At 30.2% G+C, this 89,400-nt stretch carries 78 protein-coding genes, 1 other RNA gene, 1 pseudogene and 1 riboswitch; of the genes and pseudogenes, 15 read left to right on the top strand and 65 right to left on the bottom strand.

What is annotated here, in order from left to right; genetic code table 11:
* Nucleotides 1-351 precede the first annotated feature (351 nt).
* The 6 genes from RDX53_RS01290 to RDX53_RS01265 form a co-directional block, all read right to left on the bottom strand.
* Nucleotides 352-684 carry a hypothetical protein gene (locus tag RDX53_RS01290; RefSeq protein WP_307993556.1) on the bottom strand — a complete coding sequence of 111 codons (333 nt, stop codon included), beginning with the start codon at nucleotides 682-684 and terminating at the stop codon, nucleotides 352-354.
* Between the two features lie 124 nt (nucleotides 685-808).
* Entirely contained in the window at nucleotides 809-3,289 is a 2,481-nt protein-coding gene (locus RDX53_RS01285) for a LuxR C-terminal-related transcriptional regulator (RefSeq protein WP_307993554.1), read from the bottom strand.
* A gap of 209 nt (nucleotides 3,290-3,498) precedes the next feature.
* The gene (locus RDX53_RS01280; RefSeq protein WP_307993553.1) at nucleotides 3,499-4,284 is read right to left on the bottom strand and encodes a hypothetical protein; all 786 of its coding nucleotides are present in this window, start codon (nucleotides 4,282-4,284) and stop codon (nucleotides 3,499-3,501) included.
* Between the two features lie 268 nt (nucleotides 4,285-4,552).
* Nucleotides 4,553-5,257 (bottom strand): Sir2 silent information regulator family NAD-dependent deacetylase, encoded by a 705-nt coding sequence (locus tag RDX53_RS01275; protein ID WP_307993552.1) that lies wholly within the window; start codon nucleotides 5,255-5,257, stop codon nucleotides 4,553-4,555.
* Complete coding sequence (locus RDX53_RS01270; protein WP_331606491.1) at nucleotides 5,208-5,816, bottom strand: protein-ADP-ribose hydrolase; 609 nt, start codon at nucleotides 5,814-5,816, stop codon at nucleotides 5,208-5,210. Before RDX53_RS01270 ends, RDX53_RS01275 begins: the two co-directional genes overlap by 50 nt.
* 102 nt (nucleotides 5,817-5,918) lie before the next feature.
* A complete protein-coding gene (locus RDX53_RS01265; protein ID WP_307993551.1) occupies nucleotides 5,919-6,869 on the bottom strand; it encodes a DMT family transporter in 951 nt (316 codons plus the stop codon).
* A 184-nt stretch (nucleotides 6,870-7,053) separates the two neighbouring features.
* Between RDX53_RS01265 and RDX53_RS01260 the strand changes: the two genes are divergently transcribed.
* Nucleotides 7,054-7,959, top strand: coding sequence for an AraC family transcriptional regulator (locus RDX53_RS01260; RefSeq protein ID WP_307993550.1), 906 nt, complete (start codon nucleotides 7,054-7,056; stop codon nucleotides 7,957-7,959).
* A gap of 248 nt (nucleotides 7,960-8,207) precedes the next feature.
* On the opposite strand, the gene bsh is transcribed toward RDX53_RS01260, so the two are convergent.
* Nucleotides 8,208-9,194 (bottom strand): choloylglycine hydrolase, encoded by a 987-nt coding sequence (gene bsh, locus RDX53_RS01255; protein ID WP_195928751.1) that lies wholly within the window; start codon nucleotides 9,192-9,194, stop codon nucleotides 8,208-8,210.
* A 164-nt stretch (nucleotides 9,195-9,358) separates the two neighbouring features.
* On the opposite strand from bsh, the gene RDX53_RS01250 reads away from it, so the two are divergent.
* Nucleotides 9,359-10,975: an ABC-F family ATP-binding cassette domain-containing protein gene (locus tag RDX53_RS01250; protein WP_307993549.1), complete on the top strand. Its 1,617-nt coding sequence runs from the start codon at nucleotides 9,359-9,361 to the stop codon at nucleotides 10,973-10,975.
* A gap of 154 nt (nucleotides 10,976-11,129) precedes the next feature.
* Here the strand turns inward: RDX53_RS01250 and RDX53_RS01245 are convergent, their stop codons facing one another.
* From RDX53_RS01245 to RDX53_RS01215, 7 genes are all read right to left on the bottom strand, one after another.
* Nucleotides 11,130-11,978 (bottom strand): YwqG family protein, encoded by an 849-nt coding sequence (locus tag RDX53_RS01245; protein WP_307993548.1) that lies wholly within the window; start codon nucleotides 11,976-11,978, stop codon nucleotides 11,130-11,132.
* Nucleotides 11,979-12,211: 233 nt separating this feature from the next.
* Nucleotides 12,212-13,558 (bottom strand): nucleobase:cation symporter-2 family protein, encoded by a 1,347-nt coding sequence (locus RDX53_RS01240; RefSeq protein ID WP_307993547.1) that lies wholly within the window; start codon nucleotides 13,556-13,558, stop codon nucleotides 12,212-12,214.
* A gap of 316 nt (nucleotides 13,559-13,874) precedes the next feature.
* On the bottom strand, nucleotides 13,875-15,335 hold the full coding sequence (locus RDX53_RS01235) for a HAMP domain-containing sensor histidine kinase (RefSeq protein ID WP_007285601.1): 1,461 nt from the start codon (nucleotides 15,333-15,335) through the stop codon (nucleotides 13,875-13,877).
* Entirely contained in the window at nucleotides 15,335-16,000 is a 666-nt protein-coding gene (locus RDX53_RS01230; protein ID WP_022071747.1) for a response regulator transcription factor, read from the bottom strand. Before RDX53_RS01230 ends, RDX53_RS01235 begins: the two co-directional genes overlap by 1 nt.
* Before the next feature lie 110 nt (nucleotides 16,001-16,110).
* Nucleotides 16,111-17,028 (bottom strand): 4Fe-4S binding protein, encoded by a 918-nt coding sequence (locus RDX53_RS01225; RefSeq protein ID WP_007285599.1) that lies wholly within the window; start codon nucleotides 17,026-17,028, stop codon nucleotides 16,111-16,113.
* A gap of 8 nt (nucleotides 17,029-17,036) precedes the next feature.
* The gene (locus tag RDX53_RS01220; protein ID WP_007285598.1) at nucleotides 17,037-17,186 is read right to left on the bottom strand and encodes a CD1871A family CXXC motif-containing protein; all 150 of its coding nucleotides are present in this window, start codon (nucleotides 17,184-17,186) and stop codon (nucleotides 17,037-17,039) included.
* Nucleotides 17,179-17,820: a TlpA disulfide reductase family protein gene (locus RDX53_RS01215; RefSeq protein WP_295761845.1), complete on the bottom strand. Its 642-nt coding sequence runs from the start codon at nucleotides 17,818-17,820 to the stop codon at nucleotides 17,179-17,181. The genes RDX53_RS01220 and RDX53_RS01215 overlap by 8 nt, the downstream gene beginning before the upstream one ends.
* A 169-nt stretch (nucleotides 17,821-17,989) precedes the next feature.
* Between RDX53_RS01215 and RDX53_RS01210 the strand changes: the two genes are divergently transcribed.
* Entirely contained in the window at nucleotides 17,990-19,504 is a 1,515-nt protein-coding gene (locus RDX53_RS01210; protein ID WP_307993545.1) for a bifunctional UDP-sugar hydrolase/5'-nucleotidase, read from the top strand.
* A gap of 119 nt (nucleotides 19,505-19,623) precedes the next feature.
* Here RDX53_RS01210 and phnE (RDX53_RS01205) read toward each other — a convergent pair whose 3' ends face one another.
* From phnE (RDX53_RS01205) to RDX53_RS01180, 6 genes are all read right to left on the bottom strand, one after another.
* Nucleotides 19,624-20,433, bottom strand: a complete 810-nt coding sequence (gene phnE, locus RDX53_RS01205) for a phosphonate ABC transporter, permease protein PhnE (protein WP_307993544.1) — start codon at nucleotides 20,431-20,433, stop codon at nucleotides 19,624-19,626.
* A 1-nt stretch (nucleotide 20,434) separates the two neighbouring features.
* Nucleotides 20,435-21,259 carry a phosphonate ABC transporter, permease protein PhnE gene (gene phnE, locus RDX53_RS01200; RefSeq protein ID WP_195928743.1) on the bottom strand — a complete coding sequence of 275 codons (825 nt, stop codon included), beginning with the start codon at nucleotides 21,257-21,259 and terminating at the stop codon, nucleotides 20,435-20,437.
* Nucleotide 21,260: 1 nt separating this feature from the next.
* The gene (gene phnC / locus RDX53_RS01195; protein ID WP_347708150.1) at nucleotides 21,261-22,031 is read right to left on the bottom strand and encodes a phosphonate ABC transporter ATP-binding protein; all 771 of its coding nucleotides are present in this window, start codon (nucleotides 22,029-22,031) and stop codon (nucleotides 21,261-21,263) included.
* A gap of 131 nt (nucleotides 22,032-22,162) precedes the next feature.
* A complete protein-coding gene (locus RDX53_RS01190) occupies nucleotides 22,163-23,179 on the bottom strand; it encodes a PhnD/SsuA/transferrin family substrate-binding protein (RefSeq protein ID WP_307993543.1) in 1,017 nt (338 codons plus the stop codon).
* Nucleotides 23,180-23,562: 383 nt separating this feature from the next.
* Nucleotides 23,563-23,733, bottom strand: coding sequence for a hypothetical protein (locus RDX53_RS01185; RefSeq protein ID WP_307993542.1), 171 nt, complete (start codon nucleotides 23,731-23,733; stop codon nucleotides 23,563-23,565).
* Between the two features lie 174 nt (nucleotides 23,734-23,907).
* Nucleotides 23,908-24,783 (bottom strand): potassium channel family protein, encoded by an 876-nt coding sequence (locus RDX53_RS01180; RefSeq protein ID WP_307993541.1) that lies wholly within the window; start codon nucleotides 24,781-24,783, stop codon nucleotides 23,908-23,910.
* A gap of 187 nt (nucleotides 24,784-24,970) precedes the next feature.
* Here RDX53_RS01180 and ytaF point away from each other — a divergent pair, with 187 nt between their 5' ends.
* The 3 genes from ytaF to RDX53_RS01165 all read left to right on the top strand — a co-directional run bounded on the left by ytaF (nucleotide 24,971) and on the right by RDX53_RS01165 (nucleotide 26,713).
* The gene (gene ytaF / locus RDX53_RS01175; RefSeq protein ID WP_295761833.1) at nucleotides 24,971-25,609 is read left to right on the top strand and encodes a sporulation membrane protein YtaF; all 639 of its coding nucleotides are present in this window, start codon (nucleotides 24,971-24,973) and stop codon (nucleotides 25,607-25,609) included.
* Nucleotides 25,610-25,928: 319 nt separating this feature from the next.
* Nucleotides 25,929-26,495, top strand: a complete 567-nt coding sequence (locus RDX53_RS01170) for a flavodoxin domain-containing protein (protein WP_307993540.1) — start codon at nucleotides 25,929-25,931, stop codon at nucleotides 26,493-26,495.
* Nucleotides 26,465-26,713 (top strand): 4Fe-4S binding protein, encoded by a 249-nt coding sequence (locus tag RDX53_RS01165; protein WP_307993539.1) that lies wholly within the window; start codon nucleotides 26,465-26,467, stop codon nucleotides 26,711-26,713. The genes RDX53_RS01170 and RDX53_RS01165 overlap by 31 nt, the downstream gene beginning before the upstream one ends.
* A gap of 144 nt (nucleotides 26,714-26,857) precedes the next feature.
* On the opposite strand, the pseudogene RDX53_RS01160 reads toward RDX53_RS01165, so the two are convergent.
* The 3 genes and pseudogenes from RDX53_RS01160 to RDX53_RS01150 all read right to left on the bottom strand — a co-directional run bounded on the left by RDX53_RS01160 (nucleotide 26,858) and on the right by RDX53_RS01150 (nucleotide 28,726).
* Nucleotides 26,858-27,265: pseudogene (locus RDX53_RS01160) on the bottom strand (winged helix-turn-helix transcriptional regulator).
* Between the two features lie 22 nt (nucleotides 27,266-27,287).
* Entirely contained in the window at nucleotides 27,288-28,112 is an 825-nt protein-coding gene (locus tag RDX53_RS01155; RefSeq protein WP_307993537.1) for a nitroreductase family protein, read from the bottom strand.
* A 65-nt stretch (nucleotides 28,113-28,177) separates the two neighbouring features.
* Nucleotides 28,178-28,726, bottom strand: coding sequence for a nitroreductase family protein (locus RDX53_RS01150; protein ID WP_007285589.1), 549 nt, complete (start codon nucleotides 28,724-28,726; stop codon nucleotides 28,178-28,180).
* 329 nt (nucleotides 28,727-29,055) lie between these two features.
* On the opposite strand from RDX53_RS01150, the gene RDX53_RS01145 reads away from it, so the two are divergent.
* Nucleotides 29,056-29,790 (top strand): TraX family protein, encoded by a 735-nt coding sequence (locus tag RDX53_RS01145; protein ID WP_307993535.1) that lies wholly within the window; start codon nucleotides 29,056-29,058, stop codon nucleotides 29,788-29,790.
* A 103-nt stretch (nucleotides 29,791-29,893) separates the two neighbouring features.
* Here RDX53_RS01145 and RDX53_RS01140 read toward each other — a convergent pair whose 3' ends face one another.
* From RDX53_RS01140 to RDX53_RS01050, 19 genes are all read right to left on the bottom strand, one after another.
* Entirely contained in the window at nucleotides 29,894-30,520 is a 627-nt protein-coding gene (locus RDX53_RS01140; protein WP_007285587.1) for an ABC transporter ATP-binding protein, read from the bottom strand.
* A gap of 11 nt (nucleotides 30,521-30,531) precedes the next feature.
* A complete protein-coding gene (locus tag RDX53_RS01135) occupies nucleotides 30,532-31,887 on the bottom strand; it encodes an ABC transporter permease (RefSeq protein WP_195928728.1) in 1,356 nt (451 codons plus the stop codon).
* Nucleotides 31,888-32,207: 320 nt separating this feature from the next.
* Nucleotides 32,208-32,342 carry a hypothetical protein gene (locus tag RDX53_RS01130; protein WP_279325539.1) on the bottom strand — a complete coding sequence of 45 codons (135 nt, stop codon included), beginning with the start codon at nucleotides 32,340-32,342 and terminating at the stop codon, nucleotides 32,208-32,210.
* Nucleotides 32,343-32,528: 186 nt separating this feature from the next.
* Entirely contained in the window at nucleotides 32,529-33,107 is a 579-nt protein-coding gene (locus tag RDX53_RS01125) for a TetR/AcrR family transcriptional regulator (protein ID WP_195928726.1), read from the bottom strand.
* Nucleotides 33,108-33,306: 199 nt separating this feature from the next.
* Nucleotides 33,307-33,618 carry a PTS lactose/cellobiose transporter subunit IIA gene (locus RDX53_RS01120; protein WP_195928724.1) on the bottom strand — a complete coding sequence of 104 codons (312 nt, stop codon included), beginning with the start codon at nucleotides 33,616-33,618 and terminating at the stop codon, nucleotides 33,307-33,309.
* 25 nt (nucleotides 33,619-33,643) lie between these two features.
* Nucleotides 33,644-34,999: a PTS sugar transporter subunit IIC gene (locus tag RDX53_RS01115; RefSeq protein WP_195928722.1), complete on the bottom strand. Its 1,356-nt coding sequence runs from the start codon at nucleotides 34,997-34,999 to the stop codon at nucleotides 33,644-33,646.
* A gap of 25 nt (nucleotides 35,000-35,024) precedes the next feature.
* Nucleotides 35,025-35,327, bottom strand: a complete 303-nt coding sequence (locus RDX53_RS01110) for a PTS sugar transporter subunit IIB (protein WP_195928720.1) — start codon at nucleotides 35,325-35,327, stop codon at nucleotides 35,025-35,027.
* A 72-nt stretch (nucleotides 35,328-35,399) separates the two neighbouring features.
* Nucleotides 35,400-36,839 (bottom strand): glycoside hydrolase family 1 protein, encoded by a 1,440-nt coding sequence (locus RDX53_RS01105; protein WP_307993534.1) that lies wholly within the window; start codon nucleotides 36,837-36,839, stop codon nucleotides 35,400-35,402.
* Between the two features lie 154 nt (nucleotides 36,840-36,993).
* On the bottom strand, nucleotides 36,994-37,725 hold the full coding sequence (locus tag RDX53_RS01100; protein ID WP_195928716.1) for a MurR/RpiR family transcriptional regulator: 732 nt from the start codon (nucleotides 37,723-37,725) through the stop codon (nucleotides 36,994-36,996).
* A gap of 21 nt (nucleotides 37,726-37,746) precedes the next feature.
* Nucleotides 37,747-38,673, bottom strand: coding sequence for an ROK family protein (locus tag RDX53_RS01095; protein WP_195928714.1), 927 nt, complete (start codon nucleotides 38,671-38,673; stop codon nucleotides 37,747-37,749).
* A gap of 42 nt (nucleotides 38,674-38,715) precedes the next feature.
* Nucleotides 38,716-39,759 (bottom strand): LacI family DNA-binding transcriptional regulator, encoded by a 1,044-nt coding sequence (locus tag RDX53_RS01090; protein ID WP_195928712.1) that lies wholly within the window; start codon nucleotides 39,757-39,759, stop codon nucleotides 38,716-38,718.
* A gap of 142 nt (nucleotides 39,760-39,901) precedes the next feature.
* Nucleotides 39,902-40,102 (bottom strand): hypothetical protein, encoded by a 201-nt coding sequence (locus tag RDX53_RS01085; RefSeq protein ID WP_195928710.1) that lies wholly within the window; start codon nucleotides 40,100-40,102, stop codon nucleotides 39,902-39,904.
* A 186-nt stretch (nucleotides 40,103-40,288) separates the two neighbouring features.
* Complete coding sequence (locus RDX53_RS01080) at nucleotides 40,289-40,756, bottom strand: globin domain-containing protein (protein WP_195928708.1); 468 nt, start codon at nucleotides 40,754-40,756, stop codon at nucleotides 40,289-40,291.
* A gap of 162 nt (nucleotides 40,757-40,918) precedes the next feature.
* Nucleotides 40,919-42,859 carry a [FeFe] hydrogenase, group A gene (locus tag RDX53_RS01075; RefSeq protein ID WP_195928706.1) on the bottom strand — a complete coding sequence of 647 codons (1,941 nt, stop codon included), beginning with the start codon at nucleotides 42,857-42,859 and terminating at the stop codon, nucleotides 40,919-40,921.
* Between the two features lie 388 nt (nucleotides 42,860-43,247).
* Complete coding sequence (locus RDX53_RS01070) at nucleotides 43,248-44,888, bottom strand: diadenylate cyclase (protein WP_307993533.1); 1,641 nt, start codon at nucleotides 44,886-44,888, stop codon at nucleotides 43,248-43,250.
* A gap of 99 nt (nucleotides 44,889-44,987) precedes the next feature.
* Nucleotides 44,988-45,342, bottom strand: a transfer-messenger RNA (tmRNA) gene (gene ssrA, locus RDX53_RS01065).
* 213 nt (nucleotides 45,343-45,555) lie between these two features.
* Nucleotides 45,556-46,014 carry an SsrA-binding protein SmpB gene (smpB, locus tag RDX53_RS01060; protein WP_007285558.1) on the bottom strand — a complete coding sequence of 153 codons (459 nt, stop codon included), beginning with the start codon at nucleotides 46,012-46,014 and terminating at the stop codon, nucleotides 45,556-45,558.
* A 149-nt stretch (nucleotides 46,015-46,163) separates the two neighbouring features.
* Nucleotides 46,164-48,347, bottom strand: a complete 2,184-nt coding sequence (rnr, locus tag RDX53_RS01055; protein WP_307993532.1) for a ribonuclease R — start codon at nucleotides 48,345-48,347, stop codon at nucleotides 46,164-46,166.
* A gap of 772 nt (nucleotides 48,348-49,119) precedes the next feature.
* Nucleotides 49,120-49,809 (bottom strand): FadR/GntR family transcriptional regulator, encoded by a 690-nt coding sequence (locus RDX53_RS01050; RefSeq protein WP_307993531.1) that lies wholly within the window; start codon nucleotides 49,807-49,809, stop codon nucleotides 49,120-49,122.
* Between the two features lie 434 nt (nucleotides 49,810-50,243).
* Here RDX53_RS01050 and ilvD point away from each other — a divergent pair, with 434 nt between their 5' ends.
* Both ilvD and RDX53_RS01040 read left to right on the top strand, forming a co-directional pair.
* Entirely contained in the window at nucleotides 50,244-51,911 is a 1,668-nt protein-coding gene (gene ilvD / locus RDX53_RS01045) for a dihydroxy-acid dehydratase (RefSeq protein ID WP_307993530.1), read from the top strand.
* A 72-nt stretch (nucleotides 51,912-51,983) separates the two neighbouring features.
* Nucleotides 51,984-52,922, top strand: a complete 939-nt coding sequence (locus RDX53_RS01040; RefSeq protein WP_307993529.1) for an AEC family transporter — start codon at nucleotides 51,984-51,986, stop codon at nucleotides 52,920-52,922.
* A gap of 172 nt (nucleotides 52,923-53,094) precedes the next feature.
* Here RDX53_RS01040 and secG read toward each other — a convergent pair whose 3' ends face one another.
* The 15 genes from secG to RDX53_RS00965 form a co-directional block, all read right to left on the bottom strand.
* A complete protein-coding gene (gene secG / locus RDX53_RS01035; protein ID WP_243269529.1) occupies nucleotides 53,095-53,334 on the bottom strand; it encodes a preprotein translocase subunit SecG in 240 nt (79 codons plus the stop codon).
* Between the two features lie 148 nt (nucleotides 53,335-53,482).
* Entirely contained in the window at nucleotides 53,483-54,226 is a 744-nt protein-coding gene (locus RDX53_RS01030) for a metallophosphoesterase (protein WP_195929233.1), read from the bottom strand.
* A 237-nt stretch (nucleotides 54,227-54,463) separates the two neighbouring features.
* Complete coding sequence (locus RDX53_RS01025; protein WP_307993528.1) at nucleotides 54,464-55,576, bottom strand: ABC transporter permease; 1,113 nt, start codon at nucleotides 55,574-55,576, stop codon at nucleotides 54,464-54,466.
* Nucleotides 55,566-56,714 (bottom strand): ABC transporter permease, encoded by a 1,149-nt coding sequence (locus RDX53_RS01020; RefSeq protein ID WP_307993527.1) that lies wholly within the window; start codon nucleotides 56,712-56,714, stop codon nucleotides 55,566-55,568. The genes RDX53_RS01025 and RDX53_RS01020 overlap by 11 nt, the downstream gene beginning before the upstream one ends.
* Before the next feature lie 12 nt (nucleotides 56,715-56,726).
* On the bottom strand, nucleotides 56,727-57,656 hold the full coding sequence (locus tag RDX53_RS01015) for an ABC transporter ATP-binding protein (RefSeq protein WP_195929229.1): 930 nt from the start codon (nucleotides 57,654-57,656) through the stop codon (nucleotides 56,727-56,729).
* Between the two features lie 13 nt (nucleotides 57,657-57,669).
* Nucleotides 57,670-59,529, bottom strand: a complete 1,860-nt coding sequence (locus RDX53_RS01010) for an FAD-dependent oxidoreductase (RefSeq protein WP_307993526.1) — start codon at nucleotides 59,527-59,529, stop codon at nucleotides 57,670-57,672.
* A gap of 196 nt (nucleotides 59,530-59,725) precedes the next feature.
* Nucleotides 59,726-60,352 carry a class I SAM-dependent methyltransferase gene (locus tag RDX53_RS01005; protein WP_195929226.1) on the bottom strand — a complete coding sequence of 209 codons (627 nt, stop codon included), beginning with the start codon at nucleotides 60,350-60,352 and terminating at the stop codon, nucleotides 59,726-59,728.
* Nucleotides 60,353-60,659: 307 nt separating this feature from the next.
* On the bottom strand, nucleotides 60,660-61,952 hold the full coding sequence (gene eno / locus RDX53_RS01000) for a phosphopyruvate hydratase (protein ID WP_195929224.1): 1,293 nt from the start codon (nucleotides 61,950-61,952) through the stop codon (nucleotides 60,660-60,662).
* A gap of 274 nt (nucleotides 61,953-62,226) precedes the next feature.
* Entirely contained in the window at nucleotides 62,227-63,753 is a 1,527-nt protein-coding gene (gene gpmI / locus RDX53_RS00995; RefSeq protein ID WP_195929222.1) for a 2,3-bisphosphoglycerate-independent phosphoglycerate mutase, read from the bottom strand.
* Nucleotides 63,754-63,769: 16 nt separating this feature from the next.
* The gene (gene tpiA / locus RDX53_RS00990) at nucleotides 63,770-64,516 is read right to left on the bottom strand and encodes a triose-phosphate isomerase (protein WP_195929220.1); all 747 of its coding nucleotides are present in this window, start codon (nucleotides 64,514-64,516) and stop codon (nucleotides 63,770-63,772) included.
* Between the two features lie 240 nt (nucleotides 64,517-64,756).
* Nucleotides 64,757-65,959, bottom strand: a complete 1,203-nt coding sequence (gene pgk / locus RDX53_RS00985) for a phosphoglycerate kinase (RefSeq protein ID WP_195929218.1) — start codon at nucleotides 65,957-65,959, stop codon at nucleotides 64,757-64,759.
* A 241-nt stretch (nucleotides 65,960-66,200) separates the two neighbouring features.
* The gene (gap, locus tag RDX53_RS00980; RefSeq protein ID WP_195929216.1) at nucleotides 66,201-67,208 is read right to left on the bottom strand and encodes a type I glyceraldehyde-3-phosphate dehydrogenase; all 1,008 of its coding nucleotides are present in this window, start codon (nucleotides 67,206-67,208) and stop codon (nucleotides 66,201-66,203) included.
* Nucleotides 67,209-67,316: 108 nt separating this feature from the next.
* Complete coding sequence (locus RDX53_RS00975) at nucleotides 67,317-68,348, bottom strand: sugar-binding transcriptional regulator (RefSeq protein ID WP_195929214.1); 1,032 nt, start codon at nucleotides 68,346-68,348, stop codon at nucleotides 67,317-67,319.
* A gap of 711 nt (nucleotides 68,349-69,059) precedes the next feature.
* Entirely contained in the window at nucleotides 69,060-70,517 is a 1,458-nt protein-coding gene (locus tag RDX53_RS00970) for an MFS transporter (protein ID WP_195929212.1), read from the bottom strand.
* 131 nt (nucleotides 70,518-70,648) lie between these two features.
* Nucleotides 70,649-71,824, bottom strand: a complete 1,176-nt coding sequence (locus RDX53_RS00965) for a M20 family metallopeptidase (RefSeq protein ID WP_195929210.1) — start codon at nucleotides 71,822-71,824, stop codon at nucleotides 70,649-70,651.
* Between the two features lie 537 nt (nucleotides 71,825-72,361).
* Between RDX53_RS00965 and RDX53_RS00960 the strand changes: the two genes are divergently transcribed.
* Complete coding sequence (locus RDX53_RS00960; protein ID WP_243269526.1) at nucleotides 72,362-73,375, top strand: hypothetical protein; 1,014 nt, start codon at nucleotides 72,362-72,364, stop codon at nucleotides 73,373-73,375.
* Nucleotides 73,376-73,559: 184 nt separating this feature from the next.
* On the opposite strand, the gene hslO is transcribed toward RDX53_RS00960, so the two are convergent.
* The 5 genes from hslO to RDX53_RS00935 form a co-directional block, all read right to left on the bottom strand.
* Nucleotides 73,560-74,501: an Hsp33 family molecular chaperone HslO gene (hslO, locus tag RDX53_RS00955; protein ID WP_195929206.1), complete on the bottom strand. Its 942-nt coding sequence runs from the start codon at nucleotides 74,499-74,501 to the stop codon at nucleotides 73,560-73,562.
* 58 nt (nucleotides 74,502-74,559) lie between these two features.
* Nucleotides 74,560-75,306 carry a class I SAM-dependent methyltransferase gene (locus RDX53_RS00950; protein ID WP_195929204.1) on the bottom strand — a complete coding sequence of 249 codons (747 nt, stop codon included), beginning with the start codon at nucleotides 75,304-75,306 and terminating at the stop codon, nucleotides 74,560-74,562.
* A complete protein-coding gene (locus RDX53_RS14100; protein WP_243269531.1) occupies nucleotides 75,293-75,472 on the bottom strand; it encodes a small, acid-soluble spore protein, alpha/beta type in 180 nt (59 codons plus the stop codon). The genes RDX53_RS00950 and RDX53_RS14100 overlap by 14 nt, the downstream gene beginning before the upstream one ends.
* Nucleotides 75,473-75,730: 258 nt before the next feature.
* Nucleotides 75,731-76,702: a bile acid:sodium symporter family protein gene (locus tag RDX53_RS00940; RefSeq protein WP_195929202.1), complete on the bottom strand. Its 972-nt coding sequence runs from the start codon at nucleotides 76,700-76,702 to the stop codon at nucleotides 75,731-75,733.
* Between the two features lie 272 nt (nucleotides 76,703-76,974).
* Nucleotides 76,975-77,847: an N-acetylmuramoyl-L-alanine amidase gene (locus RDX53_RS00935; protein ID WP_195929200.1), complete on the bottom strand. Its 873-nt coding sequence runs from the start codon at nucleotides 77,845-77,847 to the stop codon at nucleotides 76,975-76,977.
* A 328-nt stretch (nucleotides 77,848-78,175) separates the two neighbouring features.
* Between RDX53_RS00935 and RDX53_RS00930 the strand changes: the two genes are divergently transcribed.
* Entirely contained in the window at nucleotides 78,176-78,364 is a 189-nt protein-coding gene (locus RDX53_RS00930) for a hypothetical protein (protein ID WP_307993525.1), read from the top strand.
* A gap of 249 nt (nucleotides 78,365-78,613) precedes the next feature.
* On the opposite strand, the gene RDX53_RS00925 is transcribed toward RDX53_RS00930, so the two are convergent.
* The 3 genes from RDX53_RS00925 to RDX53_RS00915 all read right to left on the bottom strand — a co-directional run bounded on the left by RDX53_RS00925 (nucleotide 78,614) and on the right by RDX53_RS00915 (nucleotide 84,788).
* The gene (locus RDX53_RS00925) at nucleotides 78,614-79,732 is read right to left on the bottom strand and encodes an amidohydrolase (protein WP_195929196.1); all 1,119 of its coding nucleotides are present in this window, start codon (nucleotides 79,730-79,732) and stop codon (nucleotides 78,614-78,616) included.
* A gap of 351 nt (nucleotides 79,733-80,083) precedes the next feature.
* Entirely contained in the window at nucleotides 80,084-83,146 is a 3,063-nt protein-coding gene (locus tag RDX53_RS00920; protein WP_295575873.1) for a two-component regulator propeller domain-containing protein, read from the bottom strand.
* 424 nt (nucleotides 83,147-83,570) lie between these two features.
* Nucleotides 83,571-84,788, bottom strand: coding sequence for an L-serine ammonia-lyase, iron-sulfur-dependent, subunit alpha (locus RDX53_RS00915; protein WP_195929192.1), 1,218 nt, complete (start codon nucleotides 84,786-84,788; stop codon nucleotides 83,571-83,573).
* 496 nt (nucleotides 84,789-85,284) lie between these two features.
* A riboswitch (Lysine riboswitch) is annotated at nucleotides 85,285-85,453 on the top strand.
* A gap of 172 nt (nucleotides 85,454-85,625) precedes the next feature.
* Here RDX53_RS00915 and RDX53_RS00910 point away from each other — a divergent pair.
* The 4 genes from RDX53_RS00910 (at nucleotide 85,626) to dapD (ending at nucleotide 89,306) form a co-directional block, all read left to right on the top strand.
* Nucleotides 85,626-86,630: an aspartate-semialdehyde dehydrogenase gene (locus tag RDX53_RS00910; protein WP_195929190.1), complete on the top strand. Its 1,005-nt coding sequence runs from the start codon at nucleotides 85,626-85,628 to the stop codon at nucleotides 86,628-86,630.
* A 133-nt stretch (nucleotides 86,631-86,763) separates the two neighbouring features.
* The gene (dapA, locus tag RDX53_RS00905) at nucleotides 86,764-87,675 is read left to right on the top strand and encodes a 4-hydroxy-tetrahydrodipicolinate synthase (RefSeq protein WP_307993524.1); all 912 of its coding nucleotides are present in this window, start codon (nucleotides 86,764-86,766) and stop codon (nucleotides 87,673-87,675) included.
* Nucleotides 87,676-87,761: 86 nt separating this feature from the next.
* Nucleotides 87,762-88,508, top strand: coding sequence for a 4-hydroxy-tetrahydrodipicolinate reductase (gene dapB / locus RDX53_RS00900; RefSeq protein WP_295575863.1), 747 nt, complete (start codon nucleotides 87,762-87,764; stop codon nucleotides 88,506-88,508).
* Nucleotides 88,509-88,598: 90 nt separating this feature from the next.
* The gene (gene dapD, locus RDX53_RS00895) at nucleotides 88,599-89,306 is read left to right on the top strand and encodes a 2,3,4,5-tetrahydropyridine-2,6-dicarboxylate N-acetyltransferase (protein ID WP_295575860.1); all 708 of its coding nucleotides are present in this window, start codon (nucleotides 88,599-88,601) and stop codon (nucleotides 89,304-89,306) included.
* The last annotated feature ends 94 nt before the right edge of the window (nucleotides 89,307-89,400 follow it).

Here is an 89,400-nt window from a genome sequence, read left to right as displayed (position 1 = left end):
ATCTATATGCCCCTTTAAAATTTCCTTATTTAATTCCACAAATTCACCTCCAAAACATAATCATCGTAATGCGAGGTTTTAATTTAAAACAAAACCTCGTAATACAAGTATTGTATATCATAAATACTCGTTATGCAAGGATTATTTGTTATATTTATATCAATAAATACATAAAAATAGGAATTATACTAAATTATACAATTCCTATTCCTATTTATTTTCTCACTCGTTTGTATTTTTTATTCTGCACTTAACCTCAAAATATGGGCTTGAAAAATCATAATTTAATTTCAATCCATGTTTAACTTATTAGCCAAGTTTTAACAGAATTAAATCCTATCGGTTATAATCTTATTCATTCTCCATTTGTTTTTTCAACATCTCAGCGAATTCATGTTGTTGTTTTCTCTCTTCTTCTTGTAATTCTTTCATCCCTTTATTTATTGCTTTTGCGTATTTTTCAGCTTCTTTTTCGTCTTTTTTAAATTCTTTATAATCTGCTTTTGCCTCTCTTTTTATTTCGTGGCCTAATTCTTTATCTTGTTTTGTTATGTCTTTTATTTCTTTTTTAACGTCGTGTTTTAATTCATGTTCTAATTTTCTTTCATCTCTAAGTTCATGGCGATATTCTTTTCTACCTTCGTGATGTTCTTTCATTTCTTCAAATTTATCTCTAATAGTCATTTTACTTCTCCTCTCTATAAAAAAATACTTAGTAATAGATTATCCCAAATCGCAGTTTGATATTATCTAAATTTGCTGTATTTTTTGTCAAAAAAAGTTTTTTAAATATATCTATAACTTAAACTTAATTGTTATTTTGGCTTTTTATAATATCTTTTATTTCTTGTCTTGATTTTATACATAATTTTTTAAAGACTGCTTTTAATATTGTTTTGACTGTGTTTACTGATACAAATAATGTTTTTGCTATTTCATTATTTGTAAATCCTTGTGCCGCTAAATTAGCAACTTCTAGCTCTCTTTCCGACAATTCAGCCAATCTCGATTTTTCTTTTTTAACAAATTTTAAAAATTTATCATAAGGCTTTTGCAATCTTCTAATCTCGTCTATCTCTGCTTTAAAATTACCTTTTTCATATATTTCATCTAATAAATCTTCTATATCAGTATAATTTTCCGCAAAAATCATATATAGTCTGTCACTTAGAGCTATTTCCAACGCTTTTTCAAGTTTTTCAACTGCATATTTTCTTTTAGACAAATTATCGTATGCTATTGCTATATGTATATTTTCAAAAACTTCACAAATTAAATTGGGAAATATCTTTGCCATAGCTATAGATTTTTCATAAAGTGCAACGACCTTAACATATTCCTTTTTCGTTATAAGCACTTTTGAGTAAATAAAATTCACAAGAGGAATCGTCGGAAATAATAATCTAGTATTTTCAAAATTACCATTTTCTATCCACTTAGGAATCTTGCTCTCTTCTTTTAAATTGGAATATATATATGCCCTTATAATGTCCAATGTATCCGAAAACATATGAAGATCATTTATATAAATCCTCTCTTCAATCTCATCCATCAAAGTTCTAAACTCTTCGTACCTACCCCTATGTATAAGTATCCTCAACTTTAAAAATAAAGCACAGCAAAGAACCCCCGAATACTTATCACACAAAAGCATAGCCTTATCTAGTGCTATTTCTGCATTTAATATATCTCCTTGATTAAAACAGACCTCGGCCTCCATAATATACTCAGCACCTATCCCATGATTTTGGGTGATTTTATAATAATAAAGCATGGCATTTTTCATAATGCTAAGCTGTTCCTGTAGCTTGCCCTTCTCTCTATAATACATGTATAAAATCGACGGCGAACCGAAAGTCCATGTAGATTTATTTGTCATAATTGTGGAAGGCTTATACATCAACTCATACGATTGTTTATGAAGATTTGACATCTCTTCTATATTGTTGTATTTTGTGAAACTAAATATAAGTTTCATCTCCCCAAGCAGTTGATTTTTCTCTTTAACATCTATATTTTTATCTCTTGCTATATTTTCATAAAATTGCCCACAAACTCTCCCAAACAAGTCCATCTCATTGTAAGTAAACAATCTTCTTGCGTATACCAATAACGCCAAATGATTTTTCTGTTTAAATTCATTTGGACAATTTTCCATACATCTTATAAATTTGTCCTTGATTTCTCCTGTGATGCTGTTTCCCTTGTCCTCTACCAATGCATCTAAAAAGTTTTCATAATCTCCAGCTTTATAAAAATAACCCATACTGACAACGTATTTTTTGTTTTTATAAAACCAAAATCCACCCTGTTTATATACTTCTTTTTTATAATTATCGTCTTTTTCTTTTAATTTTTCCAACAAACAAGTTCTAAAAATCGCATGGAATAAGTATACTTTGTTTTTCTTGTCGTACTTCACAAATGCATTAACCTGAGTCAATTCCTTTATCAATAAATCGACATTTTCGTCCCCAGTTATAAATTTGACTTGCTCCAATGTAAACTGATCAAATATGCATAATCTAAGCAAAAAGTCCTTAAACTTATCTTCAAACGGTTCATATACCAGCTTTTCAACAAGTTCATATATATCTTCACTTATCTCAATCGTATTGTATTCGATATAATTTAGCATAAGCAAATATATCGCACTTATCCACCCCTCACTCTTTTTATAAACATCATCTATATTTAAAGTATTTAAATTTATACCACAAAGTTTATAATATTTTTTTATATCATCCTTTTCAAATTCCAAGCAGTTTTTCGTAATATAATTCACCAATTTTTTTAATTGAAGTTCTTCAATCTCAATATCTGGCTTATTTCTCGTAATTATAATAAGATGGATTTTGTTATCCATACTTTTTACCAAATTGTATATCAGCTCATCTAAATTCTTATTATTTATTAAATGATAATCATCTAAAATTATCGCTATTTCATCTTTTATATAAATAGAATTTATAAGCTCAATACACTCCTCCAGCTTTATGCTATCCTTTGGTAAACCTATGTTTTTTAGGCGGCTACCAGCATTTGAATCTATCTTGCTTATTATCCTGCAAAAACCTTGCCAAAACGCTATATCCGAATTTGTGTAGATATTTTGCCAATAGTAATTCGTGTGAAATTTGTTTATATATATTTTTATCGCCGTTGTCTTTCCATATCCCATCGGTGCCTCGACCACAGTAAGCGGATATGAATTTATTTTCCCTATTTTTTCTGTAAGTTTCTCATTCACATAGACTTCATTCGTATTATATTGCTTTATATATTCCATATCCCCTTTTTGAAACCCCTTTCTAAAAAATATATAATCTCAGTTTTGTTTATTTTAAGTCTTATATTTTAATTATATATTATTCACTCTTTGTATTAGCCTTCTTTATTAAAATTTTCCACAAAAAATAGGAGCATATATGCTCCTTATTTATATACCCTGCTTGCTTTTCACACTATTTAATGTAGTACATCTTCATCAAATACCCTCTAATTTTTATATCCGCAATATGGACAAGTTCCATCTGCATTTATAGTTGCACTTCCGCAGTTTGCACATTTAGAACTATGGTTAGCTCCATCTTCATTACCTGCTTTTCTATAACCACAGTTTTCGCAATATCCATCAGGATGGAATGTCATTTTCTTGCATTGTGGACATTTTGTATAATCACCGTAGTCACCACTTTGATATTCGTCGTCGTTATTTTTATTAGTGTTATTATTTTTGTTTGTAGTATTTTTATTTGTAGTATTGCTTGTATTTTGATTTGTATTACTTGACTTATTACTTGTGTTTTTATCACTATTTGATTTATCTGTGTTATTTGACTTGTTGTTTGTATTTTGATCGCTATTTGATTTATCTGTATTATATGTTGATTTTATCTCTATGCTGTACTTGTCACTTCCTTCTATATTATTTAAAATGTCACACACATACTTAGCTATTTTTTCTAAATCATAATTTTCTGTAGCATCTTTTAATTTTTGCATATCTTGACCATAGTCCTTATTCGCCAACATATCATTATTTATATCTTTTCCGTAATTAACTAGCTTATCTTTACAATCTTTCGTTCCCCCGTCTGAATCCTTAAGTACTATATACATATCTTTTAATAATGTCGATATTTCCGAAGTTGTAGATGTATCTTTTTGTTGAGTTTGCTCGTCTTTTTGGTTTTGAGTACTATCATCATTGCTACTTGATGAACACCCAACCACACCAAATGATAATACTAATGATAATATAATAACAGTTAATCTCTTCACCTAAAATCCCCCCTGTTTGATAGGTCTAAATAAGATATCTTTTTTATTTAGTCTAAATAAAGTATCCTTCTTGATTAGCCTAAATAAAATATTTTTACTAGATATAAACTTTCTATTTAATTATAGTATAGTTTAAATTATGGGTTATAACTTGATGTTTGGAGGTTTTCACCCGGGTGATTTTTCAAAACAAAAACCACTGACAAATTCTACTTTATCAATGGCTTTTATTATAATATTTTATTATAAACAACTTTCATTTTTAATATTATATTATCGATAATATAACATCCCCTATATCACCATCAATACAGATTGACTGGCTTTTTATCTCGTCCGGTGCCATCGCCTCATACCATCCCTCATCTTGGACAAATGTATTGTCACATCTTAAATTCATAGTCATTGGCTTTTTACAAACTGGACAATAAGGGATTAAATCACTTGGGATTTTTAAGTCTTTTTGTCTTTTTACCATCTCTTTTACTTGTATTTCGTTGTCATAAGTCTTTTGATGACATGGCTCGCTACATTGCCATAAGCCATAATCCCCCTGCATATAAAACAATCTATTTTTATCAAACCCACTTCTTTGGAAACAATGATCCACATTAGTCGTAATCACAAAGTAGTCCTTGTCTTTTACTAAATCCAACAAATTTTTATAAACAGGTTTTGGTATGTCGACATAACGGTTGTAGTAGATGTGTCTGCTCCACCACGCCCAATATTCCTCAAGTGTTTCATATGGATAAAATCCCCCACTATACATATCTGGGATATTGTATTTTTCGATAAAATCAGAGAAATATTTTTCAAATCTCTCACCACTATAAGTCAGTCCTGCTGATGTTGATAGACCAGAACCTGCCCCAATCACAATAGCGTCGGCATCTGCTAATACTTCTTTCAATTTTTCTATATTATTTGAGTAATTCTCTGTATATTTCTTTGTCCATATCTTTGAAAACATTGAAAATCACCTTCTTTACACTAGTATCTTTTTTCATAAATTCCTCAACAGTTTTTATAGCTATTTGGGCTGCTTTATCATTTGGGAAGTGAAACTCGCCTGTCGAAATACAACAAAACGCAATACTCTCCAAGTTGTTTTTGGCTGCTAAGTTTAAACAAGATCTATAACAATTTGCAAGCAATTCACAATCCTCACTTGTCAATTTATAACTTATTATCGGGCCGACTGTGTGGATTATATATTTGCAAGGCAAGTTGTATGCATTTGTGATTTTTGCCTGTCCCGTCGGCTCGCCATGCCCTTGTCTATTCATAATTTCATCACACTCAAGTCTAAGCTCTACCCCTGCAAATGAGTGAATAGCATTGTCGATACATCTGTGGTTTGGAACATAACACCCAGTCATTGCACTGTTTGCCGCATTTACAATAGCATCACAATGAAGAGTTGTTATGTCACCCTGCCAAAGATAAATCCCCTTTTGTATAGGATTTAAATTATTTATATCTACAATTCCTTTTTTGTTTATTTCTTCTTTTAAATATTCATCTTGCACCTTTAGAAACCTTTTTGGTTGTAATGTCAAGCGTTACAACCAAACTTTTTTCAAAAAAAAATTTGGAACTCTGGATAATTCCTTCCAAAGTCCCAAATTTTCTTAGATGTACTCTTCAAATTTATTTTTATCTATACTTTCACAAGTCTCTTCTTTAGGCTCATCTTTTTTAGCATAAGCTAAAATTATAGTTGTAAGAATAATACAAACTGTTCCAACAATATCGCCCATTCCAAAAGGATTTTTCAGCCATATAACTGATAGGAATGCTGCTGATAATGGTTCAAAAGAACCTAATATACTTGTTTCAGTTGGTTGAATATAATTTAAACTCTCTAAATAGCAATAATAAGCAAACAATGTTCCAAATATCACTACGAATGCCACAGCAGAAACAGTCGCTACTGACCAAGTTCCACTAAATTTCCAAGGTGGATTTATAAAACTAAACGCTATACCACCAAGTAACATCCCCCACCCAACAACTGTGATTGAAGAATATTTTGTCAGCAATTTAACTGGTTGTAATGTATAAATTGCAGCGGCAAATGCTGAACATAGTCCCCAAAATAGTGCCTGTTTAGATATAGATAAGCTGTGTATATCTCCCTTTGTAATTATAAAGAAAGTACCTACTATAGCTAATAAAATTGCAACTATTTGGTTTTTGTTTGGCAACTTTTTGCTTACAATAGCAACATAACAAGTTATAATCACTGGTGATAAATATTGTAAGATTGTTGCTGTTGCTGCATTTCCATATTTAATCGCAGCGAAGTAAGTATATTGAGAACCCAACATTCCCAAAACACTAAAAGATACAAGTGTTATCGCATCTTTTTTATTTTTCCAAATTTCTTTAATTCCTGGATCTTTCTTAATTGAACCATAGCTTAAAAGTAAAATACCTGATAATAATAACCTAACGACTACTAGCCACTCCGTAGTAAAGCTGTTTTTTTGGAACAAAAATTCTGCAACTGTTCCAGAAACACCCCATAAAGTAGCTCCAAAAATAACTAAAGCGATTCCTTTAAAACGTGATTTATTCATCTTTTTTTCCTTTCCTTTCATAAAATTTTGTTTTTCATATATAATAATATTATTAATATGATTTTAAATATATTGACTTATTAATTCGGCTACATCCTTATTCTATTACTATTTGCAATGTATAACAATTAATATATTGATTAACATTGCAACTATATTAGCGAAATTGAAAGGAAGTTTTAATATGCAATTATCAAAAATAGAAGTTGATAAACAACAAAGAGAAATTATCAAATATGAAAATGGTGATTTCCCATTCCTCATATTTACAGATGACTTTTGTAATTTTGATGAAGGATACATTAGATGGCATTGGCACAAAGACCTTCAAATTTCATACGTAGTTGAAGATAAAATTTGCTTTCAAGTAAATGGTGAGACTATTGTGTTGAATCCTGGGGAAGGAATACTTTTTAATTCCAATGTACTTCACCAAATTAAACCATATTATCAAAACTGCAAGATGATTTCAATTATGTTTAACCAAAGCATAATTTCGGGAAGTGATCACTCACTAATAAGCAAAAAATACGTCGATACTGTGATTAATAGCCACAACTTGGACTTTGTAATCTTTAAAAATGATGTAAATTGGCAAAGTGAAATTTTACAATACGTAAAAGATATCTATTCATCATATAAAAACAAAGATTATGCTTATGAATTAGAAATCGCCAACAACTTAAATATAATTTGGCTCAAACTTGTTAAAAATTTAAAAGATAAAATCCAAAGTCCTTCCAAAAAAGTTTCTGCTGATGATGAAAGGGTCAAAACAGCGATAAACTACATAAAAACAAACTATGCACGCGATATATCTCTAGATGATATCGCAAAATCATGCAATATCAGCAAAAGCGAATGTTGCAGAAGTTTTAGACGAATCCTAAAAATGACTCCGTTTGAATATTTGATGGAATATAGAGTTTTGAAGGCAACCGAATACCTTTATAACACTGATGAACCAATATCTAATATCTGCATCAATGTTGGATTTAATGGGATAAGCTACTTCGGTAAGACATTTAAGAAGTTTATGCACTGTACCCCGTCCCAATACAGGTCTAATATGAAAAAAAAGTGGCTGTAGATATTCTACAGCCACTTTTAAATAATCACTATTTAAGGAAATCAATCACTACTTTCGTTAAATGTCAATAATCTTCTAATTCACATCAACTATATATGATATATTTTTTCTATTATTCTAAATTTTATTCAATTATATTTTAATTTATCAATCGCAAATTTATTTTTCTAGTTTATATCTTTTACTAGGATTAAATTTTATCTCATTAAGTTATATTTTTTATTAATCTCAAACTTACATTTATTTTATTAGTTTAAAGTATTTACAACTTGTATATCGTTATAAGGGAATATCTTCATTTCGCTACCATCTAAGTCTTCTTTATGCATATCAAGCATGTTTATTTGGTTGTTGTTATAACTCTTGTAGTAGTAAAGTCCTTTTTCAAGGTTCATACAAGAACTGTATTGAGTTATTTCATCTTTTCCGTCTTTAGTTATTACTGAACCTTTTACCATTGCTACGTTATTTAATATATGGAAAAATTCAATTATTCCGTCGTTTTCTATATCTTCCATAAGAATTTGTGCTCTTAAAAATGCTACTCTTACAAATCTAGATGGTGATGAAAAATCGCCAGGAAGTCCTATCCCACCAGTTGCAGATCCCAGCGGAGTTAATTCTAAATCACTCCAATTTGCAGATGTCGGTTGAACTGGAGTTGCATTCATATATTGACGTAAGTTAGTTATATGCCAATCAAATGATGGTGCATTTGTCATTACGCCAACTTTGTTTTCATATACTTTGAAACCTTCTTTAGTCTTTTCGATTACGATTGCTTTGCCTGTTTTATCAGTAACCATCCAGTGAAGTGTTGGAAGTCCAACATTTTCAGCAAAAGGTCTTGCAACTAAATTGATTTTATCTAGATATGGTCTTAATTCTTCTAAAGTTGCAAAATTACCAGTAATCCAAAGAATTAAGTCATATGGTGGCATATTTTCCATACCTTCTTTAGTGTCCTCTTCCCAATATGCATCAGGGAAGTTAAGCCCAGCACAACCTAGCCCCTCTTCGTTTATAGCCTCAGCAAATAGTGGGTGATTGTCCATAACTGATGCCATACCAGTAATAGCATATTTTATCTTTTTATTTTCACCAGAAACTTTGTCTACGTATTCATAATTTCTAGGAACTACTACTGGTCTTTGTCCAAATGTATATTCCAAATCCATATTTCTTCCAAATAAATGTTCTTTTTTAAATGTTAATAAACTCAAAGCTGTACACATGTTAAAATCCTCCTTTTTATGTAAAATAATATTCTTATTTATGTTTTGTAAATTGCTTATTATTTATGCATAAAGAATTATCTAAAATCCCAATTTTAAATAATTGAAATTAGCTCTAAAAAATGTTATGCTATCAAAAGCGAATCAAAAAGAGATGTAATTACATGATAAAATTTGACAAAGTGTCGTACTCTTTTCCACAAAAAGACCTTTATACTGATGTTTCATTTACAATAGAGGAAGGTCAACATTGTGCATTTATCGGTGCAAGTGGTAGTGGAAAAAGTACGCTTATAGATATAATAATGGATCCTGAAAAATACGTATTTGACGGAAACGTTGAAATGGAGCCAAGCTTAAAAATTGGGTACGTAAGCCAATTTTCACAAAGAGATAAAGATAAGGAAACAACTGTTTTCGAATATATTGCAGAAGAATTTATAAAACTTGAAAATGAAATAGCAACTCTTTGTGCTGAAATGGGAACTTCTGATGACATCGAAACATTATTAGAAAAATACCAAGAGGCACTTGATGCTTTCGATGCGATTGATGGTGATAATTATGAAAACAACATCAATAAAAAATTAAATGCTGCTAACTTAACTCCTCACAGAGACAGAATGATTTCTGAACTTAGTGGTGGGGAGTTCAAACTTATACAAGTTATAAAAGAAATGCTTAATAATCCTGATTTAATGATTATGGATGAACCAGATGTTTTCTTAGACTTTGAGAATCTTAACTCACTTAAAAACTTAATTAATTCTCACAAGAAAACTATCTTAGTTATAACTCACAACAGATATTTATTAAATCATTGTTTCAATAAAATCATCCACCTTGAAAACACTGAACTTCAAGAATTTGATGGAAGATATATTGACTATAACTTCTCTCTTCTTCAAACAAAAATTGAATTACAAGAGATGGCAATAGCTGATGAAGAGGAAATAGCAAGAAATGAAGAATTAATAAAAATATTAAGAGAAAAAGCAACTTACAATGCAGATGCATCTAGAGGTAGAGCGTTAAAAGCGAGAGTTAAAATACAAGAAAGATTAGAAGCAAATAGAATTAAACATCCATTTGTAGATATCAAACAACCATATATCAACTTAGAAACAAATAATGAAATCGAAGAAGAAATAATAGCATTAAAAACAGATAATTTAGGTATATCATTTGATGAAGTGCTTTTACAAAATGTAAACTTCGAGATAAAATCTAATGATAAAGTTGCAATAATCGGAACAAACGGTGTTGGTAAAACTACTTTATTAAAACAAATTTTCAAAAATAACAATGATGCTATAAAAATCGACGAAAACATCAAATTAGCATATTTATCGCAAATGCAAAGCGAAGTTGTAAATGAATCAAACACAATTTTACAAGAATTCTATGATGTTGGATTTGAAACATATGGTGAAATAAGAAGATATCTTGGAAGATACGGATTTAGTTCAGATATACTTACACAAAAGATCGAATCATTATCAGGTGGTGAGAAAAACATCCTTCAACTTGCAAAAGTTTCAGCAAGTAAAGCAAACATGCTATTAATGGATGAACCTACAAGCCACTTAGATATATATTCACAAATGGCATTAGAAAAAGCTATTTCAAACTACAAAGGCGCAATCTTAATGATTTCACATGACTATCATTTCATAGTTAACTGTGCCGACTATGTCTTATTAATTGGATTGACGATGATGATATCTTTTTTAGAAAATAATTCCCATCGAATCGACGATGATGATTATTATCGAAACTAATTGCTCACATTTTTATGTGGGCTTTTTTGTTTCTATTAGTATTTTAGGACAGATTTACAAAAAATAAACACATAGAAAGTATATTTTAAATAAATATAAATTCCATGTGTTTATTTTTTTATTATTAAATCTTTAATTTTTCAAATTTATCTTCTTAATAACAATCCCAATTATATAAAACATCACTAAAGTCTAAATTCTTTAACTTATCCTTATTAATAAAGAAATTGCAAACTCCGCAATCTCCCCACATTATATATCCATTTTCATAATCGTCTATACTATCTATCTGTAATAATAAAGTATCATATACATCAAGACCGTCATATTCTCTAGGGTCTGATTGTGCAAAGTAAGGGTATCCTCCTATTTTATTTCCGCAACCTGAAATCTCATCGTTGATTTCTTCTAGAATATCATCAAATGATTCTTCACCTTCATTATCATCATCCAAGTCCCAAAATGCTTGAATTTGATTATTAGGAAATAGTTCGTTGTATTTTTTTACAAAAATTTCATCAAAATTAAAATCTTCTGATGTTATTCCTTCTTCATAAGTTGTAAACACCATCTTGAATTCATCTTCAAATGGCATATAATCCTCATCTTCAATATAAGGATTGTATATTTTTAATATATCCTCTTCTTTTACATTATCATCAATACTGTCATGGTAAACTACTCTAAATGTATTTTGTTTATTTTGATTATCAAAATCCAGCCCATAACAATCATCCATAAGTATGAAAAATTGTAATAATCCTTTTTGAGGATAATCTTCCATTCCTACAAGCTCTTCGCAGTTTATTTGTGCTAATAATGTAAGTTGTCTTCCATCATCATCAACAGGAATTTCTGCACCAACAGGTAAATATGGAGTCCCTCCTACTTTTGAATCTATAAGTTGTGTTTTTTGTTTTTTTAACTCTATACTTATAGCTTTCTTAGCTGTTTCTTTTTTTATGCAATTGTATACTTTTAGTATTGCTTCTTTTTTATTCATTCTCTTTCTCCACCTATTTATAATTATATAACCTATTTTTTCATATAAAGGTAAAATATATTTTATTTTAGTATAAACTAAAAATTTAAACAATAAAATATAAATTAATTTATATTCCACAATTTAAAGCTAATTATAATTTCCTATACATTATAAAAAAATGCTACAAAATAGATAACCTACTTTGTAGCATTTTTGCTTTTAATTTATTATTATTTTACTTCAATTATTTCCTAAGCTGCTTCAGCCAACTTCTCAATTTCCATATTCTTAGGCAGTACTAAATTTAAAACAATTGAAACAACGAATACAACTGCAACACAGTTTCCGCTGAATATATCTTGTATCATTTTAGGGAATATCGACCAGATTTCTACTTCTGTTGCAGAAGTGAATCCTATCCCTACTGCTAAAGATAATGCTGTAATTATGATATTTCTTTGTGAGAAACCTGCTCTTGCAAGCATCTCGATACCACTAACTACGATTGTACCGAACATCATAAGTGTACATCCACCTAATACTGATTCTGGAATAGAGCTGAAAAATGCACCGATTGGTGGAACAAATCCCGCAAGAATCATAAATATAGCACCTGTCATTATTGTAAATCTATTTACTACTTTTGTCATAGCAACTAGTCCAACATTCTGGCTGAATGATGTTACTGGTGGACATCCAAACAGACCTGTTATAGCACTTGAGAAACCGTCACAAGAAAGTGAACCTGAGATTTCTTCTTCTGTTATATCTCTATCTAGCCCTTTTGCAACTACTGCTGCTGTGTCTCCTATTGTTTCAGCAGCTGAAACCATAAATATAATACATACTGATATAATTGCGTTTATGTTGAATTCTGGTGCAACTGGTAAAAGTTTAGGGAACGCTATAATTCCATTAGATAAAATTCCTGATAAATCTACCATACCTAAACAAAGTGATACTATATATCCTACAAATAATCCGAATAATACTGATAATTGCTTCCAAAATGATTTTGCGAAAATATTAAATAAAAGACAAGCAACTAATGTGATTGTACCAACCATAATATTTTGTAAAGAACCAAAGTTTTCAGTGTAGCCACCTCCGAATGAACGTACACCTACAGTTAATAACGAATAACCAATCGTTGTAACGACAACCCCCGAAACAACTGGTGTTATTATTCTTCTCCAATATTTAGCTAACAATCCTAATAGTCCTTCAAAGATACCACCTACGATAACTGCACCTACAACAGCACCATAGCCGTATTGAGCTCCAACATAAGATAAGATTGTAACGAATGTAAAACTTACTCCCATAACGATAGGCAACTTTGCCCCTACTTTTCCAATAGGATACAACTGAATTAATGTTGCTATACCTGCCATAAACATAGCATTTTGTAATAACGTAGTCATCTGTTCTTGCCCTACACCTGATGCACTCCCTATCATCATAATTGGTGTTAAATTGCCCACGAACATCGCAAGAATGTGCTGTAGACCAAACGGAATTGCCTTAGATAATGGCACTCGTCCATCTAATTTATAAATATTTGCAATACTCGAAACTACTTTTTCTCTTTTTTCCATCATGTGTCCCTTTCATGTGTGTAAACTTAATATGAAATTAGTATACTATAAAACTTTTAAATTTACAATTGTAAAAATTAAAATTTGTTGTTTAATTAATAAAAAAATCATTTTTTAAGAAAAAAATATGCTACTTTCACTTATATATTAAAACATATATATTAAAAAGTTCGTATTTTTCCATATATTTAAATACATTTTTCATTATTTCCTTTACTATTTTAGATTTTTATTTTTATCAATAACTTTATCAATATTTTTATATTTTATCTATATACAAACACAAAAAAGTAGGAGCTTAGCCCCTACTTTTTTGTTAACATATTAAGTTATTTTCTTCAAAATTAATCGTAAATTTCATACCATTTTGAACACTTTCAAATGAGTGTGAGATATTTAAAGTTTTTAGAATTTGTTGAACAATATAAAGTCCCAACCCATTTCCGCCGGTGTTTTTATTTCTGTCAAATTCCGCCCTATAAAACGCCTCGAATATATGATCTAGATGATTTTGTTCTATTGGTTTACACTCATTTTCTATTATTAATGAATTTTTTTCAAAATATATATTTATATTTTTTCCATTATCGGTATAATTCACTGCATTAGATATAATATTCGATAATGCCTTTTTTAACATTGATTTATCAGTATTTATATTTAATGAGTTTGAATAATCTATGTTCATATTGATTTTTTTTGATTTTGCGATAATTTTATATGGCTCAATAATACTTTCTATCAATATTTTTAAATCTACTTCTTTCAATTCTTTTTCGCCGTTCAAAGAGTTAAGTCTAGATGTATCTAGTATCTCTTGAACCATACTACTTAAATTAACAACAGCTTCTTGACATTTTGGGAGATAAACATCATGATTTTTATACTTCCCGATATTCAAAATCATATTTTCAAGCATTATATGTATGCTCATAAGAGGTGTTTTTAATTCGTGAGAGGCACTTCTTAAGAAGTCTACCTTGCTTTTTTCCGATTTACTCACATTTTCAATTTCCTCTTTCAAAGAGTCAATCGTATCTAATAAATTTTTATATAAACTATTTATATTTGTCGCTAAAAGCTCTATCTCATCTCCAGTGTTAATATCACAATACGCATCTTCTTTTAATACTTGCATCTCTTTTGTAACGTCACAAATTTGTTTTATTGGTTTTGTTATTTTTTTTGTATATATATATGATGCAAATAATGAAATAATAAGACTTATACCGATAGAATATGGTAATATCATAAATACTACACTTCTCGCTTCTTGGAGATATTGTAAATCCATAGCAACTTTTATTGATGCATCTACGTTATCTTTTGTCTTTAACTTTTTAGTGTAAAGTAATGATGAATCACTAATTTTTAGAAAATCATTTTTAACTTCTGTTGAATTTGATTTCTTATTATCTTCTATAAAATCCGTTTTATTGTCTATAACTAGCGACTGTTCATCTAAAGCATCTGGGTTTATATATATATCACAACTTTTAATTCCTTCATATACTTTATTTTTTCCATTTACACTCAACAGTATATTTATGTTATGCATATCAGCAAATTTCTTAGCTATTTCATCGCTCTTATTTGAATTATTATTTTGTAATTGCTCTGTTAATTGATAGCTTATGTTGTCTAAATCTTGCTGCTTTTTATTAGTATAAAAACTCGGCAAAAGCATATACAACAAAGTGTGAGAAATTATGATGATAATTGCCATCAGCCCAACTGTAAATAGGTATGTTTTTTGGAATAGTTTCATCTTTTTCATTACTTATCCTCAAACTTATACCCAATACCTTTTACAGTTGTAATACAATCTAAATCTAGTTTTTTTCTAAGATTTTTAATATATACATCAATAACACGATCAGCTGGGGCCTCGTCTATTTCCCAAAGACTATCTAACATTTGATTTCTTGTTAGCACCTGGTTTTTGTGCTTAATTAATAATTCCAATAACTTTATTTCCTTTGGTTTTAAATCTACTGGATTATTATCTTTCTTTGCACAAAATCCTAAAAAATCAACCTCAACATCTTTATAAATCCATTTGTTATTTTGTTGTCTTCCTTGGATACGTCTTTGCAAAGCTTCAATTCTTTTGTGAAGTACTACAACCGAAAATGGTTTTGTTATATAATCATCGGCTTTTTCATTAAAACTCATGATTTGACTGTAATCATCAGTCATTGCAGTAAGCATCATAACAGGAACATCGCTTATTTCTCTTATTTGGCTCAATACACCAAACCCATTTATTTTTGGTAGCATTATATCCAATAAAACTAAATCAAATTCATTTGATTTGAATAAGTCGATACCTTCTTGCCCATCTTCGGCAACCATAACATCATATCCAACTTCGGATAAATATTCACTTATCCCTTCTCTTATATCTATCTCATCTTCTACTATTAATATTTTTGTGCTCACTTTTTTCAACCTCATCATCTTTTAATTATATTTTATAGTATAGTATACTATAATTTAAATATTATATTAAATATCTTTTTTATGTTTTAATTTAAACTTAAAGGCTTTTATTAATTTTTGCTTGCACAATTTGACTTACATCCAGAACATTTTGAATTACAAGCTGCTTCTTTTGTTTTTGTAAATGTAGTTTTTATAGCTCCTCTTGGGCAAACCTTTATACATTTTCCACATCTTATACATTCTGCACTGTTTGGAGTTTTGTATACTGCGACATTCATGTCACATTTTCTCTCACATAATCCACATTTTGTACATTTGTCTTCATCAATTTCATATTTATAAAGAGAATACTTGTTGAATAGCCCATATATAGCACCTAATGGACATAAGTATTTACAAAACGGTCTATAAATTTTTATTGATAATATAACAACACTCACTAATATAAACATCTTCCAAGTAAACAATGGTCCAATTATTTTTCTAAGTGAACTGTTCATTGATACTAGAGGTACCCCTCCAAGCAATGTTCCTGATGGACAAATTAATTTGCAAAACCAAGGATTACCCTCTCCTGCAAAGTTTGTCAGTGTAAGTGGCATTATAATTACAAATACTACTAATATAACATATTTAAGATATCTTAATGGCTTATCCAAAGGCACCTTTTTAATTTTTTTAATAAATGGAATTTTGTAAAGCAAGTCTTGTACTAATCCAAATGGACATAGCCATCCACACACAAATCTTCCTACAAACGCTCCAACCATCATTAAAAATCCTATTATATAAAATGAAAATTTAAAATTTCTACTTCCCAATACGGCCTGTAAAGAACCTATTGGACAAGACCCTATCGCCCCTGGGCATGAATAACAATTCAGCCCAGGTACACATAGTTGTTTACTATCACCTTGATATATCTTCCCTTTTGCAAAGCCCAAAAAGTATCCATTAGTCAATGCAGTAAACACTATTTGAACGGTTAGCCTCAGGTTTGACTTTATCTTTCTTATTAAATCCATACTATCACCTATCCAATTCCTATACATTCAAGACATATAATATTTGATTTCTTTGACACAACTTTATGTTCTTGTCTGTGAATTCCAAGAGATACAAAAAGCATCCCTGCAATAAATATTGCTAAACCTACTTTATTTTTTTTAATAATATTATTCATTTGCTTCTACCTTCTTTAATACTTCATCTATTTTTGATTTCCAGCCATCATAATCGTTAGAACCTTCTATACTATCAACGATATTTCCATCTTTATCTATAAAGAATGTTGTTGGGAATGCTTGTAAAAGCAATGTATCATCTTTTTCTACCATATCTTTTGTAACTGTTAATTGTTGATAAGTTGCATTTGCTTTTGATAATATTTCTTTTGCTGTAGCTTTTTCTTCATCAGTTAATCCAATTCCCGATTCTAGCAACATACCTTTTATCGAAACGCCTTTTTCTCTATATTCTTTGTTTAATCTATCTAATGTTGGTATTTCTGATATACATGGGCTGCAGCCTGTGTTCCACACATTGACCATAGTCAGTTTATATTTTGAGAATATAGATTTATCTACCTTATTTCCATCTATATCTGTAGTTTTCATATCTTTAAATATTGTGCTAGATGATAAACTTGAGTTTGTATTTTTGTCTGTTTTTTGTTCTGTTTTTTGTTCAGTCTTTTGATTTGAGCCTTGTTGGTTTTTATTTGAGTTATTTGATTGTGAACATCCTACTACTGATGTTACTGTCATCATCGCTACTAATGCTAATGTTGCTTTTTTTGTTATTCTTTTTCTGTTCATATTCATTCTCCTAATACTTCAATATTTTAATTATTATTTGTTTTGCTTTTCTATGGTTTAATATTAAAATTTCAATATGTAACGTATATGAAATTAAATAACTATCTTTATAAAATGAAGATTTTGAGGTAATATAAATATACGGATTAACAATTAAAGAGGTGTCACAATGAAAAATTTAAAAATATATTTTACATCGGATTTACATGGTTATGTATACCCTACTGATTATGTTGATAGATCTCAAAAAAACATAGGTCTATTAAACATAATAAATCAATTTGAAAAAGACGGTAATACATTAATAATAGATGCTGGAGATACTATCCAAGGTTCTCCTTTCACAAACTACCTTAGTACTGCTGAGTTTGATGTTCATCCAATAGCTACTATATTCAATAAAGCTGGATACGACTATATAACTCTTGGTAACCACGACTTTAACTACGGATTTGATTATCTTAAAAAATACCTTTGCAACTTAGACGCTAAGTGTTTATGTGCAAATGTAGATGATAAAACAAACGAACTTGGTATATTCCCTTACGATATAAAAACTTTAGAGAACGGATTAAAAGTTGGTATCATAGGATTTACTACTGATTTTATAAATATTTGGGAGAGAGCTGAAAACTTAGCTAACTTCACTATAAACGATACTATATCATCTATAAAACCTTATTATGATGAATTAAAAGGTAATGTTGATGTATTAATAGGTGTTTATCATGGTGGGTTTGAGTACGACTTAGATTCTCACAAAAAATTAAGCGAAACTAAAGAAAACGTAGCTTATAAGATATGTCATGAACTTGGGTTTGATTTATTATTAACTGGTCACCAACACATGGAGATATCTGATATAGACTTACATGGTACTCATATAGTTCAAACTCCACACAACGGAAGTAAATTCATAGAGTTAAACTTAGAATTTGACAACGATCAAATCCAAAAAGTAACTTCAAAATTAATAGATGTTGAGCTTAGCCCTAACAAGGAAATGTACGATAAATTCTTACCTCTAGAAGAAAAAGTTCAACAGTGGCTTGATACTCCAGTTGGGTTCTTAGATACAGAGTTACAACCTTCAGCTCACTTAGACATGGCTTTAAACGGTTCATCTCTTGCTAACTTTATAAACCAAATCCAATTAAGTGAAAGTGGTGCTGACATTGCTTGTACTTCTTTTGCAAATGTTATAAAAGGGTTCGAGAAAAACGTAACTGTAAGAGATATAATGTCGACTTACCCGTACCCAAATACATTAGTAGTATACGAAGTTAACAGAAAATACTTAGAGCTTGCTTTAGAAAGATGTGCTAGCTACTTCGACTTCAAAGACGGTGAAGTAACTATATCTGATAGATTCTTAAAACCTAAAGTTGAGCATTATAACTACGATTATTTCGCTAACTTAAACTACATATTTGACATAACAAAAGAAGTAGGAAACAGAGTAACTTCTATAGTTTATAATGGGAAAGAATTAGATCACGACACTACTCTTAAATTAGTTATGAATAACTACAGAGCTAGTGGTGCTGGTGGATACGAATTCTACACAGAATGTAAAGTTGTAAAAGAAATCTTAATGGAAATGCCTGATATAATAATAGATTACTTTAAAAATAATACAAACGTAACTGTTGATAAATCAAAATATTTAACTGTTTTAGCATAATTTTAAAGCCCCTTATAGAGAACGCATATTGTTCCTCTCTAGGGGCTTTTTTAATAGATATTTTCCTTGCAATTAAATAAAGCTGATTCCACTTGGAATCAGCATTTAAATTCTAAAACTTAGCCTCTTGCTAATTTATTTCTTACTTTAGTTGATATATACTCTACTATTAGAACTAATACAATTAATCCACATAGTATAGCACCAACTTCGTCCCAACTTAATGAGTTCATAGCAAATATTAAAGGAGCTCCTATACCACCTGCTCCAACTAATCCTAGAGTAGATGCGTCCTTTATATTTATTTCAAATCTATATATTACTGTTGATACAAAGTTTGTAAATAATTGTGGTAATATACCATATCTTATTTTTTGGAATGCATTACATCCAGCAGCATCTAAAGATTCTAATATTTTTTTATCTAAATCTTCTATAGTTTCTATGAATAATTTAGATACCATACCTATTGATGTTACTGATAAAGTTAAAACTCCTGCAAAAGCTCCAGGACCTGTAACTCTTATAAACATTAACCCATAAACGAAAGCTGGGAATGTTCTTATAGCTGCTATAAAGAATGATGTAATAACACTAACCCACTTTGGAACTATGTTACTTGATGCTAAGAATGATAGAGGAACAGCTATTATTGAACCTATTAATGTACCTAATAATGCTATACATATAGTTTCTAATAATAAAGCTGGAACTCCACCTTTATCTAGTGTGAATAACATACTAGTTTTTGGATGGAATATACCATCAACTACATTTTTAGCTATTTCTACACCATTTTCTTTTAAACCATTAAACTCAATTGAATGTCCTGCCCATACCATTATACCTATTATAAATAGTACTGTTAGGGCTTTATTTATCCATAAATTTGGTTCTTGTTTTAATTGTTTATTAACTGTTAACTGCATATTACCCTAACCTTTCTCTTATATATTTACTTACATTTTCTATTATTACTACTGTTATAAATAGCATAACAAGTATCATACCTAACTTGTCATACTCTCTCCAACCTATTTTCTCATTTAATATAAGACCGATACCTCCAGCACCTACGTATCCAAGTATTGCTGCGTATCTTACGTTGATTTCGAATGTATATAAACATATTGAAAGATATGATGGTAATATTTGAGGCATTATAGTTCCTATGAATGCTTTAAGTTTTGTAGAACCTAATGCTTCCATAGCTTCAAATGGTCCCATATCTACAGTTTCTATTTTTTCGTATAACATTTTTACAACTAATCCGAATGAGAATATAGTTATTGCTACTGTACCAGCAAATGTTCCTAATCCAAATATATAAGTTGCAACTAATGCTATTATTAAAGTTGGTAATGTTCTAGTTATACTTAAAAGAAATCTAACTAAATTTAAAACTATTTTTGACTTGTTTATATTAACTGATGATATTATAGCAAATGGTATAGCTATAAAACATCCTATCATAGATCCAAGTACCGACATTTTTATTGTGTCTAATAAAGGAGGTAATACAGATTTTGCATAACTAAAATCTGGTGGTATCATACCTTTTAATATAATAAAGAATTCGCTTCCTCTTTTCATTATTGTTGAAAGACTGAAACCAGTCACATTACTTGCAAGTAATACTGATATAACTAAACCTATTATTACATAAGGAACGATAGATTTAGGTGGTTGAATTTCTTGGCCATCACTTAATACTATTTTTTCCGGTTTAAATATATTTTTTATAGCTTTTAACATCTTAAGCCCCCATCATTTCATCCTGAGCTAATTCACGCCCGTATATTTGAGTTAATACATCATTTGTTACTTCGCTTGATGGTCCGTCATATACTATTTCACCAGCTTTTATTCCTATAACTCTATCAGCGTATTTTAATGCTAAGTCTACGTGATGTATGTTTATAAGAACTGACATGTTTAATTCTTGATTTATTTTTTTGAAGTCATCCATAACTTGTACTGCTGTTATTGGGTCTAATGCTGCAACAGGCTCATCAGCAAGTATTATTTCTGGATTTTGAGCTAATGTTCTAGCTAGAGCAACCCTTTGTTGTTGTCCACCTGAAAGTTGGTCAGCTCTTACATAAGCTTTATCTAATATACCAACTTTGTCTAAAGCTTCTAATGCTACAACTTTATCTTCTTTTGAATATAATCCTATTATAGATTTCCATAATGGCATATCTGGAACTCTTGAAGTTAATACGTTTTTTATAACTGAAGTTCTAGTTACTAAGTTGAAAGATTGGAATACCATACCTATTCCACGTCTGAATTTACGTAACTCTTTTCCTTTTAAGTTGTTAACTTCTTGTCCGTTTACAGTTAACACACCATCAGTTATATCATGCATTCTGTTTACTGTTCTTAGTAAAGTTGATTTACCTGCACCAGATAAACCTATTATCGCAACAAATTCACCTTGTTGTATTTCTAAATTTATATTTTTTAATGCATGTAATCCATTTGGATATACTTTATTTACGTTATCAAATTTTATCAATTGTATCCCTCCACGTTCTATTTATGCTCTGTTTTTCTTGTTTTCAATACATTTAATTGATAGTATCTTTCGTGATATTATTTTTTTAATTCGTATAAAATAAGTCCATGATACTAATCATGAACTTATTTATTTTACTATTGCATAGATTTTATTAGCTCTTGAGCTTTCTTTTCTTCTTCGTAATTTTTGCTATCTCCTATTTCATATCCTTTATGAGTATAGATAGATATTACATCTTGTCCTTCTGGAGTTTCAGCTATATTCATAAATGCATTTTGTAATGCTTTAACTAATTCTGGAGTCATTACAGAAGAGTTTTTAGTTACTGATATAGTATCATTGTATATAGGAGCTGTAACACCTATAACGTTAGTTTCTTCCCAAACAGACTTGCTTCTTCCGAATTCGCTTGTCCATTTATCAGCATAGTCAAGACGTGCATCAGCATAAGTTACCATAACATCTATTTGACCACTTGCTAATTGAGTTAATGCAGTAGCATAGTTATCTAAAGCCACTTTATTTGGTAAATCAGTTAATGATAAACCGAAGTTTTCTTGTAACCATAAACTTGGGTATATATATCCTGCTGGAGAAGTTGTATTACTTGATACACCCCAAGTAACGCCTTTAACATCTTCAGCTGTTAATTTTTTACCGCTATTTATTTTATCTGCAAGAGCTTGACCTTTTTCAGATGGTCCAGCTATTACTAAAGAACGATAATAAGTAACTTTTTTGTCTGTATTTTCTGTTGGAGCTGTATTCCAATCTGCTGGATTATCTGAATCATGGTTTAATCCAAAACGAGTAGCAGTTAAAGCAACATCTGCTCCATTTTCATATAATACATATGTTCCACCTGGTATAAATCCAACGTGTGCAGTACCTGATTCTAAAGCTTCACCAACAGCTTCGAAACTTGTACCTACTTCAATTCTTATATTTTTAAATTCAAATCCTTCTTTAGCTAATTCTTCTTTTAACATATCAGCTAAAGGTTCTGTTGCAGATTGTATTTCTTTAGGGTCTCTTGAAGGAACAAAGTATACTACTAATTCATCATCATCTGATTTATTAGATCCACATCCAACCATAAGAGCCATAGTTAATACAACTACAGAAAGTAATGCGAAAATTTTCTTTTTCATCATTGCGTCTCCTTTATTAATTATTAAGTCTTATTAATTATATCATATTTTTTATATTTTTGTGCAATTTTTTCCTTTTTTCGATTTATTTTTATTATTTTCAACTTATTTCGCATTAAATATGCTACACTATTTAAGTTATTTTTTACTTTTATAATATTTTCAATTATAAAAAACATTTCCCTTTACCATTTTGGTAAATATAGTATGATATATAATTATTAGATTATTAGTTTAAATCCAAAAAATTCACTTCGTTCATGGCGCCAACGACTTTGTTTGTTGCTTATATAAAAAAAAGTAGCTAGATTTAATATTCTAGCTACTTTTTACAACTCTATTTTTTAATTTTATATATTTCAATTCTTCTTCGCTTTAGCTTATTACTTTAATTTATTATATTCTTCATCACTTACTTCTTCGCACCACTCTGTTTTTGTGTCAACTCCTGGTACTTCTATTGCTAAGTGTTGGAACCAGCTATCTTTTGCTGCTCCATGCCAATGTTTTTCTAAAGACGTAAGCATATGACAAAATATATACGATCTATTCATTTGAAAATCCTCTTGTAAATTCTTTCTCTCAACTTAATTATAATTGTAGTACTTAAAGTTAACTCTAAGTCAAGGCATTTTTTAATCATTTAAAACATTCTTATATGTTTTTAAAATACTATTTCATAATTTAATCTTAAAATATTATTTCATGATTTAAATCATTTTAAATTATTATTCATTTTTATAAGATAATACGGAAGATATAAAAACTGTAAGACATAGTATACTCGTCATAGAAATTATGATACTCATAAATTTTGCGACAGGCGAAACAGGACTTATATCTCCATATCCAACTGTGGCAAAGGTGATAATCGTATAGTAAAACAAATCAAAAAATGTAGGATTATTAGTATACACCCCTTCATTGCTACAGCTAATAAAACATACTGCTAGTGCCAAACTTATTACTACCATGCACAAAACTATTACAGCCATAACGCCTATACTGTCTATTTCAAATGCTTTTTTAGTTTGCGCCTTAAAATCAGCAATTTCGGGACTTCTTATAAGTCTCAAAAGTACTTTTAAATTTAGATAATAGCTGAGCGTCACTCCAACAAGTCCGATTTTGTAATTTTTCGCAAATTCCCCGGGAAATATTATTAAAATCGTCATATACATGCTTATTATGAAATAACTTATCAATAAATCAGCTTTTGTGATTTTATCTTCAATTTTATATAAGAATTTGTATATTCTTGAAACACATAATAATACGCATCCTATTGCAAAATACAAAAATATAATTAAAAATATTGTCGTCAATGTCTTTCCAAACAAAATATAATTTTCTTCTACATATTTAAAAATCTTCTTAACTATATATCTCATAAGAGCATAAACTACGAATATTTGTGATATAAAAAGTATAAACCATTGATAGAAATTTAAATATCTCGATCTACCTTTAAGCAAATATCTATATTGATTATTTATCTCATAAATTAGTTTCTTGACGTTTTTAAACTTACCCATATTTACTCTTTTATAAGTTACTACTTCAAGTGCAAATAAAGTTATTAATATAAAAAATAATCTAAACATACTTCCTCCAAATCTAGTTTTATGATTTTTCAATATTAGTATGCTCATTATCTTTATAAATAATAAAATCTCACCTTTTTAAAAGGTCACCAAAAATTGCACTTCTCATATATTGTTAATATATAGTTAAACTATGTGAAAATTAATAGGTTTCAATGCTTATTGTAAAAGGGGGTATACAGACGCCATGAATTTTTTATCTTCAGTAAATGCAGTTTTGCTTGTAGGCGCTTTATCAATAGATGCTTTTGTTGCCAGTTTCGCCTATGCCACAAGCAAAATAAAAATACCCTTTAAATCAGCTTTGATTATTAATGTTGTATCTACTACTATTTTGGGGATAGCCTTGTTTTTCGGAAGTATTGTAAGCAGATTCATTCCATCTATTTTTACAACAAGTATTTGCTTTACTATGCTATTAATGTTAGGCTTGGCTAAATTATTTGACAGTACGTTAAAAGCATTGTTGGGTACTCGCGGCTCACTAACTCGCAATTATGAATTTAAGGTTTCCGACTTTAGGTTTTTCTTAAAAGTATATATAGATAATACAGCAGCAGATGTCGACCATTCGCTTATATTATCACCAAAGGAATCATTTTCTCTAGCATTAGCACTATCTTTAGATGGATTGGCGGCTGGTTTTGGAGCAGGTTTAGTTTCGGCTAACTTTTTTCAAATAATTTTATTCTCACTTATTGTAAATATAGTTGCAATCCTCGGTGGTTGCTTTATAGGAAACAAAATAGCAGAAAAAACAGAGCTTAATCTGTCTTGGTTGAGTGGTGTGACATTAATTTTATTAGCTTTTTTAAAATTGAAATAAATATTTGAGATTGATATATAAATTTGTTTTCTCATTAATATAAACGGGAGTTGGTAGAATGTGAATTTCTATCGCTCCCAAAAAAATTCCCTTTTGATTAAAGTTCTATATTTCTTAAAATTCTTATCTGATATTTGTTAAAACTCTACATTACACCTTTATATGTTTACACTTTTATTTGTTAAAACTCTCTATTATACTTTCAAATTTCTCTTTATTGCTTACATCCAAGTAAGTAAATAACTACAAAGTGCGTTATTGCATACCATTATCCTGTTTTATATAATTTTTATATAAATTTTTAAAAGGAGATTGTATTATGAAAAACCTAAATTTACTTTACTTCAGCCCTACTGATGGGACTAAAAAAGTTGTAAAAGAAATCGCAAATGGTATCGGATGTGAGTACAAAGAATTTGATATTACTTTAGCTCAAAATAGGACTCAGAAATTATTTTTTGATGAAAATGATTTAGTTATAATCGGTGTGCCTACTTATGCTGGTAGATTTCCAAAATTACTAAAAAGCTATCTTGATAAAATTTCATGTAACAAGGCTATGGCTGTATTTGCTGTTACATATGGAAACAGAGATTATGAAGATTCACTTTTAGAGACAAAGGATTTATTTGAATCAAAAGGATTTGTTGGACTAGCTGGTGCAGTATTCGTAGCCGAACACTCATCTACATCAAAACTTGCGACTAATAGACCAAATTCAGATGATCTAAAAATAGCTTATGACTTCGGTGTTAAAATAAAAGACAGACTAGAAAATTTAAATGACGTAAGCGAATTAAAACTAGAAGTTCCGGGCAACTTCCCTTATGTCGAAAAAATCTCCCACAAGTTCCAATGGCTCCAGAAACAGACGACACTTGTGTAAACTGCAAAATATGTGCAAAACACTGCCCTACATCTGCTCTAGATCTTGAAGATTGTAAAAAAATAGATCCAACTAAATGTATAAGATGTTGTAGTTGTGTAAAAAGATGTCCGTTTAATTCTAAAAAATTCACTCACCCTGGATTTAATAATATGAAAAACATGCTTGAAACTAATTTTGCTGATGTTGTTCGTATGCCGGAGATATTTGTTGGATAAGATTTATTTAACTAAAACTATATAAACTTTATTTGTGTAAATAAGCATAAAAATAGGCATACATCAGTATTTTAAATATATTAATACTAGAGTATGCCCTTTTTAGGTTGATATCATTTATGTTTTTTAATACTGTATAAAACTTTAATCTCCATATGGAAATTCTAAATCTTTATCAATTTCCAAGTTTTCTATCCAGTCGAATTTGTCGCTATGCTCCATCCCCCAATCAAACATAGCGCTCATAATCGGAACTAGAGTTTTCCCAAACTCAGTCACAGAATACTCAACTCTTGGCGGAATTTAATCATATGTTTTTCTAGAAATAAATCCAAATGCCTCCAAATCCTTTAGCTGTTGTGTCAAAACTTTTGGGCTTATATTTCCAATTGATTTCTCAATTTCACCAAACCTCTTCGTACCTTTTAACAATTTGCAAAGAATTATAAATTTCCACTTGTCTCCAAGCAAAAACACCACTAATTCTATTGGATATTTGATTTTTTTATTTTTATATTGTTTTAATAAAGTTGCTTTTCTGCTTTCGTCCATGTGTATATCCTTATCACAATGCCTACATTCTTGTTACTCTTGCAGGTTTTCTTGGAACTGTTCTTTTATATTCTACTCTTGGATAGCCAACTACCATACAAGATATGATTTTTTCGCCTTCTTTTAATCCAATCATTTCTCCTATTTTAGGATTCATCGATGCCGCTCTTTCAAAGAAACCGCTGAAATAAGTTCCTAGCCCTAGCGCATCTATCATAAGCTCCATTTTTGCTGATGCTAAACCACCATCTATTTCATTTTGCGCTTTTACAATTATTAATAATGGTGCTTTGAAGAATAATTGATCATGTCCATCTGGATTTTCTACAAAACTCTCATACATACGCTTCCACATATGGGCGTATTTTAGAAGGTGTTTTGGAGTTTCTTCACTTCCCAACATCTTGTCGGCCATTGCATTTAATGTTCCTAAAGTCATTCTTCTTAACTCTGGTATGCTGTCTTTTACAATAGTATAAGAAACATCTTGTATATTAGTTGATGTTTGTGTAAATCTTCCTGCATCTATTATTTTTTCTATTTTCTCTTCTTCTATTTCATCTTTTTTAAATAATCTAACACTTCTTCTAAATTTCATAAAATTCATTAGTTTATCTGCATCTATTGTGAAGTCTTCTTTTTCATATGGGATGACTTCTTCCATCGAGTATTCTTCTTCATCATCACAAGATACTGCTTTTACTGGACAGATTGCTATACAGTGACCACATTTTATGCATGTTAAGTTTCTTATGTGCGCTTTTTTATCGATCATTTCTATGTCGCTTACGATACAGTCTTGCTTACATAAAGTACATCCTATACACTTATCTCTATCTACTATCATTTTGTTCTCCTTTATATGATTATACGATTCTTCTTTTGTTTAATTTTAATTGCTGTTTTAAAGTTTTATCTATCTACAAAACGCATTATTTCGTCTACGTCTTTTCTTTTATTTGGTGCTGCATGTTCTCCATCTTCATACCCGTAAACTATAAGTGCTGCAACAGTTTCGTCTTCCGGTAAGTTTACTATTTTTGCTATAGATTTATCGTCTATAACTCCCATTATACAAGTTCCGACACCTTTTGCATGTGCTGCTAAACAGAATGTTTGGCATGCTATACCAGCATCAAAAACTTCCCATGAGTTACCTTTTGAAGTTATGTATTCTTTGTCATATGTTCCACTTTTTCCTTTTACAAAGCTAAGTACAGCTACTCCTTTTGCAGTTCTTAAAGTGTCTATATTGTATACGAATCCATTAACTCCATGCTCTGCTATTTCTTTTATTATTTCTTCGTCGTCTACTAATGTGTATCTAGCTATTTGGTAGTTTACCCAAGAAGGAGCCCATCTCGCTATATCGACAATTTCTCTCATAGTCTCTCTGTCTACTTTTTCGTCTTTATATTTTCTTACGCTACGTCTTTCTTTTATCATAGTTATTGCATCCATATTTTCACCTCTAATTGACCATTTATAATTTTATAATTTGCATATTTTTAACTTTTATACCTTTCGCATTAATTCAATAAATCTTACGAAATTTTTACGAAAGTTTTACAAATTTGCGTTTTTGTTTTAATCCACCTATTAACGTGGTATATTAAACACTACCGGTAATTTGTAGAAATTAAGTTATTTATATGGCAATTTTCTTCCTTTAAAAGTCAGTTGCCAACTCTAATCTCTACATATTATACTATATAAAATGCGATAATCATACCAATTTATCGTATTTATTAATTAAAAATCTAAACGAACTTATAGAAAGGATAATATTTATGACACAGACAGTTGAACTTCAAAAGAAGGAATTAGACAGAATAAGAGTATTTTCTGGTGCACAATTAAAATATATAGCATTTCTATCTATGTTAATCGACCACGTGAATAAAGCCTTAATATATCCAAATTTAAATGGGGGATTACTTTTAAAAATAAGTGATTTATTTGATGTACTTGGAAGGATAGCATTCCCATTATTTGCATTTTTTATAGTAGAGGGTTTTTTCAAAACGAGAAGTCGTAAAAAATATCTTCTAAACTTATTGATATTTGGCGTAATATCAGAAGTACCATTTGATATGTTTACAACACGTACATTCTTCAATCCTAGATATAACAATGTACTATTTGCACTAGCATTATCACTTGTAACAATTTGGATTATAGATACATTAAAAATAAAATTAGAAAAAATACCTCGTTTCCTATGGTATTTGACTACAGTATTAATTTTAGCTATTATGTGTATTATATCTCTATTCCTTTCAGTAGATTATGATTACCATGCTATATTAATAGTATATTTCCTTTATGTATTTTATAATAAACCTATATTATCATGTGTATTTGGTTATTTATCAATTTTCAAGGAGGTTTGGGCACTTCTTGGTTTTGGATTTATACTTATGTACAATGGAAAACGTGGCAGACAAAATAAAATGATAAATTACTGGTTCTATCCTGTTCATATATTAATATTAGGTATATTAAGGATGGTATTCAATATATAATTTAATATTTTTCAAATAAAAAATGGGCAACGTATAAATTTACGTTTGCCCATTTTTCTATTTAAAATATCATGAGGGAATATTTATATATCTATATTACTTGCTAGAGAACTAACTTTTTATCTTTTAACTCAAGTATAACATCTGACTTGCTCGCAAGATCCTTACTATGAGTAACAACAATCACACATTTTCCATGTTTATGTGCACTTGTTTTTAATATTTCTATAATTTCTTCTTCTGTATCACTGTCTAAATTTCCAGTCGGTTCATCTGCCAAAATTACTGGTGAATTTGCAACAAGTGTTCTTGCTATGGCAACACGTTGTTGCTGACCTCCGGACAATTTCAATACATTTCTTTTTATTTCATCATCTTTTAATCCAAGCTCATTTAAAATAGTTTTATCTGCTTTTGGGTTTACTATTTTTAAATTTTCTAATGGAGTCATATAATCAATCAAATTATAATTTTGGAAAATTAGTGAAACATTATTTTTTCTATGATTCTCATATCCTTTTTCCCTAATATCCTGATTGTTATATAGTATTTTACCACTTTGTGGTTCATCAAGACCTGCCAACAATGATAGCAAAGTTGTTTTTCCAGAACCAGATACACCTAAAATCGTGTAAAACTTGCCTTTTTCAAACTCCATACTTATATTATTTAATATTTTTTTACCATTTGTATATGAATAATTAACTTTATTTAATGCTAAAATTGACATTTGTCTTCCTCCTAGCTCATTTTCGATAGTATTTCTTTTGGTTTTAATCTTATTATTGATGATGAAGATATCATTACAGAACTTATGATAATAGTTGCCCCTATTGCATAAACATAAAGAACTTCTTTTAAACTAACATCAACATCAATCCCATCTACTGTTTGAGTTGCTAAAGAACTGTTTGCATCATATCCTAATGACATTCCTCCAAACCCTTGTTGCACCTCCTGAACAGCTTGTTTGCTTGCCTGGCTAACCATTGCATCTCCTATATTTTGTGATATCATCTTACTTGAAAAATATGATGTTCCAAAAGCTAGCACACTTATAAGTAACAATTCAATTATATATTGTGAAATTATTTTAAACTTTCCAACTCCGATAGAAAGTAAGATACCTGTTTCATGAATTCTTCCTTGAATCCAAAATGCTAAAACTAATGAAAGCACTATTATTCCAACTATAATTGAACCGATTAAAAGCATATTTACGATTTTTTCTAAGCTATCAAATGACTTAGATAATGCTAAAAACGTATCATCACTTTTTGATATATTATAAAGACTCCAATTTTCTTGTATTTTATTGACATCTGATATTACATCATCTACATTTTTATTAGTATTAAACACAGCACTTGTATATTGGCTGTTTCCTTTTGAATAACCATATAAAGCATTTAATGTGTTCATATCTGATAATATAAGGTTTTCTGGTATTTCTAACTTACTTCCCATTCTGTCTGTATTTTGGCTTTCAAAAATACCTACAATTTCAAGATCATATTCAGACGGTGCATCTTTAGATGCATTATAATCTAAGCTGTCTTTAGTTCCTATTATCCTATCTCCTACTTTTAAATTATTTTTTTCGGCTAACGCTTTGTGAACTAATACTTTATTTTTATCACCTTCTACAAGGTGTCTACCTTCAACTAATCTAAATGATTTACTCATAAATTTTGTGTCGTATTCTGTAAACTTATGAGCTTCTACAGGGAAAAGATTTTTATACTTTTTATCAGTGTATTGAACTGTGTTGTTTTTTGGCTCCACATTTTGAAGTTGCTTAAAAACTAGCCCAATCCCCTGAACTGATGCATCATAATTTTTTATGCCATTTACTTTTGATACTTTATTTACCAAACTCTCTGGCATTGTTCCTGTGAAATTTGTTGCCAAATTGTTTTGTATCTCAAATGTATTTGCTGTCTCCTTACTTGAATTTTGTCTTGCAATTGATGTAGCTTTTTTAATTGAAATTCCACTCAGTACAGCTGTAGCTATACAAAATAGAATAAAGAACATAAGAATACTTTTCTTTTTCTTTCGGGTTATATATAATACCGCTCTTTTAAAAGAACCCATTTTTTTACCTCCTTGTTTTATAATTTTTAGAAATTTTCATAATAAATATTTTAGACTTTGTGTCAGTCACTTCATTTATCTAAGATAGATTTTAAGTTTCCAATATGAAATATTTATGAAATGAATATAAAATTTTAATATTTTTTGTATAAAAAAACTACTAAGCCCTAAAACTTAGTAGTCACTTATCTTTATCTTAAATTTTAAAAGTACTTTTAATAAAAATTATATCTCAACTTCCATCTCTGCATATTGTTCTAATCCTAATTTGTTTAATTGTTCATCTACTGCTTCACCCTTTTCTACCACTCCTTGATTTACTAAATAAAGTAATCTTGAGCCAAGAGATTTAATTTGGGCAGCTTTATCAAATTACTGTTTTCTCCTCCAAATGGTAAATCTGGTGATATACAGACTTTCCCTGTGTGTAAAACGTGAATTTTTATCTCGTCCATATTCTTATCCTCCTGAAATTAGCTTCTATAAATTATTCTTTATCACATATTTTTTTATATCCATAGTTCACTTTTATTGTTTTTTTACTCTTTTATTATTTTTACTTCATTCTGATATTATTTTATACTATATGATTTTTATTTTCTGCTACAAAAAAGAGCAAAGTGTTTAAACTTTGCTCTTTTTTAAATTTCTATTAATCTTAGTGTTTGTGATACTATCTTAGCCAGACCGTTAATATTAACGTCATTAGGATTAGTTAGCCAAAAAGTATATCCAGCAATTACTTGAGATGCCACCATCTCCAAAATCAAATTGCAATTATCAGCATTATACAGACGATATTCACTCTCTAATAAATGATACTTCATTCCATCTTTCCATTTTTGAATAAATCTATTATTTATGTTGGCGATTAAAAATGCATAAAACACATCTTTATTTTTCTTTACATAATTAATTGTCTCTTGATAATATGATAAATAAACGTCCGACTTTATATCCGTATTCATTAACTCCTCATTTAAATGCATCATCTGAGAAATATGATAATTTTCTATATCTTCTATAAGTTCATCTATATTTTTATAATATACATAAAACGTACTCCTAGCCACATTAGATATTTCAGTCAATTCCTTAACGCTGATTTTGTAAATGGGTTTTGTTTTCCACAACTTTATCAACCCATCAAACAATACCTTCTGTGCAGTAGTAATTTTTCCTGTTTTTAATTCATTAATTGATTTATAAGGATTTTCCATTGTAATACCTCTTTTACACATTTTTTGATATTCTATTATTTTGTGCTTACATAGAAATTTTATCAAAATTAAGAGGTATTTAAAATATTATATTTTTGTTATTATCTATAAACTTACTCATTATACCAAACGATATAATATATAATTTTCTTATAATTAAAAGAACTACTAAGAATAAACTCAGTAGTTCTTTGCTTTTTTATTTTCTAAATTCTTTATACATTTGTATCATTTCTTCGGCTAAAACTTTAATAGTTTCAGCTGACATCATCTGGTCTTCTGCATGCATTATTATCAACGAAAATTCGACTTTATCTCCAGATGCTTCTTGTTGTATTAATGATGAATGTGCATGATGTCCTTTTAGCATATATTCTGCTGATTCATTTAATTTAGCTTCGGCCTCTTCATAATTACCTTCTCTAGCAACTCTTAGTGCTTCTACTACTAATGATTTTGCCATCCCCACATTACTAATAATTTCAAATGCTATTAATTCCATACCTTCCATTTATGTCACCTCTAATTGTTAAATATTATGCTAATCCCTCAGTTGTATCTTTTTCTGAATTATCATCATCTACTTGTGATGCTTTGCCTGCTGCTATTACGAATGGTGCATAAATTAATACACTCACTGCTAAACATAGTACACCTATTAATAGTGCTAATACATTTCCTCCTGTTCCAAGGAATGGTATTAATGGACCTGGTGTTGTCCATGGAACACCATATGCTACTGGAGGAATTATTTTAAATATGCAAGTTGCTGAATATCCTATTATTATGTTTACTATTGGTGCTAAAACAAATGGAATTATATATATTGGATTTAGTATTATTGGTAATCCGAATATAACCATTTCATTTATATTGAATATCCCTGGTGCTAAAGAAAGTTTTGCAATACTTTTTTGATCTTTAGCTTTACTGAATAATATTAGTGCTATTACTAACCCTAGTGTAGCCCCTGAACCACCATAAGCTCCAAATGCATCAAATAATCCATTGAAAGTTACTGGGAAAGGTGCTCCCCAAGCAGTACCATGTTGAGCTGCATATAATACATTACTATTTACAGCTTCTGCAAACATTGTGTCACGAACTGCTGCTATTGTATTAGGACCATGTATACCCATTGCCCAAAGTATTTGGCATATAAATGCTAATACTATTACAGAACCTACATTTTGTCCTAATTTTGTTAGTGGTGATTGGATTACTGCATAAACCCATTCATGTAATCCGCCAGGTGCAACTTTTTTAATTAAGAAGTTTATTATTGAGAATGATAAAGTTATTAAAATTATAGGTATTAATACCTTAAATGATCTAGCTACTGCTGGAGGTACTTGTTCTGGCATTTTTATTTCTAGCTTTTCAGATTTTGATAAAATTGCCATAAGTTCCCCAACTACTAAACCAACTATTATCGCTACGAATAGACCTTGTGAGCCTAAAAATTTAGTTGTTAAATGATTTACATTATCTACCCCTACATAATCTGGATATATTATAAAGTAAACTGAAACTGCTGTTAAACCTGTTAACAAATCATCAGCTTTGAGTGTTTTGGCGAGATTTCTAGCAACTAAAAATACTATGAATATTGCTAATATATCTGCAGACCCTCTTAAAACAGGTGAGAATATATTTTGATACTCTGCAAAATTAGGAATTATTGACTCTAATTTAAGTAATTTTGCAACAAAACCATCTGGTGATAAGAAAACAAAGTTTAATAATACCATTAACGAACCTGCCATTGTTAATGGAAATGAAAGTATAAATGAATCTCTTACTGCACATATGTGCCTTTGTGAATTTAATTTAGCGGCAATTGGAACTAAGAATCTTTCTATGCCCGCTTGGAATTTTTCCATAGTAGTCATATGTATACCCCCTAGATTTTTTATATTATTTTATTTTAGCTAATGTACTTTCAAGTATTCCTTTACCATCCATAATTCCATATTGTCTCATATCGATTACTTCTACTGGTATGCTTCCATTTGTAAGTTTTTCTACTTGTGGTTTTTGAAAACGTACTTGAGGCCCTAAAAGTACTATATCTACATCATTTATTACACTTGAGCATTCTGCTATTGCTAATGCATTTATTTCTACTTCTTCCCCGCATTCTTTAGCTGCATCTCTCATTTTATTAACTAGTAAACTAGTTGACATTCCTGCTGAACAAACTAATAATATTTTTTTCATAATAACCCTCCTGATTTTTAAACCTTTTATTTTAATTTTTATTTTGTATGTTGAATATTATATTTTGTATTCTTATAAATTTTCTCCATTGCTGCTTATAACATCTTTGTACCAATAGAAACTTTTTTTCTTAATTCTTCTTAAATCTTTTTCATCATTTTCATCTCTATCTACATATACAAATCCGTAACGTTTTTGGTATCCATTTAACCAACTTAGTAAATCAGTAAATGACCATGTGCAGTAGCCTAGAAGTTCTATCCCATCTGTTATTGCTTCTTTACATGCATTAACATGGTCGCTTAAGTATTTTATTCTATAATCATCATTAACGATATCGTTTTCCTCAAGCTTATCAAATTCTCCAAGACCATTTTCTGTGATTAATATTGGTAACCCATATCTGCTTGTTAATCTTCTTAGGCCTATTCTTAATCCAGTAGGGTCTATCGCCCAGTCCCAGTTAGTAGTCTCTACATATGGATTTTTTGTATTTTTATAAACACCAGGTATACCATTTTCCTTAGTTGTACCTTTTTTACCTGTGTTATTCATTCCTTCTGATAAACCTACACCATCTAATGGGTTAGCTTTAACAGTTGCTGTTTGATAATAGTTTATACCTATAAAATCAGGTTTTCCTCTTCCTAATAGTTCAAGATCACCATCTTCTATTATTGGAGCTATTCCTAATCTTTCATAATATTTTAGTGCAAATGATGGATATGTTCCTTTACAATAAACATCTAACCACCAACTACAGTTTAACTCTTCTGCATTTTCCATTGCTAATACATCTTCTGGATTACAGCTATATGAATAATTAGGTCCAAATGCAAAGCTTGGTCCAATCATTCCGTTTGGTACATATGATCTAAAAGATTCAATAACTTTTGCATTAGCTAAGTTTGCAATGTGATTTGCTTGTAACATTCTTTTTTGATCTTTAACACCTGGTGGATGTAGGGCTGTTAAATAACCTAATGTTAAAAATACATTTTGTTCATTTAGTGAAACCCAATATTTTACCTTGTCACCAAATCTTTTGAAAAGTGTTATACAGTACTCGTTAAAATCATCTATTATTTCTCTTGATTCCCAACCGCCATATAAATCTTGAAGATGTTGTGGTAAATCCCAGTGGTATAAAGTGATTATTGGTTTTATATTATTTTTTATAAGTTCATCTATTAAGTCCTCATAGAATTTTAAACCTGCTTCATTTACTTGACCTCTACCTTTTGGATATATACGACTCCAAGCTATTGAAAATCTATAAGCTTTAAGTCCCATCTCTGCCATTAAAGCTACATCTTCTTTATATCTATTGTAATGGTCTACTGCTATATCTCCATTCGTATTTTTATAAGTTGTTCCAGGTTGTTTAGTATATATATCCCATATACTTTTTCCCTTTCCATCTTGGTCCCAAGCTCCCTCTACTTGGTAAGCTGCAGATGCCGAACCCCATAAGAAATCATCTTTAAATTTGTCTAATTCTTTATATATCATCTAATGTCCCCCTTTGTATCTTATAGTCTAAGTATAACTTATAATTTGTTGTAAGTAATAGTTTTTACTTCTAAAAAAACATGTCACAACTTTAATAATTTAATCCAAAAATAAAACAACTTGTTTTTTATTTAAATAGAATAATCTTATGTAGTTATTCGACTATATATTGGTTGTATAGCTTCTTTCCTATCCTTTCAATCATATATAAAACTGGTAATTGAGTAGTTATATCACTATAATTAACCTTTACCTGCTGAACATAATAAGGTATATTTAAATTTGACATTTTAGCAATTGTGCAATTTTCACTATTTGTTATGCTAGCGACAGAACAGCCTTCTTGTTTAAATCTATCTATATTTTCTATTGTAGATTCTGTTTCTCCAGATACTGACAAAGCTATTACCAAGCATGGCCCATGACATCTAAAGTTCTTTGGGAAAAACGGATCATCTATGTGGAATGTGAACTTTCCAATTGCAGAAAAATATCTAGCCGCATATTTGCATAATATTCCCGATGAACCTATTCCTAAAAATATAATTGTATTCGCCATTTTTACCATGTCGCATAAATTATCCAGACGTTTATCCAAATCACTTTTTTCTATATTTTTTAAAAAATTTATTATTTCAGAAGTATCATCACTGACCTTCTTCATATTATTTTCTTCTATATACATTTTGAATTTAACTTTAAATTCAGAAAACCCCTCACAATTTAACTTCTTGCAAAATCTCAATATAGTTGTTGTCGATACATGAGCTTCATCAGCTAATTCCCTTATCCTCATATATATTACCTTTTTTTTATTTTTCATTATATATTCGTATAAAGATAGCTCTAAATTGTTTAAACTTTGTATAACCTCGTAACTAAACATATTTTATCCTCTCCACTATAACTATCCATTACTAACTACATATTTTTTTGATTGTTTTAGATTTGCATTTATTATAGCTCCTAAAATATTCGCATCATTATTATATTTACATCTTTTAATTTCTGTCGTTATAAAATCTGCTTCTAAATATTCAATACAAACTTCTTTGTAGTGTTTTTTTAACTTATCAATAAACCAATCTTCTTCCGATATTCCCCCACCAATACATATAATCTCTGGATTATATGTAACTGTTATAGCTATTAATTCAACTGCTATATTGTTTATCCATTCATCTATTACTTCTTTAGCTAATTCATCCCCAGCTAAAAATTTATTACAAACTTCATGACCATATTCAACCTTTTCTTCTTCATCAACTTTACTGTTATATATCTCTATTAAACCAGTCATTGATGCGTAGTCACCCATTTTGTCTATTTTTTTAGTTTGGAAATTCATAAAAGGAATGTTGTGAAACTCTGCTGCAAATGAGTCTTTTCCATATATAACTCCATTTTCATCACATAAACATCCACCAGTACCTGTTCCCAAAATTAAAAATGCTGAAGATTTGCTTCCTTTTGCATTTCCTATTTCAAACTCACATAATCCTGCTGACTTCGCATCATTTATAGATGCCACTTCTTTATTTACTCTTTTTTCTATTTCAGAATTTATATTTGTTCCATACATATTTGCTACATTTGGAGCTGCATATGATTTAACATTAGACTCTTCATCAATAAGCCCTGGCGCACTTATTCCAACAACATCAATCAATCCATCATGCTTTATATTTGAACAAATATAATCATATAACTCATCTTTCGTATCGAATTTAGTTGTTTTTACTTTCCATCTTTCTTTTATATTATAGTCTTCATCTACCAAAGCATATTTAATAAACGTACCACCTATATCTATTCCCAAACTATATTTTGACATAATACATCCCCCTTTAATTTCTATACTAATATTTTTTAGGTTTTACTTTAACTTCATACAACTTTTTCTTTTTATAAGCTCAACATCTACTGTGTATTCATTGAATTTGTTTTCCCCTTTTTCAATAAAATAAATTATTGAATCAGTAGTTATATCTGCCATCTTTACTAAGTCCATCTTTATCGTCGTAAGTTGTGGATTTATATATTTACATTCCTCTATATCATCAAAACCTATTATGCTGATATCTTGCGGAACTTTTAAGTTCATTTCTTTCATAGCCCTCATTACCCCTATGGCTATCTTATCATTAGATGCAAATATCGCTGTCGGTTTATCACTTTGTGATAACAATTTTTTCGCAGACTCATATCCACTTTCTTCACGAAATTTCGATTCAATAATAAAATCATTATTTATTGAAATATTTGAATCCTGTAATGCCTTTTTATATCCTTTAATTCTATCTATTGATGACAACTTTCCAATATCTCCTGTAATATGAGCAATCTTTCTGTGATTATTATCAATCAAATACTTAGTAGCATCATACGCACCCTTAAAGTTGTCCGAATTAACTACTATGCATTTACTATATGCATTATTTTTTGTTATCTCTTGATCTATTAAAGCAACCTTATATCCATCATTTATTATTTTTTTAATTGTTTCATCGTTGTTGTTTTCTCCTATGAATATACCACCTGAAATCATCTTATTATAAAAACATTCTTTGATTTGTGTGTACCCCTCAATATTATGTATTATCTGCACCAATACCTTATATCCATTTTCACTTGCACGCTCGATTACCGAACTTGTAAACTCTAAAAAATAAGGACTCCTTGTAATTCTATTTTTCATACCATCTTGTCTTTCATTAATATCAATTATAAAAAGACCTATTACCTTGTTTTTTGCCCCTGCTAACATTCTTGCAGACGCATGTGGTACATAATCATATTCTTCAATTACTTTTAATACCTTTTGCCTAGTCTCCTCAGGTACATTCGGGTAATTATTGATTACTCTAGATACAGTACTCCTAGATACACCAGCAATTTTTGCAATATCATTACTCTTCATAAAACCTCCAATCAACTTTGTGAACGCGCGTTTATTTTCATAATCATATAGTAGTTGATATGTTTATAACTTTCAATAGTTTTTTTACATTTTTTTACAATAAAAGAAACTACTAAGCCATAAACTTAGTAGTTTTTTAAATTTATTGTTCTAAATATTTATCAAATATTATAGTTGCTAGCTCTTCCTTTGTTAAAGTTTCAATACTAGGTATATCACATAAGTCCATTTCTAATAAAAATTCTCCTAATTTTACTTCAAGATATGAGCCATTATCATCTGATTTAATTTCCCATCCTTCTAAGTCAGCTACTATATTTGCAATTCTTTGTTCTTTAGTCATTTTTACACCTCTTTTTTATTTTTATGTAATTATACTTTAGTTTAACTTTTATTTTGAATTTTATCAATCTAGTTATTAAATATAATATATACTTGTATTTTATTTATAGGCTAAAATACAAGAATCAATAAAGGCCCCTTTTAGCAATGATAAAATTATCAAAGCCTTAAGGAGCCTTTTTATAAATTACATTCTTTGATGTATTTGGTTATCTCTACAAATTTGATCTATGTACATATCTTTTTCTACATCTATAAATACTTTAGCTATAACTTCATAAGCTTCTGCCCATGCATTTAATACTTCTTCTGTTGCTGCATCTCCTAAAACTTCTTTTATAGCTAATAATAAATTTTTACCTACTATTGGATAATGTTCTGGTTTTACATATGAGTTAACGTGAACACTTCCTATTTTCTTTACTGCTGGTAATATTGCTTCTAAATTATCTATATTTTGAGCTGCTGCTAATACTGTCATTGCTAATGCTTTTGGTTGCTCACCAGATTCTTGTTTATCCATATTAAACATTTCTTTTACCTCTGGATTATTTGCAAACATTGTTTTATAGAAAGTTTTTGTTATTTCTAATCCATGTTCTTTTAATACTGGTACTGTACTTTTTATTATATCTATTGTTTTTTGATTTAACATAATTGCTATCTCCTTAATGTGTATTTTGTGTACACTTTGTTTATATTAGAAATATACCCCAGTATTTTTTGTGTAAACATTTTTTGAGAAATATATTTATATTTTACTTTTCCCACCTAAAAAAAGCTCATAGAAATCTACAAGCTTTTTATCAGTAATCCCCTATTTTTTTCTCTTTACAAAATATCTAGTATGAAGCAATTCATGTGCCTTATGACTTAGCGGATGATCCAGATATTTATCATAAATTGCCTGAACCTCTGGATTTTCTTTTGAAACTCTCATATTTTTTTCCCTATCTATATTATTTAAACCTTCTCCACGTTTTTGTAAAATTGCATCTTTATTTTTTCTGACTTTAGGTTGGCCACCACCGCCGACACAGCCACCAGGGCAAGCCATAATTTCTATTGCATGGAAAAATTCTTCTCCATCTCTTATTTTGTCAAGCATCTTGCCAGCTTCTTCTAGACCATGAGCTACCCCTATTCTAAGTTTTATATCTCCAACTTCTACATCACAAGCTCTAAATCCCTCAAAACCTCTAAGACTGTGGAATTCTACATTTTCAATTTTTTCGCCTGTCATATTTTCTAGGGCAGTTCTAAGTGCAGCTTCTATAACTCCACCAGTTCTACCAAATATAATTCCTCCACCTGTATATTCTCCCATGACTTGGTCTATTTCTTCCCCTTCTATTGTTTTTAAATCAATACCTGAGTCTTGGAATATTTTAATTAATTCTCTAGTCGTTATAACATAATCCACATCATAATTAAGGCCACGAGAAAATTCCGGTCTAGATGCTTCGTATTTCTTGGCAATACAAGGCATTATGGCAACCGAAGTCACTTCATCTCTTTTTAGTCCTTTTTCCTTAGCCCAAATATCTTTAGCCACAGTCGCAAACATCTGCATAGGTGATTTAGCACTAGATGGCACATCTAACATATCACCATAATTTTGTTCTATAAATTTAACCCATGATGGGCAACATGATGTCAGCATTGGAAGTTTTACACTTTTATCTCCTGAAAAATATCTTTCCAGTCTATTTTGCAATTCCGCAGCTTCCTCCATTATAGTTAAATCTGCTGCCCAAGATGTATCAAACACATAATCCACGCCCAGTTTTCTAAGTCCTGCTGCCAATTTATGCTCCACATTATCCCCAGCTTCAAAACCAAAAGCCTCCCCTATAGCAACTCTAACTGCCGGTGCCATTTGAGTGATGACTAATTTGTTAGGAGTCGATAAATCTCTGATAAATTTCAAAGTATTGTCTCCTGCTGTTATTGCATCTACTGGACAAGCAGATAAACATCTACCACAGTGAGTACATCTGTTGTAATCTATGCGTCGTTGTTCCTTTTTCTCCCCTGCTATACAATCAACAGGGCAAACCCTTTGACAAATTCCACATCCTATACATTTTTCTGTTATAGTAAGTTTAATCAGATTGTTGCATTGCATAGTGTAGCATCTGTCATCTTCAATATGTTCTTTGATTTCGTCATAATAATTTTCAATGATTTCTTCCATTATATTATGCTTTTGATTTAATTCTTCTTTCACTTCTTCTGCTAAAGATCTAAGTATATAAAGGTCCCTCATATTTGATCTGCCTTTACTTATTCTATCAAGTATTTGCCAAACTTTTTCTAAAGGCTCTTGCACTTTAGCATAATCTTTCAAACTTCCTTCATTTTGCATTAAACCAATTACTGAATCTGTATAAAACTTGGCATACTGAACTATACAATCCTCTTCTGATAAAACATTAATTGCCCTAATATAATTATCAAACAAATCAAAATCTAGCTCTTTGTCCAAATCTTCTTTAGATAAAAATCTACCATAAGGCGGAACTCCCACATGTGCCCCTTTAAAATCTCTTTTATCTAAAATTCCTCCTGCCAATTCTATAATTTCCGCAAGAGTAGCACCCTCTGGCACCTCAACTATTCCACTATTATTTATCCTTCCACAAATAGCAACTTTTCTCTTAGAATTATTAGTCATATTTTTTAGCTCTTCTTCACTGAAAACAGAAAAAACAGAGCCTCTATCACTATGTATCATAGTCGGCTTCATATTTGTCATATTTTTCGCTCCTTTATGTCTAACTTATAACTTTTTATTCTGTTTATTTTTTGCTTAATTGTTGGTTTTTATTATTGATTTTTAAAAAATCTTATGTGATATATTTGAAGTTGATTTTTATTAATAGCTTTGGAGATGATGTAATTAATTTGCATGAAGATATGGTAAATGGAAAAGATAAAAAAGCACTTCATTACTGAAGTGCGATAGTATAAATTATATTCTAAATATGTTTGTATGTATTTATCACAATTCCATCGTATTGTTCAATCTTTATTTTGATTAAAAACGCTTAATAACTAATTTTTTCATAAAACATACTTTGTTTTCTCAATATCTTAAATTTTATAATTTTATTTATTTTATAAGTATTAATAATATAATTTTTCTATTTTATTGTGAGAACATTTTCTAAAATACAAGTACCATCTCTAAATATTACATTCCTATATATATCAATATCTCCATCTTCTGATATTTTTATTGAAGTTCCCAATTTTGTTGCATTAATTGCTGCATTAGTCCTAGCACCATATACATTTGCACAATTACTTCTATCTATATCTTGTGTTTTTATCATACTACCATATGATATTATATTTAATGAATTATCTAAAATAACAGCTCCATCTATTGAAGATAATAATATAAACAATTCGTCATCAATTTCAGATATATTAATACCTTCAGATATTTCTAGTAATTTCATATAATTCTTTTCCGTATCATGCATCTCTATATATTCTTGTTTATTATCTTCAAATTCTTTTATATTCTCATCATTAATAATTACAAATAACGCACCTATTTTTCTATTAGAAATATTTAAAATATTATTTGTAAACTTAAATGTTAACTTAGTTAAGTTATCTAATTTACCCATTAAATTTGTTTTAAAAGTCAAAAGTCTATCATTTTGATATTTACCTAATATAATAATATCATCAATTATTGTAAAAATTCTTTCTAATACCAATTTTTGTGGATATTTATGTATAGCTAAAAATATTTCATGGTACAATGATATATAATTTCGCAAATTCCATCTTCCATTTTTATAACAGATTACTCCTTCATTACTAGAATAGAACACACTTTCCTTATTATTTAATGTTATATACATAATATCATTAAATAAAGTGCTATTCTCATCTGTAAATAATTGATTCTTTTCATGATATAATAGTTTTATCAATTTCTTACTTAACTTTTCCATATTTTTATCTATATTTATTTTTTTACTTTCTATTTTATCCAAAAGCTCATAACTAACATTTTTTGCCTCTTTATTGCTATCTATATACATCTCTAAAAAATCATCTGAAAAAAATTCTTTAATCACATCCATTAACTCATCAAGAATGCTGCATTTAAACAAAATTTCTTGATAATTCATTATTTTCTCTTTAAATAGCTTATCTATTAATTTACAATCATTATTCCTTCTCAATATACCAATAACATAAAATTCATCATCTAATAGTAAAACATAATTTTTATTATCTATTAATTTTAACAATGGCTTTTCTTCTAAAAAAAGTTTATCTATTCTTACTTTGTTTAAATTTATTAATGTAAATTCATTCATAGATTTAATTTTTTTTAAAGCATTCTTATTTCTACATAATATTATACCTATATCTATACTTTTATTTTCATATGTTAGCATTGATATGTTTTTTATTGTATTTATAAAATTTTCTATTTGTAGGTTTATCCTTAAACTAATATTCATTTTATTTTCAAATAAATAATTAAATACAATATCATTAATTAATTTATCTATAGATATCAGATTATCGGAGTTTTGTTTTAGTAATTTGTATATTTCATTACTAGTTATATCGTATAGTTTGTTGTAATTATGCTTTAAATATGGCATTACTTTAAATTCTCTATCTAAATATACATATTCTAAGCCTAAATTTCTCTCTTTGATTAGATTATGTTTAGAACCTATAAATCTATCAATTTCATTATTAATCTCAGTTAATAAAATATCAAAATTATTCCCTTTAATATTTCCCATTTTTATCCTCTTATTATTTATATATTTTTTAATTACCAACAAAAAACTACTAAGCCATAAACTTAGTAGTTCCTTTTCCTCATTTTCGAGGTGATTTACTGGTGGAGATGAGGGGAGTCGAACCCCTGTCCGCAAGCCCATTCCTCGCTGCATCTACGTGTGTAGCCATCTGTATTAGTATCTCGCCTTTGATGTCGTCCAGTGGCAGACTACATCATCGGCCAGCCTCAATTAATCCACTTCAGGTCGAGGCGCCCAAGAAGTAGTTCCCTGCATAAATGATGTCCAGTCTTAACCGGCAGGAGGGCTAAGAGGGACAAGCAGCAATTATTAAGCTGCTAAAGCGTAATTTTCGTTTGCGTTTATTTTAATTCCCCAGGTTTTACGTGATCTAGAGGAGTAACACGACACGCAGCCTCAAGTTCCAAACCCACGTCGAAACCTTTACACCCCCATGGATGTTTAGAGTCTTTGAGACTTTTGCAAACTGTTATTTATTGTTCCACCATATTAAGTTGTATATTTAAAATATTATTGTATTAATAATATAATACTTTTTAGTTAAAAAATCAATGAAATATTTTTCATTTGTTACATAATGATAGAAACATTATATATTTTGTCTTGCTTGACTTATATTATTATAACTTTTCTATCATATTAAAGATTAATATCTTCCTGACATTTCTCTCTCAATACGTCTTTGTGCATCTTTTTTCGCCATGTCTTGACGTTTATCATAAAGTTTTTTACCTTTTGCTAATGCTAATTCTACTTTAACTTTACCGTTTTTAAGGTACATGTTAAGTGGAATTAATGAGTAACCTTTTATTGTTGTTGCCCCTATTAATTTTCTGATTTCAGATTTGTGAAGAAGGAGCTTTCTTGGTCTCATTGGGTCCAATTTGTAGAAAGAGTTTCCTTGTTCGTATGGGCTTATATGAACTTGTTTTAGGAAAACTTCAGAGTTATCCACAGATGCAAATCCATCTTTAAGGTTTACTCTACCCATTCTAAGTGATTTAACTTCTGTTCCTTTTAATTCGATTCCACATTCGTATGTTTCTTCTATAAAGTATTCGTGTCTTGCTTTTTTGTTTGTCGCTAAATTTTTAGTTCCTGCCATACTTTCACCTTCTTTTTACTTATTTTAGACTGATTTATAATTTATCATAGTTTTCCAATTTCGTCAAGTTCTCATGCTACACATTAAAAAGGGATATTATAAAATCACTCTATTTACTTTATAATATCCCTTATATAAATTTTTATCAACTATTCTGCTTCTACATCTCCGTCAACAACAGTATCTACTAATCTGTTGTCTTCTTTTACAGCAACAAGTTCGAAGTCGATTTCTCTAAAGTCTACATTTACTTTGCTAACTTTGATTCTAACTTGGTCACCTATTCTAAATATTCTCTTAGTTCTTTCACCAACTAATGAGTAGCTACTTTCGATGTAGTTGTAATAATCGTCAGTCATGTCGACCATTCTGATTAATCCTTCTACTGTGTTGTCTAATTCAACGAACATACCGAATGATGTAACACTTGATATTGTTCCGTCAAACTCTTGACCAATTCTGTCTGCCATATAAACAGCTTTGTAGTAATCGTGCACATCTCTTTCTGCTAATTCAGCTTCTCTTTCTTGTTCTGAAGATTGGTTAGATGCATACTCAACTATGTTTGCAAGTTGTTCACTTCTCTTTGGAGTTAATTTTCCGTTTAGTTGTTCTTTTATTATTCTGTGTATTTGTAAGTCTGGGTATCTTCTTATTGGTGATGTAAAGTGGCTGTAGTATTGTGCCGCTAAACCGAAGTGACCCACACATTGTGGTGCGTATCTCGCTTGTCTCATACTTCTAAGCATGATTGTGCTTATTGCTTCTTCTTCTGGTGTTCCTTTTATTAATTTTAGAACTCTTTGGATTTCTTTTGGATGAATTTGTTCTAAATCACCTTTTAAGCTATATCCAAATGTAGCTATAAATTTGCTTAAGTTCTCCATTTTTTCTGCTGCAGGAATCTCATGGATTCTGTAAACGAATGGAGTTTGTAACCAGAAGAAATGCTCAGCTACTGTTTCATTAGTTACAAGCATGAACTCTTCTATCATTCTATTTGATATTCTTCTTTCGTATGACTTGATATCTGCTACTTTTCCTTCTGAATTTAAGATTATTTTTGATTCAGGGAAATCAAAGTCGATTGATCCTCTTCTTTCTCTTCTCTTCATAAGGATTCTCGCTAATTTCTCAGCGTTGTGGAATTCTTCTACTAAGTTTGAGAAAGTAGCTTTTAATTTTTCATCGTCTTTTTCTAATATGTCAGACACTTCTGTATAAGTCATTCTAGCTTTTGAGTTTATGATTGACTCTGCTATATCGTATTTTAAAACTTTTCCGTCAGCGTTTATTTCCATAAATACTGATAAAGTTAATTTATCTTCAAATGGATTTAAACTGCATACTCCGTTTGAAAGTTGTTTTGGTAACATTGGTATTACTTTGTCAACTAGATAAACTGAAGTTGCTCTTTTTATCGCTTCTTTGTCTAGTTTTGACCCTTCTCTAACATAGTGAGAAACATCGGCGATATGAACACCTAGTTTGTAGTTTCCGTTTTCTAATACTTCTATTGAAACTGCATCGTCTAAGTCTTTCGCATCTTCACCATCTATTGTGAATGTTTTTAAATCTCTTAAATCCATTCTTCTATCTATTTCTTCTTGTGGTATTGGAACGATAACTCTGTCTGCTTCTTCTAATACTTTGTGTGGGAATTCTTCTGGTAGTCCATGTGCTCTTATTATTGAGTCGATTTCTACCCCACGTTCTCCCTTTTGACCTATAACTTCTATTATTTTACCTTCTGGCTTTCTTCCTTCTGTCGGCCAAACTGTTATTTTGCATACTACTTTGTCGTTGTCTTTCGCTCCTGAGAAGAATCTGCTTGGAACGTATATATCTTGTGTAAATTTCTTGTTATCTGGTATAACAAATCCAAAGTTTTTATTTGATAATTGGAAAAGACCTATAACAGTTTCATTTTCTCTTTTTAATACTTTAACGATAGCTCCTTCGGCTCTTCTTCCTTCTTCTGCTGGCTTTACTATTTCAGCCATAACTCTGTCGCCGTTCATCGCTCCATTTATGTCATCTGAACCTATGAATAAATCTTGTGTAAATTCTTCGTCTGATTCTACAAATCCAAATCCTTTTCTATGAGATATGAATTTTCCAACAAAGTATCCCATAGCGCTTGGTGTCATAACTCTACCTTTTTTAGATATAATTAAATATCCTTCATCTTGTAATTCCTCTAAAAAGTTGTTGAATAACGGCATCTCACATGAATGTATGTCAAATATTAATGCTAATTCTTCTTTTTTTAGGGGATTATATGCTTTTTCGTTTATAAGACCTAATAATTTCTCTTTTATTTCCGGTGTCATTTGGAATCCTCCCTTTACTGTATTTCTTAAATTAATTCATTAAAAGTGTTTACTCTAATCTATATGTTGTAATTTTTAATTTATTTAGGTTTACATGTTATTTAGATGTTAAAGTTTTAATATCCTCTATTTTTTAATATATTTATCTTATATTTTCAATTATTTTCACTATCTTAATTTTCTAGATTTTTTTTAATATATTATTAATTTTTCTCTACCACAAATCTGTGGATAAGTATGGTTTTTATTAATATTTTTCAAAAATCTATCTTTATTTAATGCTCTTTAGGATAAAGATTTTTATTAAAATTTTGTATTTGCCTATTTAATTTTAGATAATATTTATAGTTTTCCTATAAATGTTTTTATTTATGTATTTGGCCACTTTTATATTTTAATGAATTTTAATCCAAATCAATATTATACTTGATTTGCAAAATATTTTATAGATTTTCGTAGGAGAATTTTTCTTTTTTTGTAAGTATATGAAATTCGCTTCGCTCATAGCGCCAACGAATCAAAGATTCCGTTGCTTGAAATTCGCTTTGCTCATGGCGCCAACGAATCGAAGATTCCGTTGCTTGAAATTCGCTTCGCTCATTATAATAAATTTTTATATAATTAAAAATCGGTGTAGAGTAACACCGATTTTCTTAGTTCTGTTCAATTAAACAACTCTATACGCTATTTCCGTATATTTAAACCTGAGACCATCTTTGTGAGTGTGTATTCGTCACAATGTCATTATTGGCAGGTTAATCAATTTTTATACCTATATTAATCTATCATTAAATCCAAAGCTATCGATTGTGTGGATGATATGGAGGTTCATCGCTGTTTTTGCCCCTTCTGCATTTCTATCTTTCATAAAATCCATAATTAGTTTGTGATCTTTTAATGTTAATTCTGTTGCTTTTTCGTATTGTTTTGAAAGTTGGACACTTTCGTTTATCGCCTTGCTGATAATCGGTACTAATTCTTTCATAAATGAGTTACCGCTGGCTTTTGCAATAGCGTTGTGAAACAGTTGTTCCGCTATTGTTCTGTCTTCGTTGTTTAGGATTTTTTGCTCTACCATTTCGCCGTATTCGATTATTTTTTCAATCTCGCTGTCACTTGCCCTCTTTGTCGCATAATATACTCCCATAGGTTCTATAATCAACCTCATCTCCAATAAATCCGCCAAATCGGATGAATGTCCTTTTAAGTCTGAAAGTGTGAAATTGTCTACTTCGTCACTTTTTACAAATGTTCCTTTTCCTCTTTTAATTTCTACTATATCTTTTAAGACGAGCATTTTTATAGCCTCTCTCAATGTCGTTCTGCTCACATTTAAAATAGATGATAGCTCTGTTTCATTAGGCAATTTGTCCCCCACTTTAAATTGTTTTTTTATTGTTATCATATCTAGTATTTCATCAGCTGCTTGCTCTGATAATGATTGTGATTTTTTATATTCCATATTCTCCACCCCTTGATTTTTATTTATATACCATGCTATTACTTGTTACATTGCTTTTATTTATATATCTAGGTATTAATTATTATCTTAGTTTATATCTACATAATTTTTTATTTCGCATTACTTTTTATTAATTTTTCTCTTATTATTCAATATTTTCAGTATTTTTAAATTTTTCTATAAGTAATTATTGACATCATATGTTAAATGTATTAGTATGATGTTATATTATTTATAGGAAAATAATACCTCATAATATAGTCATTATCAATAGTTTTAAATTAAAAAGTCTGAATCTTTAAATTTTTGTATATAATTTTGAATTTAAAGGATACTTAAAATTTATGTTTCAGAACTTATGAAACCAATAAAAACAATAAATTATAAATTTTACATTAAATGAATATATTTTAAATTTTAGGGGGATAATAAAGATGAGAAGTGATGCAGTAAGAAAAGGGATGCAACAAGCACCCCATCGTTCATTATTTAATGCTTTAGGGCATACTGAAGAAGAAATGAGAAAACCTTTAATAGGTATAGTAAGTTCATACAACGAAATCGTTCCTGGTCACATGAACTTAGACAAAATCGTAGAAGCAGTTAAACTTGGTGTAGCTATGGCAGGAGGAACTCCTGTTGTCTTCCCTGCGATTGCAGTTTGTGACGGTATAGCAATGGGACATATCGGTATGAAATATTCACTAGTTACAAGAGACTTAATAGCTGACTCTACTGAGTGTATGGCTATGGCTCACCAATTCGACGGATTAGTTATGGTTCCTAACTGTGACAAAAACGTACCTGGATTATTAATGGCAGCAGCTAGAGTTAATATACCAACTATATTTGTCAGCGGTGGTCCTATGCTTGCTGGTCGTGTTAAAGGCGAAAAAAGAAGTCTATCAAGTATGTTTGAGGCAGTAGGTTCTTTCGCTGCTGGTACTATGGACGAAGATGATGTTTTAGAATTTGAAAGCAAAGTTTGTCCAACTTGCGGTTCATGTTCTGGTATGTATACTGCCAACAGTATGAACTGCTTAACTGAAGCTTTAGGAATGGGTCTTAAAGGAAACGGAACTATTCCTGCTGTATATTCAGAAAGAATAAAACTTGCTAAACATGCAGGTATGAAAGTAATGGAATTAGTAGAAAAAGACATCAAACCAAGAGACATAATGACTGAAAAAGCATTCCAAAATGCTCTAACTGTAGATATGGCGCTAGGTTGTTCAACTAACTCAATGTTACACTTACCAGCAATAGCAAACGAAGCTGGAGTTGATTTAAACGTAGATATAGCTAACGAAATAAGCTCAAAAACTCCAAACCTTTGCCACTTAGCTCCTGCAGGATACACATACATGGAAGACTTAAACGAAGCTGGTGGAGTTTATGCAGTTATGAACGAATTAACTAAGAAAAACTTACTTAACTTAGATATAATGACTGTTACAGGGAAAACTGTAGGCGAAAATATCGCTAATTGTGTAAATAAAGATCCAGAAACAATAAGACCAATCGAAAACCCATATTCAGAAACTGGTGGTATAGCTGTCCTTAAAGGAAACTTAGCTCCTGATTCTGGTATAGTTAAACAATCTGCCGTTGTTCCTGAAATGTTAGTACACGAAGGTCCAGCAAGAGTATTCGACTGTGAAGAAGATGCTATAGCTGCTATAAAAGGTGGCAAAATCGTAGCTGGCGACGTTGTTGTAATAAGATATGAAGGACCAAAAGGTGGACCAGGTATGAGAGAAATGCTTAACCCTACTTCTGCAATAGCTGGTATGGGATTAGGTTCTAGTGTAGCTCTTATAACTGACGGACGTTTCTCTGGTGCATCTAGAGGGGCATCAATCGGACACGTTTCTCCAGAAGCTGCTGTTGGCGGACCGATAGCTCTTGTTGAAGAAGGAGACTTAATAAAAATAAATATAAAAGAAAAAACTTTAGATTTTGTCGTTTCAGATGAAGAATTAGCAAGAAGAAAAGCTACTTGGACTCCTAGAGAACCAAAAGTAACTACTGGTTATTTAGCAAGATATGCTTCTATGGTTACATCTGGTGACAAAGGCGCAGTATTAAAAGCAAATAAATAATTGAAATCTTTTCAATCTTAATATGGGCTAAGTCATCTGACTTAGTCCTTTACTTTTAAAGGGGAGAATCTTATGGAAAACTTAATCTTATCTTTTAACGTTATAGCTCCGTTGTTTTTGATGATGGTTCTTGGTTATTTTCTAAAATACATAAAAATCTTTGACCAACATACACTAGATGTTATGAATAAAGTCGTCTTTAAAGTATTTTTACCTGTGCTGCTTTTTTACAACGTATATACTACAGATTTGGAGACAGTATTTGACGGCAAACTTATTTTATTTGCTGCATCTGGCGTGATTATTTTATTCTTATTATTACTATTTTTTATCCCAAAAATCGAAAAAGAAAATCCAAAGCGTGGTGTTATGATTCAAGGGGTATTTCGTAGCAACTTCGTCATCTTTGGTATTCCTGTTGCAACCTCTGTCTATGGTGATGGCAATGTCGGTACTACAGCTATGTTAATCGCAGTTATAGTCCCTCTTTTCAATATGCTAGCTGTTATATCACTTGAAATATTTAGAGGCTCTCAAATCAACATCAAAAAAATACTTAAAGGTGTTGTTACAAATCCTCTTATAATTGGTGCTTTTGTAGGTATTGTCTTCCTTCTTATTGGGATAAAACTTCCGACTTGCATAATGGAAACTGTTGAAGATGTGTCAAAAATGGCAACTCCACTTGGTTTAATTCTCCTTGGTGCATCATTCGCATTTTCTGATGTAAAAAAGTATCTACACGAAACCATATTTATCGTTATTACAAAGTTAATCCTAGTTCCTTTAATTATGATTCCACTTAGCGTATTTCTTGGAATTAGAGGAATTGCATTACTTACGCTAACTATAATCTACGGTGCGCCAACAGGTGTATCGACTTTCCAAATGGCGAAACAAATGGACGGAGATAGCGATTTAGCCGCCCAAATAATAGTCTTTACATCATTTTTCTGCATAATAACAATGTTTATGTGGATTTATATATTAAAAACTTTATCGCTTATATAAAATCTACTTACTTATATATAAATATATACATAACTTATATACATATTTTATATAACAAAAAAACTTATATAAATATACAAAAAAAGTCTTCTAGTTATCCTAGAAGACTTTTTATTTAAAAACTAAATTCAATCTTTAAATTTTATTAAATGATGGCCAATCATCTAATTCCCTATTTATTTAATACTACTAATGCTAATGCATTAAGGAAAAATAATACTGAGAATATTTTTGTTGATTTTAAAAGAAATGCTTGTTTTCCTTTTGGTTTAAAGTAAGCTTGTGCTTCAAAATCATCTCCTGCTCCACTGAAATCAGAAGAGAAATTCCCTTTTCCTTCTTGAGGCATTATAACTAATAGTAAAAGTACTGATAGTACTATTTGTACACCCATTAAAATATTATTAAGCATGAGTACCCTCCTATTATTACTGAATTTATTCAAATTTTAGTTTACCATATTAGTGCATTTATTACAAGAAAACGAGTGTTTTATTTAAGGAAAATTGGTATATATTTACCAATTTTTTAGCCACTTTTTTATAAATTTATAAGTAAATTTATTTTATTCTTATAATCTGTTCGTAAATTAAAATATCTTTATCTGTAATCATCTTGTTATCATGATAATGTCCAAAAATCCAATTTTTATAACTCAAACTTGTTTTTATTTCGTCTAAATAATCGGTAAGTTCATCTGTTTTGTATTCATCTTCTGCAATCATTCGTTGTATACTAGATGGACAGCAGTGCGTTATTACATAATCCACTCTCCAGTCGTGTTTTTCTAAATTTTCAACTCCATATCTATATTCGTACTGATTCGGCATCTCATCTTTCCACCAAGATACGTGGTTTATTCTATATTTTGCGCCCTCTTTGTCCAACTTCTTTTTCTTTTGTTTAAAGTGAGGATCTTCTATATCTAATATTCCTGCTGGCATATCGTGGGTTTTGGCTCCTCCAAACGTAAAGATTTTTAGTCCATCTAAGTTAAAAATTTGCCCTCTCATTAGATGTATTATTGAGTCTTTTACATAGTGAACTTTTCCGCCACAAAACTCTTCTATAGGCAGGTTGTAAAGCTCATCAAAGCACTCATGATTTCCATCTATAAATAATGTTGTAAACGGCCTTTGTGACAACCATTGTAGTTGATGTTCTTGTTCCTTTGATGGAGTCCAAAATCCAAAATCACCACAAACAATAACAAAATCATCCTTTGTCATGCTATTTTGCTCTGGAAAATTTTTTGTATTAAATCTTGCATAATCCCCGTGGCAATCTCCTGTAATATAAATCATGTTCTCCCTCCATTCCCTATACTTCTGTTATAATTACTCCTTTTTAATTATTTATAATAAAGTTTTTATTTTATGTATTTATATGCTGTTATATAGAAATTGTTTAACTTTTCTCTTATTTTTTTATACTTTTTACAATTCCTTTTTTTAATTTCTAATATTCCTTTTTTACGTTCTACAATTTATTTTCTAATTTCTATAATCCTTTATTTACGTTTTACAATTTATTTTCTAATTCTATAATTCATTATTCATTTTTAATTTAGCGAAACTTATCAAAAACAATCCCATAGAAAATATCATCATTGCCACTAAGTACATGTTTATTTCACTTAAATTGTTATTTTGTTGAAGCGTTTCAATACATACATAAACCCATCTAGTCGGCATAAGGTTTCCGACTTTTTGCAGACTTTTTTCCATAATATCAAAGTCCCAAAACACCCCACTAAGCATACAACATGGCACAACTATCAAAATATTTATTATGGTTGATGCGTATCTACTTTTAGTAAATGAAACAATACATAAGTTAAAACTTATCGCAATTAAATTAAAAACTGCCATAACGATTAAAAAATAACTGCTTTTTTCCATTCCATAATCTATGTTCAAAATTTTGCTGACAATATAATAAACCCCCGTAGTCAACATAGTCATTATGTAAAAAATAAAAATCATAGATATGTAGTACTTCCATTTATTAATTCCAGAGCTCAATATCCTCATCTTAGTTTTGTTTTCTTCATCTTCTATCAAGAAACTAGCTATATTTCCTGCTACTATAAATATAGTAAAAATCATAAGTCCGATGGTGTTTTGTATTTTTGGTATATTTTGTTCTATTTTATTTAAACTAAGACTTGCCAGTTGGTCGTTATATTCTAAATTCATTTCTTTAAATTTATTTATGTTTTTCTCGCTCAAAGACGCCACCATGCTCAAATCTTCACATTTTAAATTTATTAATTGGCTTATCGAGCTTTCCACATCATTATGTTTAATAGATTTTATATTTATATCTTGTTCTTTAAAATTTAATAAATTATCTTCAAATCCCTTATCTATTATTACTGCTACTTCGATTTGCTGCGTTATCAAGAGAATATTGTAGTCTTTTTCTTTTACTTTGGTAGTTTCTATATCTTCAAGATTGTCTATACTTTTTATAATTTCATTTGAGGCGTATGATTTATCTTTGTCGACTATGCCTACTTTGTATTTATATTCTATTCCAAATTCAAAACTGAAAAAAACTACTATAAATGCTGGCATAATTATCCCGATTAGTATGTAGCTTTTTTTCTTCATCAATAACTTTACTGTGTTTAATATTAGCTTAATCAACACTTCCACCTTCTTTCAGTTTCAATATTATATTTCCTAATATAATCATTAAAACAGATGCCCCGAGAGATATTACTATTACCATTTTATAATAAGGTGTGTCTATGTTGTAGTTTAGCCCTAGAAGTGATATATTTACCCAATAATTAGGCATTAGCTGGCACAGAAAACTCGTTATTCTTGCTGATTTGACCAAACAAAGTGGTACATAAGAACCACCCAAAAACCCCATCACAATTATCAACATGTTACTAAATGTATAGGCAGTCTTTTGATCATCAAACACCATATACATAAATATTCCTAGGACAGAACTAAATATTATAAATGAAATCAAGACAAGTAAAATATATGTAGTATTTTCTCCCCAATCTACATCAAATAGCTTTGTCGAGCAAATGTATACGATTAAGATTTGCATAAGCCCAATAATTATTCCAAGAGCAATTTTTGAGATAATTATATTTATTTTTTTAATATTTGATACTCTCAATCTAGTCATTGTATGTAAAAATTTCTCCTTATACATTGAAATTGATGTAATTGTAGATATGTATAATATAATCAAAGTCAGCTCCACAAAGGTGTAATATGTAAATGAGTTGACCTCGTCATATCCTATTCCTTCTAACTTAATTTCTGTATTGTTTTTAGAACTTAGAATTTTTGAAACTTTAGTTGAATCAGTCTTTGCAATATAGTGGATAAATGTGTATTTTTTCATGTACTGCTCGTATAAATTTCTAAATACCTTGCTTTCGGTGCTTTCTTCATTTTCATTTCTAAAATAATCTATATCATCACCATCAATATTTATAAAGCAAATAGCCTCATTCTTATTTACAAGTTGTGTAGCTTTCTCAATATCATTACTCTGCACAAATTTTATATCGCTAGTTTTTTGAAATTCTGTAATAAAATCATAAAAAACTTGCACATTGTTGTTTTTCCCACCGTCGTTTTCTATATTGTAATATATAGTTTTTCCAGAAAATATATTCTTGTCCATGCTCATAAGACCGTTTAGTGACTTTCCCATCACAAATATAAGAATGACTGGAAATATGAGCATTGTAATTACATCAGTTTTATTTCTAAAAAATTGTATTATTTCCTTTTTTATTAAAGTTAATAAAATCAACTCTATCCCCCTCTAATCTCTTAATTTCTTTCCAGTCAAATCTAAAAATACAGTTTCCAAAGTCGGCAATTCGTCTTTTATACTTTCGATTACGCCACCATTATTAAAAATTGTATTTACGAGTTTTTGAAGTATATTTATATCCTTGTTATAATTGCACTTTATCTCATTTCCATTTACATCTACACTATATATCCCCTTGATTTTTTTTATATGATTTTCAATTCCTTCTATTTCATTTTTAAGCATTATTGTGTAAATGTTGTACTTGAGTAAATTTGATTTAATGTCCCCTGTTGTTCCTTGTGCAATTATTTTTCCTTTATCGATTATGCATATCTCGTCACAAAGTTCTTCTACTTCCTCCATATAATGTGATGTATAAATTATGCTCGCCCCATTTTTGTTTAATTGTTTTACTGATTCCAAAATGTGATTTCTGGATTGTGGATCTATTCCGACTGTCGGTTCATCCATTATGATAAGCTCTGGGGTGTGAGCTATTGCACAGGCAAGGTGCAATCTTCTCAACATCCCTCCAGAAAACTCCGACGCCTTTTTATCTTTATACTCACTAAGTCCTGTAAATTCTAATGCATGTTTTACCCTTGTTTTTAATTCTTTTCCTTTAAATGAATATAGTGAGCAGAAAAACGACACGTTTTCATAAGCTGTGAAACTAGGATAAATTGCAATGTCTTGTGTTATTATTCCCAAGTGTTTTTTATACTTATTTATATTTGTCTGGTTTTCATCAAATACTATTTTTCCACTGTCCTTTTTTTCAATTCCTGCAATCATCTTGATTAATGTACTTTTTCCTGCTCCATTTGGCCCCAAAAGCCCATATATTTCTCCTTGTCTTATAGAGAAACTAATTCCTTTTACTGCCTCTACATGGTTATATGATTTGTATAAATTCTCTACCTGGAGAATATACATCAGACCTCCTCCTTTACTTTTTAACCAAGTTACTGTTGATTTCTTTTATGCTTACTGATTCTGCAAATTTATTTCTTATACATACTTCTTCACAAGATACATTTTCACAGTTAATGCAAGGATTTGTATCAAATTGATTTAATAACTTTCTTGCACCATAAAAGTTCACGACAGATAACCTTCTATTTATATCTCTTATTGGAATATTGTTTTTACATGATTTTTGGCATCTAGGATTCATACAATATTGCCACTTCATTGCTAATTTTCCAATTTTGTCTTCATTTTTATCAGAACTTAATTTTAAGTTTTTTCCTGTGTACGGTTTTTTCACCATTGTTACATAATCGCCTTTGATGTATTTCGCTTCATATTCTTGCATATTGCACTCTCTCAAAATAAGATTTGCTACACTTATTCCAGATACAGTTACAGCAGGTGTTCCTGTTCCCATAACTGTTGATTCACCACAGTTATAAAGCCCTTCGATTTCACCTTTAGTCTTTAAACGTTTTAACATATGTTGACCTAGCTGTTGTTTTGGACCTGCGACTGCTCCCTTTTCTTTCATAACAAGTCTTTGTAGAGTTGCTGGTGTGCTTAGTTCTACATGACATAGTGCATCTTTAAATCCTGGGAATCTCTTTTCTATTAAATCTAATATTCTGTTCTTTTCTTCTTGTTTTTGTTTAAAATATGCTTCGGTGTGATAATCTCCTATTGGATTTATCCATTCTTTAAAAGTTGGTCCTATTGCAATTACAGTTTGGTATCCTTTTGGACAAAGTGTGTAGTCGTCTTTTCCCAATATATAAAGCGTTACTTCGCCTTCATCTATTTTTTCTGTATCTCCTATAAGCATCTCAATTGGTAGTGTATCTTCTGGGATTACGTCTTCTTTTACTAATGTGAATAATACTAATGATGGATATGTCGGGATAAGTGAATTTGCCCATTCTCTTCCCTTTTTACATAAATTTTTGTCTATTAAGTTGTTGTATAAGTTCCACACATTTCCTGAATTAACTACTCTGTCACATTTTATAATACTTCCGTCGTCTAGCTTTACTCCCGCTACCTTGTCGTTTTCTATAAGTATTTTTTTGACTTGCTTGTTATAAATCATATCGCCGTTATTTTCTTCAATTACTTTTTCCAGCTTACCAACTAAATTTAATGTTGAACCTGCTGGATAATAACTTCCTCCAATATGGTTGTCGACAAACATAACAGCCGCAAGTATGGCAGGTGTTTCTTTTACATTTGTATAACAATATGTAGATGTTAATTTATTAAAAAAATCGAATACTTCTTTAGACTTGAAGTATTTTTTCAATATATGCTCTGTGTTTTTATTCATATATCCTAAAAATTTCAAATATGCTTTTGGAGCACTTTTTAACTGCATTAACCCCTGCTCCTTTGTGACTACATCTGGTGTTGTGAATGTCGGTTGGTTTGCTATAACTTTTAAATATAAATCTGTTGAGTCGTGATAAAACTTTTTAAATCCTTCCTTCTCATCTGGAAAAATCTCTCCCAATTGCTCTACAAATTTATCTATATCTTCATAAAATATTATTTTGTGTCCTTTAAAATGAATTGCATATAAACTATCGTGTTTTAAAATATCTATCGGTTCTTCTAATGAATTAAATACAAATCTATGTGGATTAAACCCTATTTCTCCAAATCCATAAATCATAGCTGATCCTTGCTCAAAAATAACGTCATCTCGTTTAAATATTCCACAAGAACCTCCTGGCTTAAATTGTGCCTCTACTACAGTAACTTTAAAGCCCTTCTTTGCTAAAAGTGCAGCCCCTGTAAGACCTGAAATTCCTGCTCCGATAAAAACAACTTCTTTTTTCATAAATATCAATCTCCTTATATTATCTATTTTTCATGTATTATTAATATCTATGAATTGAGATTTCTCACTATTACAACGTGAAATAAAAATTCACTACGTTCATGGTGCTAATGTTATCCACTAAATTTATAATATTTAATCTCCTTAAAATAAAAAGAGATGGCTGAAATTTTACATCAATTTCGGCCATCTCTTTTTATTTTAATTTTTTCCCCACAACAGTATATATAAATTTACCTAGTTTTTTATTTTCTACTATATCAAATCCATTTTTCATCATTAAGTTTGAAATGCCATTTTTATTTGCTGCATGACAATCACCACTATTTATTAACTTAAATATAATGTGGTTATAAATCCATCCTCCGATACCTCCTACCCCTGTATCAGAAAGTATATATATTCCACCAGGTTTTAATACGCGGTATACCTCTTGCATAGCTTTATCTGAATCAGGATAGTGATGAAAACTTTGGATGCATGTCACAACATCAAAATAATTATCTTCATATGGCAACTCATCAGATCTTCCTTTTACAAGTGTTGTACCTCGGATATTTTTTGCTCTTGCTTGTTTTAACATTCCTTCTGATAAATCTAGTCCATGATATTCTGCCTCTTTTTTATCAGATAATAGGTTGAGAAGATATCCTGTTCCACACCCAACATCTAACAATTTATTATAATTTATATCTTTTAAATACTTGACAGTATCATTACAACTAACCTTTGCAGGACCAGAATAATACATACTATTATTTTCATCATACACTTTTGCTTGACCATCAAAATACTGTTCTGATAACTTTATGTAATCTTTCATGATATACCCCCTTCAAATATTTAATTCTAAAATTATTCTTCTTTAATTCTAATTTTAGCACACTTTGAAAGTTAATGAATATCATTTTCATTTATTTTATAAAAAATATCTCTAAATACTATAAAAAAATTCACTTCGCTCATGACGCCAACGAATCGGAGATTCCGTTGCTTAAAATTCACTACGTTCATGATCGGGTGACTTCGTCCGTTACTTTAAAAAAAGCCTAGGTGGAAGTTTCCACCTAGGCTTTTAAGGATTTATACTATTATTCATAAAATTTGTTTGTTTGCTAATTAATTGAAAATTATTTGTTTAAGTTGTAGAAAGATTTTAATCCACAGTATCTAGCTTGAGCACCAACTGTTTCTTCTATTCTTAATAATTGGTTGTATTTAGCAACTCTATCAGTTCTTGATGGAGCACCAGTTTTTATTTGACCAGCGTTTACAGCTACAGCTAAGTCAGCTATAGTAGTGTCTTCTGTTTCACCAGATCTGTGAGATATTACTGCAGTGTATCCAGCTCTTTTAGCCATTTCTATAGCATCTAAAGTTTCAGTTATAGTACCTATTTGGTTAACTTTTATTAATATAGAGTTAGCAACACCAGCTTCTATACCTCTTTCTAATCTTTCAGTGTTTGTAACGAATAAGTCATCACCAACTAATTGAACTTTTTTACCTAATCTTTCAGTAAGAACTTTCCATCCATCCCAGTCTTCTTCATCTAAACCATCTTCTATAGTTATTATTGGGAAGTTAGTAGTCCAATCTTCGTATAAGTCTACCATTTCAGCAGCAGTTAATTCTTTTCCTTCTCCAGCTAAAACGTATTTTTTAGTTTCTTCGTTGTACATTTCTGATGCAGCAACGTCTAATCCTAACATAACGTCTTTTCCTGGTTCGTATCCAGCAGCTTTTATAGCTTCAACTATTAATTCTAAAGCTTCTCTGTTTGATCCTAAGTTTGGAGCGAATCCACCTTCATCACCTACACCACAAGCTAATCCTTTTTCTCCAAGAACTTTTTTAAGTGCGTGGAATACTTCTGCACCCATTCTTAAACCTTCTTTGAAGCAAGGAGCTCCAACTGGTAATATCATGAATTCTTGAACGTCAACGTTGTTATCAGCATGTTCTCCACCGTTTAATATGTTCATCATTGGAACTGGTAATTGTTTAGCGTTAACTCCACCTATGTATTGGAATAATGGTAATCCTAACTCATCAGCAGATGCTCTAGCTACAGCCATAGAAACACCTAATATAGCGTTCGCCCCTAATTTACCTTTATTTGGTGTTCCGTCTAATTCTAATAATAATGCATCTATTCCTGGTTGATCAGTTGATTCTAATCCTTCTAATTCTGGTGCTATTATAGTGTTAACGTTGTTAACAGCGTTTTGAGTACCTTTTCCTAAGTATCTACCTTTGTCACCGTCTCTTAATTCAACAGCTTCGAAAGCTCCTGTAGATGCTCCAGATGGAACTATAGCTCTACCTTCTGCACCTGATTCTAATACAACCTCAACTTCTACAGTTGGGTTACCTCTTGAGTCTAATACTTCTCTTGCGTATACTGATTCTATTACTGACATAATTTTCTCCTTCCAAATCTCCACTAATCAAGTTAGTTTTAAAATCATAAATTTATTTTCAAACAGATTGATGGATAAGTTTGCAAATTATCTATGTATTTTAATTATATTTATTATTATTATTTTCTTTAATTTTAATTGTCTCGATTAGCTTTCCTTTTTATACTTTTGTTAAATTTATAATTATTATTTATATAAATTGGCTTTTTTAGTAGGATGGCTGAGTACTAGCAGCCACCCTAATTTTAAATATAAAAAATTTATATTTAGATTGCTATTTTATTAATGAGTGACCAGTCATTTCTTCTGGCTGTTCTAATCCCATCATATCTAATATTGTTGGAGCTATATCTGATAGTCTACCATCAGCTAATAACTCTTTTCCTACGTAATCTTTACCAGCTATTATAAATGGTACTGGGTTTACTGAATGTGATGTTATAACTTTTCCTGTTGTAGGATCTAACATTAATTCAGCATTTCCGTGGTCAGCAGTTATTATAACGCTTCCACCAATTTCTACTATTCTATCTACTAATTTGCCAACGCAATTATCTACTGTTTCAACAGCTTTAACAGCTGCTTCCATTACACCTGTATGTCCAACCATATCTGGATTAGCAAAGTTAACAACTATGAAGTCGTATTTGTCTTCGTTTATTTTTTCCATAACTTTTGCTTCTAGCTCTGGTGCAGACATTTCTGGTTGTAAGTCATATGTTGCAACCTTTGGTGAAGGTATTAATTCTCTATCTTCTCCTTTGTTTGGTTCTTCAACACCACCGTTGAAGAAGAAAGTAACGTGAGCATATTTTTCAGTCTCAGCAGCTCTTAATTGAGTTTTCCCTAATTTTGATAAATATTCCCCTAATGTATTACTTAATGATTGTGGTCCAAATGCTATTTGAACATTTGGTAAAGTAACATCATATTCTGTTAAGCAAACAAAGAATGTATTTACGTCTACTCTTTCAAATCCATTGAATTCTTTATCAACTATGCATCTAGATATTTCTCTAGCTCTATCTGGTCTAAAGTTGAAGAATATTACTGAATCACCTTCAGATATTTTTCCTACTGGTTGACCATCTTTAACTATTACAGTTGGAATGATAAATTCGTCTGTTGCACCTTTTTTATAAGATTCTTCAACAGCTTCAGATGCAGAAGTAGCAGTTTCACCTTCGCCACAAACCATAGCTCTGTATGCTTTTTCTACTCTTTCCCATCTCTTATCTCTATCCATTGCATAATATCTACCGTTTATAGTAGCGAACTGTCCTACACCCATTTCAGCCATATAAGCTTCAATTTCTTTAACGTAGTTTATACCACTTTGTGGGTCAGTATCTCTACCATCTGTAAATGCATGTACGTATACTTTTTCTACACCTTGTTCTTTAGCCATTTTGATTAAAGCTTTAAGGTGATCTATATGTGAATGAACTCCACCGTCAGATAATAATCCCATTATATGAACAGCATGTTCTTTTCCATTTTCCATAGCTTTTACTAAGACTTCATTTGTGAAGAAATCTCCGTCTTGTATAGATTTTGTTATTCTAGTTAAATCTTGATATACAATTCTACCTGCTCCTATATTTGTATGGCCAACTTCTGAGTTACCCATTTGTCCATCAGGAAGACCAACATCAAGACCGCTTGCTTTTATTAATGTTGTTGGATAAGTTTTTTCGATTCTGTCTAAGTTAGGAGTTTTTGCTTCTTTAACAGCATTTCCTATTGTATTATTACTCTCTCCAAAACCATCCATGATTATTAATGCTACTGGCTTTTTCATTTATATAATTTCACTCCTATTTAAAATTTACAAGAGCAACATAATCATCAGCTTTCAGTGATGCTCCACCAACTAAAGCTCCATCTATGTCGCTTTGCCCCATTATTTCTGCTACATTAGCTGGCTTAACACTTCCTCCGTATTGAATTCTAACTTCGTTAGCTAAATCCCCGTAAACTGAAGCGATAACTTCTCTTATGTATGATATAACATCATTAGCTTGTTCTGCAGTTGCAGTTTTTCCAGTTCCTATAGCCCAGATCGGCTCATACGCTATAACAACTTTTGCTAAATCTTCTTTAGTTACATCTTTTAATCCAGCTAATATTTGAGTTTTTACGTAATCTTTAGTAACTCCAGCTTCCCTTTGTTCTAAAGTCTCACCACAGCATAAAATTGGATTTATACCTACTTGTAATGCTTTTAATACTTTTTTGTTAACTGTTTCGTTAGTTTCTCCAAAATATTCTCTTCTTTCAGAATGACCTATAATAACATAGTCCATTCCTATTTCTTGTAACATTTCAGCAGAAACTTCTCCTGTGAATGCTCCTGATGTTTCGTAGTGCATGTTTTGAGCTCCAACTTTTATCTTAGTACCTTTAGTAGCTTCTTTAAGGTCTTTTAGTTGTAAAAATGGTGCACATATTACTGCTTCAACATCATCTCTATCAGCTCTAGTTCCGACTTCTTTAACAAACTCTAGAGCTTCTTTTATGTTTTTGTTCATTTTCCAGTTTCCAGCAATTATTGGTTTTCTCATTCAAATTTCCTCCTTTTGAACATGTAGAATACCTTTTTATTTTAAACTATATTGTACAAAATCGCTATAATTTACACTGTTTATATATCTAATCCAAAATATGCCAATTCTCCCTATATATCAACATTTCTTAGATATCGTCTTTATAATCAGATATAGTTTAATTTTAAGTTATTCCTTAGACTTTATATTATTATTATTTTCCCATTATTTATTTAAATTTTTATATTTAAATACTTCTTATTTATCGTCTAATGCAACTATTCCTGGTAATTCTTTTCCTTCTAAGAATTCAAGCGAAGCTCCACCACCTGTAGAAACGTGAGTCATTTTGTCTCCGAATCCTAATTGGTTAACAGCAGCAGCACTATCTCCACCACCTATTACAGTAGTTGCATCTTCTAAATCAGCCATAGCTTTTGCTATTGCTAAAGTTCCTCCTGCAAATGCTTCAAATTCAAATACTCCCATTGGCCCGTTCCAAACGATTGTTTTTGAATTTTTAACAACATCTACGAATTTTTCTACTGATTTTGGTCCTATATCTAAACCTAAATATCCCTCTGGTATATTTTGATCTTCTGTTACTAATACTTCTGCATCTGCAGCGAATTTGTTAGCAGCTTTAGAATCTACTGGTAAGTATAATTTAACACCTTTTTCTTCAGCTTTTGCTAGCATTTCTTTTGCATAGTCAACTTTATCAGCTTCTAATAAAGAGTTTCCTATTTCATATCCTTGAGCTTTTAAGAATGTATAAGCCATTCCTCCACCTATTATTAAGTTATCAACTTTTTCTAATAATTGATTTATAACAGCTATTTTGTCAGAAACTTTTGATCCACCTAATATAGCAGTGAAAGGTCTAACTGGATTAGATACTGCTTCACCTAAGAATTTTAATTCTTTTTGGATTAAGTATCCGCAAGCTCTTTCTTGTAAGAATTGTCCAGCTCCAACAGTTGAACAGTGAGCTCTATGTGCAGTACCGAATGCATCGTTAACGAATACGTCAGCTAAAGAAGCTAATTCTTTAGAGTAGTTTTCTTCGTTTTTAGTTTCTTCTTTTCTATATCTAGTATTTTGTAATAAGACAACATCTCCGTCTTTCATATCTGCAACTGCTGATTTTGCGTTTTCCCCTACAACGTTATCATCTGCAGCAAATACTACTTCTTGTCCTAACATTTCTGATAATCTTTTTGCAACTGGTGCTAATGATAATTCTGGTTTTGGTTCTCCTTTTGGTTTCCCTAAGTGAGAGCATAATATAACTTTTGCACCTTTTTCTATTAAGTATTTTATAGTTGGTAATGCACCTACTAATCTGTTTTCGTCAGTTATTACTCCGTTTTGTAGAGGTACGTTGAAGTCACATCTTACTAATACCCTTTTCCCAGTAACGTTTATATCTTCTATTGTTTTTTTGTTTAACATTGACATAATTAAACTCCTTTCAAAGTAAACACTTTCCTTTTTTTAATATATCATATATTTGTAAAAATTTGTATTTATTTATTATTCATTCCGATTTGCTTTTTTTATTCCCCAATATACCATTCCCTAATCTAAATGATAATCGCTCTTGAGTAGTTTTATTTTTATGTTAAATTAATTTATTAGACCTTATCCTAAAAAAGTCCGGAGCTGTAGAAGATACTACAAACCCGGACCTTATCCTAAATTATTTTGCTAAGTTTGCAAAATATCCTAAAGTTCTTATTAATTGAGATGTATAAGACATTTCATTGTCATACCAAGATACAACTTTAACTAATTGTTTTCCATCAACTTCCATAACTCTTGTTTGAGTTGCATCGAATAATGAACCGAAGCTCATTCCTACTATATCAGAAGATACTAAGTATTCTTCAGTGTATCCGAATGATTCGTTAGCAGCTTCTTTCATTGCAGCATTAACTTCTTCTATAGTTACATTATTTTTTAATGTACAAACTAATTCAGTTAAAGAACCAGTTACAACTGGAACTCTTTGAGCAGCTCCGTCTAATTTACCTTTTAATTCTGGTATAACTAAACCTATAGCTTTTGCAGCACCTGTAGTATTAGGAACTATGTTTCCTGCAGCAGCTCTAGCTCTTCTTAAATCTCCTTTTGGATGAGGACCATCTAAAGTATTTTGGTCGTTAGTGTAAGCATGTATAGTAGTCATTAAACCTTTTTCTATACCGAATTTGTCATTTAAAGCTTTAGCCATTGGTGCTAAACAGTTAGTTGTACAAGAAGCCCCTGATATAACTGTTTCTGTACCATCTAATATTTCGTTGTTTACGTTGTAAACTATTGTTTTAACGTCACCAGTTGCTGGTGCAGATATAACAACTTTTTTAGCTCCTGCTTTTATGTGAGCTTCAGCTTTTTCTTGAGAAGTGAAGAATCCAGTACACTCTAATACTATGTCTACCCCTAATTCAGCCCATGGTAAGTTTTCTGGATTTCTTTCAGCAGTAACTTTTATTTCTTGTCCGTTAACTACGAAAGCACCTTCTTTAACTTCTATTTCACCATTGAATCTACCTTGAGCAGTATCATATTTGAATAAGTGAGCTAACATTTTTGCATCTGTTAAGTCATTTATTGCTACTACTTCAAATTTGTCAGTTTGTTCCATTAATTTTCTTAATGCTAATCTTCCTATTCTACCAAAACCATTGATTGCTACTTTAACCATTATGATTTAACCTCCTAAAAATAAAACCTATTTTTATATTATATTTTAATATCTATTTTACTAATTTATTTATCAGTCTATGCTGATATCATTAGTTATTGACTAAATTTATTGACTTTTAATTAATTCAATAAGTTTTTCTCCACTATGCTCGTCAGTTACTAAAACTAAGTTCTTGTTAATTTTAGAAATCGCTAGAAAAGCTTCTATCTTTTTAGATCCTGCAAATACTGCGATTACCTCTCTCGCTTGTTGAACACTTTCTAAATCAATACCAATTGTATTTAATCTGTATACAATCTCACCTGATTTATTAAAGTAATATCCGAAAGACTCGCATACAGCACCTTTATCTAGTATTTCTTGTGCTACCTCTTTTGATAAGTTTCGCCTTAATATCATTTCGTCAGCTCTACCAACACCAAACACAACTATGTCTGATTTTGAAACTAAATCTAAAGTCTTTTTGATTTCTGGCTCTTGAGCTAACATCATCATTGACTCTTTTCCTAACTTATCAGGTAAATTAAGCAATGCATATTGTGAGTGTAATTTCTTGCTTATATCTGCCGCTATATTATTTGACTGTATCTCTACATTTAAGCCTACACTTCCTCTAGCAGGTGCTATAGTTACGTTTTCAAATTTCTTATCGTGTTTTAGTCCTTTTGAAAACTCTGCCATCGTAGTTCCACCTGTAATTGAAACAATGTCGTGGTCGTGTAATATATGTGTAAAATGTGATGCGGCTGATCTTCCTACATCGATTAAAACACTTTTATTTTTTTCATAATCGCCAGGCACAAGTATTACCTTTTTTATTCCTAATAATTGAGTTAATCTATCTTCTAGTGTAGATAATCCCATAACTTCATTCATAGTTTCTTTTAAGCCTTCTAAAAGCTTTATTCCTTCTTCTGTTATGTTCATACCTGATGTTTCAACATTGATAAGACCTTGTTCTCTTAGAACTTCTGTTTCTGAACGAACAATTCTTTCACTCAACCCTAACATATTTGCCAAACTTCTTCTTCCGATAGTTTCGTTTAAATATATCTCTCTAAGTATTGAGTATCGTCTTGTCATTATGTCAAGCACTTGTGGAATTAATTTTTGTTGCATTTTTAATAAATTGTTCATAAGTTTTATACCTCATTCTTTACGCTGGGACTTTTTAAGTCCTATGTATCCATTTGCGTCCCACAAGATAATTTTATTTTACCTTAGATGCAAATATTTTTCAATACGTTTTCATAATTTTTTATTTTTTTAACTCAGATTATAGTTTTTATTTTATATTTTAATAAAAACCTTGATTTCCCAGCATTTTCACTTAGAAAACAAAGTTCCATCTTCGCTTGATACTAATATCTCTATCATTATTTTTATTTTCTTTTGTTGTTTAGTATATTTATTTATGATTTTATTTAAATATTTTCTCTATTGATTTTATTTATAAATTAGTTATTTTGTAAATCTTCGTTTTTTATTGTATCCTTAACCAACTTTTTTATTCTAAGTTACAAAGTCCCCTCTTTACCACTCTTATAACTTATATTTTTCAAGCAATTTATATTTTTATTTATCTGAGTTTATAAGCAAGCTTTTAATTTACTCCCACGTTTTTATTTTTCCCGCTCAACTCTTTTTCATTATCTTATATTTTTATCTTTTCTTTAAATTTTGATGATGATTTTTTACTTGCTATTATCACACCAATAAATATTTTGTTTCCTTTTAAAATAATATATTCTAATTTATTATACATAAAAAAAAAGGAATGTCCTATACTGTAATACTACAGATATAAAACATCCCTTATTTTTTATATTATTTATTTAAGGCTTTATATTAAGCACATTTTTCTTCAGTTTTTTCTACTTGTTGTTTTTTATCAGACATTTGTGGTCTTACAAATAATACAACTACTATAAGTCCTACTATTCCTACTATTCCAGCAACCCAATATACTGCATTAACACCTTTTTGTATTAATTCTACATTTGTTGGGTCAGCTGCTGTATTCATGTTGTAAGCTACTGCGAATACTGTTGCTGCAACTGTTCCTGAAAGTGAGTTGAAGAAGTTTACGAATGATGTACCAACACCTATATCTTTTGGCTCAAGCATAGATTGAGCTGCTGGTGTTATAGATACTGAACGGAAACTTTCTGCAATTCCTGTAAATGTAAGAGCTACGAAGTATATCATTATTGGTGTAGTTGGAGAAGTGAATCCCATAGCTAACATTGGTATACCTGCTAAAGCAGTTGCTCCTACCATAGCTTTCCACATGTTTGAAGTTTTCTTTCCAACCCATGTTCCTGCTATTATTGGTACTATTATAGTAAGTAAAGTACGAGGCATTTGTAAAGAACCAGCTATACTTGCTGATTTACCCATTACTTGCATTGCTCCTATTGGTGCATAAACGTTCATTGCATTTTGATAGAAGTAACTAGCAAATCCTACTACTAAAAGCATTGTATAGTTTTTGTTTTTGAATAATGCAAGAGGTATTATTGGTTCCTCTGCTTTTTCTTCTATTTTTATAAGCGCTACAAGTGCAACTATTCCTAATATGAATCCACCTATTATAGCTGGATTAGTCCATCCTATTGATGATCCGAAGTTTAAAGATAATAATATCGCACAAAGTGTAACAACTAATGCTATTATTCCTGGAATGTCTATTGTAACTTTTCCTTCACGTTTTTGGTTTGGCATGTTTAATCCGATTAATACTATACCAAGGATTAGAGGTAAAGCTGGCATAAGTATTGCTACTGTAAGCATATTCATATCAGTAAGTATACCTGCTATTATACTTCCTCCAAAACCACCAACTGCTATAGCAGCTGCTAACATACCCATTGCTTTTGGTACATCTTTTCTTTCGTTTATTAATCCCATTATTATATAAGGTGCAGCTGTGAAAGCCCCTTGTGCAAGACTTATTAATAAACGTAAAGCCATAAGTGGTACTAATGAGCGCACAAATGCAAATGCAACCCCACATATTATACATATGATACCTGGTATAACTACTATATTTCTACGTCCTATTAAGTCACCAAGTTTTCCTCCGATTGGTGTCATTATAGATACTCCTAATGCCGCAAAAATAGAGAATAAACCTACGTATCCCATTGCGTTTACACTTTCTAATATTGGTGAAGTTAATGTTGAAAATACAAGACCGTACATAGCTACAGAAAGCATCATACATATACATCCGATTTGTACAAGATTTTTCTTAGCTTTTGGTAGCGGTATTGCTACTGTCTGTTGCGTTCGTTCGTTAGACATAATCTAAATCTCCTTTAATTCTTTTCCGTTTTTTTTATTTAAAAATAATTTTTATTTTCTTTTTTAATTTACCGTTTTCACGTTCTAAATTTATCGTTTTCACGATATGTAATAAATTTTTATCATATTTATTATTTATTGTTTTTTAACCATTGTGTTGCACAATGAGCTAAACAAGAAGATCCTATTGGACATACATCTTCATTGAATCTTACTTTTGGATTATGTGCTGGAGCTATACCTCTTTCATCTAAGAATCCTGCTGATAAATACATGAATGTACTTGGTACTTTCTCTGCTATAACAGCGAAGTCTTCAGATGCACTAGCTGATATTCCTGGGTATCCTGTAAGTCCTGGTATACCTATCTCTTCCATGTATCCTACGAATTCATCAGTAAGAGCTGGATTACAGATTAGTGGTGGTACTTCTGAAAGCATTTCTACTTTTGCACTTCCTCCATAAACAGCTGCAACACTTTCTGCAACTTCTTTCATTCTACGAACAAGTAATTCTCTTGCTTCTGGTTTGTTAGTACGTATAGTTCCTTCAAGTACTGCAGTTTCTGGTATTATGTTACCTACTGTTCCTGCATGGAATTTACCTACTGTTAATACACAAGAATGTGTTGGGTCACTTTCTCTTGCTATTAATTCTTGTAATGCAAGATGTACATGTACACCAATATTTATTGGATCTATACCTGCATGAGGATAAGCCCCATGCGAACCCTTTCCTGTTAGCGTGATTTTAAAACCATCTACAGAATACATCATTGTATCTTTGTTATTGTACATATATAGACCAACTGGCATTTGCCCTGTTGATACATGGTATGCAAGCGCTGCATCTACTGGTGGGTTTTGTAATATACCATTTTCGATCATGTTTTTGCTACCTTCAAATGTTTCTTCTGCCGGTTGGAACATTAATTTTACTGTTCCTTCTAGAGCATCTTCATTTTCTTTTAACATCTTAGCTGCTGTAAGTAACATAGCTGCATGGAAGTCATGTCCGCAAGTGTGTGCAGTTTTGCCTGTTGGGCATGCAAACTCTTCTCCACTTTCTTCTGCCATTGGAAGTGCGTCCATATCAGCACGTAATAATAATACTTTGCCGCCTTTTCCAAGAGTAGCTGTTACACCATATCCACAATCTTGAGCATCTATACCACACGCTCTTAATTGTTCCATAACATATGCTTTAGTTTTAGGAAGATCTAATCCCGCTTCAGCATTTGTATGGATATAACGACGATGTGCAACCGTTTCTTCTGCTAATTCTTTTGCTCTGTTATAATAATTCATAACCTTTGTTCTCCTTTTACGGAATATTTTTTGAAGTATTTTCTATATTTATAGAATATATATGGAATACTTTCTTAATAATAATATATCAATATTTGTTCCATTTGTCAAATAATTCTGCTTTGTTATTATACATTTATGTATTTTTTTAACAAACATTTCCCTTTTGGAATATTTACATTGATTTATAAAATGCTTTTTGATAATATAATTGCTAGAGGTGAATAAAAAATGAACACAAATATTGTAGTTATTACGAGTCATTTTCTCCATTCTCATTTAGAAAATATGTTTTCAAAGTTAGACTTAGATTGCAATATCAAAGTTGTAGCTTTTGATAGTATTGAAAAAATACATAAAGTCTATGACCAGTACGCCGCTTGTACTGATGGCTTTATAGTTAGCAGTTCTGCTGCAAAAGCTGTTCTTGAGATGGTAGATCATGAAATAAAACGTCCCATCATTTCTTTTGAAATAGATTCTACGGGAGTATATCGCTCAATTTTAAATTTACTTCTACGAAATCGGGACTTAAATATGAATAGAGTTATCTTGGATTTTATGATTCCGCTAGAAGTTGGAATTACAGCTAATGATTATTTAAGTTTAATGGATTCAGATTATCAACAGTATCCTATTGATATTTGGAGTAAAAACTTAAGTAAAGATAGTATAAAAAAATTAGAAACTCAAATTGTAAATGAAATTCTAAGACTATGGAATATGAATGCAATAGATATAGTTTTATGCCAATATGGTAATATTGTACCGATTTTGCAAGAGCATAATATCCCTTATGAATATGCAATAGAAACACCAGTTTTTCTTGAAAATTTAGTCAAAAGATTTATGTCACTTATGTCTTTAGACCATATGCGTGAAAACCTACCTGTAATGATTAGTATCTCAGCTTCTGATAATAGTTTAAATACAGATGAAAATATAGAGTTAATCATGGAACATACAAAGAATTTTTTACGCTCTAATATGATAAATAGTACAACATACAAAAATAGTGCTGATTGTTGCGCTCTTATTACTGTAGATAATTTACATCAAATTACAAATAATGAGCAAAATTGTAATTTAAGTGTCTATTTAAATGAACATCTAGATTTTGAAGTATCAATTGGTTATGGGATAGGACTTAACTTAGACATGGCAATTAAAAATTCACATACTGCACGCAGGGAGGCATTATTATCAGGAAAAAGCTTTATATTTACTGAAAAGGGCAACCTTATTGGACCACTAAATTCAAAAGCGTGTATGGTTATTGAAAATCATGCAATTTATGATATTGGGAAAATAGCTAAGAACAGTAATCTGTCAGCTGTTACAATAAAAAGAATCATAAGCATTTTAAAACTTACCAATTCAAATATGGTAACAACTCAAGATTTATCGTCCCATCTAAAAAGTACAGTAAGAAATGCAAACCGTATACTTAAAAATTTAGAAAAAGGTGGTTATGCAAAAATCACTTGTACCCAAACTAGCAATATTAAGGGGCGACCAACAAAAGTATATGAATTAAATTTCCATATTTAATCTTGATTTATAACAATGGTTAAGTTGGCATTTATTTTTTATACTCTAATAAATATCAACTTAACCATTGTTATACGAAAAAGGAGTATATAAAGTAGAAAATTTTATCTATTTTATATACTCCTTTTCATTTTTATACAGTTATGTTTATGTGAATATTTATTCTACATATCTTTTAAATTTATTATTTTATATCGTTTAAAAGGTTAACTAATTCTTCTTCTGTAAAGTTATATTTGTTGTTACAGAAATGACAAGTTACTTCTGCTTTTTTATCTTCATCTATTATAGCTTGAAGTTCTTTTTCTCCTATTGATTGAAGAACTTTTCCTGTTCTTTCTTTTGAACAGTTACATTCAAATCCAACTTCACATACATCTAGTATTTTTGGTTCTAAATCTTTAAGTACCATTTCTACTATGTCTTCTGGTTTATTTCCAGCTTTTAATAAAGTTGTTATAGATGGTATATCTTTTATGTTGTTTTCTAATTGAGCAATAGTTTCTTCGCTAGCAAATGGCATTAATTGTACTATAAATCCACCAGCTTGTTCAACGTCGAATTCTCTACATGCTACTATTTCTTCTGAACCATCTTCTTTAGTTATTTTTCTTTCAACTTCCATATTTCTAGTTAAAACACCTAGTGAAACTACTGAAGGAGTTTGTTCTGATAATGCAAAGTAATGTGTGAAGTCTTCTGCTATTTCTCCACTTACTAATGGATAAGATCCTATATAAGGTTCTTTTAATCCTAAGTCTTTTATTACTTGAACGTATCCATCTGTTCCTACAGCACCTGCTACGTTTAATTTACCATTTGGATAGTTTTCAACTTGTACATCTGGGTTTTGAACATATCCACGAACCATACCTTTTGCATCAGAAGTTGCAAGTATAGTTCCTATTGGTCCGCCACCTTTGATTATTACAGTTAATTCGTCTTTTTCATTTTTCATCATAAGACCCATCATGCTAGTTGCAGTTAATGTTCTTCCTAATGCTGCTGTTGCTACTTTTGTTGTATTGTGGTTTATTCTAGCTTGTTCAACCATTTCTCTAGTGTTACCAACATAAGCTCTTATTTCACCATTTCCACTTGTAGCTTTTATTACGTAATCTTTCATTGTATTCCTCCATTAATTATCTAAAATTTGCCCATACTTAGTTATTATAAGCATAATATTATTTTCTGCATACGAAAAATACTCTTTCACAATCTTCTTCAGGTTGTTCAAAAGTAAAATCTCCATAAACCTTAACATCAGAAAAACCTGCTTCTTCAAGCATATCTAGGATTTCCTCTTCTGTGTAAGCTCTTTGTAAATGTCTTTCTTCGTGTTTGTCATATTTTCCATCTTCGTCTGCAACAAAAAATGTTAATTCCATCTCAACTAAGTTTTGTTCATCATCGAAGTAGTTTTGCCACATATATGATACACCATCTCTGTTTTCTCCGTACATATTATCTCCTAATACTGTAGATAATTTGTAGAATGAGCTGATGTCAAAAATAAATATACCTTCTTGTTTTAGTAGTTCATATGTTTTAGAAAATACATTCATTAAATCTTCGTCGTAAGTTATATAATTAAATCCATCGCAAGCGCATAAAACACAATCTAAATTTGTAACATCGAAATCAAGTTCTGCTATATCTTGTTCTAGTAAAACTAAATCTATACCTTGTTTTTCACCTTTACTTCTTGCTACGTTAAGCATTTCGTCAGAAATATCTATACCTGCTATATCGTAGTTTTTCTTAGCTAGTGGTATTGTTATATTACCAGTTCCACAAGCTAACTCCAAGATGTTTTTTACTTCTGCATTTTCGTTTTTAATTATTTGTTCTATATAGTTTACCCAACCATCATAATCAACATCGTCCATAAGTTCATCATAGACGAATGCAAAATCTCTATACTGATCCATCCTCGCTATCGTTCCCCTTGTTTTCTTCTTCTTGTTTTTTTAGTTTTTTCTTGCGGGCTGTAAGCATTCCGCCAATTTTACCTGCTTCTTTTGCAGTAAGGCCTGCCCAGCCTCTTTCGCTTACTTTGTCGATTAATCCTAATTCTGATGCTATCTCATATTTCATTATATCATTGTCTGTCAATGGTTTATCTTTCTTGCTGCTATTTTTTTTAGTTTTCTCACATTTATATATTAATTCAGCGCTTAATTGCGTATTAGTTTTTTTATTTTCCATATTTAACACTCCTTCTATATTTAGGAGTATTGCCATATTAAAGCCTTTTATACATAAATTCATAAAAATAAGATGACTTCTAAATCGATAAAAGCCATCTTATATAAAAAATATCTCACTTAAATTTTCCTATTATAATTCCGAATCTTAGCTTACACTTTCTCGATTACTTGATTGTGTTTCATCATCTTTCATCTTAGAAAATATACTCGCTATTATTGCCCCCGATATATTATGCCATACACTGAAGATTGCCCCTGGTACTGTTGCCATTGCTAAATTTGGAAAAGCTGTCGTCGCTAAACTTGATGCAAGACCTGAGTTTTGCATTCCAACTTCTATAGCTATAGTTTTTCTTTGACTTAAATTTAATCCTAACATCTTAGCTATTGTGTAACCAAGTGCATATCCTCCACAGTTGTGTAGTATAACTACTGCAAATACTACTAATCCTGTTGTAAGTATTTTTGCTGAGTTTGCTGATACAACTGCTGCAACTATCATTACTATAGCTGTAACTGATATTAATGGAAGTACCTTTTTTACATTTGAAGTAAATTTGTAGAATAATTTGTTAACTATAAATCCAAGACCTATTGGTACTATAACAACTTGTATTATTGAGAAAAACATACTAAATGCATCTATATCTACAGTTGTTCTTAATAATAAATATGTTATTGCTGGTGTTAATATTGGTGCTAGTATTGTTGAAACGCTAGTCATTCCAACAGATAATGCTACGTCTCCTTGTGCTAAGAAACTCATTACATTAGAAGATGTTCCCCCTGGGCATGTACCAACTAATACTAAACCTACTAATAATGCGTCGTCTATTTTAAATAATTTCCCCAATACAAATGCTAATAACGGCATTATTGTAAATTGTGATAAGCATCCTATGATAACATTTTTAGGTTGTTTAAATACTATTACAAAGTCATCTGGTTTTATCGTAAGCCCCATACCAAACATAACCACCATTAATAAGTAATTTACCCAAGATGTCTTAACCCATGATAATGAAGTAGGTACAAATAGCGCCATTGCAGCTATAACTAATACTATAATTGCCATATACTTTCCTACAAAGTCGCTTATTTTTTCTAATGTTTTCATTGTTTATTCCCCCTTTTTAAATATATATAATCAAAATATCCCCGATTTTGATTCCCCTGATAAAGAATATCTACCTTTGTCTTAAGCTCCCCCAAGCTAAAAACATTATGAGGTAATATTTTCCTTGTTCAAGTATTACATAATACTAATACTTTTGTCATATGATGTCAAGGTATTTTAGAGAAATTTATGAAAAAACTGAAAATTTTCATTCTTCGTAAAAAACTATATGTTTTTTTATATAAAAAAGGTCTGTTATGGTATTTTTTCGATTAATTTTGATTGAAATATTTTTGTGTTGCCTCAGCTATACTCTTCATCATCTTTTCTTGATAAGATGTCTGTGACATTTTTTGATCTTCTTCTGGATTAGACATATATCCCATTTCAACTAGCACAGCCGGTACTTCCGACCAGTTAAATCCTGTTAAATCACTTCTTTGGTATATATTATTCACTTTAAATCCAGCTTGTCTCATGCTAGCCATCATAATCTCTGCACATTCGTTGCTCTTTGGATAAATCTTGCTCGTATATTGACCGTTTTGTGCTGGAATATGAAGTGATGCCCCACTTACAGATTGGTCTTCTGAACCATCAGCATGAATTCTAATTACTAAATCTGCATTATTTTCATTTGCAAAAGTTGCTCTTTCTGAATTTGTAATATTTACGTCGTTAGTTTCCCTAGTCATTATTACCTTAAATCCCATTTGTTCTAAATAGCTTTTTAAAATTTTTGATGCACTTAATGTCAATTCATATTCTGGAATATTTGTAGATACACCTTGTGTACCCCATGACACCTTAAACTTAGTTTCAGATGAACCTGGTCCTACTGGCTCTTGGCTCATATCTCCCTTTGCTTGATGACCTGGGTCTATACAAATTACATATTGTCCAGTTTTATTTTGTGAATTATCATTATCAGTTATTTGACTTTGTTGTGGATTACTTTGTGAGTTGTTATTATCTTGTGAATTATTCCCCGCTGAATTTTCTTGATTATTTTGTAAAGACTGTTGCGATGAATTATTTTGATTTGATATAACTTCATTGTCACTTGATTGGTTGGAGTTTGAACAACCAAAACTTATCATTGATATAATAAGTATCCCTAATAGTATTAATGATTTTTTTCTCATTTTTCCCTCCTTATAATCATAAAAATTTCCCCTGTTACATATAATTATAAATGTTAAAAGTTTTTTAATCAATTTTATTAAAGAGCATTTTACGATTCTATTAGTGATTCCAATGTTTTTTTGTTTTTTCCCTTTTATTTCTACGATTTAAACTCTATAATAATAATAGAAACAAAATTGCTTTTCAAACTTGGTTGAGGGACTTCGAAAATAATATATACGGAGGAATCAATGATGAAATTCAATTATAAATCAAAAACATCGTTGTATCCTGAATTTGGGTGGAGTGAGGAATTAAATTTCAAACAAATACAGGAGGTATACTGCCATGGATTTTGATAAACTTAACGAATCAGTAGAAAGATTAATCAAAAACTTAGAATTTATTCAATCATTAGAGGAAGAAGGTATTCCAATGAGTGATGATCATAAGGACATGATTCTAAGAAATGTCGATTCAATAACAGATATAAGCGACGACGATTATAAAGCAGGATTATTATTTGACATTAGATAAAAAAATTCGCTTCGCTCATAGCGCCAACGACTTCGTCCGTTGCTTAAAATTCGCTTCGCTCATAGCGCCAACGAATCGAAGATTCCGTTGCTTTAGTGAATAGTTTGGAAATTATATATTATCCACAAACCAGATAATATATAATTTCCTTAGAATTTAAAAAATCAGTTTACATCTAAACGGTGTAAACTGATTTTTATTATAAATCTATATTTAATTTTATAGAAAATAAGTTTAACCTATAATAATTTATTCTATTGAACCTTTAAATTTAAGTAGTTTCACATAAGTTTTTATAGCATCTAACATAATATCTTCGTTAAAGTCGAATCTTAAACTATGTAGACCATTAACAAATCCCTTCTCTTCATTTCTGGCTCCTTGCATAAAGAAAAGCCCTGGCACTTCTCTTTGATAATAAGAGAAGTCTTCTGAAATCATAAGAGGTTCAGTTTTTGTTATTTTTTCTTTTCCAACTGCCTCCACAAATTCATTAAATAGATTTTCATCATTATTTACTGCAATATATCCATCTTCTATTTTTACATTTACTTTACAGTTATATGCTATTTCAAATCCTTTTGCAAATTCAAAAAGTCTTTTCTTCATTGTGTCATAAATTTCTGGATTAAAACATCTCATTGTTCCTTCTAACTTGACATTCTCTGCAATTATATTTCTTATAGAACCTGCTGCCATTTTTCCAAATGTAAGAACAGCACCTTCCATAGGATTTAGATTTCTCGAAACAATACTTTGGACAGAAGTAACAAAATTAGCCCCTATAACTATTCCGTCTATTGTATTTTGCGGAATAGCTCCATGACCACTTTTTCCGATTATTTCAACATCTATCTCACCATTTTGTGCCATTAAGTACCCAGCTTTGCATCCTATATACCCTTCTGGAAAATCTGGATGAATATGAAGACCATATACCTCATCTACATTGTACTTTTTAAATATGCCCACTTTCATTAGTGGCTCTGCTCCACCTGTGTCTTCTTCTGCTGGTTGGAATACAAAAACTATATTATCATTTAAGTTTTCTTTGTTGTCCATTATATATTCCAAAAATCCTAAAAGAATACTCATATGTCCATCATGACCACATAGATGTTGAGCGCCGTTTTCTGTTGGAAGTGCATCAATATCTGCTCTAAAAGCTATAGTTTTTTTAGGATTATTCCCCTTAATTATTCCTACTGTTGCTGTTTCTAAAGGAGTTTCATATCGTATACCTAGTTTGTCTAAATAATCTCTTATATATTTAGCTGTATTGAATTCTTCATGAGAAAGTTCTGCTAATTTGTGTAGATTTGTTCTATGTTGTTTTACTATTTTATCTATATATGATATGTCTTTCATTTAATTTCCCCCTAATTTAACTTTATATTTTAACTACTAAATCTCTCCCTAAATTTATATATTTTTATAATTACAATTATGTATAATTTAATAGTTTTAATTTTTAGATAATTTTATTATATACAATTTTAATAAATTGTCCAATTATTTATGCTCATAATCTCTTTTTCATAATATATAAAAATTCACTACGTTCATAACGCCAACGACTTCGTCCGTTGCTTAAAATTCACTGCGTTCATAACGCCAACGAAGATATAAAAAAGAGATGTTACTTTTATTTAACATCTCTTTAGATTAATTTTTATAATGTGATAAATATTAAATTTTATAAGTTGTAATTTATTGTATTTAGTCATTTTCTACAGGAAGTATTATTATAAATTCGCTCCCTACTCCAACTTCACTTTCTACATATATATCTCCTCCATGAAGTGATATAAGTTGTTTAGATATTGTAAGTCCTAAACCACTCCCTCCCTTAACTTCAGAGTTATTTTCTACAACTTGGTTAAATCTATTAAATATTAATTTTTTATTTTCTTCACTAATACCTATACCATTATCTTTTACCGATATTTTAACTTTATCACCTAAATCACTTACTATAACTTGGATTAATCCACCTTTTGGAGTAAATTTAGCAGCATTTCCAACTAAGTTTATGATACATCTTTCTATTTCTGTTTTATCACATGAAATAATCTTTTCTTCTATATCTGTATCAAAAATTAATTCAAGACCCTTTTCTTCTATATAGTCTTTCATATCCATAACGTTTTCTTCTACTAGATAAACTATATTTGTTTTTTCTTTAGTCAGTATGTAGCTATTATTTTCAATTTTTGTATTGTCGATTATATTGTTAATTAAATTTAATAATCTAGAAGTATTTCTCTCCATTATATCCATATAATAAGATAGCTTTTTAGGAGTTATAAATACATCTTTATTGCAAAAATCTTTTATTAATTGATTAATACCATTTAATACATTTAACGGTGTTCTAAGCTCATGAGATAAGTTGATAAAGTAATTATTTTTATTTTGTTCTAGTGTTAGTACCTTTTTGAATAATAATTCATTTTCGTCCATTTTTAATTTTAAATCATTAGTTTTTTCATTTATCAATCTATCTAACTTTCTTACTTTATATTTATTTATAAGTATCAAAATTATTATTGATAGTAAATATAAGCATATTGCGTATTTACTTTTCCAAAACGGATATTTAATAGTAAACTTAATTACAGTTTCTTCTCCTATTACTCCATGTTGGCTCTTAGCTTTTATTCTCAATGTATAATCTCCAGGACTTAAATTGGCAAATATAATTGAATTATTTTTGGTTGTACTCCACTCTTTTTCATCTCCATCTAATTTATAATAATATTGAGTTGTCTTTGTATTTACATAATCATCTGTAAAATAGCTTATTTTTATATTATTTTCATTATATTTAAATTTAGTATTTGATATATCTTTTTTATTTAATCCATTTACTTCAAAATTATCAACTATAATATTAGGTTTAAATTTAGATATATGTATTTTATTAGGATTAAAAACATTAAATCCATTTATACCACCAAAGTACATATTGTCAGTACTAGCTTTAAAACAAGATCTTCCATTAAACTCATTAGATTGAAGTCCATCTGTTATAGTAAAGTTCTCAAATATACCTTCTTCAGCACAAAGTCTTGATACTCCACCATTTGTACTCATCCATATGTTGTTTTTATCATCAACTAATATTCCATATACAGTATTATTTATAAGACCATCTTTTTCAGTATAACTTCTAAATGTATCTGTATTAGAATTAAGAATATTTAGTCCATAGCTTGTTCCAACTAATATGTTTCCCTTTAGGTCTTCAGTTATAAATCTTATACAGTCATTACTTATACTATTTTCGTCATTTTCAATATGTTTATATATTTTATATGATTTAGCCTTTGGATTAATTTTTATTAACCCTCCCTCTAGAAAGCAACCGATATAATAATTTCCCTTTGAATCTTCATAAACAGCTCTAATAAATTTATCTGATACTCCCATTTCATCAAAAATATATGTAATATCTCTAAGCTCGTTATCTGAATACAATGCCAAGCCCTTATTAGTTCCTATCCACAACTGTCCTTTAGAATCTACAAACAAAGATCTTATTTTATTTGATGGCAATCCATCTTTTTCTGTATAATTTGTTATAGTATAATTTTCACTACTTTTATCTAAAACGGATAAACCGTCATTTGTTCCTATAAATATTTTTTCTTTATATCCTGTTATATCTTGTATTGCATTACTACATAATTTACTATTTCCTGTATTTAAATACTCAACTGCTTTCCCATTCATGATATTTATACCATCTTCACTCGTTCCCATCCATACTAAATTATCATCATCTTTGTATATCCCTTGAATTACATCTCCACTTATGCTATTACTGTCTTCTTTGTCAGACTTGTAATGTTGGAATTTAGTATTAGGATTAAATGCAGATATTCCCCTATATGTCCCCACCCATATAAGACCACTTCTATCTTTGAATAAACAAAATATTGAGTTATCTACTAAAGTATTGCTTTCGTACGCCTTTTTACTATATCTTACGAATTCCTCTGTTTCATAATTAAATAAACAAAGGCCTTTATCTGTTCCAATCCAAAGCTCATTCTTTGAATTATTTATTACATCTCTTACAGTGTTACTTGGTAGAGAAAACTTACTTTCACTACTTTTATAATTCTTTATACTTTTATCATTTAAATTTATTCTAAATAAACCTTTATCTACAGTACAAACCCATAGATTCTTATTTAAGTCTTCATACAAGTTATATATTTCACTTTCTCCAATCGAATCTTGATAAGAATTTACTAATTTTAAATTTTTATCTAATTCAACTAAACCTTTGTCAGTACCGACCCATATATGGCCATTAGAATCTTCTTTTAGAGAATATATAAACTGACTTGGAAGTTCATCTTCATCAGATAAAACTCTATCAAAACTATCTTTCTCTTGGTTATATAAATTAAGTCCATTTACACTTGAAACTAAAAATTTATCTTCTGAAGTATAAATTATCTGCCATAAATTTTCATCAGATAAATTTCCATTATTTTTATCAGATGAATAATTCTTTATCTCATCATTATCTGTATCTATTCTACTAAGTCCATTTATAGTTGATATCCATATATACCCGTCTTTATCTTCCATAATATCAACAATATAATTATTAGCTATTGAGTTTTTATCATTTTTATTATATTTATATTGTTTAAACTCATAGCCATTATATCTATCAAGACCATCATTAGTACCTATCCATATATATCCTTTACTATCTTGATATATAGTTTCTACAGTAGATTGAGATAAACCATCTTCACTCATAATATTTTTAAAATTATAATTTTCACTTATATTCGCGTAACTCGTACTAATATTAATACAAGAAAATATACACGCCATCACTAATATCTTTTTTATATATTTATTTTTTATCATAGCCCACCTTTTTTAAGTACTTTATAATAAATTATAAAATTTGCCTTTTATAGTTTTGTGCTACTTTAGTATATATTAATTTAATATATTATACCAAGTAGAATTTTATTTTTAAGGAAGGTAATATTTTCTTAGAAGGATTTATGTATAAGATTTGCTTCGCTCATGCGCCAACGAATCGAAGATTCCGTTGCTTAAAATTCACTGTGTTCATATCGCCAACGACTTCGTCCGTTGCTCAAATAAAAAAACTACACCTAGATAAAATATCTAGATGTAGTTTCTTTATATATTTATTATTAATTTTTTATTATGCTTCGTTATCGTCGAATTCTCCGCTTTCTTCGTATAATAAAGCGATTCCACCTTGAGCTGTTTCTTTGTATTTATCCATCATGTCTCTACCAGTTTCGTCCATTATTTTAACTATTTGGTCGAATTTAACGTGGTGAACACCATCAGATAATAATGCATAGTTAGCAGCATCTAACGCTCTTTGTGCTCCCATTGCATTTCTTTCTATACATGGTATTTGAACATATCCGTAAGCTGGGTCACAAGTCATACCTAAGTGATGCTCTAAACCTATTTCTGCAGCGTATTCTATTTTTCTAAGAGCTGCACCTTTCATGAATGCTGCCGCTGCTGCTGCCATTGCACATGCAACACCAACTTCACCTTGACATCCTACTTCTGCACCTGAAACTGATGCATTTTTCTTAACAGCTATACCTATTAAACCTGCTACAGCAAGACCTTCTTCTACAGCTTCATCATCGAATCCATAGAAATCTTGCATTGTGAATAATACAGCTGGTAATACACCTGCAGATCCACAAGTTGGAGCAGTAACTATTTCAAATCCTGATGCATTTTGCTCAGATACAGCTAAAGCGTATGCATATATCATTGAAGAAAGTTGTTTGTTAACTTTATATTGTCTGAAGAAAGTTCTAGCTCTTCTAGCTAATTTTAATTTTCCTGGAATAACATCTGTAGCTTTTAAACCATCGTTTAATGATTGTCTCATAGTTATTCTTATTTGTCTTAAGTAATCCATTATATCTTCATCGTCGAATTCTTTTACGTAGTCAACGAAGTTTTTGTGGTTTTCTCTACACCATTCTATAATGTCTTCTATGTTGTCGTGTGGGTAAACACTTGCAGAAGAATGTCCTCTTTTACCTTCTTCAGCTAAAGAACCTCCACCGATTGAGAATACAGTCCATTCATCTTCTACATTTCCGTCTTTATCTAAAGCTTCTAATTTCATTCCGTTAGTATGGAATTCTTTTACTACTTCTGGTTGCCATACTATTTCTACATGTTTAGGCTCTAAAGTTTTTATTATTATATAGTCAGTTAAGTGACCTTTTCCTGTAGCTGCTAAACTTCCGTATAAGTGCGCTCTGAAGCTTGCTGCATTAGGGTTTTTTTCGTTGAATATTCTTGCTGCTCTTTGTGGTCCCATAGTGTGTGAACTTGATGGTCCAGGACCTATTTTATAAAGCTCTTTTAATGATTCCATTAAATTTTCCTCCTAATAAAAAATTAATTATTTTTGTATGTTAAACTTTTAATAATATCTGATAATAATAGTTGTATATGATAATTATTGTTTGTCATTTTTAATAAATTAATCATATATCAGAAAATCATTATTCCAAACATTTTCCTAAGGCATATTTTTATGCTAAAGCTTTTAGAAGAAATTTTTTAAGCATTTATATTAATAAATGCCTACTTTTTCTGCTTGATAAAAATCCTTACGCATAACATTATACATATTTCTTTAAATAAATCATATACTTATTGTTAATTTCTATTATTTTACAGTAATGGTAATTTTTTTAAACCTAAATATACTTTTTACTTTATTATTTTAACCCAAAAAAATGTTTTCCGCCACACTTTTCATTATTTTTTAAATTTTTTAACTTTTTATAACAATTCGGTTGATTTTTCCATAATTTTGTAATAACATTAATTCATAACAACTTATTAAAAATCAAAAACAATTAACTAACCTAAGTAGAGGCGCAATGATTATCAGTAAGTAATAGTAGCTGGCAAGTGTAGATAATTACTGAAAGGATGATTTGCCGAAGTTTATATCTTGGCGAAGGTATATGCTGGGGTCATGTATAAGATACATGAGACTGTCACTTATCTAAGTGGGGGGCTACAGGTTTACTTTGATTTGTGTTAGCAACGTACAAAGTATTCCTTTGTGCGTTTTTTAATATCAAAATCTACTTTTGCAGTATCCATTTATATATATACCCTCCCCTTACTTTTATATCTCTATTTGGGAAGTAATCATGATTAGATACAAAATACAATAAATTATATGAGGTGATATAAAATGAAAAAAGTTAATGTAGCAGTAGTTGGTGCTACTGGTATGGTAGGGAGAACTTTCTTAAAAGTTCTTGAAGAAAGACAATTTCCAATAGAAAATATATATTTTTTCTCTTCTAAAAAATCTGCTGGTTCAACAATAACTTTTGCAGGAAAAGATTACACAGTTGAAGAATTAACTGAAACTGCTTTTGATGGAAAAAATATTCAAATAGCATTATTCTCTGCTGGTGGAGCTACTAGTGAAAAATTTGCTCCAATAGTTGCATCAAAAGGCATAATAGTTGTAGATAACTCAGCTCAATGGAGAATGGATCCAGACGTTCCACTTATAGTACCAGAAGTTAACCCAGAAGCTATAAAAGAAATAAAAAAAGGTATAATAGCTAATCCTAACTGCTCTACTATACAAGCTATGGTTCCACTAAAACCTTTATATGAAAAATACGGTTTAAAAAGAATTGTATTCTCTACTTATCAAGCTGTTTCTGGTTCAGGAGTTAGAGGTGTTAAGGATTTAGAAGACGGAATTGCTGGAAAACCAAATCAATTCTATCCTCATCCAATAGCGTATAACTGTTTACCACATATAGATGTATTTATGGATAATGGTTATACAAAAGAAGAAATGAAAATGATAAATGAAACTAAAAAAATATTTAATGATGATAGCATAAAAGTTACTGCTACTACTGTTAGAGTTCCTGTTAGAGGTGCTCACAGTGAATCAATCAACGTTGAATTTAATAAACCTTTTGAGCTTGAAGATGTTGTTGAAGCAATCAAAAACGCTGAAGGTGTTGTATTAGTTGATAATCCAGCTAAAGATGAATACCCTCTTGCTGTAGATGCTGAAGGACATGATGAAGTTTTTGTTGGTAGAATAAGAAGAGACTTTAGTGTTGATAATGGTATCAACTTATGGGTAGTTGCTGACAATATAAGAAAAGGGGCTGCTACAAATGCAGTACAAATAGCTGAATTATTAGTAAAAAATGATTTAGTTTAATCTGACAAAATAACTTATTTATAAACTCAATAAAATAAATGTTTAACAGTTTCACAACTTAGTAAACAAAACTTAATTAGTATTAATAAAATAATTTTTAAAAATGATTATGATATAAAAAGGGGAGATATATATGATATTTACAGGTTCTGCAGTTGCATTAGTTACACCATTTAATAAAGATAACACACCAAATTTTGAAAAAATTAAAGAGTTAGTTGAATACCACATTGCTAACGGAACAGATGCCATAGTTGCTACTGGTACTACTGGTGAAGCTAGTACTATGACTGATGAAGAACAACTAGATGTTATTAAATGTATCGTCGATACAGTAAATAAAAGAATACCAGTTATCGCTGGTGCTAGTACAAACGATACTAGACATTCTCTTAGTTTAGCAAAAGGTGCTCAAGATATGGGAGCTGATGCTTTATTAATAATCACACCATATTATAACAAAGCTAATAGAACTGGTCTTAAAGCTCACTTCAAAGCAATAGCTGATGCTGTTGATTTACCAATAATTTTATACAACGTTCCTTCTAGAACAGGAGTTAATATTGCTCCAGATTTAGTTGCTGAACTTGCTAACGAATGTGAAAACATAGTTGCTATAAAAGAAGCTAGCGGTGATATAGCTCAAGTTGCTGAAGTTGCTAGATTAGTTCCAGATGATTTTGCAATCTATTCTGGAAATGACGACTCTATCACTCCATTATTATCATTAGGTGGTAGCGGAGTTATATCTGTTTTAGCAAATGTTTGTCCACAACAAACTCATGATTTAGTTGCAAAATTCTTAGACGGTGATGTTAAAGGTTCTTGCAAAATACAATTAGATTTAAAAGCTCTTATTGATGCTTTATTTATAGAAGTAAATCCAGTTCCAGTTAAAACAGCATTAAACTTATTAGGATTTGAAGTTGGTCACTTAAGATTACCACTTGGTGAAATGAATCCGAAAAACTTAGAAGTATTAAAACAAGAATTAATAAATGCTGGTCTTGATGTTAAACAAACTGCTGAACTTGGAGTAAAATAGATCGAAGCTTAATTTTGACAGGGAAGAATATAAATAATTTATTATTCTTCCTTGAAATAAATCAAACTTAATTAGGGGGTATAACATTGAAAGTTATAATAAACGGATACAGCGGAACAATGGGTCAAGTATTGACAAAATGCGTATTAGATGATGAAGAACTTCAACTTGTTGCCGGTGTTAGTCCAAAACACCATGATGTTAATAATCAATTTAACACTTACTCAAGTTTTGCCGAAGTAAAAGAAGATGCAGATGTGGTTATAGACTTCTCTAACCCACTTGCACTAGATGATATATTAGATTATTGTCTAAAAACAAAAACTCCTGTAGTTCTTGCAACTACTGGATACAATGATGAGGAAATGGAAAAAATCCATCAAGCTTCTAAACAAATTCCTGTCTTCTTATCATTCAATATGTCACTTGGAGTAAGTATCTTACTTAAATTAGTAAAAGAAGCTGCCAAAAATTTAAACAACTTTGATATAGAAATAATAGAAAAACATCACAACAAAAAAGTAGACTCTCCTAGCGGTACTGCTGTAATGATTGCAAATGCTGTTAAGGAAATAAGAGAACAATCTGAATTTATTTATGGCAGACATGGTCGTACAGGAAAAAGACAACAAAACGAAGTCGGAATACATGCTGTAAGAGGTGGAACTATAGTCGGTGAACATAGCGCTATCTTTGCTGGAAACGACGAAATATTAGAAATAAATCACTCAGCTCGTTCTAAAAATGTATTTGCTGAAGGCGCTATAGCTGCAGCAAAATACTTAGTAAATCAACAACCTGGTTTCTATAATATGGACGATATGTTAGGCTAAAATTTATATTAATATATTAATTAATATAAATGTAAATATATTTAACCTATACTTACACTAAGAATAATATAAAATTTTAAGGAGATTGAAATGTTAGATTTAAACGATGCTTATGCAATTGCAAAATATATAAAAGACGCAGAAAAACAAACACCAGTTAAAATTTATGTTTCTACTACTGCTGAGATAGCAAAATCTGAAAACTTCAAAGTTTTCGGAAACAACGGAGAATATACTTTAATAGGGGACTACAAAACTATAATGGATGCTATCGCTCCTATAAAAGCTCAAATAACAGATATGTATGTTGAAAATACAGCTAGAAATTCTGCCATTCCAATGATAGATATGTTAAATATCGATGCCAGAATCGAGCCAGGCGCTATAATAAGAGACATGGTTACAATAGAAAAAAATGCTGTCGTAATGATGGGTGCTGTTATAAATATAGGCGCTGTTATAGGCGAAGGTACTATGGTAGATATGAACGCTGTTGTCGGCGCTAGAGGAATATTAGGTAAAAATGTACACCTAGGCGCTTGCTCAGTTGTTGCAGGTGTTCTTGAACCACCTTCAGCAACTCCAGTTATAGTTGAAGATGACGTTGTTATCGGCGCTAACTGTGTAATCCTAGAAGGCGTAAGAATCGGTAAAGGTGCAGTCGTAGCTGCTGGTTCAGTAGTTACAAAAGACGTTGAACCAGGTGCTGTTGTTGCAGGTTCACCAGCAAAAGTAGTTAAAATGAAAGACGAAAAAACTGCTGGTAAAACTCAATTAATGGATGATTTAAGAGGATAATTAATAATAAAATATAAAAATAGAGTGGATATCTTCTCCACTCTATTTTTTATGTCCTTATATATTTTCTATTATACTTCTATTTATTTTTATA

The sequence above is a fragment of the uncultured Intestinibacter sp. genome, assembly GCF_902468165.1.
GTDB lineage: Bacteria > Bacillota > Clostridia > Peptostreptococcales > Peptostreptococcaceae > Intestinibacter.
This window is presented reverse-complemented; position numbering and strand designations above follow the sequence as displayed.

Bases quoted from the DNA above. Each gene is read 5' to 3' on its own strand.
- RDX53_RS01290 (WP_307993556.1), bottom strand. From the start codon at position 684: ATGACTATTAGAGATAAATTTGAAGAAATGAAAGAACATCACGAAGGT.
- RDX53_RS01285 (WP_307993554.1), bottom strand. From the start codon at position 3,289: ATGGAATATATAAAGCAATATAATACGAATGAAGTCTATGTGAATGAG.
- RDX53_RS01275 (WP_307993552.1), bottom strand. From the start codon at position 5,257: ATGTTTTCAAAGATATGGACAAAGAAATATACAGAGAATTACTCAAAT.
- RDX53_RS01265 (WP_307993551.1), bottom strand. From the start codon at position 6,869: ATGAATAAATCACGTTTTAAAGGAATCGCTTTAGTTATTTTTGGAGCT.
- RDX53_RS01260 (WP_307993550.1), top strand. From the start codon at position 7,054: ATGCAATTATCAAAAATAGAAGTTGATAAACAACAAAGAGAAATTATC.
- bsh (WP_195928751.1), bottom strand. From the start codon at position 9,194: ATGTGTACAGCTTTGAGTTTATTAACATTTAAAAAAGAACATTTATTT.
- RDX53_RS01250 (WP_307993549.1), top strand. From the start codon at position 9,359: ATGATAAAATTTGACAAAGTGTCGTACTCTTTTCCACAAAAAGACCTT.
- RDX53_RS01245 (WP_307993548.1), bottom strand. From the start codon at position 11,978: ATGAATAAAAAAGAAGCAATACTAAAAGTATACAATTGCATAAAAAAA.
- RDX53_RS01240 (WP_307993547.1), bottom strand. From the start codon at position 13,558: ATGGAAAAAAGAGAAAAAGTAGTTTCGAGTATTGCAAATATTTATAAA.
- RDX53_RS01235 (WP_007285601.1), bottom strand. From the start codon at position 15,335: ATGAAAAAGATGAAACTATTCCAAAAAACATACCTATTTACAGTTGGG.
- RDX53_RS01225 (WP_007285599.1), bottom strand. From the start codon at position 17,028: ATGGATTTAATAAGAAAGATAAAGTCAAACCTGAGGCTAACCGTTCAA.
- RDX53_RS01220 (WP_007285598.1), bottom strand. From the start codon at position 17,186: ATGAATAATATTATTAAAAAAAATAAAGTAGGTTTAGCAATATTTATT.
- RDX53_RS01215 (WP_295761845.1), bottom strand. From the start codon at position 17,820: ATGAACAGAAAAAGAATAACAAAAAAAGCAACATTAGCATTAGTAGCG.
- RDX53_RS01210 (WP_307993545.1), top strand. From the start codon at position 17,990: ATGAAAAATTTAAAAATATATTTTACATCGGATTTACATGGTTATGTA.
- phnE (WP_307993544.1), bottom strand. From the start codon at position 20,433: ATGCAGTTAACAGTTAATAAACAATTAAAACAAGAACCAAATTTATGG.
- phnE (WP_195928743.1), bottom strand. From the start codon at position 21,259: ATGTTAAAAGCTATAAAAAATATATTTAAACCGGAAAAAATAGTATTA.
- RDX53_RS01190 (WP_307993543.1), bottom strand. From the start codon at position 23,179: ATGAAAAAGAAAATTTTCGCATTACTTTCTGTAGTTGTATTAACTATG.
- RDX53_RS01185 (WP_307993542.1), bottom strand. From the start codon at position 23,733: ATGAATAGATCGTATATATTTTGTCATATGCTTACGTCTTTAGAAAAA.
- RDX53_RS01180 (WP_307993541.1), bottom strand. From the start codon at position 24,783: ATGTTTAGATTATTTTTTATATTAATAACTTTATTTGCACTTGAAGTA.
- ytaF (WP_295761833.1), top strand. From the start codon at position 24,971: ATGAATTTTTTATCTTCAGTAAATGCAGTTTTGCTTGTAGGCGCTTTA.
- RDX53_RS01170 (WP_307993540.1), top strand. From the start codon at position 25,929: ATGAAAAACCTAAATTTACTTTACTTCAGCCCTACTGATGGGACTAAA.
- RDX53_RS01165 (WP_307993539.1), top strand. From the start codon at position 26,465: ATGGCTCCAGAAACAGACGACACTTGTGTAAACTGCAAAATATGTGCA.
- RDX53_RS01155 (WP_307993537.1), bottom strand. From the start codon at position 28,112: ATGATAGTAGATAGAGATAAGTGTATAGGATGTACTTTATGTAAGCAA.
- RDX53_RS01150 (WP_007285589.1), bottom strand. From the start codon at position 28,726: ATGGATGCAATAACTATGATAAAAGAAAGACGTAGCGTAAGAAAATAT.
- RDX53_RS01145 (WP_307993535.1), top strand. From the start codon at position 29,056: ATGACACAGACAGTTGAACTTCAAAAGAAGGAATTAGACAGAATAAGA.
- RDX53_RS01140 (WP_007285587.1), bottom strand. From the start codon at position 30,520: ATGTCAATTTTAGCATTAAATAAAGTTAATTATTCATATACAAATGGT.
- RDX53_RS01135 (WP_195928728.1), bottom strand. From the start codon at position 31,887: ATGGGTTCTTTTAAAAGAGCGGTATTATATATAACCCGAAAGAAAAAG.
- RDX53_RS01130 (WP_279325539.1), bottom strand. From the start codon at position 32,342: ATGGACGAGATAAAAATTCACGTTTTACACACAGGGAAAGTCTGTATA.
- RDX53_RS01125 (WP_195928726.1), bottom strand. From the start codon at position 33,107: ATGGAAAATCCTTATAAATCAATTAATGAATTAAAAACAGGAAAAATT.
- RDX53_RS01120 (WP_195928724.1), bottom strand. From the start codon at position 33,618: ATGGAAGGTATGGAATTAATAGCATTTGAAATTATTAGTAATGTGGGG.
- RDX53_RS01115 (WP_195928722.1), bottom strand. From the start codon at position 34,999: ATGACTACTATGGAAAAATTCCAAGCGGGCATAGAAAGATTCTTAGTT.
- RDX53_RS01110 (WP_195928720.1), bottom strand. From the start codon at position 35,327: ATGAAAAAAATATTATTAGTTTGTTCAGCAGGAATGTCAACTAGTTTA.
- RDX53_RS01105 (WP_307993534.1), bottom strand. From the start codon at position 36,839: ATGATATATAAAGAATTAGACAAATTTAAAGATGATTTCTTATGGGGT.
- RDX53_RS01100 (WP_195928716.1), bottom strand. From the start codon at position 37,725: ATGTTTAGTTACGAGGTTATACAAAGTTTAAACAATTTAGAGCTATCT.
- RDX53_RS01095 (WP_195928714.1), bottom strand. From the start codon at position 38,673: ATGTCAAAATATAGTTTGGGAATAGATATAGGTGGTACGTTTATTAAA.
- RDX53_RS01090 (WP_195928712.1), bottom strand. From the start codon at position 39,759: ATGAAGAGTAATGATATTGCAAAAATTGCTGGTGTATCTAGGAGTACT.
- RDX53_RS01085 (WP_195928710.1), bottom strand. From the start codon at position 40,102: ATGACTAAAGAACAAAGAATTGCAAATATAGTAGCTGACTTAGAAGGA.
- RDX53_RS01080 (WP_195928708.1), bottom strand. From the start codon at position 40,756: ATGTTAAATCAAAAAACAATAGATATAATAAAAAGTACAGTACCAGTA.
- RDX53_RS01075 (WP_195928706.1), bottom strand. From the start codon at position 42,859: ATGACAAATATGAAGCCGACTATGATACATAGTGATAGAGGCTCTGTT.
- RDX53_RS01070 (WP_307993533.1), bottom strand. From the start codon at position 44,888: ATGGGAAATATTAAAGGGAATAATTTTGATATTTTATTAACTGAGATT.
- smpB (WP_007285558.1), bottom strand. From the start codon at position 46,014: ATGGCAGGAACTAAAAATTTAGCGACAAACAAAAAAGCAAGACACGAA.
- rnr (WP_307993532.1), bottom strand. From the start codon at position 48,347: ATGACACCGGAAATAAAAGAGAAATTATTAGGTCTTATAAACGAAAAA.
- RDX53_RS01050 (WP_307993531.1), bottom strand. From the start codon at position 49,809: ATGGAATATAAAAAATCACAATCATTATCAGAGCAAGCAGCTGATGAA.
- ilvD (WP_307993530.1), top strand. From the start codon at position 50,244: ATGAGAAGTGATGCAGTAAGAAAAGGGATGCAACAAGCACCCCATCGT.
- RDX53_RS01040 (WP_307993529.1), top strand. From the start codon at position 51,984: ATGGAAAACTTAATCTTATCTTTTAACGTTATAGCTCCGTTGTTTTTG.
- secG (WP_243269529.1), bottom strand. From the start codon at position 53,334: ATGCTTAATAATATTTTAATGGGTGTACAAATAGTACTATCAGTACTT.
- RDX53_RS01030 (WP_195929233.1), bottom strand. From the start codon at position 54,226: ATGATTTATATTACAGGAGATTGCCACGGGGATTATGCAAGATTTAAT.
- RDX53_RS01015 (WP_195929229.1), bottom strand. From the start codon at position 57,656: ATGTATATTCTCCAGGTAGAGAATTTATACAAATCATATAACCATGTA.
- RDX53_RS01010 (WP_307993526.1), bottom strand. From the start codon at position 59,529: ATGAAAAAAGAAGTTGTTTTTATCGGAGCAGGAATTTCAGGTCTTACA.
- RDX53_RS01005 (WP_195929226.1), bottom strand. From the start codon at position 60,352: ATGAAAGATTACATAAAGTTATCAGAACAGTATTTTGATGGTCAAGCA.
- eno (WP_195929224.1), bottom strand. From the start codon at position 61,952: ATGTCAGTAATAGAATCAGTATACGCAAGAGAAGTATTAGACTCAAGA.
- gpmI (WP_195929222.1), bottom strand. From the start codon at position 63,753: ATGAAAAAGCCAGTAGCATTAATAATCATGGATGGTTTTGGAGAGAGT.
- tpiA (WP_195929220.1), bottom strand. From the start codon at position 64,516: ATGAGAAAACCAATAATTGCTGGAAACTGGAAAATGAACAAAAACATA.
- pgk (WP_195929218.1), bottom strand. From the start codon at position 65,959: ATGTCAATGTTAAACAAAAAAACAATAGAAGATATAAACGTTACTGGG.
- gap (WP_195929216.1), bottom strand. From the start codon at position 67,208: ATGGTTAAAGTAGCAATCAATGGTTTTGGTAGAATAGGAAGATTAGCA.
- RDX53_RS00975 (WP_195929214.1), bottom strand. From the start codon at position 68,348: ATGAACAATTTATTAAAAATGCAACAAAAATTAATTCCACAAGTGCTT.
- RDX53_RS00970 (WP_195929212.1), bottom strand. From the start codon at position 70,517: ATGTCTAACGAACGAACGCAACAGACAGTAGCAATACCGCTACCAAAA.
- RDX53_RS00965 (WP_195929210.1), bottom strand. From the start codon at position 71,824: ATGAATTATTATAACAGAGCAAAAGAATTAGCAGAAGAAACGGTTGCA.
- RDX53_RS00960 (WP_243269526.1), top strand. From the start codon at position 72,362: ATGAATAGAGTTATCTTGGATTTTATGATTCCGCTAGAAGTTGGAATT.
- hslO (WP_195929206.1), bottom strand. From the start codon at position 74,501: ATGAAAGATTACGTAATAAAAGCTACAAGTGGAAATGGTGAAATAAGA.
- RDX53_RS00950 (WP_195929204.1), bottom strand. From the start codon at position 75,306: ATGGATCAGTATAGAGATTTTGCATTCGTCTATGATGAACTTATGGAC.
- RDX53_RS14100 (WP_243269531.1), bottom strand. From the start codon at position 75,472: ATGAAATATGAGATAGCATCAGAATTAGGATTAATCGACAAAGTAAGC.
- RDX53_RS00940 (WP_195929202.1), bottom strand. From the start codon at position 76,702: ATGAAAACATTAGAAAAAATAAGCGACTTTGTAGGAAAGTATATGGCA.
- RDX53_RS00935 (WP_195929200.1), bottom strand. From the start codon at position 77,847: ATGAGAAAAAAATCATTAATACTATTAGGGATACTTATTATATCAATG.
- RDX53_RS00930 (WP_307993525.1), top strand. From the start codon at position 78,176: ATGGATTTTGATAAACTTAACGAATCAGTAGAAAGATTAATCAAAAAC.
- RDX53_RS00925 (WP_195929196.1), bottom strand. From the start codon at position 79,732: ATGAAAGACATATCATATATAGATAAAATAGTAAAACAACATAGAACA.
- RDX53_RS00920 (WP_295575873.1), bottom strand. From the start codon at position 83,146: ATGAGTGAAGATGGTTTATCTCAATCTACTGTAGAAACTATATATCAA.
- RDX53_RS00915 (WP_195929192.1), bottom strand. From the start codon at position 84,788: ATGGAATCATTAAAAGAGCTTTATAAAATAGGTCCTGGACCATCAAGT.
- RDX53_RS00910 (WP_195929190.1), top strand. From the start codon at position 85,626: ATGAAAAAAGTTAATGTAGCAGTAGTTGGTGCTACTGGTATGGTAGGG.
- dapA (WP_307993524.1), top strand. From the start codon at position 86,764: ATGATATTTACAGGTTCTGCAGTTGCATTAGTTACACCATTTAATAAA.
- dapD (WP_295575860.1), top strand. From the start codon at position 88,599: ATGTTAGATTTAAACGATGCTTATGCAATTGCAAAATATATAAAAGAC.